This window comes from Leptolyngbya sp. AN10 (assembly GCF_050565645.1).
Lineage (GTDB): Bacteria > Cyanobacteriota > Cyanobacteriia > Leptolyngbyales > Leptolyngbyaceae > Leptolyngbya.
The window spans coordinates 1-99,183 of record NZ_JBNXVP010000027.1; the positions used below are offsets into that span (position 1 = coordinate 1).

Here is a 99,183-nt window from a genome sequence, read left to right on the forward strand (position 1 = left end):
AGTTGCATAGGATTGCTTTTTGTGTGGAAACTTGAGCATCTCACAATTTGCCCCGCTCAAGTTCCCTTCTGTCTCATTGAGACTGCCGCTGTATCAACCTTTTCAAGACTTTTCTACATCACTAAGGGGCGTGAACTTAACTTTTGCTGCTCGAAGCTTCTCCCGGATTGTCTCTTGTCCCGGTTTCGGAGGTTGAGCAGCGATTCGGGCAATGAGATCGCGATTTTTCTCTTCGTAATACTGACGAAGCTCTTCAGCATCTTTGAGAACTTGCTGATACTCTGCTTCGACTTCTGCACGATGAGCCTCAATGTAAGCGATCGCAGCATTGATTTGATCATCTGTTAGCTCAAACCAGCCCTGAATGAACTTGGGCGGGTAGTGAGCCGTTAGATAGTCCATCACATCGTAGAGCGTGATGCGGGTTCCAGCGATCGATAATCCCCGCTCTGTACGAACGATCGCGCCTTTTTTATGAGATGACGAAATCATATTGGTGTCTTTCAACGTAGAGGCTAGGAGTTTGATATCTGTATCGTAGCGGTGAATACTTGGAATTGAAAGAATTCTGCGATCGCGCCTTTGAACTCTCATGCTGAATGTCAACCCTGCAATTAGAACTCTTGTACTTGGAATTTTACTGCAACTCTTTTCGGGCTGTGTGACCTCTGTTCAGTCATCAAACTTTCCGCCTCAGACAAAATCTAGTCCCTCCAATATGAATCAGAAAACACCTCTGATAGAAATTGCTCAAAACCTTCAACGCTATGAGATTCTCACAGAGCAAGACTATCAAGCTGTCACTGATCAAATCAATCAGGGCAAAGTGACTGATCGTGCAGGCTTGCTAGAGCTTATCAGGCAGCAGATCGATCGACGTGAAAGCCCTAATCCGGATCAACGACGCATCACTGATTATGTCTTAGTCGGTAAGCCAAGTGATTGGGAATCTTATTTTCAGAAATTGAGATTGATAGCAGAACAACTCAAGCAATCAGGTGCAATTAGCGATCGAGTCTATCGAAAACTTCAACGCAGAATTGGGGAAGACATTCAACTCGATCTACAACTCTTTGACAATGCAGCTAGGCTTATGAGAGGTGATGAGAAGCTAGAACTGCCGCAAATTCAGCCTTTTTTGGATGACTTGCAACGTTTGGAATTAATTACTAGCAGCAATCTCACAAAACTGCGACGAGATCTGGAAACAGGAGTAATAGAAGACAAAGAGGATGTCTATCGCTATCTAGAAAACATAAAAATCTTTAATTTGCAGGACTACTCGCGTGATCCAAATGTCTATTTTCCGCAGATTCACCGCGAAGTTGCTCAACTTCTCACAAAAGCCGGTGCAGCGAAGTTAGATACAGCGACTTTTCAGCTTAAATTCATTGACGATGACGAAAACAATACGCTGATATCTACCAGAGTGAATGGCAGAAACTATGAATTCGCCAGCTATTCTTCTCAAGGTGATTTCTCTGGAATGATTGATAACGAGGAATTCGTTTGGCTATTTAACAAAATTCTTCGAGATCAAGGATCTTCGTATCGCGTGTATACTTTGGGATTCTTTGGAAACGTTGGTCCTGATTATTCGCGATTTGCTGTTCTGATTCTGACTGAGAAGCAAGCAAAACAACTACAGCGCTGGGTTTATTCGTATTTATCGATCGGGCTTGAGGATCACAGTTCAGCATTTAACAGCGATCGTATTGAATCGATTCTCAGCTTGATGGAAGAAATTGGTTTACTTTCACATCTCACTCCACAGCAGAAAGCAGCAGGAAGACAAAAGATTTCACGTCAATATATCAATTCATCCTATGAAGTGTTTGCAGCTTTCGATGATCTCCTGATTTCGTTTGATTGGGAAACTGGAAACTTAGAAAATCCTTATCAAGCTTTGACTCGGAGATTTGCAGCCGCTTCTCGTGGTGCATTCCAACCGATGCAAATTTCTGATGAGTTTGACTATGACAAGCAAATTGCAGGACAGTCTTTTGTCCTGAGAGGCGTTCGATATAGTATCAAGCTCAAATTTGATGGCGACTGGCTTGATCCGAAGTTCATTAATTTTCTCGATCGAGCCATCACTCAAACAGTCTCCGACGGGAAATTCTATCCAATTTACGCTGAATCAAGCGAAGTAGGCTACCTGTTTCTCAGCGATCGACAGCGACAGATTTTGGAATCAGAAAAGTTAATCAAGCTCAAACCAGACCGATAAGTTGCACTAATTTTCACATTTTAGAAAGAATTGAATCGCAGAATTTCGTTTATAGTATTGTTTGAGTTCAAATTATCACTGTAGCGACATTATGACAAAGGTATCGATCGTCTATTTTTCCGGCACAGGTCACACACACTTGATGGCAGAGGCAATTGCCGCAGGAGTTCAGCGAGTCGAAGGAGCTACCGCAGAATTAATCCGAATTGTCGGTAGCGACATTGTGGAAGGGCGATATCAGAATCAGGAAGTTTTGGACAAATTGAGCGCGTCAGATGCGATCGTCTTTGGATCTCCGACTTATATGGGTGGGATCGCGGCTCAGTTCAAAGCGTTCATTGATGCAGCGAGTTCGGTTTGGTTTGTGCAAGGGTGGAAAGATAAGATCGCAGGCGGATTTACTCATTCTGGAAGTCCGAGCGGTGATAAGCAGGGGACACTCCTGTATCTCGCGATCAATGCTTCTCAGCACAGCATGATTTGGGTTGGAAATTCAGAGGCGAATAATGGAACGGTGAATCGTTTGGGGGCTTATATGGGCGTGATGGGACAATCCACTCCTGATATGAGTGGCGCACCTGCTGAGAACGATCCCAGCGATCAAAAGACTTCGGAACTGTATGGAGAGCGAATTGCGATCGCGGCTCAACGCTGGAAAAAAGCGTAATATCAGTTAGATCAAATAATAATATAGCAATCCTAAATCAGTCGTGAAATCAAGATTGATCGTGCCCCCTAGCCCCCAAGTTTGGGGGAACCGGAGTCTTAGCCCCCAGAATTGGGGGTTTGGGGGCGTTCCCGAATCTTACAACTCAAAACGGATTGCTATAGAACTTCGCTCTTTGAATTCTGATCGTTCAAAGAGCGATCGTGCTTTTAAGTCTAATGATCATGAAACTTCAGTTGTAGAAATCTAACTTCAGTATGAGGCGCAACTTTATAGATTCGGTTTTGTATATCTGAAGTTGAGCAGGAAATACAATGCCAAAGCAGAAAAATATCTACCTTGCTGCGCTGATTTTGTCGATCGTGCTGGCAACGCAACTGACGCTCACCCAACTGCATGTTCGTGGAATTCTATCGGTTGAAAGTTTGTTGCCGCTCATTCGTAGACGTTTCATCACGTTAGAGTTTATCGCCCTCTGTGGCTTGTATTTGTTTTGGCTAATTCGATACCGTCCTGATAAGAGCGCATCTCGCTATCTCGAACTGTTGAAGCCCGCGAGTTTGTTTTTGATACCCGCTTGGATTGCTCATCCGCTGACGAGTGATATTCACTTGTATTTTCAGTACGGCTTGATGAGCTTGTACCGCGTCAATCCCTACCTTACGAATGCGGTCGATTTTGAGTCCGTGATGAGTACGTTTTTAGATTGGACTCAAACTTCGACTTATGGAGTGGTTTCACTGTTCATTTTCGCCATTCCTGCGAAGTTCGTTGAGACGAATGTTTATCTCGGTGTTTATATTTTCAAACTCATCTGTGTCTTTTTTCATATTCTGAATGGCTATCTGATTTGGAGAGCACTAAAAGCAACGAGTTATCGACACAAGGTAACATTGGCATATTTACTAAGTCCTATTGTTCTCTTCGAGCATGTGATCGAAGCGCACCTTGATGTGATTTTGTGTACGGTCTTAATCGCGATCGACCAACTTTTCAAAACTCGGCGCTATCTTCTCGGTCTGATCGCCGCTGGAGTTGGATTTCTGACCAAAACATTGCCAATTATTTGGATTCCACTGCTTGGAGTGTTTCTGATCCGCGAAAGACGCTGGAAAACGATCGTTAAATTCACTCTCATTTGTGCGATCGCAGTTTTAGTTCTGTCTCTCACGGTGTTTCCTACGATCGCAACTTGGATAAGTGTATTCAATCCAGGAGTCGATGGACTGACTGCTGGATCATGGCACGCATTGGTTAGAGGCATTTTGGTACGGACTCAAGGAACCTTACACAGTGCCAAACAATGGATTGTACCCGGTTCGACTCAAGCCTTGATTTGGACTTTATTTAATCGGTTTACTTTGCTGTTATTTGCTGCGTTCTATGGCTTGACACTGTACCGAATCTACCGAAATCGCGGCATCTTAGAAAGTCAATTGATGGTGAAAATCGGCTGGGTTACATTCGTGTTATTTGCGTTTGCGACCGCATGGTATCAACCGTGGTATGCAACGATTCTTTTACCGATCGCAGCATTGAACTTACAACAAGCTCCGTTTTTTGCAATCCTTAGCTTTGTCTTTGCAATGGTTAGCTCGATCACGAATCTTGCGCTTGGATATGGAACAAACTTAGCTGGACTTTTAGCGGCAGTTTTAACGATGGGATCAGCGATCGTGATGTTGCTCATGCGATCGAGAATCATGGCATGGATTGAGTCAGAATCTCCGCGTGAAACTGGACGTGTTCTTCAAGAAATGAAGCAATGAAATAATAGCTATGATCGTAGCCTTCTTGAAATCTTAGGGTTAAAGGTTGTCCAACCGATTCACAGGCTTTTTGGAACACTTCGGGCAAGAGTTGATCGGCTAGAAACTTATCACTTGTTCCTTGATCAATGAGAATCGATCGAGGAAATTGACTCATCTGAACTAGCTCAGTTGCATCATACGATCGCCAAACTGATCGATCTTGTCCTAGATAGTTCGAGAACGCTTTCTCTCCCCAAGCACATTGCATCGGGGCACAAATTGGAGCAAACGCAGATACGGATTGATATCGATCGGGATTCTTCAAAGCACAAATTAATGCACCATGTCCGCCCATCGAATGTCCAAAGATGCCTTGTCGATCGTTTACCGGAAAGTTTTCTGCAATCAAACTAGGTAGCTCATCGACAATATAGCTATACATTCGATAGTGTTTGCTCCAAGGATCTTGGGTTGCATCCACATAGAATCCTGCACCTGTTCCAAAGTCCCAATCCTCGTCCTCGCCTGGAATTCCAGTGTTTCTTGGACTGGTATCGGGAGCAACTAGAATCAATCCATGTTTTGCTGCGAACTGTTGCGCTCCAGCTTTCACCATGAAATTCTCTTCGGTGCAAGTTAGACCCGCGAGAAAGTACAACACAGGTAGAGAGCGATCGCTGGCTTGCGGTGGTAGATAAATCGAGAACTTCATCAGAGCATTGCACGAGGTGGATTGATGGGAATAAACCTCGATCGAGCCTCCGAAACATTTGGTTTTACTGATTAATTCCATTAGAACGTCACCACCGATCGAATGACTTCACCTCGGTGCATTAGATCGAATGCTTCGTTGATTTCGTCGATCGGTAAAATTCTAGACACCAGATCATCGATGTTGATCTTGCCGTTCATATACCAATCCACAATCTTCGGCACATCGGTTCTTCCCTTTGCCCCTCCGAATGCGCTTCCTCTCCAAACTCGTCCAGTGACAAGCTGAAAGGGTCTAGTACTAATTTCTTGCCCTGCACCTGCGACCCCGATCACAATGCTTTCACCCCAACCTTTATGGCAACATTCCAAGGCTTGTCGCATTACTTTCACATTGCCAATACACTCAAAGCTGTAATCGGCTCCCCCTTTAGTCAAATCCACAAGATACGGCACTAAATCGCCTTCCACTTCACTCGGATTCACAAAGTGCGTCATTCCCAATTTTTCAGCTAGTTCGCGCTTACTCGGATTGAGATCAACCCCAACGATCATATTGGCTCCGACCATTCGAGCGGCTTGAATCACGTTTAAGCCAATTCCACCTAATCCAAAGACAACCACATTCGCACCGGGTTCAACTTTGGCAGTATTGATCACGGCTCCGATTCCAGTTGTAACACCGCATCCAATCAGGCAAACTTTCTCAAAAGGTGCATCTTCGCGAATTTTAGCGACAGCAATTTCGGGCAGCACTGTGTAATTAGAAAACGTCGAAGTTCCCATGTAGTGCAAAATTGGTTCGCCAGAGATCGAAAACCGACTCGTTCCATCGGGCATCACGCCTTTTCCTTGTGTCGATCGAATTGCCTGACAGAGATTCGTTTTGCCGCTGAGACAATATTCACAGTTGCGACACTCTGGAGTGTAGAGCGGAATCACATGATCCCCAGGTTTTACGCTTTTAACTCCTTCGCCCACTTCCACGACAATTCCTGCTCCTTCATGACCGAGAATTGCTGGAAATAAGCCTTCTGGATCTGCACCTGAGAGCGTGTACGCATCGGTATGGCAAACTCCGGTCGCTTTGATTTCGACTAAGACTTCTCCCGCTTTAGGGGGTTCGAGTTGAACCGTTTCGATTCTTAAAGGTTCTCCAGCTTTAAATGCAACAGCCGCTTTGGTATCCATATCGCTCAATCTGGTCGGACTTCCTGAAAGTGTAACGTCGATCGATTTCACTCTGTGACGTAAGCAAAAAATTGACATAATAGAGTCTGCCTTTCTTATGATCAATCTCATGCAGACTAGCGATCGACCTCAAATTTCCCCGGTGTTTTCGGTGGCTCGAATTGCCTCGGTTTCACGCAAAACAGGTGAAACAGATGTGCAAGTGACTGTGAATCTTGATGGAACTGGACAATGCAATGCCAAAACCGGAATTCCATTTCTCGATCACATGCTGCATCAGATTTCATCACATGGCTTGATTGATCTCGATGTGCAAGCGACGGGCGATTTAGAGATCGATGACCATCACACGAATGAAGATGTTGGAATCACGCTCGGAATGGCGATCGCGAAAGCATTAGGCGATCGTAAAGGGATTGTTCGCTTCGGTCACTTTGTTGCGCCGTTAGATGAAGCACTGATTCAAGTGGCACTCGATTTTTCTGGTCGTCCGCATCTCAGCTACGGCTTAGAGATTCCAACTCAGCGTGTGGGAACGTATGATACGCAACTGGTTCGCGAATTTTTTGTTGCAATCATCAATCATGCTCAGATGACGCTGCACATTCGCCAGTTAGACGGAATCAATTCGCATCACATTATTGAAGCGACGTTTAAGGCATTTGCTCGATCGATGCGGATGGCAGTCGAAATTGATCCGCGTCGGGCACATGAAATTCCAAGCTCAAAGGGTGTGTTGTAAATGCGCGGTTGGCAAGTGGTGTTAGGATTGGCGATTTTGCTTGGATCGCCTGTGGTGCAATTAAACAGCGTTACGGCTCAAGAAAGTCTCTGGAAGCGATTTACCTCGCAGCGGGGTCGATTCTCGATCGTCATGCCCGGAACTCCAAAAGAGCGCAAAGAGGGAAACTTAACGCTGTTTGAACTGATTCGAGATGACGAACGAGTGCGCTATTCGGTGAGTTATCTTGATTTGCCTGTCGCTCCAGGAAACGATAAGAGACTCCAGAATGAGGTCTATGACGGGGTGCGTCGAGGAGCCGCGAAGGATAAAGCGGAATTAATCTCTTTTCGCACGATTCAACTGGGAAGCTTTCCGGGTCGGGAAATGAACTTTAAGTTGCCCGATGAGATGGTGGCGCGATGGCGCGTTTACTTAGTGAATCGGCGGGCTTATTTTGTCAGTGTGACGACTACAAAAGACAATCAGGAGCGTGGACTATCGACCAGCCTTAATGTATTTCTCAATTCGTTTCGCCTAGTGGGGAAACCATAACTTTACTATCTGAAAAAGGAAGCTCGATCGTGCCTTAGATCATCATGGAACGATCGAGCCTCTGAACAATCGAACCTAGATCAATTTGATGGCGCGGAACGTAAAGAACAAGGCATACGCAAACGCGATCGCGCCACCCATGATCAAGAAATAAGCTACAACTGAGGACATAAATTTTGTCTCCTAACTTCCTAACAAAACTATACAGAAAAATGGAGGTCGGTTGATAGAATCAACTTCTACGCCGTTTTTGAGACCCATTCATGCCGTCTGTTATTCCCGTTTCGCTGCCGCAGAATTCGTATGAGATTGTGATTTCGTCGATCGCTGAAATTGGAGATCGAATGCAAGCGCTTCCTAAATTGGGCAAAAAAGCGATCGTGGTCTCCAATCCCGCAATTTTTAAGCACTATGGACAGACGGTAATCGATTCTCTAACGCAAGCTGGATTTACCGTGAGTTCGTGCATTTTGCCTGCGGGTGAACGATACAAAACGCCTGCAACCCTGCAAAAAATCTATGATGCAGCATTGGAGAATCGGTTAGAACGATCGTCGGTCATGGTCGCTCTGGGTGGTGGCGTGATCGGAGATATGACTGGATTTGCAGCGGCAACTTGGCTCAGAGGAATTTCTGTGGTTCAAATTCCAACGACGTTACTTTCGATGGTAGATGCAGCGATCGGTGGAAAAACCGGAGTCAATCATCCAAATGGGAAAAATCTCATTGGTGCATTTCATCAGCCACGACTAGTTTTAATTGATCCGCAAGTTCTGAAAACATTGCCTTCAAGGGAATTTCGAGCCGCGATCGCAGAAGTGATCAAGTACGGAATTATCTGGGATGCAGAATTATTTGAAAAGCTCGAACAAGCGAAACGACTCGATCAAATTCGAGCAGTAGGCGATCAATTGGTGAATGAGATGTTAGTGCGATCGGCACAAGCGAAAGCCCATGTCGTGAGCAAAGACGAGAAAGAATCAGGCTTACGAGAAATTCTGAACTATGGACATACGATCGGACATGCGATCGAGAGTCTGACAAATTATCGAGTCGTGAATCACGGAGAAGGAGTCGCGATCGGAATGATGGCAGCGGGACTGATTGCTGTAGAAATGGGGCTTTGGGATCAAGGAGAATGCGATCGACAAAAAGAATTGATCGAAAAAGCAGGCTTACCGACTCAGATTCCGACCGAATGCGATCGTGCTCAAATTCTTCCAGCCTTGCAAGCGGATAAAAAAGTCAAAGACGGAAAAGTTCGATTCGTTCTGCCACGTCAGATTGGAACGGCGATTGTAACGGATCAAGTTGAGCCAACCACTATCCAAACGGTAATAGAACGAATGTAGCGTTTTAGAATTTGATCAAGATCATTAAGAAGTCGTTATGAACTTCACGGAAAATATCATTAAATTCCTCCTACAGTCGGTAGGTAAATCAGGGAGAAAGGTTTAGAATTCAGGGAATAACCGCTACTCCCCAAATTAATCCAGTGTCAGTTACACGGTTCCTTCGCAAAAATGGCTTGATGCGTCGTCAATCTTTTCTTGCCGTCATGGTCTTCCCTGACGAAGCCTCTGTGTTTCAAGCTTATCGTCTGCTCCACTATCACGGCATTTCCCCTGAACATCTCGCGATCGTCGGGACTGGTTACAGTCATCCCGAAAGTGTCGGTCTCATGAAACCGATGCAGCTTGCTGTCCGAAAAGCTCGATTCCTCTGTCTCACGCTTGGAACATTAGGCGCGATCGCAGGTGCGATTCTGCTGGTTGCGGGTCATGCAGGTTGGCTGACCCTCGCAGAATTCCGAAATCCGCTGTTAATTCCTGCTTTATCGATTATGGGCGGTTTCTTAGGAGCGGTACTGGGAGCATTATTTGGCTTATTTGGGGAAGGAACGACTGCCAGTATTTATCGGCATCATCTCGATCGCGGTCAGTATCTCTTGATGATCGAAGGATCAGAACGGCTCGTGCGCTGGGGGCAAGAGATTTTGAGCCATTATTCGACTTCGAGCAGCTTGTATTAGATGACGACCGAGTTCGATCGAGCGATGATGCAGCGCTGTCTGGAGTTGGCAAAATCCGCGATCGGGCGGACGGCTCCTAATCCAATGGTTGGCTGCGTGATTGTGTCAGAAGGCGACATTATCGGGGAAGGGTTTCATCCGAAAGCGGGAGAACCTCATGCGGAAGTGTTTGCGCTAAGACAAGCGGGAACGCGATCTCACGGTGCAACTTTATATGTAAATTTAGAGCCTTGTAATCATTACGGTCGAACGCCGCCTTGCTCGAAAGCGATCGTTGAATCGGGATTAAGCCGCGTTGTGGTGGGAATGGTTGACCCAAATCCAAAGGTTGCAGGAGGCGGGGTCGCAACGCTCAGAAATGCGGGAATCGAAGTTACCGTTGGCGTTGAGGAGACAGATTGCCAAATTCTGAATGAAGCCTTTGTACATCGAATTTTACACCGTCGCCCATTTGGAATTCTGAAATACGCGATGACGATCGATGGCAAGATCGCAACAACGACTGGACATAGTAGCTGGATCACTGGAGAAGCTTCTCGACACCAAGTGCATCAACTCAGAACCGCGTGTGATGCGATCGTGATTGGGGGCAATACGGTTCGACAAGATAATCCGCATTTAACCACACACGGACTTTCTAAGCACCAACCGCTGCGGGTGATTATGAGTCGATCGCTTGATTTGCCCTTGAATGCAAATCTTTGGAATACCGAGATCGCTCCGACGATCGTGTTTACTGGCATGAATTCAGATGAACCAATGCAAAATCATCTCACTCAGCAGGGCGTGGAAGTGGTGAATTTAGAAGCGTTAACGCCTGCTAGAGTCATGTCAGTTTTGTACGATCGCGGATTGAATACGGTGCTGTGGGAGTGTGGCGGAACATTAGCAGCACAAGCGATCGCGGATGATTGTATTCAAAAAGTTTGGGCGTTTGTGGCTCCGAAGATTATTGGCGGGATTTCGGCTCCAACCTCGATCGGGGATTTAGGATTTGAGAAAATGACCGATGCGATCGAGTTAACGCGAGTGACTTGGAGAGCGATCGACTCGGATTTATTGATCGAGGGATATTTAGACCGGAACGGCTAGGCGATCGGATGCCAAATCCCGAATCAGCGTTAGTCTGGAATAGAGATAGCTTGCGATTTGTGTGGTTTCTTCCGAGTTGAGTGGCGGAGAGGGGTGAAACTGCCCCAGAAGAGCCTGAACGAGATGAGTGTCATCGAGATTCAGTAACGAAGCGGCTTGAGTCGCTTCCACGACTGCCCAGACTTGACGAAGAAGACTTGGATTCATAAGTGCAATTGGTGAGTTAGGTTCTCTTACCATACTGAATTCGACTCGGTATGCACTTTTATCTTACAACCCGAAACAACAGTTATTAAAAGATCATTAAGAAATCACGTTCTTTTATTTCTTTAGGCAGATCTAAGTTTTCCATGACACAACCCCTCACTCCGACAACTCCCGAAGACGCAATTTCGCTTCAGCAAGAATTACGCAAGCTCGTGATTCAAACGGATGATTTTGGCGCAGTGCAGACGGTTGCAGGGGTCGATGTGGGATTTGAAGAGGACGATCGAATCGCTTGTGCTGCGATCGCGGTTCTCCGATTCCCAGATCTAACCGTTGAAGAATCCGTGATTGTTCGTCGTCCAATCCCGTTTCCTTATATTCCAGGCTTACTCGGATTTCGAGAAGTGCCGATCGTCATGGAAGCCCTGGCAACATTGAAAACGCAGCCAGATTTACTGATTTGTGATGGCAATGGATACATTCATCCTCGTCGCTGTGGGTTTGCTTGCCATCTGGGAGTCGTCAGCGGTCTACCTGCGATCGGAGTCGCGAAAACGCCGTATCTAGGAACTCATGCGCCTGTAGGAGACGATCGAGGAGCTTGGGAACCGATTTACGATGCGGGTGAAATCCTTGGCGCAGCGGTTCGGACTCAAGCGAATGTTAAACCTGTGTATGTCTCGATCGGGCATCGGATTTGTTTGAAAAGTGCGATCGACCTCGTTTTGCAATGTTCACCAAACTACCGTCTGCCCGAAACAACTCGTCAAGCGGATCAACTTTCTAAAGGAAATGCACAACCGATTGGACATTAGAATCAGGATGTAGCACGATGTATTACAAAATTTCCGCGTACCCTAACGATTCAGAGCCTACATCCCAGCACGAATAGTAACCTTGTGAGCTTCGATCTGTGTTGGAACTTCTAAGCGATCAAACAGTTGATCGATCACAACCTCTGGCACTGGCTTCAATCGTTGAGCGTTTTGCTGAAGGATCGTTTGCCAAGGGGCTTCAAGATAAACGATCCGAGTCCGAGCACGATACGATGCAAAGAGATCAATCAATCCAGAGCGCAACTGCTGAGAAATGTTTGTTGCATTCCAAACGAAAGAAGTCTGCGATCGCAGTTTCTCTTTTGCTGCTTGTCTCGCGGCTTGAATGACGACGCTCTGCTCCCCTTCAGGAGAAACATTCAGTTCCTCTCTTAGTCGATCGAGCGAAATCACTTCATAGTCTTTTGCATGATGCTCGATCCAGTGATCTTTCCCAACCCCTGGTAAGCCCGACATTAGAATCACTTCGCAGCAAGTATCATCAAATGCAGCATAGCTCGGATCACGGTCTTCCTTGCGGAAATACAAGAATCGACTGTGATCCGAAGCAAACGATCGAGGAACTTGCCAGCATTCATTTTCTTGGCAGAACTCGCGAAAGAATGCGATCGCATCAAACAATCGATTCTGATCCGCGCAAATTCGCCCCCGCACGTCCGCTTCTGCCATCAATGCCAACCAATCACATCGGCTGATATAACTAGCAGCAATTACGGCACGTTGTGGATTCGGTTTATCCCAAAACCAGAGCGGTAAGCTACCGAGTTGTACGATCGAGACAATCGATTCTCGAATTGCAAATGGAGCTTCGAGATCTCGTAGAATCCGCCGAGCAAGTTTCACTCCTTGTCGCACATGACCTTTACTGGTCAATTGACCGTCAATAATCTGTGTTGCTTGCGGTTTTGCCACATCATGTAACAATGCTGCTGCAAATAAAATCGATTGTTCAACGCGAGAAAGTTGCTGCCATCCAGAAAGAGAAATCAAAGCTTCACACACGAGTTTTGTATGAGTTAGAACATCTCCCTCTGCATGATAGAGCGGATTTTGACTGCAATTCGCCAGCAATCGCAGCCAATCAAATCGATCGAGTAAAGTCGTCCAATCGATCAATTGATTCACCTCTGGACAGCCTGGAAAAATCCAATTTGTGTTCATAGCGCAAACAGATCAACATCTGCCCGTAATTGATTCGGAACAATCGGACGACTCAGCCAATGGCTTTCCGATTGCAAAATAGTCGTCAGAAAGTCCGCTCGCACATACTTATATCGTTCGATCGTCCAATCAAGCGATTCAACTTTAATGTACAAGCCTTCCATCAATGCACTCTGATTGGTTTGCTGAAGAGTGAGATCCACGGATAGTTCTTGTTGCTCACACACTTGTTGTAAGCGATCGAGATGTCCAGTTCGGATAAAGTGCGATTGTTCAAGCAATCCGACCAGTTGTTTATACGATCGTAGTTCTCCCGCAAATAGAATCGGCACAGAAACCAGCGGCAATCCGGTCAACAAGTGTTGGCGTTGAACTGTACTAAGGAACTGTTCCTGAGCTAAATCGAGGACATCATATTCTAGGAAATAATGAGGCAAAGCATCGTAAAAAACGGTATGTTTTGCGTACATCCATTCGCCATAGAGAATATATCGATCGCTCAATACATGCCAAAAAGCATCCGCATGAACGGCAGCCCATTGTTTGAACAAATTAAAGTGCCGTTCACGTGCGCCTCCAGTCAGGTAATGTCCCCGACTTTGTAAGCGCAATTGTCCATCTGCGGTAAAACTAATTGCTGCATTCGCTCCATCGACTTTCTCTTCAACAATGACAAAACGATTTGCAATCTGCGTAAACGGAATGCTATTTAAATCTTCGTCTCCCGGTTGCACTCTCGAACCTTGAATGTGCAGCGTTCGGGGATACTTATAGATCGTTTCCATTGCGACTCTCCCAATTTTCAAAAACAGTCCGTGATATCAAATCTTTTGCTTGATATCGGAGCAATTAGAACTAAGGGAAAGTGAATGAGAAGGCGACCTCCAGGGTTTAAGTGTTGCTGTAATACAGCGTACTACAGATATCATTTGAGCGTCAAGCTGGATGATTCAATCTCAGACGAATTAGAAGATCATTCAATACGGCTAATGACCTGAGTTCTAATAGGCAAAATTAGGTTAACTTAAATCTTGCACCAACCTCAGCAAGGAGTGGGCGTTTCGTCCTCTGTGCTATCTCGCCCCAAATCCATTCCGGGGCGGGCGAATGCGATGAGCGAGAGCCTTGAAAATGGCTTATTGAGACTGATGCAAGATTTAAGTTAAGCGTCGAAAGAGAATCCAACATCGTGATTACTTGTAGTATCACCTCTTTCTAAATGAACGCAAATAGGGAATATAATTCGAGAAAGTTTATTGATTCTTTCAAGCTCATGAGTCGATTCTCACTGCTTTCTCTTCGTTCTGCGTTGGGTCTCTGTAGCTTGATTGCGATCGTCGGATTCAATCCACACACTTTCGCCACTGAATCTTCACCAACACAGCGCTCAGAACCGACTCAGCAAAATGTTGATGCAACTTCACCTGCTGCTGCATGCTGGAGATTAACCTACACGCTGAACAATGTGGGGCATCAGAGTCAACTCAATCTCAATCGCGATCGCGGAACGCTTTCAACCACGCTCACTCCTTCAACCGGGCAACCTGACCTGAGACAACAAACCATCAGAATCAGCGATGTCGATACCGATGGCTGGATTCGACGACAACTCTTTTTCTGGCTAAATCGACTGCAACAGCGACAAGCAACCGAACAGGAACTCGCACAACTAAACCAGCAAATCGATCGCGGAAATTTGACCGGAACATCATTAGAAACTGCAAAACAACGAGCGCGATCGCTTCAAGCACTGCTCACCAGTTCCGACCCGCAAACGGTTGTATTATCTCAGATGAAAACGGAAGCCGTACAGCGATTTAAGCAGAGCCAGCAACAAATTGAAGCCCAAACAAAGCAGGCAGAGCAAACGCTTGCACGAGAAATTGAGCAGCGTCAACAGCAAATCATGACCATGCTGCAAGATCCAAAACAGCGAAAACAATTGGACGACCAGCTTCAGCAGATCAATGCTGCCATTCGATCGGGGCAGTTACGCGGAGAGCAGTTGCAACAGGCACAACGAGCACAGCGAGAGCTACAACAGATTCGCAACAATCCGAATAGCATTCGCCAACGCGCTCAGGAATTTCGAGTACAGCAGCTAGAGAGCATTCGCAGCAGTCGGCAAAGCGCGTTAGAACAAGCCCAAGGCGAATTGAGCAAACAGATGCTCATGATCGAGAATGGAGATAATGTTTTAGTGGTTGTAACCGATAGCAATTCGTCCAGTAATCCGGTTCAGCCACAAGCATTTTCTTTGCAGCTTCGGAACAATCAGTACATCGCGCAAACCTGCGATGCAAAAGGTAAATGTGCCCCGATCGCAGTTACCCCTTGCTCTTAAAATTGTACTCGGCGGGCATCTTGTCTACAAATCGCCTGGAAGCTCGATCGATGAAATCGGATAGCGTCCATGTGGCAGATCGAAAGAAGTCGATCGCCAAATTGAAGGAATCCGAACCGGGATACGCCGCCGATGTCGATGCTGCTCAAGCAATTCTTCATACAGTGCTTCCACCTGTGAGATGTTGTTGCTCAAGGTATAACGCTCCTCGACTCGCTGTTTCGCTTTCTGTCCGAGCATTCTCGTCCAACCCGCATGATCTCTAAGCTGCGGCAACAAGGCTCTAAGCTGCGAAGTCACTCGCTGAGTTTCGAGAACAATTCCTGCCTCATCTTCCAGCACTTCACCATCTGCCCCCGCATCGGTCGCAACACAAGCAACACCACACGCCATTGCTTCAAGTAACGAAAGGGACAATCCTTCGACTAAAGATGGCAGGATGAAAACATCAGTGCTGCGGAGAATGTTGACCCGATCGCGCTCATCCGCCAAAAATCCGAGCCATTTGATTCCATGCTCTTCTCCATAAAACGGAATCAACGAAGCTGCTAAGGTGCCATGATTTCCGACGATTACGAGCTTGCAATCATCGCCCATATTTGCCTGTTTCCAAGCCTTGAGCAGCGATTCAACGTTCTTTTCAGGAGCGATTCGACCTTGATAGAGAAAGAGTCGTTTTGCGCCTAATTGAGCTTTGAAAGAAGAAGCTCCGGGCGAGTATTTTTGATTATCAACTCCGTTTGGAATCACCGCGATTTTTTCGGCTGGAACCCCTAATTTAATTAATAAATCGCGTTGAATTCTGGAGAAAATGATTACTCGATCGTACTTCGCCAAGGAGGGTGCATACAGTTGATACATCAGGTGTTGAGTGCCTGACGTGATGTTGCGAAGTTTACGATCGAAAGCGGGGTGAAAGGTCGCAACCAACGGTAAATTCAACGCCTGACAGATTTCCGGCAACATGAAATCGAGCGGCGATAGAGTTAGCGAGGCATGAACAATATCAGGTTTTGGAGTGAGATTTTTAAGAGCTTGCTCTAGAACTTTGGCAGATTTTAAGGTCGGAATTGTATAGATCTGCGATTTATATAAGAACGGAATTTGGATTTCTCTGAGATCAGGAAAATTATCGGGAATTGCTTCTTCCTGGGCAAAGTGGAAGAAGCTGACTTGATGATCACGATCTAGCAGAGCGTTCGTAACTTCTCGACTGTAGGTAACGTTGCCGCAGAACGGCGTTTTTTTGCCAAGCCAAGCGATGTGCATTTCGGTTTAGTAATAGTGACGAGGGGTGCAGGGAAGCTCAAGACCTGAGAAGCGACAGATTTTCAGCGCTTAAGCGTTCTCTTCCTGGTTGTCATCTTGGGTATGAGCAATATACCAGGTTAATGATCCCCCTGCGATCGTCATGGCGGCAAGTGCCAAAAAGACGATTCTCAACCCAAATAGCGTCTCAGAAACTCCTGCTAACACTAACGGCAAGGATAATGCAATGTTCACCGCATTATTTTGCAGTCCGAACACTTTCCCCCGCATATCTTCTGGAGTTTCTTGCTGGATTGTGGTCTGCATCGGAATGCCAATCAATGCCGCAAACGCCCCCAAAGATGCGAGTAATCCTAACGTAATCCAGAGATGCGAATAGAAAAATCCGATTCCGACTAAACACGCTGACATTCCTACAGAGCCGATCGTGCCTAATCGTGCATGAGCAAATCGCTGTCCGAATGTTCCAAGGAGTGTCGCGCCTGCTGCCATGCCAACGCCGCCCGCTGCCAAAAGGAATCCAAACTGCGAGGATTTGATCTGAGGCATGACTTCCGCGAGTCGTACCGCCAAAACTGCCAGTGCCGCGAAAATCGAGAACAAAATCACCAGTTGAATCAGTGCGCCTCTAACGTGAGCGTGTTTTTTAAGAAAGCGCAATCCGTCTTTAATATCTTCCCAAACGTGCGGTTGGTCTTCAGGTGCGATGTCCTGAGTCTTTTCGCCTGTCTTCATCAAGAGCAGAAGAATTCCAGCAATCACATATCCGCCACCGACCAGTAATTCTTTGCCAAAATCGGTTCCGCCCCCAAACCAACCCGCGATCGTATCCGCCAATGCTAATAAAGGTTCACCCACCGCAAATCCAATGATCACCGATGCCATTGCAGTCGTCGTGTACAGGGAATTCGCGGGAAGAAGATGCCGTTTTTCAACGACGAGCGGCATGATCGATTGTTCTGCGGGTGCAAAGAATTGCGTCAAAGTCGAAACAAGGAAAGTTACCACCAAAAGCAGACAAAATCCTACAGGCAAGCCGCCAAAAGTTGTCCATCCTTTTGTCAGCCAAAGCAGAATTGGCAGAATGAAAACGAGCGCTCCTCGGAGTAGATTCGTCGAGACGAGAACGCCTTTTTTCGACCATCGATCGACATACACTCCTGCGATCGATCCAAACAAAATTGCTGGAATCGTAAACGCGATCATGATCGAAGAAACCCAACCGCTGATCGTCTGTCCTTCCGACTGAAATCGACTTGCAATCAGCGCAATCATCAACACCAGATAAACCTTATCCGAGAGTTGGGAAAAAACTTGACCTGACCAGAGCGTGAGAAAGTTCCGATTTTTCAAAACCGGAATAAATCCTTCTGGCTCTTCAGGAGGGGGAGGTGCGACGGGCTTATCCTCTGACACAAATTTTCCTGAACCATTTTCGGGCACATCGCTCCCATTCGATTCGGGGAATAAATTTTCTTTCAGCATGGGAGACGGTGACGGAATCGAGCGACTGGGTGGCTGAGACCGAAATGGCTCAGTGCGTGACGTGAAATCGTGGTCGATCGGGGTGGACATCAGGACGTAATCGGCAGGGGAAGGTCGCATCATGGTTTACAGCATCGAATCGGGTGCAAAACAGCTTTCAATCAGCGCAGCAGATCGGATCGAGTGATCGAAGTGATACTGCGCGTACTGACGAAGCAACTTTTCGAGGGTGAGCCAGACCGAGATCGGGTGCTGGTCAGGCGTAGGGGGTTCAGCTTGGGGGAGATGCTGAAGGGCTGCCAGTTCGGGGGCGTGAAGTGGCACGTTTAAAGCAGGGCGAGATTTGCGGACAGTACGAACATCCGCTACTCGATATTCTCCCACAGGTGACTGGACTCGGTAAGCAGGAGCTTGTTCTTCTAGTAGTCGATCGAGTTCTTCAAGTTTAATCACTCCCCCGATCGCACTACTAAATCCTGCTTGCACATCTGGGTTATCAAAATCCGGCTCAATCACTGATCCAGTGACACTACATTGATGCACTTGAGGCGCAATTCCAGCAACGACCAAAAGTTGATAGATGGCGTGAATCAATCGAGGCAGCACTTCGGCATCCTCACACTGCTCGATTCGCGCCAAATGCTCATTTAATAGATAGAACAGTTCTTCTTGGGGCTGTTCGCTAAGAGCCTGCTGAAGAGCAAGTTCGGCTAAATACTGCCCGGCGGTTAATTTCTTCAAATTTCGCGCCAGACCCGGATAAGATTCGAGCGTTTCGGCTTGTGTGATTTTGTCGAGCGATCGACCTTTTGCCATGAGTAATTCGTTCACGACAAACAGACCGCTCCGCCCACCGAGTTTAGAATTTTGTTTTCTCGCCCCCATTGCCACAGCTCTCAGCAATCCAAATTCTTTCGTCAAAATGGTGACGATTCGATCTGCCTCTCCCAGTGGCATCGCTTTGAGATTAATCCCGATCGCTTTATAAGTCCGGCTCATGAAGATTCGTTGGAGGGGGTCTTTTCCAGGGTATCGCGCTGACGCAGTAACTCGACACCTCTAGAGGTTCCAAGTCGGGTCGCTCCTGCCACGATTAAATCTAGGGCTTGTTCAGCGGTACGGATTCCCCCAGAAGCCTTAATTCCGACTCGATCGCGTGAAATCTCTTTCAAAAGACGGACATCTGCCACGGTTGCGCCCCCATTCCAGCCTGTACTGGTTTTGAGGAAAGCCGCACCCGCATCCATACAGACTTGGGCGGCAATCCGCTTTTCTTCTTCGGTCAGCAACGCCATTTCTAAAATCGCTTTGATGGGGCATCCAGTTGATTCGCGAATTTCTGCAATTTCGCGGTGTAGCGCGTCTAGATTACCGGATTTAGCCCAACCCAAGTTAATCACAATATCAAGTTCGACTGCGCCATTTTCGACCGCTTCTTCAGCTTCGTACCGTTTGACGATCGACGTATTCGCTCCCAACGGAAATCCAATCACCGTCGTGACTTTCGGCTGTTTGTTGTGGAGTAAACTCACTGCTTGTTTGACGTGAACGGGGAGAACGCAAACTGAGGCGAATCGATATCGATCGGCTTCGTCGCACCATTGTTCGACTTGAATGGGAGTCGCGATCGGGGCTAGTAAAGAGTGATCGATAAACGCTGCAATATCAATATCTGAATACGGCTGACTCATAGGTTTTAGCAAACTGCCTCTACTCTCAGAATCGCATAAAAGAATCCGTAGCCCAGCTTTTCTGAACTACGGATACTTACAAAGCTTGAAAACTTGAAACTAACGGGTTCCGGAACCTCCGGTGCGTCTGGGCGGATCATTGGGTTCGGGGTCAAACGTGCTAGAGCGCTGTTCAACCGTGGATTCATCACGAAAAGCGAGAACTTGCGGGTCTTTGACTTGCGGAGCGATGAGCGCATCAGCCAATTGGCGGACTTCTGCCCGAACACTCTCTGATCCGACCAACGAGAATGACGCACTTAAAGCCAGAGTTGCCGTCAGTGCCATCCGAAAGAACGTACTCATATTCAGCAACCTATGAAGATAAAGCATCGAACGGTTGACCTCCTTCACAACATCTTAATTGATTTGGCGGAACAACTCCAGTGTTTATACGGTGGTTTCACCGCAACTTCATAGGCAGGCAAATTCGATTCTGTAATTGTACGTAAGCGAGATGGCGGATTCTTTTGATTTTGGACATGGTGACAAGTCAATCCTTCAACTAATGAGAAACTGTCTGTGCAAATCTGAGTGGAGAAGAGATTCCCTGGAATAAACAATTCCCTTAAGAATCTGCTCATGTATCACCTTACTGGTTAATTTTCGTTGTGTTCTCCGAAAATTCTCTAAAAACTAATAATATTTTCACGATTTGTTCACAATTTCAGACAGTCCGTCGCAAACTATGACAAAAAGCAACCGCAGAAGTACGAAGTTTAAGCAGAACTAGGAAGATCTTTCATGGAATTTGTGAAGAAAGTTAAAGCTGCTCGAAATCGTACTTTGGAATTGACGGAACTCGATCGACAACGCTTGAAACCGAAGTTAATTTCTATAAACGAAGTCATTCCGCATTCGCCAGTCGGAACCATTCAAGCCGATAGTTTATCGATCGCTACTCTGCTTCCCGATAGATTTGTCGATTTGCTGATTCTCGATCCGCCGTACAACTTATCGAAGAATTTCAATGGTCTGAAGTTTGAACGCCGCTCGGTTGAGGCATATTCGGCTTGGTTAGAAAGTGCGATCGCAACTCTTAAGCCCCTTCTCAAGCCCACTGCCTCTATCTATATCTGCGGTGATTGGCTCTCTTCTGCTTCGATTTTCTCAGTCGCGTCCAATCATTTCACTGTTCGCAATCGCATCACCTGGGAGCGCGAGAAAGGACGAGGAGCCAAAGCCAACTGGAAAAACTCCAGCGAGGACATTTGGTTTTGCAGCGTTTCTAATGAGTACACGTTTAATTTGGATGCGGTGAAATTGCGCCGACGAGTGCTGGCTCCGTATCGCACGATCGACAAATCTCCGAAAGATTGGGAAGCGACCGATCAAGGCAATTTCCGCGATACGCATCCGTCAAATTTTTGGACGGATATCACGATTCCGTTCTGGTCGATGCCCGAAAATACCGAGCATCCGACTCAAAAGAGCGAGAAACTGATCGCAAAACTGATTTTGGCAAGCTCGAATCCGGGTGATTTTGTTCTCGATCCCTTTGTCGGGAGTGGAACGACTTCAGTTGTGGCGAAAAAGCTCGATCGACGTTATTTAGGAATCGATCTGAATGAAGAGTATTGCTTATTAACTGAGCGACGATTGGAATTGGCGGAAAGCGATCGACGAATCCAAGGCTGGTCGAAGGGCGTTTTTTGGGAGCGGAATACGTTAGCAACACAGCAGAAATTTCAATAGCCTTTCGGGGATTGGAATGCGCCAACAACAGAATCGAGTTCTTGAGCGATCGCAATTAATTCCATTTCCTGCCAACGCTTGCCCACGATTTGTAAGCCAATGGGTAAACCGTTCTGAGTTTGTCCGATGAGAATGACGATCGCAGGATGACCACTCAAATTAAACGGAATCGTATAAGCTCCATTTGCAATACTGTGAGGATAAGATTTTCCATTGACCTCGATCTCGCTCCAAGCTGGACGATGCGTAAATGCGGGAGTTGCTGCAACAGGCATGATCCACGCATCCCAAGGTTCTAGAGCTTGATCTAATTCGGCAGTAAAGCGATCGCGCTCTGTCAATGTCGCGAAATATCCTTTCAAGCTGGGTTTTAACAGTTCGGGCAAAAACCGCGCAAAGTTTCCAATGTCTCGCAGTTCTTTATCTCCTTGAGTTGCAGTCCGAAACAGTAAAGTTAAGCTGCGACGAATGTTGTAACGATCTTTTGGTTGAGCATAGTTATTGACGTAAGCTGCCATTCGTCCGTAAAGCGTCCAGATCGTTCCAAGATCGAAACAGTCAGGAATCCATCGATCGAGCCTCATTCCCGTTTCAGATAATCTTTGAGCAACTGTGTGCATTGCCGCTTGAATTTCAGAATCAACCGGAACCTCTTGCAATTCATCGAGCCAAGCAATCTTGAGATCTCTTAAAGCTTTACCAGAAGGCGCATCTAGCGGAACAGGGGGCACATCAGGGCGATCTGAATCGGCTCCAGCAATCAGTGAGAAACAGAGGCGAATATCTTCAAGCGATCGAGCAAAACAACCCACGGTCATCATTTGCCGCAAACAGTAAGGCATACCCGGAACTTCAGGAATCATACCTCTGGTCGAAATTCGTCGATCGGTCGCCTTCAATCCATACACGCCGCAAAAATGGGACGGTTGCCGGACAGATCCCCCGAAATCATTGCCAATCTCTAAGGGTGATAAACCTGCTGCGATCGCTGCTACACTTCCGCCCGAACTTCCACCCGCCGTATACTCCACATTCCAAGGATTATTCACACGCGGAAAGATCGAATTTGTACTCTGAAAGTCGCCTGCCAGTTCCGCCATATTCGTTTTTCCAAGGATGACTGCTCCAGCATCACGCAATCGTTTCACTGCCGTTGCATCTTGTTGAGGTACGTAATCTTTCAGCGGAATATAGCCAGCCGTTGTGCGAAGTCCAGCCGTTTCAAAAATGTCCTTAATCGTAACAGGAACACCATGTAAAGCTCCCCAGTTTTCGCCACGAAAGAGCGCTTCATCGGCTTGTTTGGCTCGAATTCGAGCGCTTTCCTCATCTAATGTACAAATCGCGTTCAGTTTGGAATTGTGCTTCTCGATTTGAGCGAGATGAGCATCGAGGAGTTCGATCGCGCTAATTTGACGATCGCGAATCATTTGAGCCAATCGATGAGCAGGCTGAAAAACTAGGTCGTTCATAGGGCGACTCCGACACAGGATTAAGGAGATTTCTACGAAAGAGCTTACCGCTTGAAAGACTGCCCTTCGGCTTCGCTCAGGGCGCGATCTCTAGCTGACTGAGCGAAGCCGAAGACAGCGGGTAATTTGTTTTCGATAAATCTCCTAAGTCCGCTGCTTCTTGCGATCGCATTTAGGCTCACTCTTGAAATAGCCATAGAATTAAGGATAGTCATTTTCCAAAAGTCATGTTGTCGCAAGAATTAAAAGAGCAAATTTTTAAGCTTCCTCCGCAGGATCGACTTGCATTAGCCAGCGCAATTATTGAACCTCTACGAACTTCGCCTGTGTCTAACTCAGAACGTGCGGCAGCGATTCAAAGAATGGAAGGATTATTAGCGACAGATCAACCCGCTCCGACCGACGAAGAAGTAGAGGCGATGTTAGAAGAGCGGCGGCTAGAGAAATATTCTTAGCTAGTTCGGCGGGAATCCCCACACCATACTCTTAGTTGGTGTGGGATGAAAGCCAGGGCGTTGATGAACTGTTCCCTTCTTACTCAGTTGCCTACAGAGGGAAACCCTCCTCCAGCACTGAGCGCTTAACCGATGTGAAGCGTAGCTTCATTAGGGCTTGGGGACGGTGAAGAAACGCCACTCTCTGACAAACGAAGCGAACACAGGTACTTAAACTGTGTTAGAGTGCTTACCAGTTCACTCTAATATCTATGCTGAAGGCGGTCAAAGTCCGAATTTATCCCACTGATGCCCAGCAAGTTCATCTTGCTCAGGCGTTCGGTTGTTGCAGATGGGTTTGGAATCAGTCGCTTGCCATCCTGTCTCAAACATATAAAGAGACAGGACGTGGCGTTTCAGCAATGGAGATGAAGAAGCTGCTTCCCGTTTGGAAGAAAGAGTATGAGTGGCTTTCTGAATGCTATTCCCAATGCTTACAGCAATCTGTCTTGAATTTGGGTGCAGCGTTTGGCAACTTCTTTGATGGTCGGACAGGCTATCCCTCGTTCAAAAATCGGCAGGGTAGACAATCAATTCAGTATCCAGCAAGCGTCAAGATTCTGAGTGATATCGCGATCAAATTCCCCGGTAAGCTGGGGACTGTGAAGGCGAAAATCCATCGGGACTGTGTTGGGAAACTAAAAACTGTCACCGTATCGAGAATGTCGGATGGTCGGTACTTTGCCTCATTGCTGCTCGATGATGGCGTTGAAAAGCCTGAGTCAATCAGTCAGGGCAAAGCGGTCGGGATTGATTTGGGATTGATTGATTTTGCGGTCACGTCTGACGGCTCCAAATTCAACAACCCGAAACATCTTAAGAAGCACGAACGCAACTTGAAACGCAAGCAAAGAAAGCTTTCTCGCAAGAAGGACAAAACGACCCACAAGCGGCGTAAAGCCAAGCTTGCACTGGCAAGAGTACATAGCAAGATTTCCAGAGTAAGAGAAGATTTTCTACACAAGCTATCCCGCAAGATAGTGAACGAGAACCAAGTGATTGTCGTAGAAGATCTAGCAGTCAAAAACATGGTGAAGAATCACAACCTAGCTAAGTCAATCTCTGACGCAGGTTGGGGAATGTTTCAAACCCTGCTGAAGTACAAAGCAGAGCAGGAAGGAAAGATCTACCTTGAAATCGGTCGGTTCTTCCCATCGTCGCATCTGTGCAATACAACACTGCTACCGATGCCAAAGATGGATCTCTCCGTCCGTTCTTTTCTCTGCCCTCACTGCCAGAAGCATCACGATAGAGATGTGAATGCGGCATTGAACATCCGAGATGAAGGCTTGCGGATTTTGGCGTTGGGAACCAGCGCTACTGCCCTTGGAGGCAATGTAAGACCAAAGCGGTATGGGCGCAAGTCCACGACCGCAGAGGCAATTGCTGATGAATTGGGAAGCCTACACCATACTGCGTAGCGGTTGGTGTAGGTAGTTCACTGAGAATCTTGATTGATACGAATATTGTTTTAGATTTCCTACTAAGAGGGTGTTTGAAAAGTATAAAAAGCGGCTTTGCTGCGTTGCCAGTCCGCCCGGAAATGAATCTCCGGGCTAATGGAAGAAACCCCGCTGAAGCGGACTGGGAGAATCATTCGGAGTTCTTAGCCCAGTTTAGTGGGCTTCCCTGATTAGCCCGGAGATTCATTTCCGGGCGGGTGAATGCGATGAACGATTACTTTTCAAACACCCTCTAAGGCGGGAGCCATTTTTGCAAGATGCAAGACGCTTGTTTCCAACGATCTCCACTGGACAGATTATGGGGTATGTCACAGCAACAACGTTAACGAATATCTTCTATATCTCCAAGCGACAAACCCGGAGCGTTGCACAAGCACGACAAGCCGTTTCAGAAACGTTAATCGTAATGGAAATCTGTCTTGTCGATCGAGCCACTTTAGAGCAAGCGTTTGGGTTAACAAACGTGAGCGATTTTGAGGACGCAGTGCAAATCGCTTGTGCGATCAATCAAGGGCTAGACGCGATCGTGATTCGTGATCAACGAGATTTTCTTAATTCTCCTATACCAGTAACGTCGATCGCTGATTTATTTCCACAATAGAGACTAAATTGTTAAGCTCTGTTTCAAGTTGCCGTAGTCTGTAACAAAAGGGCAAAAGACGCATGATACGATGACTTTCGTAGCTTTTAAGAAATTGGGAGAAAACCTTTGACACTCCGGGTTGCAGTTGTAGGTGGCGGTCCTGCTGGTTCATCCGCAGCAGAGACATTAGCAAAAGCGGGTATTGAAACCTATCTTATTGAACGCAAGTTAGACAACGTGAAACCCTGTGGCGGGGCGATTCCCCTCTGTATGGTGGCTGAATTTGACTTGCCCGAAAACATCATCGATCGCAAAGTGCGAAAGATGAAAATGATTTCCCCCTCGAATGTCGAAGTGAGCATCGGCAGCACCTTAAAAGATGACGAATATATCGGAATGTGTCGCCGCGAAGTCTTAGACGGCTTCCTGCGCGATCGTGCGGTTGCTCTCGGTGCAAAGCTGATTAACGGCACGATGCACAAGCTCGAATTACCGACCAGCGAGAAAGGCTCATACACCCTGCACTATGCGGATCACTCCGACGGTAGTGTAGAGGGCAAAGCTGCAACGCTCGAAGTTGATTTGGTTGTCGGCGCAGATGGAGCAAACTCGCGGGTTGCAAAAGCGATCGATGCGGGGGACTATAATTATGCGATCGCGTTCCAAGAGCGGATCATGCTGCCGGATGACAAAATGGCGTACTACGAAGATCTCGCTGAGATGTACGTAGGCGATGATGTCTCAACCGACTTCTACGCTTGGGTGTTCCCGAAATACAACCACGTTGCGGTTGGAACCGGAACAATGTCTCCGAACAAAGCGGACATCAAAAAGCTACAGGCGGGCATTCGTGCCAGAGCCGCGAAGAAGCTCAGAGGCGGTAAGATCATCCGCGTTGAAGCGCATCCGATTCCTGAGCATCCCAGACCTCGCCGCGTGGTAGGACGAGTTGCCCTCGTTGGTGATGCTGCGGGAACCGTGACAAAATCTTCCGGTGAAGGAATCTACTTTGCAGCGAAATCGGCTCGGATGTGTGCAGAAACGATCGTGGAATTTTCCGAAAACGGTCGCCGCATTCCGACTGAAGCAGATTTAAAAGTCTATCTCAAGCGTTGGGATAGAAAGTATGGTCTAACCTACAAAGTGCTGGACATTCTGCAAACCGTGTTTTACCGCACAGATGCAACTCGCGAAGCCTTTGTCGAGATGTGTTCTGATATCGATGTGCAAAAGCTCACGTTCGATAGCTATCTCTACAAGACCGTTGTGCCTGCAAATCCGCTGGTGCAATTGAAGATTACGGCTAAGACCCTTGGTAGCTTGATTCGTGGAAACGCTCTGGCTCCCTAAGTTGAATTGCCTCTAATGCAAAGCGATCGTGCAGTGATGTACGATCGCTTTTTATTGCATTCAAGTTCACACTTTAAAAATCCCTAACATGATCACGCAACCCCCCAGAATTAAGCTCGTAACCATGTTCCAACTCGGTCTTTATCAGATGGGGTTAGGCATGATGTCGGTATTAACGCTTGGTGTCTTAAACCGAGTGATGATCAAAGAATTAGCAATTCCAGCAACGATCGCAGCAGGAGCGATCGCGGTTCATCAATTCATGGCTCCTGCACGATTGTGGTTTGGGCAAATGTCGGATGCGAAACCGATCATCGGCTATCACCGAACCAGCTATGTTTGGATCGCGTCGGTCTTGTTCTCGCTGACAGCATTTCTCGCAGTTCAAGTGATGTGGCAAGTTGGAGCGAGTTTGCAGGCGGTCGGATGGGGAACTCCAACGCAAATTTGGATTGGAATTCTGGGCTTGGTGTTTGCGCTGTATGGATTGACGCTGAGTGCTGGATCGACTCCGTTTGCAGCGTTGTTGGTTGATGTATCGGAAGAAGAAGAGCGATCGAAGCTCGTGGGAATTGTCTGGTCGATGCTGATGGTGGGAATTGTGATTGGTGCGATTCTTACCTCGCGATTGTTGCCAGCAGAAGGAGCCGCGAATTTAGAAGCGTTGCGTCCGGCAGTCGATCGAGTATTTATTATTATTCCGAGTATTGTTTGTGGATTGGCAATCTTGGCAACGTTTGGGATTGAGAAGAAATATTCGCGGTTTAGTGCGAGAACGACAGTTAGCGATCGAGAAGATCAAATCACGTTAAGCCGCGCCGTTCGAGTCTTGACCGCTTCACCGCAAACCGGATTATTTTTCACCTTTTTGCTGTTCATGACGATTAGTTTATTTATGCAAGATGCGGTGATGGAATCTTATGGTGGTCAAGTGTTCCAAATGTCGGTTTCAGAAACCACTCGATTGAATGCGTTTTGGGGCATGGGAACGCTGATCGGAATTAGTAGTGCAGGATTCGCGATCGTGCCTCGTCTTGGTAAAACGAGAACTGCGAAACTCGGTTGCGTTCTCGTTTCTGTTTGTATGATCTTGATCATTCTCACAGGTTTTACCGCGAATCCCAAACTTCTACAAAGTGGACTGTTTCTATTCGGATTAGCTTCTGGGATCACGACGACAGGCGCAATTAGTTTAATGCTCGATCTGACTGCTGTTGAAACGGCTGGAACCTTTATCGGTGCATGGGGATTAGCGCAAGCATTGGCGAGAGCGTTGGCAACGATTTTCGGAGGTGGTGCTTTAGATGTCGGCAAAAGTATTTTCTCGAATTTGACGTTAGCGTATTCGGTTGTATTTGGACTGCAAGCGATCGGAATGTTGATTGCAGTTGGATTGCTCAGTCGCGTCGATGTCAAAGCCTTTCGGAAAAATACAAAAGCAGCGATTTCAACTATTTTGCAGGGTGAATTAGATTGATGGATTTTCTGGAAATCAAAGCCTTTTCCGAACGGATTACGCATGAAGTTGGGACACAACTGCTGAAAGATTTTGGACAGGTGCAAGCGGCGGAAAAAGCGGATGGAAGCTTGGTTACACAATCCGATCGATGGGCGGATGAACAGATTCGGAACGCGATCGCCAAAACTTTCCCCGATCATGGTGTTTTGAGTGAAGAAGTTGAGCACGTGTTTCCCGATCGTGATTGGTGCTGGATTATTGATCCGCTCGATGGTACGACGAATTTTGCTCGTGGATTGCCGCTGTGGGGCATTTCGATCGCGCTTCTCTATCAAGGCACTCCGGTGTTTGGCTATGTGCATCTTCCACCCTTGAATCAATCGTTTCACGGATTTTGGCAGGGTAAATCAGGGCTAGATTTGCCGACTGGAGCTTTTCTAAACGATAAACCGATTCATTCGAGTCAAGAAGCACTAACGCGCAATCACTTTTTCAATCTCTGTGCCCGGAGTACTTCGGTGTTGAAAAATCCTTTTCCAGCAAAGATTCGGATGTTAGGAGTCGCAACTTATAACTTATTGACGGTTGCAGCCGGATCAACAATGGGCGGCGTTGAAGCGACTCCGAAGATTTGGGATATTGCGGCAGTTTGGGCGATCGGACAAGCTGCGGGAGCCGTTTGGTATCCGTTGCAATCTGAGCCGATTTTTCCGCTAGAAGTTGGAAAAGATTACAGTACTCGATCGTTTCCTACTTTGGTCGTGAGCCGTGAGGAGTTGATTGCTGTGTTTGAACCTTTGGTTAGGTCGATCGGAACTAAGGAGATTTCTACGAAAGAGCTTACCGCTTGAAAGACTGCCCTTCGGCTTCGCTCAGGGCGCGATCTCTAGCTGACTGAGCGAAGCCGAAGACAGCGGGTAATTTGTTTTCGATAAATCTCCTAAATAACGACGATCGCATCTCCAACTTTCAATTTTAGAAAACTTTGGGCGTTACCACGATTCATTGCGAGTTCGATCCAACCGTGACTCCCGACTAATCCAACGATTTCACCGATTCGAGCATCTGCATAAGTTTTCTTACCCAAATAAAGAGTTTGATTGATGCGAATGCTCCAAGCTCGATCGCGAACTTCTTCTCCTGAAATATTTGTGATTAAATTGCCGAAATGGTCGATCGCTTGAATCACGCCGCGCAATTCTGTTGCTGTTTCAATCACATCAGGAATCGGCAAGCGCACGATCGAGCTTAAATCAATCTCAGTCCCCAATTCTTGTAATGGAACGCCACTGGCAAGATGCGCTCCAACAGGCGCAAAAATATCACGTCCGTGGAAAGTGACACTCGGAGTTTGACATCGCCAATAGTTCGGATTGTTTAATTCCACAGCCGCGATCGCATCTTTCAATGTACCGCTGATTAAACCGTTATCCGGCGCAACGACATACCCTGATTTGAGTTGAACAGCAATCGATCGACGTTCACTTCCGACCCCTGGATCAACCACCGCAATATGAACGGTTCCGTCTGGAAAATAAGGGTAAGCATTCATCAAATGGAACCGAGCAGCAGCAATATCTTGGGGTAGGATCTCGTGCGTTAAATCGATCGTTTGAATTTGGGGATTGATTTGAGCGATCGCGCCCTTCATCACACCGACATAGACATCGCTCAATCCGAAATCAGTTAACAGGGTAACAATCATCGATCTAGAGAAACCTCAGAGGGTGTTTGAGAAGTAATCGTTGATCGCATTCACCCGCCCGGAAATAAATCTCCGGGCTAATCGTGGGAAGCCCACTAAACTGGGCTAAGAACTCCGAATTACGCTCCCAGCCCGCTTCAGCGGGGTTTCCTCCATTAGCCCGGAGATTTATTTCCGGGCGAACTCGCGACGAAGCAAAGCCGCTTTTTATACTTTTCAAACACCCTCTCAGTTTGGGATAAAGATTGAGGCAAGAAAGGGGCAAACCCGATAGGCTGAAAATACGAATGCTGGAGAAAGAGCCATTTTTAAACTGCCTTCAATCTATCTATTGTAGATACTGCATACTAAAAGGATAACAGTAAGACTGTCCCCGACTCGCTTTCACGGTCGCAAAAATTATCACTACAATCATAAACACAGCAAATAACACGATCGCAGCAGCACCAAGATAAAACAACCACTCAAACACTGTGCCAAATAAATTCGGATTAGTATTTGCACCCGCAAATCCCACCATACACGTTGTAAACGCTAGAAATATCCAGAAGATTACACCCGCTAATAGATAAGCCGACATTGACATCTGAAAGTTAAATGCCGATCGACCTGCAAGATCGATAAAGGGATGTCGATCGCGTCCCATGCGCCAAACAATATAAGGAAACAATGCTCCCAAAAATGGAATGGGTGCAACTGAACAGACCACGATCGACATCAGTCCTGCCAAGTGACAACTCATTGCCCATCTGCGAGTTGATCGATCTAAAAGCTCATTCATCGTCTTATCCAACTATTGGTAGATTAAGTGTTCATGCAACACCTCATGAACTGTACCCTGAGAATGATTGATTTATCTTCTCAGAGCATTTGAAAATACAGTCGATCGTATTTTGATATCCAGACTGTGAGCATATTAATTCGATTAATTTTAGGATTGTTCTTTGTCATTGGTGGACTGTTTAGCTATTACGGCAACACCAGCGTGAATCCGGTTACTGGAGAAAGCCAGCGAGTCCAACTGACTCCGCGACAAGAGATTGTCCTGGGATTGCAAAGTCGTCAGCAAATGGCAGCCCGACATGGTGGACTCTATCCAGATGAAGCCCTGCAAGCTTACGTGAATCAAGTGGGACAGCGGATCGTTCAGCGATCAGAAGCCTCAAAATCTCCGTATACCTATGAGTTTCACTTGTTGCGTGATGCTCAAACGGTGAACGCATTTGCACTTCCAGGGGGTCAAATCTTTATTACGGCTGCACTCCTTGGACAAATGAACTCTGAAGCTCAATTGGCAGGAGTGTTTGGTCACGAAGTCGGACACGTCGTAGGACGGCACGGAGCCGAACACTTAGCCAAACAACAATTGGGAGCTTCTTTGGTCAATGCCATAGGCGTGGCAGCGAGTGGCGGACAAGATGGCGGACAGGGAGCGGCTGCGATCGCGCAAGCGGTGAATCAAATGGTCGATTTGCGATACGGTCGAGAGGATGAGTCGGAAAGCGATCGCTTTGGACTAAGATTCATGACTGAAGCGGGATACAACCCACGCGGAATTTTGGAAGTGATGCAAATTCTGTCAAAAGCAAGCGGCGGTCGAAAACCCGAATTTCTTAGCTCTCATCCTGATCCGGGGAATCGATTACAAGCTTTGAAAGCTGGAATTCAAAAGATCTATCCGCAAGGTATTCCAGCCGATTTAGAAGATGGACGCGATCGATTCACTCAAGCCGTTTTGCGGAGATAAACGATGAATTTGATGATTTTATATTGGATTTTAATTGCAGTCATGCTGGTTGGAGTCGCTGGAGCAGTTTTACCGGGAGTTCCAGGACCGAGTTTGATTTTGGCAGCAATCCTAGTTTGGTGTGTTGTGACGAAGTTCGCAATTCCGATCGTGCCGTTGGGCTTGATCTTTGTGGCGTTGATCCTCAGTGCCGTGGTGGAATGGTTGGGATCATACTGGGGCGCGAAACAAGTCGGAGCCAGCAAATGGGCGCAGTATGGAATGTTTAAGGGCATGGCAGTGGGATTTTTTGGATTGTTGCCTGCTTTACCGATCGGAGGACCGATCGCTGGAATTCTCTTAGGCGGATTGCTCGGCGGCTTTGTGGGAGAGTATCTGTATCAGCGCACTCTCCCCACTTCTGAACGTTTAAAGACGGCTGGAAAAGTTAGCTTGGGAATCGGATTTGGTGCATTGATCGGCAACTTGATCGAAGTGGTTTTAGCGATCGTTGCGGTCGGAGTTTTCGTTTGGGCAACCTGGGGTTCAGTGATGTGGACTTAGAATCACCCAACCCCTTGGGCTATCTCACCCGACCCCGGAATCGCACAAAGCCATAGGAATTAGCTGGGATTCCAGGTGCAGTCGTATGAGAAAGGTTGCCTAAATTCACAACAATTGCTCCGTTGGTGTTTGTGCCCCCACAGTTCACACTGGGAAATGGACTTATTGGGTTGTTTCCTGCTGGAAAGTATTGTGCAACATCGCCATCTCCAACATTAGTTAAGGACTCAGTTTGACCGTTGTACAGCCATTGCATTCCCCGGTCGCCGCTTGGCAATCCACCCGCTGCTTGAGTGGGAAATCCATTGAATGCTGTAGAACTAAACGTAGTGTTATCGGGAACACGATCGCACAACCATACATTATTTGCGGTGGTGTCACCCGCGGATAGATAATAGATTGTGTACTCTAATTCGTCTCCGGGCTTAATTGTTCCGCCATCGATCGCGCCTCGAAGAAATGTACTATTGACCCAATTTGGATCATTGTCATCAGTTGTATTTGGATCATCTACAACCGTCGTGATATCAGTCGAATTAATGCGAGTAATCCGCTTAACTAGCAAAAGCTTCGGACTACCGATCGTGATCATCACATCTTCATCCGGTCTGTTGATATCGTAAGTTGCAGTTGTTGTGCCATTTGTCGTGGTGCGAACTGGATCGAGGTACTGCGCAATCGCCGGGTTTTGATAGGTTCCGGCTGTGACCGTAGTTGCGATCGCAGTGATAAAGGTAATCTGCACTTGACCACCACCCGGAATCGTAAAGACTCCCCAACTCGGTGAAGTACTGCCGACAGTTGGATTACTAACCGAGGTTTGAACGGCTCCACCCGTAAGCGCGATCGAGCTGGTTGAAGCATAAGTAAATCCTGACGGAAGACCCGGATCGCTAACGGTCACTTGTGTCGCTGCCGCTCGATTTGCAGCATTTGAAACCGTAATGGTATAGGTTGCCGTTTTGCCGCCAGTTGATGGAGAAACGATTGTCCTTGTGCTGGTACTTTTCTCAACAATTAAATCTGCCGTACATTCTGCACCCGACTTAATCCCTGGAACAATACCTGCGGTTAGTGGCTGGACTAATCCTGTTCCTGCTGCCGCATCAAAATTTCCCAAATTTCCAGTTGCGCCAGTGCGTCCACCCACACCACCAGCTAAACTGCCAATGCTCACCCCTGGTAATGAATTGATGACGACACCGCCGCCACCGCCGCCACCAGGTCCATGCGCTGAGCTAAACCTCGCCCAACCGCCATTGCCTCCTTGAACATTAACGGTTAATCCTGCAAGACTATTCCCTGAACTGGGTCGCGTAGACACAAAGACAGTTCCGCCAGCCCCGCCACCGCCGCCGCCGTCTTGCCCAACATCGCGGGGTGTCGATCCTTGAGCTAAGATTGTGCCTGTTCCGCTAACCGTATTCGTACGAACCATTACCATTCCGCCACCAGGTGCACCACTGCTATAGGAACCATTTCCACCGATTTGCGCTGTTCCAGTGTAGAAAGAACCATCATTCGTGGTTCCAGCCCCACCGCCACCGCCTAAAACTAATCGATCGGTCGCTGCTGAAAATGCTTTGCCGCCGAATCCACCAGAGGGCACTTGTGAACTCCATGCCCGTCCTCCAATACCTCCATTTCCACCGTTAGCCCCGCCACCGCCACCGGAGTTTTGGTCGTTGCTGCCAGGATTCCCGTCGGTACTGCCGCCACCCGCTGTACCGGGTGCACCGCGTCCATAACTGCCATTGGGGTAGCCTTCTGCGCCTGTATCCAATATGGTGGGAGCGCCTGTGCCTGTGAATTGAGCAATATACCGGGGAGTTCCAGCAATTCCTTCACCTTTTGAACCATTAGCAGTCGCAGTCGCGGGAGTACGGTAGTCAGTATTGGAATAGCCTGACGCGCCACCAAGTCTTCGAGCACCGCCGCCGCGAAATCCTTGACCGCTGACATCCACTGTTCCAGCGAGATTAAGATTGCCCGCGACATCATAAGCAAGAATTCCACCGACTGAACCATTCCATGCGAGCGCGGTCGCATTTCCCAAGGTCGCACTGGAGTATTGCGGAACACGCACAATTTGGTAAGTGCTTTGTCCCTTTGTGCTAGTAGCAGCTGAGTTGATATAGCTATTGAGCAATCCGCCTCCTGTACCAGTTCCTGCAATCCCGATCGTGCTTCCACTCACGCTCGTAACCGTAACATATTCATACTGTCCAGCAGTTGTAGAGACGACCCCACTTGCTGCTGTGCTGGACGGAACCGTGGGATAAGCTAATACATCTCCTCCAACTCCATCTCCATATGCAGCGGTATTCGTAGAATTGATCGCCGCGTCTTGCATCTGAATAATCAGCAATAGATCGCCTACACTAATTGGGGTTGATGCTCCAGAGGGAGAACCGACTTGTAAAGAAGTTGCACCACTGCTAACTGAAGCAGTTGCAGAAGGCGGCGGGTAATAGGTATTGACAATGCCAGCCATTGCGCCGCCAGGACCGTCTTTACCGGGAGTGGCACAAGGCGCGGTTGGAGCCGCAAGCACCTGAGAGGCGTGTTTGTCGAACGGTAAAAGCAGGGTGTAGATTGGAAAAAGACAGACCAACCCGATTAGTAAAACGCGTTTCAGAATGCGCTGCCAGATGTGGTCAATCAAGCGAGATTTGGATTGGCGGTGTGCGACTCTAGGCATTGTTAGATAAGGGAAGATCAACGACTGAAAATAAGATGCGAAAAAACGATTCAGATGGGGTTATGGAGTCGATGGCGGCTTCGATCTCACCTTTTGCAATCCGAAGCCGTTGAAGAGTTCATTGACTTTCACGGTTACGCCAAAATACAGTCCTCCGGTCGATCGCGAACCCGTAAAATCTCGATCGTTTGCTCGTCCGAAGCTATAACCCGCTGAAAGTCGAAGATTCGGTGTGAGATAGTATCCTGCTTCTAGTGCCCAACCAAGTTCATTAAAGTTCGTAGATTGTCCGATCCAGCGTCCTTCAGCAGCGAGATCCCAGCGGTATCCTACTCGATAAACTGCACGTCCTTGAGCGAGTAGAACAGTACTGCTTCCTGCTAAGTCACTCGCAAGATAAGAGGTGCTATCTCTCAGGGCAAATTTCCCGTAAAATTCCCAGCGCCAGTTTGGAGCATAGATAGCTTCGAGTGCAAAAAGATGCTCGTTTGTGCCTGTTCCACTGCCGAAAAGAATGGTATCGGGGATGAGAGCGGGATTTTTGCGATATTCGTAGCGAAGGAGAGCATTAAAGCGATCGTCATTTGGATCACGATAGACAAGTCCGATTCTCAGGGTTTTTGTATCGTCTAAGCCTTCAAGAGTTTGATTTGCTGCGTTTGCTTGTTGGTATTGAGCCAATGCGGTGAGTGCAGGACTAATTTTGCCAGCAGCACCCGCAGAGATGACCGTATTTGCACCCGCAGAAGAGGTTCGATGTTCATATCGGGCACTCGCTTGGAAGCTCGATTCATCCGAGTATTCGAGTCCGATGCTATAGTTATCTCCACTATCTAAGCCCAAACTTGCAGCACTTTGTCCGACTGCAAAGGGTTGAGCAAAGATTGTTCCGGTCGCGCTGCGGCTAGAGATTGTACTAAACACACGTTCGTAAGCAAGATTTACGCGCAGTCCTGGAGAGAGCGTCAGGATTTGATTAAGTCCGATCGCGGCTTGAAGATTCGTCCCATTCGCGCCGCCTAATAGCGTGTATCGTCCAGTTAAAGTCGTGTCACGGAATAGTTTGTATTCGCTGACTACGCTTAGATTTGTGAGCGATTCACCCGCGAATTGTCCTCGATGGTAGAACTGCTGTGAGAGTTGAACATTGACACCGGGCATTGCTCTCCAGTTCAAGCCGAGTAAAGTTCGATCGTTATAAACTTCATCGACTTCAGAAGAGAGCGTCGTTTCGTTCTGAGCTAGGAAAGTTAGGGTTTGCGTGAGTGGGAATGTGAGGCGCGATCGCAGTTGATCCGAGGTGGTATCGAACACTGAAGGAGTTAGCCGATCTTCACGAGTGCGATGTAGCCAATCTAAGCTCAGATTCGTTGTTCCGATTCGTTGTTCAACGCCTGCTGTAATTGTGGTGAGAGAGTTATCTACACGCGATCCAGGAATCGGAGCAGTACGAGGTGTGAGCAGTTCATCAATTAGAGTGAGCGGTCGAGGTGCAACCCCATTGTTGTCTTCTCGATCGTATTGCACTCGAACGTTGGTTGTGGGGAACACCGCAGCGCTAATTTGTGCCCCATAGCGCGTTTGTCCAGGTGTAAAACTGGTGGTGGCATTGTTGTTGAAGCCTGCATCAGTTTTTCGATAGTAAAGTCGTCCCAAAATTCCTTGAGCAATTTGACTATCCAGTTCGACGCGATAAGCTGAACCGCTAACTCTGTTACCAAAATCTAATGAGCTTTCAGCATTTGCGTATTCTGCAATCAATCGAGTTGATCCAAAAGTTAAAAGTGCATCGGCTCCAAATAGCTCAAAATCGCGTACTCCCTGGTTTTCTCTGAAATAAGTTAAACCGATCCAACTTTCTCGATCGAGTCCTCGCGCCAGATTGTACTGAAGCCGTCCTGCATAGAGATTATTGTTCGATCCGGGTTGCTCATATTGGTACGTGACCACAATTCGACGCACTAGGGTTTCACCAGTTTGACCGACATCAGTTCTTAGAATCGGTTGACGGAACAAGAGTGAACCTCGATCGTAGTCAATTTCATAGTCTGCACCCCGATTTAACTGTTGTCGATCGATCACAGTTCCCGGTCGATTCAATTCCTCAGTTTCGAGAAAAACATTCTCACTGCCCTCAAGCAACAATCGCCGCGAGACAAAATAGAAGCCGCTTGTACCATCGGGTGCGATCGTATCGCGTTGAAATCCTTCTAAGTTATCGGCAAAGATGCCCGTGACTTGAAGATTTCCGATGTTATAGTTCGCTTTGAAGCCGTGGAGTTGGCGAGTAGTTGCTGTAAATTGCTGCGATCGACGAGCAAATTCATCGGTGCTATAGTCTCCCCACATTGCATAATCAACGCCTGCACCCGGAACCGGAGAAGTCCGCTCGAATCGCAAGTACAAACTATCGCGTGAAGGGGTTACTGCGGTGGTTGAAGAGTTATCGCCATAAATCGGATAGTTCTGATCACAGGGCTGAACATCTCTGTACAGTCTTGCAGTGGAATCACAAGTCTCATTCAACGTTCTGCTATTGTTAAATGCACCTGTAAACAACCAAGTTCCAATTCGACCTGTTGCAAATACGGCAGCTTTGGCATCTAAGCGATAAGGATTGTCTCGATCGACTGGATTAAAGTTTCTTAGTCGATCGAAGTAATCCGTCCCCCGTTTACCCAAACGAAAATCAATCACACCTGTCGCGATCGGAGGTCTGAGATCAGTTTCAAAGTTCAGTTGCGAAAAGGCTTCTAAGTTACTGGTTCGCGCTTGAATGGTGACGGTTCTTGGATCAAGTCCCGATCGCAGTGTTGCAGTAAATCGTCCTTGTTGTGCTTTGACCTGAAATCCGGGCTGATCTCGATCGACATCTGTACCTGTAAATTCGCCTGCGGTCGTGGATAAAGTAACCGTTGTTTCTCGATTCGACAGATTGCCCTGAGCATCGAACAATTGACCCTCGATCGTAGCTATCGATCGACCATCTGCTGGAATACGCGACTCAACCGAGCGAACAGTTAACTTTGTGGCTTCTCCGCGAACTTGCACCGTGATCGAAGTACTTTCAGCCTTTACACCGTTTACAGTAGTTTGAGCCGTTAAAGTGTTTTGACCTTCTTTCAGCGAGACACCGTACCAAGTTTGGGTAATCGTTGTGCTGCTGGTTTCGGTGCGACCAATTAAGCGATCGCTGACTTTTTCCCCATTCGCAAATAGTTCTACTTTTGCATCTTTGGGATAGCTTAATACGATTGTTGCAGACGACAGATCGAGAACGCTGTTAACGGTTGGAGAAACGAATCTGAGCGTCGTTTGGGATTGGACTGGAACTGGATTCGCACTCGATCGGGGAGTTTGGAATGCGAACAGCGAAATAAAGCAAAAAGCGTAGATAGAACATTGATTTAATTTCATTTGCCTGCCTCCCGTAGCGCTGGAGTAACTGCAAAGTTCATCCGCACTAAACCACCGGGCGCAAGACGAACTAAGCGAGATTGACTATTGCGTTCATGAAACTTCTGATTGGGGGCAAGCGTATATCCTGGAATGCTGCTCAAATCCAACACTCCAGTGCGATATCCTGCTAACACATTCGCAACCGAGAACAATCCATTTTGATCGGTTGTAATCCGATTCCCGTCATCTAGAAACACAACTGCATTCGGAATTCCTGGCTCTCCAGGTTGTTGTTCACCATCAAAGTTTTTATCTTCAAAAATGCGACCAATAATCGTTCCACAGTCGGTTAATAAACCATTGCGAACTCGGAGACGATGAAGCGCAGGACCATCTCGAACAATGTCTTGATTATCCGATCGCGTTCCTTGGACTAAAGCGCGATTCTGTCCAGTGCCACGAATTGCATCGGGTGTTAATGTTGCTGCATAAGCAATGTTGAGAACAGGAGTTTGCGATCCAGTGTTTGCAGGCAGTGTAATGTTCGGCAGTGTAAAAGTAATGGTTGAACTATTCGCACTCGTCGTCACTGGTACTGGAGTGTTTTGGAACTCTGCTTTAGTACTGTTTTCTCGAAATCGGAAACCCAGTGGTAATAAATCTGTGATGGTTAAATTGCTAACAGGAGCGCTGGCTAAATTGCGAATTGATAATCGATAGAGGACTGTATCTCCGGGTGCTGCATTGGCGCGATCGCCTGTTTTGATAATCTGAATCGCTTGAGTTTGACAAATACTGGCATCAACATCGATCGCAGCTAAAGACAGTCCCACTTGTTCTGCATCTTGGATCGTTAGCTGTCCATCGATCGAGCTAACACCCGTGGTTGTATTCAATGCTTTTCCATCGAGCGAAGTTGCATTGTAAGAAACTTGCCGACCCGATCGCGCAGTAATTGTTAATCGGACTCGACGCTGACTGTAGATCGAGCCTTGGGGCGGATTGATCACTAGAATGTAGCGTTTCCCGATCGCTAATTGTCCTCGTGCATCATCAAGCAAGAAGTTGTACCGCCCATCGCTATTCGCAGTGAGGAAGAACGGATTGCTATTCTGACGATTCGGATCAAGTCCAGCCGCAATCCCATTGTTCGGAACATCGGGAAGCTCAGTTCGCGTTAAGGGAACAAGCGCACCCAATTCAACTCCAGAAGCATCTGCTTCATACACACTCACACTAAAGCCTGAGTAGCTAGAGAGCACTTCACCAGCACAGCCTGTAATGCGCCCCAAAGGATCAATCAGACCTTGCTGGAGTTGATTCGTAGAACTCCGAAATGTTTGACCAGATGGATCAGTGTAAGTATACTTTGCGCGATTTGTAATGGATGCGGTCTTTGTTTGTGCCTGTGCAGGTGAAATTGATGCAGACAAAGCACTAATCAGCAATGCAGCAGTGCAAGTTTTGAATCTCGAATAGAGTGGATGCACTTGGTTTGAAGTCAATCTGTTCACGATCTTGAAAGCCTAAGATTTTCAGGAAGAAGAACTCCAACCCTTTAGAAAAGATTGGAGTTCTAGATAGCTATCGAACGCTCACGTCGTAAGTGACTTCCAATGTATTTTTGGGCGCGATCGCTTTATCAAATGTCCACCGCACATGGCTATATGCCTCAATGGGAGCAGGCTTCATCTCGATTCTGCCATCTGGCAACGTGACCTGAGCCATCGGATTCGCTGTAAAAGTCTTACCGCCATCAATGCTGTAAGCCAGTTCAGCCCCGTTCTGAGTCGCTGAATTTGCCGCATAGATAGTTCCTTTCGGAATCGGTTGCGTGACGACTAACTTTTGAGCCGGACGATCGCCTGCATTTTTCGCGACCACCTGAAACCGTAAAACTGTTCCCTTCTGCACCATCGTGTCTTTGGTTAGAACATTCCAAGACACTTGCTCTTTTCCTTGAGTATCCTTTTGAATCACTTTCTGCTTTGCGATCAATTGCAGTTCAACTTTTGGTTGATTCAGAGCTTGAGCGATTGACAAACTACGATCGAACAACCGAGCAGCAGCGGGAGTTCCATCGATCGGAAACATCGCGATCGTAGCTGCAATTCCTAATCCAACCCAGACAAAATTCCGTTTCATTGTTTTCTCCTTGCTAACTATCTGATTTGGCGACGGAAAGTGAATGTTCCCGATGTTTGAGGTGGAAGCGTCGTCAGTGTGTTGATATAGATTTGAATGTCTCCACTGTTAGAAGTGCCGCTGATTGTTCCGCCGTTGGTATCTGTTGCAGAACCTGGAATCGTTCCACTCACTGGATCTCTGGTGGTTGTGAACCAATTGTTTGGAGCATCTAAACCATCTTCAGTGATTGCTAGATTGTTAGCAGGAAGATCAACACTGCCAGAATTCGCAGGAGCAGCCGTTGAAATGTTCCGATAACGGATTCGGTATTCGATCGTGCGTCCAGGTCTTGCAGCCCCGCTCAACGTTGTCTGATCCGTGGTAAATCCAATGACCTCAGTTGCACCATCCAGAATTCGCGCATCTTTTTCTAGAACAACGTATCCGGTATAGAGTCGATTGATCGTGATGTTGCCTGGATCGTTCGCTGGATCGCCAAGCGTACCTTGATCTACAAATGCCACAATTGACACTGGGAAATCATCATTCTGAGCAACACCATCAGGAAGATCGATCGTGACCGTGTAGTTCACTTGATCAGTTCCACCCGGAGCATTGTCGTTTGCTGGAACATTCACCAGTTGCACCGGATCGCTCTCGCTCGTATTGGTGCTACCTGTCGGAACAAAGTCAAATATAGTTCCGTTGTAGCGGTAGACTGCGACATCTCCTCCAGCGGCGATCGTGACTGTCGTTCCGGTTGGCAAATCTGCGGTATTGGTTGGCGGAACTGGCAGCAACGAAATCGTTTGTGGGCTACTACTGGTGTTTTGAACCGTGTTTGTAAAAGTGGTTGCTGGCGTTTGAGCATCCGTTAATGGAGTAGCAGGATTGAGATCTGCGGGCAACTGAATCGATCGATTTGTAAAATCATCATTGTTCGTCGTATTGACCGCATCCGGGCGACCATTTGGACCATTCAGCGGCGTAGTTGCGATCGTATAATTCGTAGTCTCACCACCATCCGTATCTGTGGTACTACCTTGGTTCGTGGTGCTATCTGTGGGATTTGTTCCTGTTCCTGGATCAATTCCGTCTGTCGTCGGATCTGCAATCCCATCATCGATTCCAAGCCCGGTATCGGGTGCGCCTCCGGTCGCTGGATCAGGATTGTTCGCATTCAATTGGTTGTTCGGAGATTGATCTCCAGATTCGTCGTACACCAATTGCGTTGAAGTTCCAGGAACAGAGGTTCCAGGTTGGGATTGACCAAACACTTGAGCAATGTTCGCAATCCGTCCTCCAGTAAAGCTAGAGGTGGGATTAACTGAGAATGAGAAGTTGTCGATCGTCGTTCCGTTTGGAATAGAAGTCGATCGAACAAAACCAACCCGCGTAATTGTTCCAGAAGTCGGACGAGTTATGACCCACGCGGCTTGATGAGCAGGAACCGCAGTAGGACTGGTGGTGTAAACGACTTGCCAGCTTGAATCAGGTGCAGTTGGTGTCGTTGAGCTTAGAGCCGTGTTGGTAGGAATAGCATCCGAGACAAGGATTCGATTTTGAGTGCTGCCATTCAAATTCAATGCAGTGGGGTGCAGATCTGAAGGAACAACTCCAGCGACGGGTACATCAGGATTTTCGACCGTAAGAGCTAATGAGTAGGTTAGCTCGTCATCGGTTAAGACCGCAGTTGTATTGTTGTTGCTGTAGGCTGAAACCGCCTTCAAAATCGTGGCAAAGGCTTGCAAACGAGCATTCACAGTAATCGCTGTGCTCGTTGCCATTGCTTCATTTTCTTGTGTCAGAACACCTGGAGTTTCATTGGTAGCTCCGTCCGGGTTATCAACGGTTCGGACATCATTCGCATCGATGTCAGTAGCTCGATCGACGTTTTGAGCATTCGGAGTCGCTGTATTTCCAAGGGCAACTGTTGTTGTAGCGCCAGAAGACGCAGAGCCACTAACCCGAATCCGAACACGAACTCGGACTGTTCCATTTGTGCCTGTTCCAGGATTCGGAGGAATGGAACCATTTGCACCGAGCAAAGTACCCGTTTCACCACCTATGCTTGGAACATTCACCGCAGGTACAGTAGTTCCATTCACCTCAATGATCTGCAATGGACCATCTACTGAGAAATTGGTAGTATCCGACAGGGTAACGGTTCCTGGAATAAAGAACTGAGTCGGATCGTTTCCAATGTTAGTGATGATAAAGTCAACCTCCAACGTGCCATTCGCATCCGGAGTCGCATTGCTCGGAGGTTGTGCTGTGACCTGAATCCCTGGCACTTCTGCAACTTGAACGGTAACAGTATTAGAGGTTGAGTTGTAAGTGTTAGTTCCATCAGAGTAGGTTGCGGTTGCAGTGTTACTGATGGTGGTTCCCGCAGCAGTTTGAGCAAGAACAGTTCGGACACCTGAGAGACTGCTTCCAATCAAGAGCGTTGCAGCTAGAAGCTTATATTTATTGACTTTCATATCGATCGACAAAAGTTGGGCGGAAATGACGACGCGCAAAATAGCCCCCAAATGGGGGTAAAAAGCGCGATCGGGTTAAGGAAAAATTTGGAAACTCGCGATTCGCAAAAACTGGAGTGCGATCGACTTACAAAAGACTCAAACGGGAAACGTCTTGAGAGGGTTACGAAATCGCTTTTTCATCAATCACAGGGAAGAACTTGTACGAGTAGAACGTGCCCAAAGTTCTTGCATTCTTTATCAAGAGTTCATAAAATTCCGCTGAACTACTGAGGAGTTGTGGAGGTGGCTTAAGCTAATCAGCGGAGATGTGGGATAGCGTTGAATTGTGAGTCTAAAATTCTGTGTTGATGAAGGTCTGTCACTGCGATTAAGTCCGCCCGGCGCTAAACCGACCGGGCTAATGGAAGAAAGGATGCTGAACCACCCTCAGACAGCGGTTTCAGTCCCCTTCAGGGGAGTTTCCTCAGTTAGCCCGGTCGGTTTAGCGCCGGGCGGTTTAGCGATTGAACGAATACGCCAAAACTCACAACCTCATGAATAATGCACCAGCAATAAGAAATTACTTCATTCGTTTTTCAGCGGAAACTTTCATCATCTCAGCTTTGCCGTAAACAGTCGTATTCGGTTTCACCTTATCAAGTTGAGCGATAATTCTCCGAAGCTCTCCCAGAACATAAGTTCGATCGACGTTTTTCGGATCAGCCCTTTCAATCAAATTCGCGGTCATTCGCTCCGCAGTCTCATAAGCTTGAATCGAGTCTTTCTCATACTGAATTCGTTCTTTGATCGCATTCAAACTCTGCTCATACTCAACAATTCGATTCTGAGATTGCACATAGTCTGGATCATTGAGTTGGATTTGCTTTAATTTCGCGATCGCATTTTTCCAACTGTCTTGAACTTGCTCCAATTGAATCAGCGACATTGGCGCTTTTTTCGTGTTCTGTTTCGCTGCATTGGCAATAATTTCTGCAACTTCAATCAATCGACTATTCCGATCGCTATCTGCCTGAAATCCAACAATTTCTCGAAAGTCGCGTTCGGTTGCTGATAGTTTATTTTGGGCAAGCCGTCCCGCGAGTGTAGAAGAGGGAAGTTGATTAAGGGAATCAATTGCTGAACGCCAATCTGCGATCGCACTTGTTCGAGTTTGTCCGGTTGCACCATCTCGAATTACACGAATGGCTTCTCCTAATGCTTGCTCAGTTTGCTCGAAGCGGGTTTGAGCGTTTTTCTCTTGAAATAGTTTCGCTTCCATTCGGGCAACATCTTCACGAGCGGATTTAAATTCGTCGATCGTGAATCGCCAGCTACATCTTGCCCATTCACAATACTCACCGGGATAATGTCCCAAAAACCAAGCAGGCAATTGATCTAAATGCTTCTGAGCCGCTTTAACTTTCTGCGTTCCTAAATTGAGATCTTCAAAAGCGGTCGCATTGTTTACTAATTGATCTGATTGTTCAACGAGCGCGATCGCTTGTCGGTAATTGTGATCCATTGCCATGTAACTCGGAGTTAGCAGAAAAGGCGCGACTTCCATAACCGAATAGCGAATCCAGGGAATTGGACGATTTACAAGCCAAATTCCACCTGTAGAGAGCGCGATCGCTATTGTTCCTAATTTCAGTCCGAACCAAAAGAAAGATGGAGGACGATTCGCTTTTGCAGCCTGGTGAAAAACTTTGGGATTGAAGTTCGGTAGCAGATCAAAGATAGCTTCTTTTAATTCTGCTTCAGTAGCGGGTGTTCCTGACTGCGATAGCAATCTTTCCAAACGACGAAGGGCAAGCTCGATTTGAACTTGCCCTACTGCATCGGAATCAAGACATCGCCGAACCTCAGTCTGGAGGATGTGAAATGCTCGATCGTTCAAACGCTTCATCGACACGAAACCCTATAACAACACGATGTTTCTAGGGTTCCCGTGATCAAACGACAGACGGCAAACCTAAGAATTGGTTGTTTGGGTTGCCAACATTTGCTTGAGTCTTTCCAGGTCTTGCGCCCAGCGCGGATCAGGTTGAACCGAATCCGGATCTGAGGAAGAAGTGGACGTTTTGCGCGACTTATTATTGTTGCCGCCACCGCCGCCTTTATTGCGCTTCCCGCCAGACGATGCACCGCCAGCAGGAGCCGGAGAAGCTGTTTCGTCTTTACCATCCTTTGATCGGGGCAGTGCCTTTTCGATCTTGATCGGGTTGTCTTTGATGCTGACACCGTTATATTTCTCGATGAACTGATCCGCCAATTCATCAGACTTCACGGTGACAAAGCCAAACCCGCGACACTTTCCAGTTTTACGATCGGTAATCAATTTTGCAGAGACTCCTTCGCCTGCATCCGCAAATGCCGCTTCGAGGTCTTGCCGACTTAAATCTTCGGGCAAGTTGCCCACATACAAACGAATTGACATATCGAGACACCTCCAGACTTTGATCCTAATACATGATTTCGACGCTTACCATACGTCTCTTCAGTGACACTCTGTTTTCGTTGGCTCAGGATGGTCTTTTACAGACATTCCCGTTCCCTCGCTCGCCAACCTTACACGGGTTTGCGATCGGTTTGCTCATCTTCCAAAGTTCTTCAGCAGAACCCGGAAGTTTTGCGCGTCCGATCATTGCCCTCAGTGTTTGGAAATGACTGGAGGATTGAGGTTAAGCAGCTTGGTGGCTGTGTCCTCAGGATATGCGCCACTCTTAAAGGTATCATGCTCGTCTATCAGATTCGAGCGAAGTGCGTAATTTCCCCCTTGAGTGCTATTTCGATCGTTAGATCGGTGGAGATTAAGACGATATAAAAACCAGCCGATTCGATGGATCGACTGGTTCAGCTTGCTGTGTTGGGAGGAGAAAAACCTGAAGCTGAGAGTTCTTAAAGCCGATTCGATGGATCGACTGAGCCACCTTCAGAATGTGTTGGACTCCTTGTGAAGAAATGTAACACTATGGCTACGAAAAATGCAACTATTCTTTACAGGATTTGAGCGATACCAAGCAGAATGGCAGCGATCGCAATGGTAAGCGACCAGTTTGGCAGTCCTGCTCGAATCAACGATCTCGTTCTAATCGTGTCGATGTCAATGTAAGGAGTGGCAGTACGGCGAAACCATCCGGTTACGATCGCGGTTTGTCCAATCGGAAGCGGGCGTAGAAGATTACCGATCGCACCTAATTGGGAGCAGTAATTGAGCTTGATTAATCCGGTTTCAGTTTGAAGGAATAGATCTTGTGCGAGTTGGTTCGCGGCTCCCGATCGACCAATTAATGTTCCTTCTAATCGGACGACTGGGCTATTCATTAAAGTCAAATCGGAGCGAGTAAAAAGGTGAATTAAATCAGTTTCAGGATTGCGCGATTCTGGAAAAAAGTGATTGAAACGAATGATTGAACCGATTCCAAATCCGATTAAGGCAAAGCTTGGAAATAGGCTGTAATCGCTTGCTATCCAATTGAATCTGAAGTTTCCAGTTGCAAATAACGCTTGAGCAATCAGCCAGAGAATGAATGCGATCGACAATCCGATCAAACTCCCAACGATCGGCGCAAATTGAAGGAGTTGTTTCTTCCGTTTAGCTGGAACAGAATTGATTTCTAACTCAGGTTCAAGATGCCATAGTTCGCAATAATTCATGAGTTTTTCGAGTCGAGTTCCTAGTGAGAAACTTTTATTGGCAAAATCCCACTGAAATAGATTCGATAAAGAAACTCGATCGAATAATCCTTCAATTAGAATCGCGTTCCGATATCCAACAGGATTCAGAAGTTCAAAACTTTCTAGTAAAGGATGTGTCTGTTTTTCATGCTTAATAATTTGAGCCGTTGCGATCGTTGTTTTAATTAAAGCGCGTGTGAGTCCGTTCGGATTTCCAGTGAGATTGCAAGCAGTACGATCGCTATATTCCATTCGCTGATTTGAAAGCCATGATCCTGACCAGCGGAATATCCAGAAAAAGCTGTATGCGATCGCAGAAAAAATCATGCAAATATCCGCACCCATTTGAACGAGTTTAGATAAGAGCGCTTGATTTAGCTTAATTTTTCGGAGTCGATCACTAGCGATCGACAGTAAATGATAAATCGAGTAGGGAATTTGTAAAACAACACTAATCAGCGACAAAATAGCAAAGTTCCAGTGAGCAATATGACCGCATTCGCCCGCGTAAATTGCTGCAATTTCTTCCTCGTTCAAACTATCTAAAAATCCCTGACTTACGACGATTCGAGCAAATTTTGGTAAGCAACCATAAGTTATCGCGATCGGGGCTGAAGTTGGCAGAATTCCAAGTTTCGGAATGGGAATTTTTTGCTGTTGGGCAAATCTTTGGATTAAGCGATGTGTTTCGGGACTGTGACGAGCGATCGCGCCAGTCGAAAGCGGTTTTAATCCATATAACCCAGTCAAGATTACATCCAAAATCCACGGAGACGCGACAAACAGAATAAGCAGACCAAGCCCAAATTGCAGCACTGGAATCGATTGATCAGGTAGTTCAGTCGTCTGACGGAATAGCCGCGTCATTATCGCGTATTGCGCCCACGAGATTGAGCTTGCGACCCAGTGAATTAGACAAAGCGTGGCAAAGAGCGCGATCGTACTTCCAAGGGCTGCCCACTGTAATCGAGATGGATTTAGGTGGGGGGGCGGGTTCCAACGTTGAGCGCGTCCAGCATTTTTCCAAACGTGCGGTGATTCGGGTGAGATAGATTGCTCGATCGATTCTGGTTCTGAAACGTTTGGGGCTTGAATCTCTGAGGTTTGTGGAACTCTTTTACGTCGAATGGATTGAGTCGTGGGATCGAGGGGAACAAATCCAGAATCGACCGGAGTGAGCTTTGCCATCATTTGGGTTGCCCACGATCGTACTTTTTCGTGCTGGCTCTGTTGCAGGTCTTGACAGAGCGCGATCGCTGCATCAAGGTTTTTATTTTTAATATGAGCCTGTACCAATCCCATCTTGGCTTTGAGCGCATCAGGATGATCTGCGGGTAGAGCACTGAGGAAGTTGGTGAAATGTGCGATCGCGTTCTCTGTTTGCCCTTTCTGAAGCGCGGTTAGTCCTGCTTCGAGTGCAGTCAGATCAGAAGCGGACTCCGAAAAAGACGACATAGGGTTCCCTGAATGACAGCGATTCTAGAGTACCCATTCAAAAATTTAAAAAACCTGGCATGAAAAAACCCGCAGATTGGACTTCCACGGGTTTTCAATTCAATTGTCCTGGCGAATTCTATTCGGTGAGAGTGATGCAAGAGGTCTAAGGAGATTTCTACGAAAGAGCTTACCGCTTGAAAGACTGCCCTTCGGCTTCGCTCAGGACGCGATCTCTAGCTGACTGAGCGAAGCCGAAGACAGCGGGTAATTTGTTTTCGATAAATCTCCTAAATGCCCCGCTTTAGATCGAAACCGGAGCAGTTTTCTCCTGATACAGCGTCACAATCACATTCAGCACGTCATCCACATTGAGATTGTCCGATTGAATTTCGATCGCATCCGCTGCCTTCCGTAACGGTGAAATTGCACGAGTACTATCTTTACGATCGCGCTCGAAAATCGCTTGCTCTAATTCCGCCAAGTTCACATCCGGCTGTCCCAAATTCTTCAGATCAAGCTGTCTCCGACGTGCTCGTTCTTGAATCGAAGCGGTCAAATAGATCTTCACTTCCGCATTTGGAAACACATGAGTGCCAATATCGCGACCATCCACGACAATTCCACCGCGCCGACCATAATTTTGCTGCTGCTTCACTAATGCTTCTCGCACTGCTGCCTGAGCCGCGATCGTTGAAACATGAGCCGTTACTTCCGGAGTGCGAATCGTTTGAGTCACATCTTGACCGTTCACATAGACGATCGGGGTTGCCGTATCGGTTTGGAAATCGATCTCACACTGATGCGCCAATTCTGTAACGGTCGGTTCATCGTTTAGATCCGCACCCGATTGCAGCACAAACCAGGTGAGCGCTCGATACATCGCTCCTGTGTCGAGATAAAACAAACCTAATTTTGCAGCGACCGCTTTTGCAACCGTGGATTTTCCCGCACCCGCAGGACCATCGATCGCAATCATCGGACGACGATCGCGCAGTGTACAGTTATCAATCAGACGGGTCGAACCTAGCCGCGCAGCCAGCGTTAACAACCCTTCATCGGTCACAGTTTCTAATGATTTCAGCGTCATCGGATCAACAAGTTCGATATACTCCGGTCGCAGGTCAGGCACTTTTTCGAGTTCCTGTTTCACTGCCTGAACTAAGGTAGCACTTACACGCTCTCCAGATCGAAACAGTTTTTCAGCTTGTGACAATCCTCGATAAAGCGCAGTTGCCTTTAATCTTTCTTCATCGGAGAGATACTGATTCCGGGAACTTAGGGCTAAACCGCTCTCTTCGCGCACGATCGCACAAGGCACGATCGTCATCGGCAAATTTAAGTCCTTTACAAATTGCTGAATCATTGCCAATTGTTGAGCATCTTTTTGCCCGAAATAAGCGCGATCGGGCTGCACAATGTTGAAAAGTTTCGTCACGATCGTGGCAACGCCTTCAAAATGCCCTGGACGAAATGCGCCACAGAGTCCAGAGGTCAATTCTTCTGGCGGTTGAACTCGTGTCGGAGTCGGTGGATCAACTCCTATTTCTTTTGAGTTGGGAGCAAAAATAACATCGACTCCAGCCTGTTCACAAAGACTGCGATCGCGCTCCAAAGTCCGAGGGTATCGGCTCAGATCTTCATTCGGTCCAAACTGTAGAGGATTGACGAAAATGCTGACGACCACGATCGTATTTTCTTGCCGTGCTCGTTCAATTAAACTGAGGTGTCCTTGGTGCAATGCGCCCATTGTGGGGACGAAACCGATCGACGATTCCACCGTATCCGCCGCGATCGAGTGTTGTCGCTGTAACTTTAAGTAGCACCGCAATCCCGCAACGGTCGTAAACAGGCGCACAATCTTCCATCCCTATTTGTACAAATCTATCTAAGTTTAGTGAATCCTTAGACATTTGTTTGCAGTCGGAAGCGATGGATTTTAAATTTCGATTTGCAATCTACTGAATGGACATTTGCCAGAACTGAAAGAGTTGATTGCCAACTGACTCTGGGTGGAAAAAGTGAAAGAAATGTTTGCCACTTGGACAGCGCCACAGTCGATCGCCTAACTTTAACATTCGGCTCCATTGAGCATGAGCGTGTCTGTCAATCACTGAATCATCTCTTGCAGCACCTACAAACAGCGGAACATCTACACCCCCTTTCGGTAGCTGAACTAATTCATAGAGTGAGTGTAAGTTTGGGGAAGTATCTAAATCCCGATCGAGCAATGCAACAAAGGCTTGAGGATGAAAGGGTAAATCTTTGCCAAAGAGCGATCGTACAGATTGTGCTAGAACTTGCTGACGGCTACAAGGGAGTAATTTCCGTTGTACATAGTAATGAGCGTGCCAGGTAATGGCGGGTTGTGCAGCAACACTAAGCAAAGATAGAGACTTCACTCGCTCAGGAAAGCAACGAGCATAAAGTAGTCCAACTACGCCACTCATGCCATGACCTACAATATGAACGGGTTCTGGTTGAGTGTCTAAATACTGATGAAACAGTTCTACAGCCGTAGAGAGTGAACTGGGTTCATCGGGGGATTGCTCGTATTGCCATTGTGCGATCGTCGTTTGTTTAGAAAGATAGCGAATTAAAGGTCGATCGAACGCTTGGACTCCAGCACTTGCACTGATCCAAACGACATCCGGGACAGCATTCATGGTGCGCTCCTAAACACTGATTTGCATTGAAGATAACAAGTAGAAGCCCAATTTTCATCAGGCTTCCGGATAGATTGAGATCGAATCACACAAATACTCTTTTCAATTGATTCACCCAGGCAGTAATGCGATCGTCAGTCAGATCAGATTGATTGTCTTCATCAATCGCTAATCCACAAAATTGATCCCCTCGAACGGCTCTAGATTCGCTGTGTTCGTAGCCTGCAATCGGGGTGTAGCCAACGGTTTTACCACCAAGCTCAGAAATCTTTTCCTCTAAAATCCCCATTGCATCTTGGAAATTATCTGCATAGCCAATTTGATCTCCGCAGCCGAAGTAAGCAACGGTTTTGCCGTTGAAGTCGATCGCGTCAAGCTCATCGTAAAAGCCTTCCCAATCAGCTTGTAGTTCACCAATGTTCCAAGTTGGACAGCCAACAATGATGTATCCATACGGCTCAAAATCTTCAGGGCTTGCATCACAGATATCGTGCAAGTTGACAACGGTTGAACCTCCGAAGGCTTGCTGAATTGCTTCTGCGATCGTTTGTGTGTTTCCGGTCTGTGTTCCGTAGAACAATCCAATTTTTGCCATTCTACTCTCTAAATTGACAACTACTCTCAATAAGCTCAACACAGAGTGTATCACCATTAATGCGATTTATTCCCATTTACTTAGGATCAAATTCTGTAAAATCGGGAATTGAGACAGAAAAAAGCTCCAGTTCTGGGACAATAAGGAGGAATTGCACCAAAGCTGAAGCTGTCTGAACCTTTATCTGAAGCCGTTCACTTTATAGATACGATACCAGGTTATTGAGAATAAGTATCAGATCAAATTAAGAGAGTTAAAAGCTTAAAAAGCTGTGGCGCTAGTTCAAGTAGAACATCCTACTTTTGCAGCACCACAGCTTTTCAATTCATTGGTAATTTAACCGATCGTTATTTCAACGATCCCAACTGCTGACGAATCTCACGCGGTAAAAGAATTCGATCGATCGCATGAATGACTCCATTAGAAGCCAAAAGATCCGCTTGCACCACACGAGCATCATTCACAATCACGCGCCCTGGAGTGACATCGACTGAAACACCACCGCCCAAGGTCTTAAGATTCCCGTTGCGGAGCTGTTTCGAGGTCACTTCGCCCGGTACAACGTGATATGCCAGAATTCGTGCCAGCAATGCCCGATTTCGAGGGGCGACCAGTTTTTCTACAGTTCCCGGAGGAAGCGTCGCAAATGCCGCATCCGTTGGCGCAAAAATTGTGACTCGTTGACCAGGTTGAATCGCTCTTCCGACTCCCGCTGCTTGAATCGCTGCTGCCAAAGTCGTGAATTGACCTGCACGAGAGGCTTCCTGCAAAAGTTGGGTAACGGTTAGATTGCGAGTATTGACCGGGGCGGGTCTCGTTGTGGGTGTAGGGCTAGGTGTTGGTGTGGGAGCCTGAGCGATCGCGCTTTGCGAAACAATAGTCAGTGAGGTTGCGATCGCCATCAATGAAACGAAGAGACGAAATCGAGCAAACATTGAAACCCTGTCCTTTTAGTAAAAGCCATCGATACGCTAATACGACCGCAAAATAACCTCAACAGTCTCTCGGTAGATAAAATAGTCTCGACAAATATGTTAAAACTTACGATTGCCGCTGAGCCGAGCCTATCGCATTCGGATCACTCCAAATCCGAATTCCGTCCGTTCCTGCTGCCACGATCGCTTGTCCTCCCAGCGCAAACCGCACAAATAAACTACTAAAGGGCGAGGCAAGCATTGATCCGAGCGATCGCTCTCCCAACAAGTGCCACAGATGAACCGCTCCCCCCGCCGCTGTGGCTAACGTCTGCCCATCTGGACTCAGTGCTAAATCCGAAGCACCCGCATCAAACGTTCTCAGTAACTCACCATTTCTCAAGTCCCACAGTTTGAGCCGACTACTCCCCGTAATCAAGGTCTGCCCATCCTGACAAAAGACCAATCCTGTCACTTCGCCCGAATCGAGCACTTTTAAGCGATCGCCGTCTTGAATCTGCCAAACTTCTGTTTTCGTGCCGTCTCCAGTTGCCAATAATTGCCCATCTGCGCTAAATTGCATCGCTCGAATTGGCTCATCCCCGATCGTATAAATTCGCTGACGACTGGCAATATCCCAAACCTGTACTCCCACCGGACTAAATGCGCCATCTGCCCAACGTCTAACCGCGCTCGAACTTGCCAAACTTCGACCATCAGGACTGAACATCAATTCAGAAGCTCTGCCCGCATTCAAAGTCGAATACAATCGGCGATTCGGCAAATCCCACAGCTTAATCGTTCCGTCTAAACTGCTGCTTGCTAAAATCTTTTCGTCGGGACTAATCGCGATCGCGCTAATCAGATCCGTATGATCGATCAAGCTCGGTAATTTGCGTCGCGTTTTCAAATCCCAAAGCTCGATCGCTTGCTCGTGTCCGACTGCCAAAATCGCTCCACTCGGACTCACTTCAATTTCCGTAGGTTTTTCTTCGGTTAACAGTTCCGGTTTGCCAAAACACACCATATCCGCTGCGTAGATCGGAATACAAACCTTGCGTCCCAAGCGTGACGAGGTGGCAGGTTGCAGAAGAAAAAACATCACCGTCAAAAGTGCGACGAGTGCGACGCTGGCAATCCCCAATTTTTGAACGAAGCGATTTTGCAACACGTTTACTCTCGACTTGGTGATTCTGTCCAAGGCGCGATCGCACCCTAAAAGGTCAGTGCTATATTGGTGAGAATTTAACCAATTCTAAAGATTAAGTGAACAAAAATCGGGCACTGACCACGATCGCCCTCATGCTAACAACCTTTCTCAGCGTTGTTTTGCTGTATTTAGGGGTGGATAAATTCTATTACGTTTTAGCAGGTGGACGAAAGTTTGCGACTTTTCCTGATCTAAGAACGCAATTGGCAGTCGGGGGAAGTTACCTGCTTTTATCGATCGTCTATCTGATTTGGTTAGCCAATCTCTTCAGTTCGTCGTGGCTACATTCGACCTGGAGTTTCCGCACAATTCTTCTGAAAACTTCGTTTTTCTGGATTGCTGCTTTTGTTGCTTATCCGCTGGGCAATGACACTTATCTTTATCTCCATGCCGGATTGATGAATCTGAGTGGAGCTAATCCTTATTTAATTCGTGCAGCTTCTTATGTAACAGAGCTATCACCGTATGTAGATTGGGGGCAGACTTCTACCTATGGTCTTGTCTCCCAAGCGTTATTTACATTCTCTGCTCTATTTGTTCCAATTCACCCAATCGTTGCGCTTCACGTTTTTAAGCTAGTCTGTTTAGCATTACATCTATTTAATGGCTATGTCATTTGGCGTTGGCTTCCGATTCCGGAGCGTGGCAGAATCACGATCGCTTATCTATTACATCCTCTATTACTGATGGAGCAGGTTAGTTCTGCCCATGTTGATATTTTAGTATCAACCAGTCTAGTTCTATTCGCAATCTCTTTTACAAAACAACGATTTTGGCTGGCATTTGTTGCTCTATGGGGCGGTGTTCTCAGCAAAACTCTCCCGATTATCTGGGCACCTTGGGTCGCAGTGACATTACTGCGTCAAGGTCATTGGCGTTGGTTACTGGCAATGATCGCAGCATCAGGCGCGATCGTCACTGGACTCTGGTTTACCGTCATGCCCGATCTTGCCGCTTGGCAAAGTATTCTCAATCCAGGAGTTGCAGGTCAGTACCAATCTTCACTGATGTCGATCGCGAAGTTCGTTCTCGATCTCGTCAGAATCTTCACCCCAGAAAATCTTGCCCTTGCCGACCAGCGCGTTATTCTGAACACCCTTTCAAGTCTTACACTCGTCGGATTTCTCCTCTTTTACAGTTGGCAACTCTGGCGCAGCGACAAGCGTTGGAACAATACGCCTCAAATGCTGATTGAAGAGATGGGCTGGACAACATTGTTTCTCTTCCTCTTTGCAACCTCTTGGTTGATGCCGTGGTACTGTTCGATTCTGATTACCTTTGCTGCCCTAGTTCCACAATCCCGTATCTTTGGCTTAACGACGCTTGCTTTTGGTCTATCCAGCAGCGCTCAATATCTTCTAGGAATGAACGCCAGCTTAAAGAGTGTAGTCTCGATCGGTCTTCCGGTTCTCACGCTAATCATTAGCGCGATCGTCTTACGATCTCAGCCCGTTCCGCCGTCAGAACCCCCTCTGATTCCTTTACCAGAGCCAGATCCGACGGCAGAACTGAATTGAACTACTTCCGACGAACTGCGATCGTGTAAGAAGGACGCTGTTTCGCTTCTCGCTGTGTTTTCACAATCCGCAGATTTTCATCCACATACACATGCTCAAACTTCGGAGTTGCGTGATAGGTCTTCTCTAGCTTTTTCAACGTTGTCTTATCGACATTGGCAAGCTTTAGTTCTTGAGGCAGTGCTGTCTTCTGAGTGAATTCATTCCAGCGTGACTCCAGAACTTTATGGAACCAAGCTTCAGCCCGCTCGATCGTCAACGGAATCGCTCTCCATCGCAAAGTTTGTTCGATCGCCACGTTCTGAATAAACCACTCTCCATCCCGAATCTCAAACTTCTGCATCACCATAAAATCATAAGCAGCCAAAATTGAAGAGAACTTTTCAAGCAGCTTAGACTTCGATCCTGGTGCGTACCGCGCAATATTCGCGTAGTAGCCATTCTCCAAGAAAATCTGATAGGAACAATCGTGCAAACGACCGGGCAACACATCATGGAACGGAATCGTAGACCAAACCGGAGTCCACACCCCCAGCACGATCGGAACCTGAGACTCAACCGCTGGATAGGGATTCCGCTGCTGCAATTCTTCAAAATAAGGAGCCAGTTCATTCTTCGCGTAGGCAACCTTTTGATTCAGCGGATCAGAATCTCGATCGTGAACCAGCGACAAGAGTTCGGCTTTCAATTCCTCGGTGGTAAGTTGGCTGAGGCGATTAACCTGAATGTTGGCGACCATAATATTGTTCTCACCCATAAAACTGCTGCGATTTATCCAAAATTTTAGAAAATGTAACAATAAATCCGCTCTATCATCTGGCGGGGATTTCGCTCTACTCATAGAGAGGTTTCCATTCGATTTGATGAAAAGTAGTACGATTCTGAAATCTTCTGATACAATGTTTCATGCCAACGCTGGTGTAGCTCAGTTGGTAGAGCAGCTGATTTGTAATCAGCCGGTCGCAAGTTCGAGTCTTGTCACCAGCTTTCAATAAAATCAAGCATTTCACGCTCCCGGTAAGGCTTCTAGCCCTTGCCGGGAGCAGCTTTTTGGAAACCCCTCAAAAACACGATGGTTATTTTTGGGTGAGTTTAGGTGAGATTGTGACGCGGATTGTGATCCAGATTGTGATCCGGGTTGAGATCAGAAAAGTCATAAAAATTCAGTACTAGTGTCTTAACTGCCCCCTATGATTCTGAACGTCAACGCACTTCAGCAATTCGGAGGTCGTTCATGTACGCCAAAAATTCTCGACGAAAGGCAAAAGCGGGGTCAGTTCAAGTGAGCGATCGCCGTGGTTATCTGCGAATCATTTTTACGCATGGCGGGAAACGCCATTTCATGGCGACAGGCTTGCCGAATACCCCACTCAATCGCAAACTAGCCCAAGAGACAGCGTTTCAAATTCAGCGCGATATCGAGTACGGCGAGTTTGACCCCACTTATCAGAAGTACAAACCGCAGTCAGCGCTCACAACGGTTGAAGATGCTACGCCTTTACCCACGGCAATGCCAGCATTACCCGATCTCTGGTCACAGTATGTTGAGGTCAGAAAACCGGGTAAATCCCCCTCGACCGTCAGAATGTATGGTTGGGTTGCCAATCATTTAGAACGGTGTCCTCATAAATCGCCCAATGATGCCCAAGCGGTGTTTGATTGGTTATCGGGTCATGTCCCGGCTGAATCGACCCAACGTGTTCTTACTCAACTTTCGGCTTGCTGCAAGTGGGCGAGAAAATCAGGGTTGCTGGACTCGAATCCCTTTGATGGCATGGCAGCAGAAATCATCGTCAAAAAGACGGGCACAGAAGAGGAGGAAATCAATCCATTCACGAAAGAGGAGCGCGATCGCATCATTGCTGCCTTCAAAGAGAATCGCTACTACAAATACTATGCTCCACTGGTCGAGTTTCTGTTTTACACAGGCTGTAGACCTTCCGAAGCTGTCGCCTTGCAATGGAAGCATATTGGAACTGCCAACGTGACCTTTGAGCGAGCCTTAGTTTATGGCGGTCGGGCTGGGCTAGTGCTGAAAAAAGGACTGAAAACGCAGGAGCGCCGCAAGTTCCCAGTCAATGCTCAGCTTGCAGCAATTCTAAAGGCGATTCGACCATTCAAATGTGATCCAGAGGCTTTGGTCTTTCCGAGCCGACAAGGGAAGTTGATTGATTGGCACAACTTTACTAATCGAGCTTGGATGACTGTACTAAAGTCATTACCGGATATCGAATACCGCAATCCCTATCAAACCAAGCACACCTTTTGTAGTCTCTGTCGTGCAGCAGACATTCCCAGTATCCAGATTGCTAAATGGGTGGGAACTTCACCAGAAATGATCGATCGCGTTTACGCCAAACCGACCGATCACATTCAAGTACCTGAGCTTTAACGGATCAGTTAGGTTTGATAGGGTGCATCTGCCTATTCCTCAACTCCTTGCCAATTCGCAATTGCCATTTTGAAGAATTTAGGTGTCTGAGATCCTGATTTTCTCGTTAGGACTTAGGCTTGAAAGCTCAGTTTTTAGTACAAAAGCTTCAGAATAAAAACTGCCGCTATTTAGTACAGTAAAAACATAGCTAGAGAATTCATCGAATTTGCACGTACATATGACTAAGTTTCTTGAATTGATTCAAAGCTTTTTGATGCAATATTGATTCTTAAACTCGTTACAAGGCTAGGTATTCTTCAATAATTTCTACAATCATTGAAAATACTTCTTCTCGCTCATGGTAACTCATTGATGTTAGAGCTTTTGACGGAGAATTAGCAGCTTGAATCTCTGAAATATTTTTTGGCAATCTACAGGGACTAAGGATAATGGGGATTATGATTGTGCCCTTATCTTTAGCGGCGGCTAGTAATTGAGGTAACTCATTTTTAGCAATGAAATCTGACGCAAGAAAGTCTGCGCTGACAAGAAGCAAGGCAATCTTAGCAGAATCTAAAGCTTTCTCTATCTCATGCTTCCAATATGAACCAACTTTAATCTTCTTGTCGCTCCATAGATCAATGGCTCCATCTCTATCCAGAGGTCTCAGATGAGTGAGAATACGATCAAAAAAGTCTAATTTAGCTTCATCAGCGTGGCTGTAGCTTACAAAGACTTTATTACGAACTTCAGAACTAGCTTTATTAGCCATTTGTTGTAAGAATCCACTTTCAGAAAGTTGACGAAGATAGAAAGTTAGTTGAGGATCATCGATGATGAGCTTTGAGGGTTCTGGATGAAAACATATAAATCTGCTGATTTCAGGTGAGTCTCTATATAAATTGGGTAAATAATTAGACGCTATGAAATTATCGATTGCTTTTTCTAAACCAGAACTAGAATCCCTCAAACGCTGAAGTTCTAGAACACCATTATTACTAGTTGCTAATGCTTCTAAGATTGTCACAGAGGTAGAGTCAGTGCGTCCTCCTAGTAACAGGAATTTGCGAACTGATTCTTCAAATTTATCTGCCAGGTTTTCCATGATAGAGGAGATAACTTCATCCAAATCAGAGCTTATACTTCGGGGAACTGTTTGAGTCTGTTCAATTCCTGCTGACAAAGCAATCTCCTGACAGAGTAATTGAGCTAAATTTAGACTGCCATTAGCCTTAGCAATGATCTCTAATTTTTGAGAGAACACAATATTCAGGGCATCTTCACCCTTCTTAATCATGCTTTCAATTGTTTTGTCTTTCACCCTTCCTAGTTTGAATGGTTCAATTCTCATAGTGAGATCAAATCTAAGTTTAATCAGTCGATTTGCTGTTTCAGGAATTCCTAAAATTACTAAAGTCCTATTAGCAAGTTCATCATTGGGATCGCCCTTAGCATCAGCTAAGCGCTTAAGATAATCTGCTATCAAGAAGAGATCATTTGCTTTGAGATCATGTGAATCATCAATTACAGCAAGTCCTCGGTGCCATGTTTCTACAGTTCGGATTTTTTCAATGTGTTTTCGGGCACGCAGGTACTCAGGTTGTAGTGGAGAACTGATTTGCTCAAGAGCTTTTTGTAAAGCAGTTGTTTTTCCTATACCTGATGGACCTTCAAGAACAATTCCACCACCAGATTGTAGAGCGAGTTTAATCTTAGCAAAACGTTCAGGCTCAACAAATGTAATGGTTGGAATGCCCGAAGATATGAAAACTTGACTTAATTGATACACAGTAGAAACTGGAGAAATAATTGGTGAAACTTCAGGTTCTAGAAGTTTTTCTTCTTCAATCTTCTGCTGAAGAGATCGCTTTTCTCGTTGCAGAAATTCAGTTTGATTCTCTACTACATGGGACTTCGCCTCACTAGTTAACGAGTTTTGCTCCATTTTGGCTAGATTATTTTCTAAGTGTAATAGCGCTTCTTCTTCCATCTGAATCTGTCTTTTTAATTGAAACTCTATGGCGACACTTGTTTCGATAGCTAGAGCCTGACGCAGAGCCGCTAACTTTTCGACTCTCAAATTCCATTCAGCTTGTAGCCCCCCTCGTGAAGCCTCTAGCCGTTCTTTTCTAGGATCTTTTAGTCCTCTTCGGGGATTTCTTACTTGCAGGAGTGTCTCAATTGCTATCTGAATTCCACGCACCACATCAAAGAACGCTTCATCCTGATCTTTCCACTTTGTAATCGGTTTTGCATTCTTAGGCAGTGCCTGAAGTTTTGCAAACGGTGCATCTTGCCAAACTACAGGACGCAATATCACAGGGATCACATACGCCTCTCCTGATTCATGCCGCTGTAAAGCTTTCTCTATCTCAACACCCCAACAATAATCAGATGCTAAGAAATCCGAACTCACCATTAGGAGAATAATGTCCGCCGAATTTAATGAAGCATCAATCTCACGACTCCACTCACTTCCCGGCATAATCATGCGATCGTGCCACTCCGTAATTACACCTTGACGCCGCAAAATGCTCAGGTGCTTCACCAACTCATCTTTCAACTCCTCATCTCGATGCGAGTAAGAGAAGAAAACCTTAATCGGTTCCTCAGTCATAATTGATGCGTAAATTGTTCTACGTCAGTTTAGCGAAGAAAAAAGCGATGCAGGCAATCGTTTAAGTTAAATTAATGACTTTCAGTTGTTCAGAAGATAAAAGATGCTGCGATCACATGTCCTGATCCCCTCGACAGCCAGTAATTCTCATATAGATTTGCCATTTTTGAAGAACTAAGTGTCTAAAACCCTGATTTTCTCGTTAGCGACTTAGAATTGAAGCTCAGTTTTTAGTACAAAAGCTTTTAAGGTGAGGATTGCTGCTTAATTTCGGTCAGGGCATCGGAAACTTGTTCAGCATTAACAGGTGGAAGATGCAGTGTGAAGTATTCCTCTAAGCCCAACGAAGCATCAAGGTCATCGGGTGATTCCAGCATCACTTTAATTTGCCAGTCTCGATCCCAAAAGATGCGATCGGCAAGCTCATCAATCACAATGCGCCAGAGGTCGAGGTTGTCAGAGCGATCGTCAAAATTATCTAGCTCCTCGTTCGGTCCAAATTCCTCACTGCCTGCTTGCCATGCTGGAAGAAGATATTCCTCGAATGCTTTCCAAATTAAGCGACGATAGTAATATTTGATTTCTTCATCTTCCTGATCAGACCACACTTCCTGACTCATCATGATTTCGTCTCCAACCCGCAGCTTTAGGAAAGCAAATGGGTAATAAGCAGCAGCCTCGGTAACATTTGTGAGTGGTGGAGCTTCAATCTCTGGATTAAGCAAGGCTGTCAGACAGGTATGAAGTAAAACAATTTTCTGAGTAGTACGAGCGGTGTCAAAGATGCGATCGCCCGTTTTAACTTCTACCTCATCGAAGTCCAGGCTTTCTTGAAGGTATTCAACTGAATGCTGTACCGCAGTTAAATAAATTTCTGCTTCGATGCCTTGCAGGACACGCTCTCCCAAGTTGGTACGCCACACCATAAAACCCAGTGCCTCAGTCTTTTGTTCCAAGATCTTCACGCATAAAGGTATTGCACCCTGAATGAATTCAGATTTTTTTAGGTTGAAAGCTAATGAACTTGGATCACAGAACAAGGCTCTCAGCATTACTGAGGGTAGGATTGGAGCGCTGCTTCAAGTTGCTTGATTCCTTGTTGTCGTTTCCGCTTCCCTGCTGGTGTCGAATCCAACGCACTGGTCTGAGTTTGAAAATCAGGCGAAACCGCTTGATGAAACGGCACTGACAAATAAGCTAGCCCAGAGGGAATTGCTGACCACTCCATTTCCCCATCTTCTGTCAACCTGCCAATCTCGTACTGAGAAACCAATAAGTTGTGATCTTCAAGATGGGTTAATCGAGCCAATGCTGCACTGTGATCCAGGTCTAGATAAGCTGCAATGCTCTCAAACGGAATTGCGATTACATCTTCATCAATTTCCTCTCCACAGTCGATGTATCGCAACACGTCCAATTCTTGGGATTGGATAAACCGCAACACGATCTGGGTTGTCACGTCTGATTGAACTTCCCGTTGAATACGACTTCCAGTGCGATATCTAGGTGGCGGGACAAGATTTGCCGCTTCCAATCGGCTCAACCACGGCTCTGGAATTGGCAGTCCTTCATCCACCCAGCGCAGCGTTGTCTCTGGCATATCCAAGCGCACAATTCCTACTCGTGGGCGATCGCTCAGGTTATCCTGCTCACGACAGAGCACCAATGCATGGGTTTCGTCGCGGATCAAAATTTCTGCTGCGATCGTCACCCAAGGTTCCGTCGCGACCTCATCAGAAGGCTCAGGGTTTCCAGCGGCAAATAGGAAAGACTGCACCGATTCAGGGTGCATCAAACAATCCATCACGGAAGGATAGTTGCCATCGCAAGCCAGTGCCCAGTAATTTGAGGGACACGGGAAAATCAGGGGTGAGTTTGAGTCATTTGGCATAGTTTGACGATTGTGAATCTGCAATCACACCTCCATAATATTGCCTTTAGTTTGACCTTGTAGCGACTTGGTTGGTCAGGAACTGCAATCCATAGACCATCAGTTTTGCCACACGATAGCTCGGTTGCGATCGCGTGAGTTGTGCAGATTTGAGGAGAAGACATTGCTCAAACCACTTGCTCTCAGTAATATAGGTATCAAATTTTATATTTTTGATCTTGGCAACCTGAAATTAGAACGGTTAGTCTAGGGGCGTTTGTTTCGAGGCTGCCCCGTGATCCCGATCGATTTCACCGTGCTGATTCAAGCCATTACTGGTATCGTCAATCCTACTACGATGCTGCGGAACAAATTAGAGCGAAACGAAACCGTGATTCGGCTGCTGAAGCAGTTCAATCTCAGTCCGGATAGCCCTCCTGCGGATTTCAGTGGGGTCTATGCCTACACGCTGATTGAGTATGGGGTTGGGAAACCCAAAGCCGTATTGGAACTGTTTCGTCAGCCCGAAATTCGTCAAGCTTTGCAAGCTGCTTGGGGACAAGATAATTTCTCAATTCTGCTGCAAGTAGGAGAGGGTTTCCTCGAAGGGGCTGCATTGGGTCATGAACTACGGGCATTAGGGATTGATGCACGGCAGGAGTTCTATCAGTTTGCGACGGTGTTTATTGCGATCGCGAAACGCACCCGCACTCCAGCAGATATTCTGACAACACAACAACTCAACTCACTTCATCGTCAGATTGCCCAAGTGCAGGATCGCTTAGAACGATTGCCGACGATCGAAGGTATCCGCACCGAAATGGCAAGGCTCACAGCACAACCCTCTCTTGCCCTTCCTGGAGGGATGGTATCTGAGCAATGTCGTGCGTTCGCTCTGGCTCAACAGATGCGTGGCTGGTTTGAAACGTTGGACTACCGCTTCGAGCCATATGAGCAGTGGCAAGCGGACAGCTTCGAGTGGATTATCAATATTCCAGTCAGACGAGGGAGGTACGATCGCATTCTCGTTCAAGGCATCGAAGGCGAAGCAGAATTACGCGATTTGCTGTTTTAAGTCTTAAAAGAGACAGGATACAACGTCTAAAACTCGGTGTGAATTGTCGAACGTGACTGATTTAACCTGATGTTCTGCGTAACAGGGGACAGATTGGGCTTTTGATTAGCGTGAAGCTCAATTTTGATTCTTTGCGCTATGTCAAAAGCTCATCAGGAATATTTGCATTTGCTAGAAAGCATTCGCTGGAACGGAAAGCCTCAATGTCCGTATTGTGGTTCAACCAATGCAGCAGCTTTTAAGTCAGAACAAAGGTATCACTGTAACGATTGTTTTACATCGTATAGCGTTACAGTGGGCACTCTGTTTCATCAGACCCATGTAGATTTACAGAAATGGTTTCATGCCCTTAAATTAGTGATGAACTCATCTAGAGTAATTAGTGTTCGCCGACTTGCTCAAGAAATTGGAGTGAGTAAAAATACGGCTTCTTCTATGATTGCTCGGATTCGTAAAGCTATGAAGGAGGAGTCAGAACTACTGCAAGAATTGGTGCGATCTCTAGATTGATTTGATCTACTTTTCTAAAGTTTTTCTCTTCCTACCGAATTGAAGACGGAAGTTAAATTATGGCTTTTTCAAGGGTGCGGTTTCGTCGTTTCTTCTGCATAAATGAAGACCAAGCAGTTTGGATTGTATTGATTCTTATTTGGGGATCTGCTACTGGAACACTACTACTATCTAAAGCTTTTCCCGATTCTAGCTTTACGGCTACAGCAATAATCTTTGCACTTTTTGGCGCGCCTCTGTCTTTTGACATGGTGAATGCTCTAGTTAAAGGTGCAATAGAACGAGCAAAAGACGAAGGCATTCAGAAGTATAAAACTACTCAAACTTCAGAGGGCATTCTTGAACAGCAAGACACAGAGTACTATGCAGTAATTCTGCCTGCTCATCGGAACTATAGTTCTGCTCGCCTATCAATCCGAGATGAATCACTGCTTGAACAAATCAAGAATGAGGCTCTTGCAAGTGATGAAGTTGTACGAAGGTTGGGTGACGAAGACGAACTTTTAGTAGGTCTTGCTAATTGGGCTTGTCGCAAAGAACTAGGCATGGACACAGCTTCGAGGGAAGAAATTCGAGCCAACCAAGATCTAGAAAGATTTCGGAAAGACGTATTTATGTACCTCAAGGCGTGGTTGATGCTGAGTATAAAGTATCGTCGAGAGATGCGAGTGGAGGACATCAAACAGCGATATCCTAATGAAGCTGAACCGAATAAGTATGCTTACCTCAGAGTGCTTCGTTACATTCGGGATTATCTAATCGATCATTCAGAAATTTCTGGGCGCTTGGAAGAAAAGCATCGCGAAAGAGGTAAGCAACTTCTCAAAGACTATTTGACCAAGTTAATACAAAGGTTAGAAAAGCTTGCCTAATAGAGCTATTACGCATCTCGCTAATAGTGTGACAGATCAGATTGGTTGGAGTTAGTACGAATTACGGAATCTTTCAGAGATGTCGATTTCTTCATCTGTGATTGGCATCTCTAAAGCTTCCAGCTTCTGGAGGAGGGTTTCATATTCAATCAGTTGGGCAGCTTCTTCCACTTCAGGATCTTGCAATGCTTCAGCAATCCTATTCTTTGCTTCCTCCACATTTTCTTGAGTTGTTGAATCAGCATTGTTCCAGGCTAAGGGTGACATAAGTTCCTCCAGAACGATATAAGCCTGCACCAAAATGCGTTTGATTTCTGACCATTCTGATTCGTTCATCGATCGCTCCTCGTATAACAACAATGCGCGATCGAATTCTACGTATCTAATTGGGAACAATCTATACCGCAATCTGGGACAAATTCAGTATACTTGCTCTATCGTATATATGTACTATAAAGCTTGTCAAGTAAGTTTTGGAGCAGATTTTTTGGGGACAATTGGCAGTCTTGTACTGCATCTATAGTTTTGACAAAAGTAAAGATGCACTTTTCCGATGCTGTCTGCTCGAATGATGAGCGAGATCGACAATCAACCCTAACTTACAGCATCTGCAAAGGCTGCGATCGCACAGGCGGCAGAAACACTTGATCCAACCCATCCAAATCATCCTGACTCAGAGCAATATCCGACGCTGCATAGTTTTCTTGAATACGATCGAACCGACTCAATTTCGGAGTCACAACCACGTTTTCTTGATGTAGAAGCTATGCGATCGCAAAGTAAGCAGTTATCCGATTGCGTCATACTGCGATCGCGCTTCATTCAGGTCGAACAATACACTCTTCCCCCAAATATGCTGTAGACAAATCAATTGCCCAATCATACTGACGGTGATAATTCCAAACAATGACAGACGGATGAATATTTTCAGAGATTTGCTGCCCTAGATGGAAGCCCAAAGAAACGGGTCCTGCATAGAAAAGATGAATTCGTTGTCCAGGCGGAAGCTTCTGAGCAATCAAATCAAGTGTTCGTCGGAAAATTTGTCCATATTCTCTCACCTGAGCTTCACTTCGGACAATACTGCGTTCTGGATTAGATAACGTTAGATCGATTTCAATTGCTCCTTCTGGGGCAACGATGGCTGCTTGTGAGGCGGAGATAGAATAACTGACAGATACACGCAAAATAACATCCTTTGCCTGCCAGACCTGTTGATTAGGTATGCCATAGCTCTCTAATCGAGGAAAGGGCTGAGTAGGATCACCCCATGCCCAAGATGAGGAATCCGTATTGGGAAGGAATTCAAATAAGCGTACAGAGATACGATCGCTGACTAAGTGCCCCATTAAAATCAGCAACGGAATGTGTACCAGTCCGTGAAATACTAATTCTGCTTCGTTTGACCGAGCGATCGCGCCTAATAATACTCCCGCCGGATTAATCAACTGTTGAACCGCTTGTTCTGGATTTGTGAATACTCCTCCCTGGACAAAGCGGGTGAAGTCAAGGGAGATAAACTGGCGCTCCCTTTGTTGAAGTGATTCATCAAACCCAGTTAAAATTTCGTCCGGCGCGATCGCGCGCAAAGATTGGGCGCACAATATTAGCAGAGGCTTGGAGACTTGACGTTGCAGCGAGGAAATTTGAGTGGAAGAGACAGTACTAATCAAAATTTGCTCAATCTTAAGCAACTCACTCTCTAAGTGTTCTATGCCTTCCTCTTCCTTCTGAATCTGTTTCTCTAACTGAAACTGCCTATCGGCACTGGTTTCAAGAATAAGGGCTTGGCGCAATTTCGCTAACTTTTCGTTTCTTGTTTCCCATTCTGAGTGCAGATGGGCATGTTTTGTCTCTAAGCGTTGTCTCTTAACACCTTGTAACTCATCAGCAATATGTTGGTTTGCTGAGGTAGCCCTGTTAGAGATTTTTTCATTAAGCACTTGATTAGAGTGAACATTTTCTAAAGGTGGGACAGGGCAGCTACGCAACCATCCAACCGTAAATGATGCCGCAGCATTTGCTGCGTATTCATGCCAATTATCATTCTTCTGAGGATCAGCAAAATCGCAGATGCCACGAATTTCTAGATACCCAGGAGATTTAGGGTATGTCCTAGCGGCTCGTGCTACCCCTGCCCCTTCCATCGCAACCGCAGCTAACTTAGGACAGGCTCTTACTAGCTTTGAAATCGTTTCTTCATCGGCAATGACTTTTTCACCACTGGCGATCGGAGCAAAATGTACTGAAGGAATTTGCTGTTCGCCTGATTCACCAGGACGGATTGCATCAATCAATCTATGCCATTCGGAAATTTCATAGGTATAGGTGCGACCATACAACAATCGATCACTTGGAAATTGTTCCGACCGTAACTGCTCACCTTCAGGCGTTAATTTAGCTTGCTCATAATAAAAAGCATACTTGGCTACGACAACATCTCCTAGTTCGACTTGACCTCGCACACCTCCAGCGATGCCGACCATTAGGACATAATTCGGATGCCAACGATTGAGCAACTGCATTGTGGCACTAGCAGCTTCATCGTTGCCCATATCCAGCAGAAGTAGAACTACGATCGTATATCTCTGGCTTGAGCCTGGGATATCGAGGTGTCCCAAGTAATAGGAAAGCGGATCATAGTCATCTTGAACCAGTTGAGAACTGTCAAGCCGTTTCAAAACTGCATCTCTTTCTACTTTGAGTGCTGTGACGATTGCAAAGTCAACATTTTGCATAGCGATTCGATCTTAGAGGTTTTGCTGTACGATTGCCGATGGCATTCCCATGTTTGGAGCGATTCTATCCCTACAATGATAAAAAATAGTGTACTGCCACTGAAAATATCTGAACAGAGATGCTTTTGCCAGTCTGCAAGATCAGCTGGCGAGGGTGTCGGAACTGCTTCTGGGTGAGTATGCCATTCGCCCAAGTAATGAGTCGTTCCAAGGGACGCTTGCCATACGTTATCCAGGATCTGTTGATGTTGCTCCTGATTTCGGAAGAAACTGAATCTTGTTCTACGATCCTTTGACATTGGGGTTGTGACATCATCGATAACCACATCTAAGCAATCGCGAATATATCGCCCCATTAAAACGCCACCCGCTTCTTTCCTCGACTCGCTTTTCTGACGATACCGCAGCATTTTGGTTAATGCCTTGAGACCAATCTCTAGCTTGCCGCCATCGGTTTTCTGGAAAATGAGGGGTTCCATGCTTGGTTTGCCCTGCACACTGGGCAATCATCGTTGACATAACTATACCGATTCTCATGCAACTGCTCCGTCGTTTGTTGGTAACGAGGTGAAAATTTGAAGCCAGCTTGAATGAAAGCATGAGAATCTCCTTTCCAAGAAGATAATGAATTTCCTGGCTCCTGGTTTAGCAGTCCAGAGATCGACAGCCGTACTGCGGTTGCTGCGGTTGTTTGAGCGTCCATTGCGCTAAATGGCATATAAGATCGCCCACACCCTAAGTCGTCCTTATCGAAGGACTGCCCATGTGCCGCGAAAGCAGAACGGTTATGTAGAGGATAATCTGGATCAGAGGCATCATTAAATAAACACTTTAGGCAGCCTGCTTGCCCGGTTTGAGTTAGCAATGCGTGTCCACCGATGCCATAGGGTTCTAGCCACGTAAAGGTAGCTAGTAAGGTCTTTTTCTGCTGATGGAAGTGCTGATTCAAATACAATTCAACGGTTGGATTGCCAATCGCAACCACTACCAGATCAAAATTGCACCAATCAACTAAGTTCTGTTGGATTGCCTCTTCGATCGACGATTGAATCGCGGAGATTGTTAGATATGGAATTTTTCGCTCTAAATCATACTTGATGGCGGTAACTTTGGGCTGCTCCAAGGCACTTCCGCCAAGGTAATGCCGATAAATATTCTCCCGGCTGAAAACTTCAGGATCAAGTAGAGTGAGATGTCGAATTCCTGCCTGAACTAGATTCTGAGCTACATAGCCACCCACTGCTCCACATCCAATCAGAAGAACGCGAAATGCTGTGAGATCAGGTTGTCCACCTCCGCGTGGGAGCAGATAATCTGAGTCATAACGTTCTATGGTGATCGGTTTGGGTAGGGACATTACGCCTGCCTGGATGCGACTTTGTTTCTGAAGAGTTGCAAAGTCGATCCCGATTAGCGTTCTGCCTCCACTTGGACGAGGCACACCCAAAATGATAAAGTCCTGAGATTTGCGCCTAAGTCGAGCAAAGATTTTTCGATTTTTCTGAGACAGATTGCTCGAAATAAATCGATTGATATCTTTTGGCTGCCACAGCGCTTTAGAACGAGGCGGAATCATAAAACTGCCTTGCTTCAAGGGAACGTACAGCGCAGAACGCCGACTCATCCAGCGCAAAGCTCTTTCTTTTCGATTGAAGAAAGCCTCTACAGCCTCTATGGAATCTGCGATGAGTTGGTCGCTTCCTTTGTTGCTGTAAATGTAAACTCGGCGGGGTTTGTCATTTGGGGTTAGAAATCCTGGGAGCGTCTGCTGTGCAATCTTTTCCCAGTACACAGGCAATTCATCCATGAAATCCAGATGATTCTCGCCACTAATGCCAGCTTCAAGAACCGCGATCGCTTTCTCGACAGCATCGACTAAAATCCCTACGGGATCGGCAGCATTTAGGAGCAAACCTTCAGGTTGGATGTAGCATATATACCCATCCTCCTCCAAGTGGGGAATCATTCCAAATGCATCTGGCGGCATTAGGTAGATGATGGGGAGCGATCGCGGAAACGAAGCTTGAATCCCGACGCATAGCTCGACAGTTTTACCAGCAAGATCGATCTTGCCAGCGATTGCGGCAATCACGTCACGCTTTTCAAGAAACGGATGCTCTTGAGGAAAAAGCTGGCGAGGGTTTTGCAAACCATTATTGTGCGCGAGACTCGCCAGCGTGAAATTAAGAGAAGAGAGTGAGGACATTTAGGCAGAAGAACCTGAAGAAACAATTGCAGGAGAACGTTGTTGACCTGTTGAAGAGCGGCTGGGGACTGGAAAATCTTCACCGAATTGACCTTGCATTACCTTGCAAGCCTCCACCGGATCAGCTTTCTCCTGAGCCTGCTGAAGAGTTGCTAATAGGACAACCAGTTTTTCCCGAAATTTAGTCATCTGATCATCCGTCATTTTCTCGAAGAGATCGCAGAATGGCGCGATCGGAAGTTTAACCTCCAAACGGTAGAACTGCTTTCCGTCAACGTACTTCAGATAAAAATGATTGATCATCGCTTGGACAAAGCACCGCAGCGATTCGAGATCGTTATACTTTTTCTGATTGCTGAAGCTGTCCAGTCTCCACTTGGGCACAAACCAGTAGTAGGCAGCGATCGTGATTCCAATTCCGATCGGTGCTGCGTTACCGTCAGCACTAAATTTCAAGTCTCTCCACCGCTTGAGATAGCGGATATTACAACGAAATTGGAGATCCTCCTCGCTGTCTGAGAATCGCCCCTTGATTAGCTGCATTAAGCCTTGGGGATCTGACTCCTCCCAGTAGCGATACTCTGTTGAGGAATTCTGCTTGCCCTTTGCCAAATAGTGCTTGCCATCAGGGTTACACTCTTTGTCTGAGTAGATGGCGAGATCGACATGGTAGATCGACTCCCCTTCTCTTTGGTAAAAGACGGTGACACACGATCTGCGAATCTCAACACGCGAGGTCAGGTTTTGCAGAGCCTGATAAATCCATCCTTTGACCTTTACGGGATCAGGATAATCATCCTTAGTGATTTTGAAGTAGATACCAACATCAATGTCGTAATCGCTATTAGTAGGCTTTACACCTGTACCCATTGCATAGCTCCCCTGATCAAACCAACTATATTGAGGAGGCTTCAGATTTTGTGCAGCAAAAATCTTCTTTAGTTCTGAATCGAGCCGATCCAGAATAATTTGGCGCTTTTCCCGGAGCGTTTCGTTCTCCTCAAAGCGCTTCAGTTTGATCGCATCATGAAATTGCCGCATTTGCGGTTGAATGTTCGCCATAATTTTGTAGAGACTGAGTAGCTTTACTTATTTTGCAGAGGTTGTAGCGTATCAAATTTCACGTTCCGTGAAACTTAAAGACATAATACACGCGATCAGAGAATGTGTGAAAAATTTTCTTTGATTTCACAATTTGTGAAATCAGGCTGTAAAAAAGCAAAGTTTTCCATTCTAACGAAAGAAGTTTTGCTTAGGTTTCAGGCTGTATTGCCAAGCTGCCAACAGCCTTCCCAAAAAACTACAGGCGCAACCGCTCCATTACAGGGTAAACTCTTGGGGTACGCACTGCGTTGGAGTGATGACGAGCGATCTATATCAGGCTATTGGAGAGCGAATTCGGCGAGCGAGAGAGAGTGTAGGAGTCTCTCAACTAGACTTGGCGAGGAAGATTGGATATTCTTCGTCTGCCACAATCTCACATTTTGAGTCTGGTGAGCGAAAAATCAGTATTGTAGATTTGCAGCAGATTGCCCAGATATTAGGATTGCCAACTGACTACTTCTTTCAGAATGAGTCGCAATTTCAAGAGTTAGGTGGTATACATTTACGTGCCCTTGCCGTCCGTCCTACTGCTAGGGAACCAGTTCTTGCCTTTTTAGTATTTGCTCAGAAGCACAGTCGGAAACTGGAGCAAATACCCCAAGGAATTGAAAAATTACGACCTAGCAGAGCCGCTGAAAGTATTTTGTCTTGTTTAAAGATTGAAGAACCTCCAGTTTCCCCACGGGATGTTGCGATAAAGCTAGGAGTTCCAGTTTTTGAGTGGGAGTTCCCGGATGAGATTTCTGGAATATTTGTCAGTTCTCAAGATCAGTTCTGTATTGGGGTCAATGAGGCGCATCCACGAGTGAGACAGCGATTTAGTACGGCTCATGAAATTGGTCATTTAGTCTTCGATCGCGCTCGTAATGTCTGTGTTGATTTTACACAACCATCAGCTACGGCAGATCTTGAAAAGCTGCAAGACGCGAAAGCAGAGGCAAGGGCAAACCAATTTGCAGCAGATCTTCTGATGCCTGCATCGTGGCTGAGACAGGATGCCAAAAAATATGGAACTGGCGATCTTGCCTTTCTTGCCAAACGATATGAGGTCAGTCAGCAAGCGCTTTGGTTTCGTCTACTGACTCTTAAATTAGTGACAGAGGTAGATCAATTAGAGTTGTTCTAAAACATTGCTCTATTGGGTTTTGGCTAAATTAGCATAGACCAGAATTTCAATTCCCAGAACAATCAGGAGAAGCAGTTCTACCAAACTGAGAATTCGTACAGCTAATCCAGGTTGAGGAACAAGTACCCAGAAGGTTCCTACTGCAACTATTCCAGAAACCACAAATGCAATTTCATCGATAACGAGTTGTTCAATTTTCCGGCGTTTGCGTTGCTCGTCAATTCTATGGACGATTTCCCATCCAAACAGTGACTCCGAATCAGGATAACCTGTCTTTTCTTTTACTTTCTCAGCTAACGTCACACGAATGTAGCGCCCAATAGCAGTGATTTTCTCATCGTTGACCACATAAGTCCAACCGAGAATGACACAGACCCAGGGGATGATCAGCAAGGCAGCAAAGTTCGATGGATTACTAAGTGCGAATGATACAACAGCGACGAATACGCCTAATGTGACATAAAGCAAATTGTCGCGAAAGCCAATGCGCTGCGCCTGCTCAGTTTTGAGTTTGTCGTATTCCTTGAGAAAAACTTCCAAAATTGGGTCTTTATCGCTCATAAGCTGTCAAATTAATGGATAGGGACTCTCGATTCTGTCTTGTCTTAAGGATAGGAAAGTAAGTTGAGTTCTTGAATGAAACGAAAATCGCGCTGGTTTTTGCTGAGTAGAGGAATCTGGTTCTCGATCGCGGTTGCAGCGATGAGAGCATCAGATATCAGTAAGCCGTGGCTGAGGTAGTAATTTTGAAGTAGCTCGGTTGCGCGATCGCTAATTGTACTGGTGATTGTAAGAGTCTGAAACTGGGCGAGGAAGCGGTTCAATGTGTTTAGTTCAGCTTTATTGCGACAGCCAATGATTAGTTCCATGACGGTGACAGTAGAAACTGCTAGAACTGCATTCTGGCTTTCTGCGGTCAGTCTTGCTTTCGCGATCGCATCATTGTTGGCAACATCGATCAGAATGTCAGTATCAATCAAGATTTGGGTCATCTTAGCTACGCCACTGTTGTTGTCGAACTTGTCTGACCCACGCGGTGCTGTCTTGCATCTCAGGTCGATCGCTCCACATGCCAACAAAGGATTCGTTGTCTAAGTTCAGAGGTTGAGGATGTGTGGTGGAAGAGGCTTGGTAACGGTGTTTGAGGAAGGATACGAAATCGATCACAAGTTGTTGAGCATCTTCCGGCAAGGTGGCAATGTCTTCTCTCAGTTGTTCAAATTCAGGCATTGAATTGTCCTCCAAGTAACGCTTTTGACTGCTCAAGTGATTCGCTAATCAACGATTTGTAGTTTGTAGAAAGGTCGGGGTCTGCATCAATACATCCAACCAGCCCAAGGTCTTGAAAGATGTCCAAGGCTGTCTTTTGTGGAGGCTGAAGTTGTTGATAATACTGCTCGATCGCGGTTTTGAGGACAGTTTCTGTGTCTTGTCCTGTCTGTTGCTGAATGTAAGTTAGTTTGTTTGCAGCATCGTCGTCGAGTTGGGTGATAATTTGCATGGTTTTGTCCTCTGTGTGTTGAAATAGCTTGAACCTAGCGTGGGGGATGGGCAACTCGTGGATCGGCAGGAGGCGAATCGAGCAGGGTTTGTTTCTCGATTTCTCAGGAAGGTAAAATTGTAAAACTTTGGCAGTGCTTTGGTCTAAAAAGCCTGAAGTCCCGTTGATCGATCGTGAGAATCGTTTTGATATTTAATCGTTCTGCGATCGCCATGACACTGGCATCAACAAAATCGACTTTGCTATCTGCATACTGAGTTAGGATTTCACCAATTCTGGAAATGTCTTCTGAAATCAGTTCTGTCAAGATAAAACGACTTGCAGGTAATCCTTGTAGAAAGGCTACGACGACCTGAATTCCTGCATCTCGTCCCAGTAAATAAGCGATTTCTACCAGAGCGGTTTGAGGAAGCAGAATTTGGGTGTACCGAGTATAGACTGCTCTAACTTCGGTGTGTCTTGTATCTGCCAGATTGGTGAGGGCAACCACAAATCCGGTATCCGCTATGACTGTTTCCATGTCCATCCACTAGGCTGATCGATTTCTTCTTGAAGGATTTCTTCTGAACGGGTGGCAAGATCAGAAGAGCCTGAGAATAGCCCAATTAGGGGGTCTTCTGCGATCGTAGGAGGCTGCTGTTCAGCCGAGTCAACGGATTGATAAACGAGGACAATATCGATTTCTTGATTGGCAAGCTGTTCGGGAAGTTGGAGTTGAAGGTTGCCGTCGGCTCCGACTCGCGATCGCACTCGAATGGTTTGCATGAGAGTTCTCCTTTTTCTTGAATTTTACGATCGCTCGCCTGGATGCGCCGCGCTGGGATGAGCAGGAGGCGGATCGAGCAGGGTTTGGTACGATCGCTGTTCTTTCATTGCCTCAGCCATTGCATCGTAGATTTCGAGGATTTGATCTTTGGTACGGTAGTGACCGTAAGCTTTTTCGTCTTTGCGTTTGACGATCGGGAAGGTTTCCATGATGTAATCTACGTCGTCGCGCTGGATGCCGTAGAGGTGGAAGTAGGCGGCATCAAGTTCGCAGCGGAGGAGGAAGCGGCGGTTTTCGTCCCAACGGAAGGGCGCACCGTCGTAGCCGCAGTCTTGGGCGAAGGGTTGGAGATCCCAGGCGGTGTAAGTGAGTTCGAGAACGCGAGGTAGGAGCCAGTTTTGTAAGGCTATATTGCTAAACCAGACGCACTGTTGGTTGTAAGTGGCTGGTGCAATTACAGGTAGTTGCTTAAAAGTGAAAGGGGTAAAGCTGACTCCACCAAGTTTTTGACGCGCCACAAAATCACATATAAAACTTGCTAGACACGAAACCAGTAGGGGAGCGAAAAGCTCATACTGTCTACCTACAATAATTGTTGGTATTTTATGCCCCAGTCCTACTCGTGGAAATATACCAGGAATTAAAGTTCGCTCATCAGTACTCCTTGCTACTTCTCTCCATCCAATTAACCATTTACGAGTCCATTGATTTCTTAGCTGTTTCTCAATTTCTAAATCAGGAATCCAATACCTCGGATAAGGTAATGTCCAAGGTGACATATGCTCTTCTGAACTTAAATCTTTTGCTTGTCCTTGCTGAAATTTTGCATCGCTATTTATAACTACTCCAGCCGCCCGATGATCATAGAAGTGAAACATTTTACCTTCATAAAGCGGTAAGTACTTTTGGTCTTCCAAAGTAAATACATTGTTTTCTAGTTGCCAGCCTTCTTTTTCTAAAATTTCCTTTGTTCTAAAAAGATTAGAATCACCTGTCATATTGAAAAGCCCAGGCTTAGTCAGAATTTCCCATCTATTTCCATCAGAAATATCATCACGAATTAAAACGGGAATACGACGATATATTGCTTTAGTTATCTCGGCATCTCTTGTAGAGCGGAAAATGGGACAAGTGAAAGTATTTGGATTAAGTAAAGCGATGTCATCAGGACTGAGAGTAAAACTCCTTTCCTTATCATTTATGTTTTCTATCTGATAAGCAAAAAAGATGAATTTTGAATCAGCTTGTATTCGACAATTAGAAAAAGTCAAAAGGCAAAACTTGTAGCTACGATGAACTCCAAGAAAGATTTCATCACGGTTCTCAAAATCATAGAGGCTGGCTAGACTTTGAGACTGAGTTAGAGCTTGAAAGAAATATTTTGTACTATCATCCGTAGCAATTCCAGAGGGAACGATACAACCAACTCTTCCAAGCCGATTAAGAACTAACCGCATTGTCTCGGCAAAAAGAGCATAGTCATTAATTCTTCCTCTTCCTGTCAAAATGAATCGCCTGGACTGTTGCACGAAATATCTAGTTCCATCTACTTTTCGACGTGCGACAGTGAAAGCCTTGTAGAGAGATGGATCTTCTTGCTCTAACTTCTGAATCATTCGCTTTCTGGTGTTGCCTGTAGCTGCATGAGCTATATCCGAACGAGATGTCGAGAAAAACTCCTGTTCTCGAAATTGCATCTGATCCCAAGGTGGATTTCCCAAAACTATATCAAACCCACCATTCCATCCGGTTTGCTCATTCTCTGGCTCTCCATTCTGATCAACCCGAAACACATCAGGAAACACTAAATGCCAGTGAAAAAACTCGTACTGTTCCGTCAACCGCATTACTTCATCACGCATCCACTTCTCAACACTGTGCGGATTGCGCTCAATTCTGCGAAATACCTCATCGGTGATCGGATAGGGAAACTCCTGCGTCTTCTTCCACACAAACGCCGCACACCAAGCATCCGCCCAAAAACGACTAAACAAATATGGCGTAGACTTCACCAGCGACTCATACTGCTCCTGCTTGCGCTGAATTCCCTCGATCGAATCATCCGCAATCTGATCCAAACTCACCAAACTCGTCGCTAAATCGCCCAGCCGCTGCCACGGTTCAAAGTTTGCATCGAATAGCTTTAACTGCCCCGATCGCTCTTCCTTATTCAGCTTCTTGTACTTACTGCAATACGCTTTGTCATCACCCTCGATCGCAGTAAACGCCTCATCCGGAATCCCTTTCCGCAACAGCGCAGGCGTAGCCCCTAACAGACTATTTCCACACTGAATATGATGCTCCAAAAACGAGAGCGGTTTGCCCGGTTCCAACGACTCCATCCACAGCGCCACCTTACACAACTCCACCGCCATCGGATTCACATCCACGCCATAAATACAGCGCCCAATCACATCCCGCAAAGCCTTCTGAGTTGCTTCCGGTGACGGCTCCTCTTCTCCCGTGCGAATCCCAGCTAACCGCTTCGCCATGCGATGCGCTGCTGCAATCAAAAAATGTCCACTACCACACGCCGGATCGCAAACCTTCAAATTTAGAATGGCTGCCTCTGGATCTGCCTGCTGCACTGCCTCATCTACCACTGGATCTAACGCCGAATCCAGCAAACATTGAACTAAACTTTCTGGCGTGTAATAGCTACCCGTTGTCTTCCGCTCATTGCCCGCCGCCGTCGTTAGCCCAAACGTTCCCGCACTCACATTCAGTTCCGGATGCAACTCCAGCAACGCCTCATAAACACTGCCCAACTCCTCCGATCGTAGATTCTTGTAATCCACCGGACGACGACCATGCTTATCCGTAATAAACGCCAATGCCCGAATCGCCGCCAGCAAATCCGTATTCGCAAGCTGACAAGACACCACATCCGCCACAAACGCCTCTGACCACAATAGACTCCCCAACGCAGGCAGCCCCAACTCCCGACAGCCCTCACTGCTTCCCAACTTCTCCATCACCAGCCGCAACCCAAAGAAGAGATCCGCATGGCGCGTTCCCCGCCGCTTTTCTGCCAGCGATCGCAGTCGAACCGTCGAATAATAGAGCGTATAACGTTCCCGCGCTGCCAAATCCGCCTTCGGATCAAGCAAAAATCCCCGATCTTCCGCCACAAACAGAAACAGCAACCGATAAACCAATCGCAACAGTTGCCGATAGTAGTCCTGGGTCGAGAGCGCTCCCGACTGAAGCTGCTGCCGCAATTCCCGGTTTGCAACATGAGACAGAAACCCCTGACCCAAAGCTGCGATCGCAACTTCCACCCCACGCCGCAACTGATCCAGCGCACGAGTTCCCTGCTCCTGTGCCGTTTTCGACCATTTTTCCAGCCAACACTGCTCCGGCTTCTCCGCTTCCACCCTCGACTGGTGACACAACAGCCACAGCAACACGAAGTCCGAATAGACTTCGCCCAGCATCATCGCTTCCAGGTCAAACTCCACATAAGCCTGCCGCGTCAAGCTGACGTTATCCCGCAAAATTCGCAACTGCCGCCCATTCGAGAGCAACGCCCACAAATGCCCCTGCGATCGATTGAGCAATTCCTGCACGAGACTATGAGGACTACTCCGCGCTGCCCCTGCGACCCCTGCCGTCCGTCGATCCAAATCCACCCGCCACCCCACCAAATGGATCGGCGTATGCAGCCAACCATGAGAAATCGGATATCCTCGGCTCTCAACCTCAAGCGCTTTAGCCGCCGTTAGCCGACCATATCCCAGTTCCTGAAATAAAGGGAGTAAGAAGCGATCGCGGGTCACACTCGTCCCTGGATCATTTGGCGGCAATTTCTCCAACGCCATCTTGAAGCTAGCCCATGCCCCTCGCAACCGAGTCCACGATCGATTGATCGCCTCATTCAGTTTTTCGCCTTCCAACAAATGGTAAGACGTGGGTGAGAGTCCCTCCAGATCCTTACTGCCCTCTACAATTCGCTGCAACAAATCTGCCGGAAGAATCGCTCCTTCAGTCCGAACCGTGGTGAAAACATTTTTGCTGCGAATCGTCATACTAATGAACCAGGGGGCAGTGGGCAGGAAGTCTAGTAATTTAAGTTACCAGTGGATGAGCCAAACGGACATCAGCGGGAACTGGATCAAGCACCGTTTGGTAAGGCTGACCCGTTCGGATGGCTGCCGCGATCGCATCATAGACGCTAAGAATCGTGTCTTGGGTTCGGTAGCGGCTGTATTTTTGTTCATCCTTGCGCTTGATGATAGCAAACGTATCCATGACAAACGCTACATCATCTCGCTGAAGCTGATAGAGATGAAAATAAGCTGCGTCCAACTCACATCGCAGCAAAAACCGCCGCTCTTCATCCCATTGGAACGGCGCACCCTCATAACCACAATCTTTGGCAAACGCCTGCAAATCCCATGCAGTGTAGGTTAATTCCAGCACACGAGCAAGAATCCAATCCCTGAGAATCATCGTCCTATCCCACTCACATTTTTGCTGATAGGTAGAAGGAACTAGCATCGGTAACTGGCGCAAAATGTAGTCCGATAAATGATTGCCAGGAGTTCCCTGACGGCAAATGAAGTCAAAGCAAAAACTGTTCCAATTTGCCAGCAAGCAAAATAGGCTAGATGGCGGATGCTCTGAGAAGAGAACCGTTCGGATGCTGGCTAAAACCGCCGATTTTGGAATAACGCAGGCGATCATGGTGCGAGAATTCGTCGCGCTGGTGACATCCTTGTATCCTAGAAACCACTGGTAAGGGTAATTCGCTGGAATGCGGCGCTCGGTTTCCGCCTGAGATGCCCAGTAACGCGACTTTCCTAAAAATTCAGGGTTCTGACGTTCTGCGTCCGTAATCTCAATGCTCACTCCTGTCCGAAAGGTATTTTTATCGGTCGTAGCGGCAGAACATTCTCGGTGATTGAATAACCCAATCATTCTGGCTTCATAAGCCCTCAGCAGTTGAGTTTCACCAACCATCTCCGATTGATGTAAGCAGTCTCCATCCAGAGTTTGGTCAAATAGCCCCTGCACAACTTTGATGTTCCACGAGTCATCACCAGAAACGTTGGAGTGCCCTAAAACAGGAACTTGAGTGTAGATTTGTTTCGCGATCGCAAATTCCTGTCGTGTTCTAAAGATCGGGCAAGTCTTGGTGTGGGGATTGAGGAGAGCAATATCTGCGATCGTCAGATTAATATGACGCTCTTCTAAATCCAAATCCTCAATCCGATGAGCAAAGAAGACGAAATCTCCTTTGCTGGTCGGGCGATCGCTGCCGGATAAAGTCACTAAAGCGAACCGCATCCGAGAATCGATATCTGGAAATAGCGTCCGTTCTCGATTCTCAAAATCGTAGAAGCTGACCAACGACCCTAAGTTCATTAAGTCCTGAAAGAAAAACTTAGTTGTGTCAGTTGTCGCAAGTGCAGAAGGAACAATACAGCCCATCAGACCCTTTGAACTAAGTAAAAGCCGATTCGTTTCAGCAAAGACTGCATAGGTATTGATGTCGCCTTTTCCGCAAAGTGGAAATCGCCCAGACTGATGCAGAAAATGACTCTCGCCCTCAGCCTGTCGGCAACTCTCCATAAACTGAGCATACAGATAAGGGTCTTCAGCCTGAAGCGCCTGGATTTTGCGCTTTCGTTCACTTGCGGTTACAGCGTTAGAAATATCAGGACGATAGGCAGAAAACCATGCCCGCTCTTGGAGTGTAATGCGTTCCCAAGGAGTATTACCCAGTTCTACATCAAAGCCACCGACCCAGCCCATTTGATTGTTTTCAACTTCCTCCTCATGCTTCGGCACTTGAAATATATGGGCAAAAGCGACATGCCAATGAAAGAACTGATATTGCTCCCGCAAACGCTCCACTTCCTGCCCCATCCACTCTGGCGCATTGTAGGGATTCTGCTTAATTTTCTGAAAGATTTCGTCGGTAATTGCATAGTCAAATTCTTCGGTCTTCTTCCAGACGAACGCTGCACACCAAGCATCTGATCGAAAACGGCTAAAACGGTATTCCGATGACTCCAGAAGCGTTTGATATCTCTGCTGTTTGAGGCGAACTTGTGCGATCGAGTCATCTGGAATCTGATCCAACTCCTTCATCGCTGCCGCAATATCCTCCAACTGCTGCCAGGGATGCTGCTCTGGCGCGTAAACACGAATGTCTTCTAACCAACCCCAAGGCTTAGACGATGGATCAACCAAGGTCAACTGACCCTGCGATCGCTCCTTTTTGTTCTGCTTCTTGTACTTGGAGCAGATTGCCTTGTCGTCTCCTTTGATAGGATTGAATGCCACGTCCGGAATGGGTTGTGCCATCAAAGCGGGTGTCGCTCCGATCAACGAATTGCCCCACTGGATATGATGCTCTAGGAAAGGCAACGGTTTTCCCGGCTCCATCGCCTCCATCCACAACGCCACCTTACACAACTCCACCGCCATCCGATTCACATCTACCCCGTAGATGCAGCGCCCAATCACCTGTCGTAAAGCAGTCCGAATTGCTTCCGGTGCAGGCTCTTCCTCACCTGTCCGAATCGCAGCTAATCGTTTTGCCATTCGATGAGCCGCAGCAGTCAGAAAATGTCCACTTCCGCAGGCAGTATCACAAACTTTGAGGTTCAAGATAGCCGCTTCTGGATTGCTTTGGCGGCAGGCTTCCTCTAGCACTGGATTGAGAGCAGAATCGAGTAAACACTGAACTAAATTTTCTGGGGTGTAGTAGCAGCCTGTTGTCTTGCGGTGATTTCCTGCAACGGCTTTCAGTGCAAAGGTTCCAGAATTAGAGTTGATCTCTGGATGTAATTCCAGCAGCGATTCGTAAATACTGCCCAACTCTCGTGATCGCAGGTTCTTGTAATCCACAGGTCGTCGCCCGTGCTGATCCGTGATGAAGGCAAGCGATCGCACGGCATCTAACAAGGCAGAATTCGCGATCTGGCATGACTCAAGCGCCGCGATTGCTTCCTCCGACCACAGAAAGCTTCCCAAAGCAGGAAGTCCCAACTCAGGACATCCCTGTCCACCTAAACTTTTCACGACCACCCGCAAACTATGAAAGAGGTCGCTGTGACGTGTTCCACGCATTCGATCTGCCAGCGATCGCAGCCTCGTGGTGGAGTAATACTTGATATATCGCTCTTTCGTAGCTAGAGAAGCAGTCGGATCAAGAAGGGCATCTCTATCCTCTACAACAAACAGAAATAGTAGCCGATAGACCAACCGCCGCAGTTGATGGTAATAGTTTTGGACAGTTAACTCACCTGTCTGCAACAATTGCCTCAACTCTCGGTTGTAAGGATGAGATAGAAACCCTTGACCCAATGCAGTAATTGCAGCTTCTACCCCGTCCCGAAGCTGTTCTAATGCGCGAGTTCCCTGCTCTTGGGCTGTTTGCGACCACCGCTCCAGCCAGCATTGCTTGGGCACTTCAGACTCAACCCTTGATTGGTGGCAGAGCAGCCATAGCACCACAAAATCGGCATACACTTCCCCTGACATCATTGCTTCTAGATCAAACTCTACAAACGATTGACGGGTCAGGCTGATGTTGTCTCGAAGAGTTCGCAGCTTACGACCATTGCAGACAAACGCCCACAAATAAGCATCGGATCGATTCAGAAATTCCTGTACTAAACTATGAGGGCTACTTCGTGCCGCCCCCATTGCTCCCGCAGTCCGTTTGTCCAGATTCACACCCCATCCCACCAGATGAATAGGTGTATGTTGATAGCGATGAGAAATTGGATAGTTCTTCCCTTCGATTTCAACTGCCCTCGTCACCGCAAGCCGCCCATATCCAAGTTCTTGAAACAGTGGAAGTAGAAAGCGATCGCGGGTAACACTGGTTCCCAAATCATGCTCAGGCAATTTCTTTAATGCAGCCTGAAAACTCACCCATGCTCCCCGTAGGCGATTCCAGGAGCGATTGATCGCTTCATTGAGTTTCTCTCCTTCCAACAAGTGGTAAGAGGTAGGGCTGAGTCCATCTAAATTTTTATCTCCAATCACAATTCGCTGAAGCAAATCCCCCGGAAGCATTGCTCCTTCCGTGCGGACTGTGGTAAAAATGCTAGCGCCCCGTAGTTTCATCTGTTTACAGCAGTGAGTCTATTGTGAACTGGGTAGATAAATAAAAATGCCCAAAATGTCGGGTGGAAGTTGAGGTTCTACTCGATAACTGACTCCTTTCATTCGATTCGCTTTTCTAACTCGACGATGGGCTTCTAGCAAATCTTGCCCTCTTTCATCTGCGACTGTTTCCAGATGAAGACGAATATGCTCGAAGCTATCAAGCACTTTTTGTAAAAAATCTCTAGCTTGATCAGCACCAATATTGGCATCCGATCGCGCTTGGAGTAGTCCTTCAGCGCTTTCAATATCAAGCCACTCCGCATTTTGAGGAGAGCCAGCAAACGCAAGCAGTTGGCAGTCTTCAGCGAGTAAGGGATATTCAGTTTCTCCCCGCTTCGTCAGAATGTGGTAGCGAAACCGAGTGAGCAGAAGTGTCGTGCGTCTCTCTACTTGGCGAGTCCGAATCACACCACAGCGTTTAGCCATCCCCTCTCCAAGCTGATCCAGAGCAGTATCCATCACATAAGTTGCTAACCCTTCTACAACTGGGTGTGTTCGGTTGAGATACAGTTGATCATCTTGAATAGGCAGTTCAAATCGGGCTTGAAACTGCTCATAGCCCCCGATCGCTTCTTGCAACGCCTTGGGAATCTCTTTGAGAGCAAAAGTAGCACCCTTATGGCTATCTTGGATTGTCCCTCCGTAAACTGTTAGTGCCTCTCTTGTAAAAGCTTCAACGTCTACGCCTGAGCCGATTGCTGAACGAACCGCTCGAAGCTCCTGAGCCACTTCTTCGACTTTAATCGTCTCTTGAGCAAACATGGTGCGCGATCGCTTCTCTCGATCTTGTGCAGCTTCCCACTGTTTGAAAAGTTGATCTTTCTGAGGTTTGTAGAAACTATCATCGAATAACGATAACTGCTCAGAGCCATTGTGCGACTGCTCCCGTAACAATAGCCCTTCAAAAATCGCTTCTACAACCTGATCAGTATCGATTGGAACCGGGACAGAAATACCCAGAGAACTCCGAATTGTTCGATGTTTCCGAATCAGGACATCAAGTACAATTCCGTCAATTTGGTTGTCAGTCCCGTAGTAAGTCAGAACCCGAACTTTGTCGTTAATCTGCCCATAGCGATCAACTCGTCCTTCGCGCTGCTCATGGCGAGTCGGATTCCAGGACAAATCATAGTGCAGAATGGCGCTGAAGCTTTCCTGAAGGTTAATTCCCTCACTCAGACAATCTGTGCAGACCAGTACTCGTTTTGCAGCAGTTGCCAGTTGCAAAACTCTTGCTTCTCGTTCTTTAGGAGGCAAACTACCTGTGACTGCTGCAACCTCCACACCTTTGAGCGCGGTTCTTAAATGGTCAGCAACATACTCTGCTGTTTGGATAAACCGACAGAAAACAATGGGCTGAAAGCCATCCTGGAGGAAAGATTTAACCAAACTAATGGTCTTCTGAAGTTTTGCATCTTTCTTGCCTTTGAGTGCTTCAGCTTCCCGTGCCATTCGGAGTAAGCGATCGCGATTCTTCTGCTCATCGGTTGCCACTTCAGCAATGTCGCTCCCTGGCAGTACATCTACCCCTTCGGTTGCTTCATCATCCATTAAGTCCAGCACGGTACGACGACCAACCTCATCGGCGGCTTCCGGTGTTTCCGCATCTACAGTATCGGCTCGATTTCTCAACGTTGCGACGGCTGCTGCTGGACTTGAGGCTAGAGAACGCAGCAATGCTAGAGCCGACCACCATCGCACTCGCTGACGATAACGATTACCTTCTGCGGGGTCTTGTACAGTTTCGCGGGCGTATCTCAAAACCTTATCAAACAATTTCTTGTAATCTGATGAAAGTGTGTACGTTTCCTCCTTGTCTTCGCGACTAGGAAAGGGTGTATCAGCATCCAAGTAATGCTGAATGTCCCCTCGTCGTCGTTGAACAAGATGGGCTGCAATCTGACGGCGATACTGCTCGTTTTCCTTGCCAGTCAAGTCTTCAGGCAGACGGACAAAATCTGGATTCAGAAGTTGCAGAAGCGATCGAAATGCTTCTTCTTTACCACTGTGAGGCGTAGCAGTCACCAGAAGTAGATGGCGATCGAGGTTAGCAGCAAGACCCGCAATTAATTGATGTCGCTGATGTCTCCCGCTTCGTCCTTCTCCAATAGAGGCACAAGTATGCGCTTCATCCACAATCACAAGTTCTGGACAGGTTCGCAAAAACTCTTCTCGTCGATGCTCTGATTTGATAAAGTCGGTCGAGACAATCACATAAGGGTAAAGGTCAAACAGAGATTGTCCCAGACGACAATTTCGTTCTAAGCGGGTTGCTGTACTAGAAAGAACTAATTCTGCTTCAATGTGAAATTTCTCTAGTAATTCGCGTTGCCATTGTTCTGCTAGATGAGGTGGGCAAAGGATTGCTAATCGTTCTATCTCTCCTCGGTCTAACAGTTCTCTTGCTATCAGACAAGCTTCAACCGTTTTTCCAATTCCGACATCATCAGCAATCAGAATTCTAACTGGGTCTAGCTTCAGTGCCATGAGTAAGGGCACAAGTTGGTAGGGACGGGGTTCGACCGCAATTTTGGCGAACGATCGGAATGGTCCTGCACTAGAACGGAATCCCAATCGCACCGCATCCCTCAACAATCGACAGGATCGATGATCTCCAGGTTGGGAAGGATTCGGTAAATCAAACTGAGCAGGCTCAACAGGCTCTAATGGAACATAAATTCCTGTAACCTCATCCTCAGTGCCGCCTAGCGGACGCAGAATGAGCATTTCATCGGTGGATTCGGGTAGAACCACCCACTCGCGATCGCGTGCTTTAACCAGTGAACCAACAGCAAAACTCATCACCTTTCCTCCCCATTTCACCCTTTGATTTGCGTAGGAACCGTAAGCAATTGTTCCAGGAAACGACTCGGTTGCCCTACCCAAGTTGCAAACACTTCATCTCTTGCCCGTGTTGCGCTGACATAGAGCAATTGTCGCTCTCGCTCTAAGGCTGCCTCTCGCGAGGGCTGATCTGGCATTTGGTTAACCAGGTAGGTGAATGGCATCTGATCGTCTGATAAGTTGGCGATAAACACGACTTTGAACTCTAAGCCTTTTGCTCGGTGCATCGTACCTAGATTAAGCGCGTTTGGTTGTGGCTCTCTATCATGACTTAATCTTTGAGAGGCAAGCTTTGTCTTCTCCAAGCAGGACTCAATAGGATTGAGCGCATCATTCGTTCGAGCAAAGATAGCAATTTCATCCAACGCCACTCCCTGCTTGAGAAGTTGTTTAATCTGATTCGTGATGAACTGGAGTTGCTGAGGCTGAGTTTTGAAGCCTTGAATCGTTGGTTCAGGTCCTTGCAAGAGGCTAATTGTTTCCTTACGCTCCTCTTCCTCGCCATCTAGATCATCTCGACGATCGCTTACTACTTGATCAGCAAAGCTACGAATTTGCTCAGTTGTCCGATAGTTGATGCGAAGAATATGAGATCGTCCCCTTACATCAATTCCCAAACGCTTCAAGCTTGTCCGCCCTGCATAGATGCGTTGTCCTGCATCACCTAATAGCATCAATCGATTCGCTCCTTCGCCTGCGAGGGCTGCCAGAAGCTTAATTTCTTGGGAGCCTAAGTCTTGTAGCTCATCCACGATTACAGCATCGAAAGGACTTTCAACTTTACCTGTGTTGAGAAGCTCGATCGCACGATGACAAATTCCAGACCAGTCGCTTGCCTTCTGTGCCTGAAGCGTTTTGAGAACTTGCTCAAAGACTGTCCACACTTGCTTACGCTCCTTTACTGTTAGAGGCTGTCCTCTACCCGCACGATTTGCAGTGCGATACCCATCCCAACTCGAAATGCCTTGCGCCTGGACAATGCTTTCCCACTCCAAATACAAAGATGTACAACTTAATGGACAAGCTGAGTGATAAAACCGTTCAATTAACTTCTTAATTGCATCGTCGTCCACAACATCTAAAATTTCTCCAGCTTGAATAAGCAGTTCTTTCGCCTGTCGATGCACTGTCGTCACAGTAATATAAGCTAGCTCTTCTGGAGTGCAAAGCAAGCGTAAATTACGTTCCAAATTCTGGCATAGGGTGGTAACAAAGCTAGTAATGAGTACTCGTTTTCCCTGTCTAGCCAGGAATCTCGCTCGATGTAGACCTACGACTGTTTTTCCCGTTCCTGCTGCCCCAGTGACCTTGACCGGACCTTTGAATGTTCCGGTTGCTAATTGTTGCTGAGACGGATGCAGGAATGCAATCCAGGTTGCCAGAGGCGCATTCAGTAGCTTCAACAGATCTTGATTACTATCGAGAACAGTGAAGCGACGTTTCGTGTCAGGACTCGCGATCGCAGGCTGATCCTCAGCCAAGGGAGTTGGAGGCGTAACAAATTCTCCCTCTGACAAATCCAATAATCGCTCTGCGACTTCTTCTGGAAGTTCCAGAATTGCATTTAGCAAAATATCTTTTGAACGAATTTGCCTGATTGTGGGCAACCAAATGGGCGGTACTCCCAGACTAAGAAGATAATCGTCTGGATATTGGGCAAATAACGAGGGTCTATTTGAGGGAGCCGAATCAGCTTCCACAAGAGGAGCCACTACCTCTGGTGCAACTACAATTTGCAAAGCTCCCGTTCTAATGTGTCGCTCGATCGTTCGGGTCTTTGCCCAGTTATAGGCTTCATCATGATGATCAACGTGCAAGACAGTCCACAAATCCCCTTCCTTGTGGATAATCGCCCGCAGGTCATCGCTGATTCTGCCTGACCATAAGCTGTCATTTTTAGTCTTTGTCACCCGTTCTAGACTAAGGCTGGGCTGGGCTGGATTTTCCCAGAACTTTTCGAGGAACGCCCAAACTCGTCGTGCTTCATTCGCATTCAGTTTACGGGCAGCGCTGGCGAGAGAATTACTAATTGCAACTGGCATCAGCAAACCTCCCCTAGAGCTTGCAGAACATCGCTTGGATTTGCCGTATCACACTCCATAAGCAGCACTTTGTAGCCCTGGGCTTGGAGAGCCTGTTGAACCACAGCGCTCTCTGGGCTGCTTGCATCGACTAATCGCACAACTGCCCCATTCTTAGAAGCTTCCGCAAGGAAATTACCAACGACTTGCCCGGTCTGCATGACATCTCCACCTGCCTCGATCTCAATTCCATCAACTTTAGCAAGCGCTTGGATGAAATTACGCCATGCAGGGTCAAAGAGTTCTAAATCGAGCGGCTCAGTGGAAGTAACCTGGCTCATGATGGCGGTCGCTGAGGTAGACTGAGCAACGCCAAAAACATAAGGATACTGCTGCAAAATTGCTTCCCAATCAGACTGCAAGCCAAACCGAATGACTGAGTACCCCAAATCCTCTAAGCATTCAGTTTGACTCAAATCACGTTGAGCGCGATCGGCGAAAAGATGATGCGGACCATCCACATAAATCGTTGTCATCTCATCTTCGTACAGAAAATCGGGACGGGTGCTGCACGCTGCGATCGAGGCTTGCGCTTTTGATGGCAAACGATATCCCCTTGATTCGAGGTAGTCTAACCAGTCCCGCTCTAATGTTGATTCTGTCTGCTGGATTAATTGCTCTAGATGCTCGGAACGGAGCTTTGCAGTAGGCGCAGCAATCACTTGAGTTTGAGAGAGCTTCAGCAATATATCTCGGATTGCTTGACGATCGAGTACTCCATGATCTCTTTGATTACTGTAGTTCATTAAACAGTCGTAGCAGGCTGCCTCGCAGTCCTCTTGGGCTTGCAGGGCGCGATGGCGGTCTTCGCCCGTTTGAGAATCAAAGTGGCAGATTTCTAGGGCAGTTTTGGCAACTTCAGCAAGTCCTTGTGGATCGTCTAAAAGCCGATTCAGCACCCCTGCACCTCCTTCTGCCGATTCATACAACAGAATTAAGCGACGCTGATCACGCGAAGGAAGCGGTTCAGCCGCAAGCTCATTATCCTCAAGTTGATACTGCACTTGAATCGCTTGCTTCAGTGCAGCCTGTAAGGAAGCCATCACTTCCATAGGAAAACGAGATGCTGGTTCTAAGAGCAAACAATTTCGACGATCTTTAACGAATGGAATCACTCGTGCAGTACGAGAGGACATTGAATCAGAGTCAGAATCTTCTACGGCTTGTTCGTTCTTTGCCCAATAGCCTCGCTCAGTATCCAAAACAAAGCCATGCTCATTCTTATTCTTTCGCCTTGCCCAACCTAAGTTAATTCTCCAAAGATCCGCACCTTGGGAATAAGTCAGCTTTGCTATCGTTGTTCCAGATTGCTCGACGGTCGCAACTCGGTAAGAGGGCTGACCTCCACGTTCTGGGAACCGAACGCCTGTCCGAATCTCATACCCAAGTCGAACTCGCTCCTCCTCATCGCTATTAATCTTGTCGCGGCGCTTTGTGGTGACATTCTGAAGTTGAAGCAGCGGTCGCAAAGACCTATTAAGTTCAGTATTACATCGCTGACAATTGTTCAGGGTATCTGGCTCTCCGACCGGATGAAGATAACCGCAGTTCGGGCACTGTTTTGCTTGTACAGTTGTTAGCGGTTCATCGGTGTCAGAAATTGGCAGAATGACGCGATTGATGAGATATTTGGAGCCTTCGTGATAGACGATCGCACGCGGTCCAAACTCCGAAATTGCCAAAAATCGAGGGCGGGACAAGTACTCTTCCTGTCCTCTACGTCCTCGACGGGCTGGAATGAAAGCAGACAGAGGAAGGCGCGGGAAGTTATAACCAGGAAGAAACCCCTCACTCGCAAAGTAGCGGTAGCTGTAGAAGTCTGATTGCGAGAAATTATCTGTTTCAGTTAATAGCTGCAATTGAGCCTCTGCATCCCGTCGGAGCCGTTTTGCTTGATCTTTATCACTCGGACTACGAGAAGCGTCTTGAATGATTTGGTTCTGGAGTTGAAACTGGGCACGAGCAGCTTTGTACAAGTCACGCCAGCGTTCACATGCCTGATCAAATTCCTGTGGAACATGAATTAGCACATCATCTAACCAGCGATCGCTATACCAATCGGTTGCTTGTAATTCTGCTTGAAGAGTTGCCAGAATTCTGTTCGCTCTTGCTCTTGTTCGCTGACGTGGATGAGTGTCCTGAAGATGTGCCTGGACTGACTCAACTAGCGTCAAACTTGGATTCTCACCTGCAACATCCAACAATTCTTTTAGCGTTGTTCCTAAACTCAACCTTGCTTCTGCTAGCCAAATTGCCTGAACATGAGTTCGGATCAGATCTTCATTGCCTAAATCCAATCGAGGGGGAGTAACTGCGCCTGTCACCATTTTCTCAGGACGCTTAAAGAAGTACTGATCGTGAGAACTTCCTGTAGAACAATAAGAAAAGACAAGAGCAGGTTGCCCTCCTCGTCCAGCACGACCACTGCGTTGAGCGTAATTTGCTGGGGTTGGTGGAATATTGCGAAGGCTGACAATGTTGAGGTCGGAGATATCAACTCCTAGCTCCATTGTAGGTGAGCAGTAAAGTAAGGGCAAAACTCCCTTGCGGAAGTCTTCCTCTCGCCGTTCGCGCTCGTCGGCAGGTACTTGAGCAGTATGTTCCCGTGCTTCTAGTCCTTGAGCCGTAGCTGCGATCGTGCGGTAAAAGTCCAGGAAAAATTCATTGGGTTTGCCACCTGTCTCAGGTTGCTGAGGAACGCGAATTGGATCATGGAAAACTTTAGACCCGTCTCCCGCAACCCAAAGCAATGCTGAGGCTGGAAGCTGGTAGCCCGGAACCTCATTTTGATTCGATGGTTCAAGTACAACCTCAACAAGCCCTGCCTCCTTTAAGCCTTCTAGCAGGTTCTCAATGATAACTTCTGTATCTGTTAGCTTAAGGCGTTCTTGAAATTCTTCAAACGTGCCTCGTCGTCTAAGATACTGACCAAAACCACCTCTAGCAGAGAGATAAACGTATCCACGATAGTCATCTTTGCCCCTTGCTCTAGGAAGTAAAATCGCAGCGTGTTCCATTCGTTCATTTTCGTCGATCGCCCAGGGGGAAATCAGTTTTTGAGAGCTTTGTTGCCGAATCTGATCTTGGTAAAGGTCGTTCAGGTAGTCCACCTTGATTGCGAGTTCACGTCGCATATAGTCAAGTAAAACTTTTGCAACTTTTGCTCGTGTATTAGGTTGAGCCATTGCTAAAGCAGGATGGCAATTTTGCCATATATCTTCTGCCTCGCAGACTTCCTGCAAAGACAAATATTTGATTTCTAGCAAACCACACTGTTCCAAGTTTGGAGAGGTAATCCGCCATCCTCGCTTCAAGTCCAAATAGAGGCGATAGCCCAAGACGTTCCTTAATGCTCGTTGTGTATCTGCTAGTGCCTGAAATCGCACAGACTGATCACTGGCATATAGAGGCAGTGGCAGATTTAGAGCATCAAACACTCTCTGGGCGATTTCTTCATGACGCAATCCATTTGCTCCTGCCAACTCAACTGCCCTATAGAGAGCAGCTCGTAGCAGTCCAACTTCTATAAAATCGTTGAAATGACCTGCTTGAAGGGAAGCATCTTGCCGATTGTCTGTAAAACTAAGCAGTTTTTTGGCAGTGTCTTCGAGATTCGTTTGTTTTAGACTCAAAATTGTAGACAGACTAAGAATTGTTGTTGCCGTGCTACGTCCCTCAGAACCTAATGAGGTTAATTTTCCAAAGTCCGATTCCTGCCTAGCACCATACGATACTCCACAATTCAAGCAGAATTTGAAGGGTGCTTTCAGGTAATGGCTCTTCAGACCTTCTTTGCCAATAAAGCCATCTTTCTTGAGATGTAGTGGTTGAGGCAAATCCGCCAAGCGATTCTTCCGAATCTGAGTTCCCTTCTTTGGATGCTCCTCCAGCCAATCATCAGGTAATTTATCGATCAATGTCTCAAAATCATCAGACCATGTGTTTGCTGTATTGATGTACAGAAAGCCTGCCTCGCTAGTAACTTCATTAGAAGCATCAGTTAAATTGCGCGGCTCTAGCCTCCATTGATCAGAGTCAGAATCGTATGTTCTTCGGGTGCAGTAGTACTCTTGCCCGCACTCTCGGCAAAAGACAAGAGGTAAGAGGATGCGATCGCGATCTCCAGGAACATACTGCTGGGCTTGCAAGGTAATATGTCGCTCAACTTCAGGCTCTAGAGAACTATAAACCGTATCTCCTCGGCTAATGAACTGGTGTAAGCGGAAGGCAAAAGGAGCATAACCTGTCTCAGGATTGGGATCGCATTGATACCCTCCTAACAAACCAGCCTGAAGTGCCTTCACGCATTGCTCAAGGGAAAGCCCTGTGACCTGTCTTAGATCAGACGCTGCCCCTCCTTTGCCCTCCAAACTACGGGGCTGAGCGCGAACTAATCGTGAACTGTTAACTTCGGTTCTAATCCCAAAAGTACTTTCAATCCAAGCTGAAAGGGGATCAGCAGTAAACTCAAAGTAATCTTGGGGAGGCTGTCGATTTGGATCAGCAATTCGCTCTATCAATTGCTGAGTAAATTGATCGTCTTGTAGGTCATGCTCTGGAGTGATTCTTTTAAGAGTTTCACCGATAACATGCTCTGGCTGCACTTTCGCTCCAAAAAGCTGTGAAGCAATGTCTGCTACTGCTGCTTGGCGCTCCTCATAAGTTCCTGCGCTAGACATTGTTGCAGAGGTTCCTACACACTGCATTTGTTCACTGGCTAAACGATCCCGAACTCGTCGAACTAAGAGAGCGACATCAGCCCCCTGCCGACCTCGATAAGTATGCAGTTCGTCCAGAACTAAGAAACGCAGTCCCTGTGCAGCATTAATCAAATCCTGCTCTCTGGGTCGAGTCAAAATTAGCTCCAGCATGACGTAATTTGTGAGCAGGATATCAGGCGGATTTGCCAAAATTCTTCGTCGAGTTTCCTCTGACTCCTGCCCAGTGTAGCGCTCAAAAGTTAGAGGCTCTTTCCCCTGTTCATACCCCTGACACAGAAATTTCTCTAGTTCCTTCGCTTGACTGTTAGCCAAAGCATTCATCGGGTAAACCACGATCGCCTGAATTCCCTGCCCTCTTCCTTGTTGAAGGATGTGATTCACAATCGGAATGATGTACGACAGACTTTTACCTGAACCTGTCCCCGTCGTCAGAACATAGTTGTGTCCACCTTTAGCCGTTCGGATGGCATCTGCCTGGTGTTTGTGTAGTCGCAGGGATTTACCCTCATGAGGGGGTTCATCTTTTTTGACTCGAAAGATACGCGAACATTCAGAATGAAGCGTCCCTTCCGCTACAAGGTCATCTACCCATCCACCCGACTCAAAGGAAGGATTGAGTTGAATTAAAGGATCGGGCCATAAGATGCCAGCATCAAAGCTGTCTTCAACTCTCTGCCGAATACGGTCGTCCTGGATTTGAATGAAACTGGTAACATACTCAGAGTAATTGTGGACGAGGCGATCTCGGAAATCGAAGATATTCATACTTTGAACTGCTGGGGGTGGAACTGTTCAACCAAAGATACTTGGTGGTAGGCTACCTAAATCTTGAAAGCGTTTTATTCTTCGTCAAAATTTATGCAGCAATGATGGTTATGAGAAAAGTGCAGTAGACCTGCAAATAGTTCTTAAGAACTACTCAATTAACGTGAGTATTGATACATATTCCATTAAGAAACTCCGAATAATCACTGTTTCTTTTCTAACATCTCTAACTGGAAAGGGTTCTACAAATATTATAATTTATAAGAAGAATTCTCTAGGATCGCCAAATTATATCTGATTGTTCTTAAACAAACGTGGGCAGGACAAGATATAGGAGTACAGAGTTTCTGTTGTTTGGCTTGCTGTCTGGGTCACTCCTGGTGCTTGGAATAAGCCAACTGGAGCAGTTCTTCAACGCTCCAGCGCTGGTTTGAATACTTCTGTAAATAGGGTTGCAGCTTTGTTAAATCCACATTCTCTGTTTTTTCTCCTTGGATAAGTTGAACTAAGCGATCACTCGGCTGAATCTCAACTTCTTCAGCGAACTGCGCGATCGTTCTCGAATTCACACTGCCATATCGCGCTTCAATCTCATCCACGATCGCATCTTGAATCGTGCGCGGCAAAAATCGTTCCGCCGCAGATTTTGATGCTTTAGTGGCAGGCGAGCGGTTTGACGATCGCGGAACTCCCAGCAGATTAATTGCAGCTTGTAGAATCTGGGTCACTTCCGGTCGAACATTCGGTAGCCGTTTGAGGAGTTGAGCGATCACTGCCTCCAAAACCGTCAGCAATTCCTGTACCGTCAGCATCGGTAGCTGCTCGAACACGGTTTGCGCTTCAGATTGAGTTGCCTCCTCAAGCCCTAGACAAACTCTAAGACTGAGATTGCCTCTGAGGTAAGCCCGAATCGTATCAGGAGGAATGCCCGTGCCATCGCTCAATTTCTCGATCGCTTCTTCATTAATTCCACCTTGCCCACTCTCCCAACGGCGAATCGTACTGTGCGTCACACCAAGTTGAGCGCCAAAAACATACGTGCTGGCATCTCCACGTAAACGTTTGACTAACCGCGCCAACCGCCCAGAGCGATCGTTCTCCTGTAACACCCGACTTTAATCACTGTTATTGGACAATTCAACCCTAGCATCGAACCAGGGCGATCGCACTTTCAGGAGTTAAAACTCACAAATTCTAAAAATTAAAACTATTAGATCTTAGATATGATACGCTTGTTCTAAAGCAATTCTTCGTTTGGAGACGACTGGAGATTTTTCTCATGCCTCATCCAAAACGGCAACCTCAAACCAATCGGAAACGATCGACAGAGCGGCAGTTTGTTCTTTCCCGTCGCAGTCGATCCATCAAGGCATCCCTGTTAAAAGTGCTATCGCTCGATCTCGTCACGCTTTACCAAGCCGATCAAGCGCAAGATGTAGACAAGATCATGTCACGAAGTTCGCCCCAGCCAATTCCGCGTTCCCCTTTAGACCTTCAAGATCGCCGCATTCCTTCTGACTTTTCAACTTCGGCTCATCCAATTGAGTCAACACAGCAACAAGACTCTCATGCTGACGTGGCAAATTCTAGACAGAGCAGCAACACAAGCGACTCGATCGATCAATCTTCCTAAGAGCGAAAGTTGAATGTTGTTTCCCGCAGTGCGGAGCAGGACTTGCTCAATCCAGTACTCATCCGATGCTTTGCTTTTTTGCTGGGTGGTCTAATTCGCTATGCCTTGAATGTCTACCTTCAGCCATGTGCCATTCTGCTTTCTGGAATTGCGAACCCTTCGGGAAGCGAAGCTACCGCAGTTAGCGGCATCAGCGTTTTGATGGTTGTCGTCTTCGCTCCTTGGAAGAAGAAACCGCTCTGGAACTTGGGTTGTCTCTTCGGAGGACTGCTCGTCGCAGTGTTGGCACTATGACCCAGAAACACAGACAGAACTATCTGAGAGTTCCGACCGTACTGCTGGTATTCAGCGCGATTGCGACTGCATCAATCAAACTCTTGTGGCAATTCAACCCTAATTTGCTACCAATCGCAGCGTTCACTTCTACTGATGAACTTCAGTGTTCAGAAATCGTTACGCCTGATGCTTTGTTGAGTCGAGAGCGGATTCTGAAGCTGATGACGATCGCAGAAGGAGCTAACAAAGCAAGAGTACGAGGCATTCTGAAAGCACCCTATTGCAAGTTAAAGCCGATGACCGTTCGTGCTGGTGCTGCCGCAGAACGGGAAGTCTATCCCTTGGAATTTGACCCGAAGATTTGGGCAATCATCCTCTATGAAGACGATAACTATGTCGGCGTTCGACTGGTTCCGAAGACTCAACAGTGTCCCAGTTCTGTTTTTTAGCAAGCAAAGATCATGAGTATGATTCAAACCTATTGGCTGACAGGATTAATGATTGGTAGCCTTACCGCTTGCCAGATTGTAAAACCCCAGACCTCACCATCTGCCAAGCCAATGAGCATTCAGATTTATCAGAAGTGGGAACTTCAACGGGGCGATCGCATTAACAATCAAACGGTTGTAAGTGCTTTGGGGGACTTAGCGATCGACCTGGCAGGAAAAGCCGTTTATGCTCCAATGAGTGGAGAAGCCAAGCTCGATCGAACGGGATGTGTGCTGTTTTCCGGAACAGAGCTTCCTGCCTACCTGTTTCGATTCTGCGGAATTAACACTCCGAAGCTTGGTGTGCTGCGGAAAGGACAGACAATTGGAACCGCAAATCTCTTAGTATTTGCAACTTTTCAGAAGCAGCAGAACGGCACTTGGGCATTTGTTGAACCGAGTAAAGCAATGGTTGAGCAAACCTTGAAACGCAGTTAAACAAGAGGTTGCGATGGAAGAAGGCTTTTTCATCCAAGTGATTGAGGGGCAGAACTCGCCGTTTGAGTCGATGCTGGAGCGATTTCCACATGGATTTCCAGCATTGATGTTGCCAGATCAGGTCACAGGCAGAGTGTATCCCGCCCGATTTAAACGAGATAAGAGTGGGGATATTTTCTGGTTGGTCGATCGTACTCAACTACGCCTCGATCAATGGATGATGCTAGATGCGCTGCATGGGCAATCTATCGAATGTGTGTGGGTGAATTGGGAACTGTATGCGGAATTAACTGGAGAACTCTCAGAGGACGATCGTTCTGGCGACGAAGAGATGGTTTATCCGTTGCTAGTTGAGGCTGCAAACATTCCGATCGTGATGTTTGGCAGCTACTTCGGTATTGCTGAGCGATGGGTCGAGAAAAGCGATCCCCGAATTCAGCGCATTATTGAAGCACAAACCGTCTTGAGATTTAGTGCCAGCAAAAAGTAGAAACAGCCGATCGTGAGTTCATATCAGCATAGCTATTTACTCAGAAATCTTTAAGACTCCTCTGCCAATCCGTTCCACAAATTCGGACGCTGAACAGCCTGCCGCTTGAGCCGCTTGCTTAAATCCTTCCCAACCTGCTTCCGTCACCAGTACTTCTCGCCGTTTCTTGCGCTCTTCATATACAGTCGGTCGCCCCTCGTGATAGGTCAAATTCTCACGAGAGTTCGGATGTTCACCGGGTTTGTACTGGCTTTTCTTAGGCACGGTTGCAACTAGGCATAGAACAACTGGTCATCACTGAATCCTGCGATCGCAAGACGTGACTGGGCTGATCATAGCACTTCAAAAATATTCGGGATATAGTTGACTTCTATATTAGCCGGGATATAATAAAGAGAAGAAGAAACAACTTCAGTCTTTCTTCTCCAAATGTAAAAGCGGGAGAGCGCCCACAGTTTCTGAGGCTCAGGCGCTCTCCCAACTCACTCCCTAAAAATAGGAGTCTTCTAATCATGTCATTTATTGCTGATTCTGTTCGATCCGAATTGGACACTCAAGCTGCGATCGCAGCCGAGCGCGTCGAGGTTGACTATCACGAAGGCGTAGCCGATTTTGCCTTTGGTAAAATGCCTCGCTACCCGAAAGATCCCAATTATCTGAAAGGTTGGCTCGATGAACTTCAGAAGCGAGTTCATTTTGAAGGTGATCAAGCGGTCTATCCTGAAGCCACGTATTCTTCACCGTGTACTAGCGATCGCAATGCCATCTTTACGAACGTGCCGATCGCTGACTCTGCTTGGGACGGCTGGAAGGACGATTTCTAACGAGTGAACGTCTGGGGGCTGAAAAGTCTCAGCCCTCACCCTAGCCCCAAACAGTAGGAGAATCTGACATGGCGAAAGTTGTTCAAGCGATCATCGCAAAAGTTGAAGCGATCGGCAAACTCAAAACGGGTAATTACGGGAAGTACCGTTCTGTGCTGTTTCTGGATCAAGCCCAACCGCAAGGCAGTGAAGCTGCAAAGATCTGGAAAGCGCTTTCTGAGGAAGAAGCAAAGGATTTGACTCAGGGCGCGATCGTTCAACTCGTGCCCGCAGGCAAGGATCGAAACGGCAAGGACAAGCACAACATTTTGCGAATCGATGCAAACCCTTCTCATGCGGCTCAACGATCAATCCATCGTCCAGATCACGTTCCGGCAACTTGGAGCGATGAGCAGAAGTTAGCCTTATCCGCGCAAATCTGTGATCATGCCGACCTGCTGAGATTCTGCTTAGAAGTCGCTCACGAGAAGTTTGCAGGTCTGGCAGATCAACGAGATTTTCGAGCGTTAGCGACAACGTTGTACCTACAAATCCTACGACAGCAAACTAGCAGTGAATTGAATCCTTGAATTCACATTCCACAAGACTACCGGACTAAACCCAATCAGGAGAACGAAGATGACACAGCAATCACATATCTATAAGTCTGCCTGTCCTGTGATCGAGATTAATCGACTGTTGACCTATATTGGACAGAATACGGCTGATTCAGAGCAATCTCTAATTCAACCCGATGAAGTTCCAGCCGTTGTCAATTGCCTAATTCAACGCCTGGTCTGGCAGCATCCGCATTTGGATCAAGTGCTGCAAGAAATATTGGATGACCTTCGATATGGCGTGTGAGCGATCGTGGCAGTAAAAGGAAATCAGAAATTCTTCTCTCCAACCAGCGCACCACCTGATATGACTTGAATCTGAAATCTGAGCAATAATGAGGCATCGGGTTTGGAACTGCCCATGTCTCATGACCAGATCAACGGCGAAGCCATTGTGACTGACTTGGATATCAGCCATCTGGTCACTGAGGACGAGACTCCTGTGGACAATTTTCAATCGGAGAAACAGCAACGGCTTCTCGTTGAACCGCTTTATAGTTCTTGGTCGCCTGGACTGCCCTTTATCGCTGCCGCCAACGTGGGCTTATTCTATGCGCTCAAGCAAGAACCGATCGTGCCCGACGTAATGCTGAGTTTAGGGCTGGAAATGCCGACGGACTGGAGCCAGAAGCAGAATCGGTCGTACTTCGTCTGGGAATTTGGCAAAGTGCCGGAAGTGTGCATCGAAATTGTCTCGAATCGAGAAGGGGATGAGTTGACCCTGAGCCGTAAATCCCAGCAGAAGGGCAAAACCGCAACAAAGAAGGAAATTTACGCTCAGATTCATGTGCCCTATTACGCCGTGTTTGATCCCTTACAGCAGCTTCAGAAGCCAGAAGAAATGAATGGATCATTGCTGCGAGTTTGGGCATTGGTCGAGGGGCAGTATGAAGAGTTGCCGTCACCCGATTGGTTGAGGACGGTTGGGTTGGGGCTGACGCTGTGGGAAGGAGCGTTTGAAGGCGTGACGGGAACCTGGTTGCGCTGGTGCGATCGCACCAGGCAAATTATTCCGACCGGGGCAGAGGGTAGAGAATTAGAACGGCAACGGGCAGAGGCAGAACGGCAACGGGCGGATCGACTTGCCGAGCAACTTCGAGCAATGGGCATCAATCCAGACGAACTTTAAGCTGTTCTCTCCAAATAGTGCCGTTATGCCAATGAGCAAATTCTACGAGACGCTGAAAAGTTAGATGATAATGAGAAATAGCGTTTAGTCACCTCTGAGATTTCAGCATGTTGGAATGGTTGGCAGCAACGGCAAGCGTGGAGTTGGGCAAATTAGTGCTGGATCAAGTGCTGAATCTAGGCAAGGCGGCACTTGAAGACTATGTGAAAGATTTCTTCAAAGATTGCATTAAGAGTGGGGTCTCACGGGCAAACGCAGACACATTGAAGAAGCCAATGGCAGAGGCGATCGGTTGCTTTATCAAGCGATTCGTCAAGGAACTTCAGATCAATGATGTGCCTGAAACCAGCATTGAACATCACTACAAGGCAGCTATCAAGCGATTCGTGCAGGATAAATCTGTTCGCCCAATTCTCGGCAAAGCGTTTGAAACTCATTGTAAGCAGATTGATTACGCGCAATTGCAGCAGATTTGGACACAGCACTATCAGGAATCCGGGTGGCAATTTCCAGCAGAGGAATTCGATTGGCGCGGCGCAGCGAAGGAATATGCGTTTGAGGTGAAGGGCATCATCAAAGCGAATGCCGAACTACGATCGCTACTCGAAGCCGAATTGCTGGAGACGATCGCCCAAAACACCGCCAACTTGAATACGCAAATTTCACCAGGGTTCGACGTTGCTAAATAGGGCTTGCTGAGGAAGTCTAAGAAGCTTTCTAGGACTGAATTTCAGCGGGATAAATTGCTGATAAAATGCAAGATAAAGCACTATAAACCGTGCAAAAACCTTGCATCTGATTTTACTATGTACC

The 99,183-nt window shown here is 46.9% G+C and carries 87 protein-coding genes and 1 tRNA gene; 36 read left to right on the forward strand and 52 right to left on the reverse strand.

Annotated features, from left to right (window positions below; genetic code table 11):
- Positions 1-102: 102 nt before the first annotated feature.
- Positions 103-594, reverse strand: coding sequence for a DUF433 domain-containing protein (locus tag ACQ4M5_RS28800; protein ID WP_430679215.1), 492 nt, complete (start codon positions 592-594; stop codon positions 103-105).
- On the opposite strand from ACQ4M5_RS28800, the gene ACQ4M5_RS28805 reads away from it, so the two are divergent.
- From ACQ4M5_RS28805 to ACQ4M5_RS28815, 3 genes are all read left to right on the forward strand, one after another.
- The gene (locus ACQ4M5_RS28805; RefSeq protein ID WP_430679217.1) at positions 593-2,230 is read left to right on the forward strand and encodes a hypothetical protein; all 1,638 of its coding nucleotides are present in this window, start codon (positions 593-595) and stop codon (positions 2,228-2,230) included. The two genes, ACQ4M5_RS28800 and ACQ4M5_RS28805, sit on opposite strands and share 2 nt — an antisense overlap.
- A gap of 91 nt (positions 2,231-2,321) precedes the next feature.
- On the forward strand, positions 2,322-2,897 hold the full coding sequence (locus ACQ4M5_RS28810) for a flavodoxin family protein (protein ID WP_430679218.1): 576 nt from the start codon (positions 2,322-2,324) through the stop codon (positions 2,895-2,897).
- Positions 2,898-3,211: 314 nt separating this feature from the next.
- Positions 3,212-4,666: a hypothetical protein gene (locus tag ACQ4M5_RS28815; protein WP_430679219.1), complete on the forward strand. Its 1,455-nt coding sequence runs from the start codon at positions 3,212-3,214 to the stop codon at positions 4,664-4,666.
- Here the strand turns inward: ACQ4M5_RS28815 and fghA are convergent.
- Together fghA and ACQ4M5_RS28825 are read right to left on the reverse strand one after the other, a co-directional pair.
- A complete protein-coding gene (fghA, locus tag ACQ4M5_RS28820) occupies positions 4,599-5,441 on the reverse strand; it encodes an S-formylglutathione hydrolase (protein WP_430679220.1) in 843 nt (280 codons plus the stop codon). The two genes, ACQ4M5_RS28815 and fghA, sit on opposite strands and share 68 nt — an antisense overlap.
- Positions 5,441-6,550, reverse strand: a complete 1,110-nt coding sequence (locus tag ACQ4M5_RS28825) for an S-(hydroxymethyl)glutathione dehydrogenase/class III alcohol dehydrogenase (protein WP_430679305.1) — start codon at positions 6,548-6,550, stop codon at positions 5,441-5,443. Before ACQ4M5_RS28825 ends, fghA begins: the two co-directional genes overlap by 1 nt.
- A gap of 97 nt (positions 6,551-6,647) precedes the next feature.
- Here ACQ4M5_RS28825 and hisB point away from each other — a divergent pair, with 97 nt between their 5' ends.
- Positions 6,648-7,292: an imidazoleglycerol-phosphate dehydratase HisB gene (gene hisB / locus ACQ4M5_RS28830; RefSeq protein ID WP_430679221.1), complete on the forward strand. Its 645-nt coding sequence runs from the start codon at positions 6,648-6,650 to the stop codon at positions 7,290-7,292.
- A complete protein-coding gene (locus tag ACQ4M5_RS28835) occupies positions 7,293-7,826 on the forward strand; it encodes a hypothetical protein (RefSeq protein ID WP_430679222.1) in 534 nt (177 codons plus the stop codon).
- Positions 7,827-7,901: 75 nt separating this feature from the next.
- Here the strand turns inward: ACQ4M5_RS28835 and petL are convergent, their stop codons facing one another.
- Entirely contained in the window at positions 7,902-7,997 is a 96-nt protein-coding gene (petL, locus tag ACQ4M5_RS28840) for a cytochrome b6-f complex subunit PetL (protein ID WP_430679223.1), read from the reverse strand.
- A 92-nt stretch (positions 7,998-8,089) separates the two neighbouring features.
- Here petL and aroB point away from each other — a divergent pair, with 92 nt between their 5' ends.
- From aroB to ribD, 3 genes are all read left to right on the forward strand, one after another.
- Entirely contained in the window at positions 8,090-9,178 is a 1,089-nt protein-coding gene (aroB, locus tag ACQ4M5_RS28845) for a 3-dehydroquinate synthase (RefSeq protein ID WP_430679224.1), read from the forward strand.
- A gap of 143 nt (positions 9,179-9,321) precedes the next feature.
- The gene (locus tag ACQ4M5_RS28850; RefSeq protein WP_430679225.1) at positions 9,322-9,858 is read left to right on the forward strand and encodes a hypothetical protein; all 537 of its coding nucleotides are present in this window, start codon (positions 9,322-9,324) and stop codon (positions 9,856-9,858) included.
- Positions 9,859-10,950, forward strand: a complete 1,092-nt coding sequence (gene ribD, locus ACQ4M5_RS28855; RefSeq protein ID WP_430679226.1) for a bifunctional diaminohydroxyphosphoribosylaminopyrimidine deaminase/5-amino-6-(5-phosphoribosylamino)uracil reductase RibD — start codon at positions 9,859-9,861, stop codon at positions 10,948-10,950.
- Here the strand turns inward: ribD and ACQ4M5_RS28860 are convergent.
- Positions 10,933-11,157 carry a hypothetical protein gene (locus tag ACQ4M5_RS28860; protein ID WP_430679227.1) on the reverse strand — a complete coding sequence of 75 codons (225 nt, stop codon included), beginning with the start codon at positions 11,155-11,157 and terminating at the stop codon, positions 10,933-10,935. The two genes, ribD and ACQ4M5_RS28860, sit on opposite strands and share 18 nt — an antisense overlap.
- Positions 11,158-11,300: 143 nt before the next feature.
- Here ACQ4M5_RS28860 and nfi point away from each other — a divergent pair, with 143 nt between their 5' ends.
- Positions 11,301-11,972, forward strand: coding sequence for a deoxyribonuclease V (gene nfi, locus ACQ4M5_RS28865; RefSeq protein WP_430679228.1), 672 nt, complete (start codon positions 11,301-11,303; stop codon positions 11,970-11,972).
- A 57-nt stretch (positions 11,973-12,029) separates the two neighbouring features.
- Here the strand turns inward: nfi and ACQ4M5_RS28870 are convergent, their stop codons facing one another.
- Together ACQ4M5_RS28870 and ACQ4M5_RS28875 are read right to left on the reverse strand one after the other, a co-directional pair.
- A complete protein-coding gene (locus ACQ4M5_RS28870; RefSeq protein ID WP_430679229.1) occupies positions 12,030-13,154 on the reverse strand; it encodes an AAA family ATPase in 1,125 nt (374 codons plus the stop codon).
- Positions 13,151-13,939, reverse strand: coding sequence for an RNA ligase family protein (locus ACQ4M5_RS28875; protein ID WP_430679230.1), 789 nt, complete (start codon positions 13,937-13,939; stop codon positions 13,151-13,153). The genes ACQ4M5_RS28870 and ACQ4M5_RS28875 overlap by 4 nt, the downstream gene beginning before the upstream one ends.
- Before the next feature lie 488 nt (positions 13,940-14,427).
- Here ACQ4M5_RS28875 and ACQ4M5_RS28880 point away from each other — a divergent pair, with 488 nt between their 5' ends.
- Complete coding sequence (locus ACQ4M5_RS28880; RefSeq protein WP_430679231.1) at positions 14,428-15,498, forward strand: hypothetical protein; 1,071 nt, start codon at positions 14,428-14,430, stop codon at positions 15,496-15,498.
- A 24-nt stretch (positions 15,499-15,522) separates the two neighbouring features.
- On the opposite strand, the gene ACQ4M5_RS28885 is transcribed toward ACQ4M5_RS28880, so the two are convergent.
- The 5 genes from ACQ4M5_RS28885 to ACQ4M5_RS28905 form a co-directional block, all read right to left on the reverse strand.
- A complete protein-coding gene (locus ACQ4M5_RS28885) occupies positions 15,523-16,767 on the reverse strand; it encodes a glycosyltransferase family 4 protein (protein WP_430679232.1) in 1,245 nt (414 codons plus the stop codon).
- Between the two features lie 69 nt (positions 16,768-16,836).
- Positions 16,837-18,375 carry an MFS transporter gene (locus ACQ4M5_RS28890; RefSeq protein ID WP_430679233.1) on the reverse strand — a complete coding sequence of 513 codons (1,539 nt, stop codon included), beginning with the start codon at positions 18,373-18,375 and terminating at the stop codon, positions 16,837-16,839.
- A gap of 3 nt (positions 18,376-18,378) precedes the next feature.
- Positions 18,379-19,251: a DNA repair protein RecO gene (recO, locus tag ACQ4M5_RS28895; RefSeq protein WP_430679235.1), complete on the reverse strand. Its 873-nt coding sequence runs from the start codon at positions 19,249-19,251 to the stop codon at positions 18,379-18,381.
- On the reverse strand, positions 19,248-19,943 hold the full coding sequence (gene deoC, locus ACQ4M5_RS28900) for a deoxyribose-phosphate aldolase (RefSeq protein ID WP_430679236.1): 696 nt from the start codon (positions 19,941-19,943) through the stop codon (positions 19,248-19,250). The genes recO and deoC overlap by 4 nt, the downstream gene beginning before the upstream one ends.
- Before the next feature lie 99 nt (positions 19,944-20,042).
- The gene (locus tag ACQ4M5_RS28905) at positions 20,043-20,288 is read right to left on the reverse strand and encodes a hypothetical protein (RefSeq protein WP_430679237.1); all 246 of its coding nucleotides are present in this window, start codon (positions 20,286-20,288) and stop codon (positions 20,043-20,045) included.
- A 438-nt stretch (positions 20,289-20,726) separates the two neighbouring features.
- Between ACQ4M5_RS28905 and ACQ4M5_RS28910 the strand changes: the two genes are divergently transcribed.
- Positions 20,727-21,677, forward strand: coding sequence for a DNA-methyltransferase (locus ACQ4M5_RS28910; protein WP_430679238.1), 951 nt, complete (start codon positions 20,727-20,729; stop codon positions 21,675-21,677).
- On the opposite strand, the gene ACQ4M5_RS28915 is transcribed toward ACQ4M5_RS28910, so the two are convergent.
- On the reverse strand, positions 21,671-23,149 hold the full coding sequence (locus ACQ4M5_RS28915) for an amidase (protein WP_430679239.1): 1,479 nt from the start codon (positions 23,147-23,149) through the stop codon (positions 21,671-21,673). The two genes, ACQ4M5_RS28910 and ACQ4M5_RS28915, sit on opposite strands and share 7 nt — an antisense overlap.
- A gap of 227 nt (positions 23,150-23,376) precedes the next feature.
- On the opposite strand from ACQ4M5_RS28915, the gene ACQ4M5_RS28920 reads away from it, so the two are divergent.
- From ACQ4M5_RS28920 to ACQ4M5_RS28945, 6 genes are all read left to right on the forward strand, one after another.
- Positions 23,377-23,604, forward strand: a complete 228-nt coding sequence (locus tag ACQ4M5_RS28920) for a hypothetical protein (protein ID WP_430679240.1) — start codon at positions 23,377-23,379, stop codon at positions 23,602-23,604.
- A gap of 251 nt (positions 23,605-23,855) precedes the next feature.
- Positions 23,856-25,064, forward strand: coding sequence for an RNA-guided endonuclease InsQ/TnpB family protein (locus ACQ4M5_RS28925; RefSeq protein ID WP_430679241.1), 1,209 nt, complete (start codon positions 23,856-23,858; stop codon positions 25,062-25,064).
- Between the two features lie 223 nt (positions 25,065-25,287).
- Complete coding sequence (locus ACQ4M5_RS28930) at positions 25,288-25,707, forward strand: type II toxin-antitoxin system VapC family toxin (protein ID WP_430679306.1); 420 nt, start codon at positions 25,288-25,290, stop codon at positions 25,705-25,707.
- A 108-nt stretch (positions 25,708-25,815) separates the two neighbouring features.
- Positions 25,816-27,039, forward strand: a complete 1,224-nt coding sequence (chlP, locus tag ACQ4M5_RS28935; protein WP_430679242.1) for a geranylgeranyl reductase — start codon at positions 25,816-25,818, stop codon at positions 27,037-27,039.
- 88 nt (positions 27,040-27,127) lie between these two features.
- Complete coding sequence (locus tag ACQ4M5_RS28940) at positions 27,128-28,516, forward strand: BCD family MFS transporter (RefSeq protein WP_430679243.1); 1,389 nt, start codon at positions 27,128-27,130, stop codon at positions 28,514-28,516.
- The gene (locus ACQ4M5_RS28945; protein ID WP_430679244.1) at positions 28,516-29,349 is read left to right on the forward strand and encodes an inositol monophosphatase family protein; all 834 of its coding nucleotides are present in this window, start codon (positions 28,516-28,518) and stop codon (positions 29,347-29,349) included. Before ACQ4M5_RS28940 ends, ACQ4M5_RS28945 begins: the two co-directional genes overlap by 1 nt.
- A gap of 89 nt (positions 29,350-29,438) precedes the next feature.
- Here the strand turns inward: ACQ4M5_RS28945 and ACQ4M5_RS28950 are convergent, their stop codons facing one another.
- Both ACQ4M5_RS28950 and ACQ4M5_RS28955 read right to left on the reverse strand, forming a co-directional pair.
- Positions 29,439-30,203 carry an SAM hydrolase/SAM-dependent halogenase family protein gene (locus ACQ4M5_RS28950; protein WP_430679245.1) on the reverse strand — a complete coding sequence of 255 codons (765 nt, stop codon included), beginning with the start codon at positions 30,201-30,203 and terminating at the stop codon, positions 29,439-29,441.
- A gap of 328 nt (positions 30,204-30,531) precedes the next feature.
- The gene (locus tag ACQ4M5_RS28955) at positions 30,532-30,984 is read right to left on the reverse strand and encodes a DUF4870 domain-containing protein (RefSeq protein WP_430679246.1); all 453 of its coding nucleotides are present in this window, start codon (positions 30,982-30,984) and stop codon (positions 30,532-30,534) included.
- 126 nt (positions 30,985-31,110) lie between these two features.
- On the opposite strand from ACQ4M5_RS28955, the gene ACQ4M5_RS28960 reads away from it, so the two are divergent.
- The gene (locus ACQ4M5_RS28960; RefSeq protein ID WP_430679247.1) at positions 31,111-31,950 is read left to right on the forward strand and encodes a M48 family metalloprotease; all 840 of its coding nucleotides are present in this window, start codon (positions 31,111-31,113) and stop codon (positions 31,948-31,950) included.
- Between the two features lie 3 nt (positions 31,951-31,953).
- Positions 31,954-32,493: a DUF456 domain-containing protein gene (locus ACQ4M5_RS28965; protein ID WP_430679248.1), complete on the forward strand. Its 540-nt coding sequence runs from the start codon at positions 31,954-31,956 to the stop codon at positions 32,491-32,493.
- Between the two features lie 19 nt (positions 32,494-32,512).
- On the opposite strand, the gene ACQ4M5_RS28970 is transcribed toward ACQ4M5_RS28965, so the two are convergent.
- The 13 genes from ACQ4M5_RS28970 to ACQ4M5_RS29030 form a co-directional block, all read right to left on the reverse strand.
- Entirely contained in the window at positions 32,513-35,194 is a 2,682-nt protein-coding gene (locus tag ACQ4M5_RS28970) for a beta strand repeat-containing protein (protein WP_430679249.1), read from the reverse strand.
- 60 nt (positions 35,195-35,254) lie between these two features.
- The gene (locus ACQ4M5_RS28975) at positions 35,255-38,611 is read right to left on the reverse strand and encodes a TonB-dependent receptor (RefSeq protein WP_430679250.1); all 3,357 of its coding nucleotides are present in this window, start codon (positions 38,609-38,611) and stop codon (positions 35,255-35,257) included.
- On the reverse strand, positions 38,608-40,107 hold the full coding sequence (locus ACQ4M5_RS28980) for a hypothetical protein (RefSeq protein WP_430679251.1): 1,500 nt from the start codon (positions 40,105-40,107) through the stop codon (positions 38,608-38,610). The genes ACQ4M5_RS28975 and ACQ4M5_RS28980 overlap by 4 nt, the downstream gene beginning before the upstream one ends.
- Positions 40,108-40,177: 70 nt before the next feature.
- Positions 40,178-40,738, reverse strand: a complete 561-nt coding sequence (locus ACQ4M5_RS28985; protein WP_430679252.1) for a hypothetical protein — start codon at positions 40,736-40,738, stop codon at positions 40,178-40,180.
- A 17-nt stretch (positions 40,739-40,755) separates the two neighbouring features.
- Positions 40,756-43,203, reverse strand: coding sequence for a beta strand repeat-containing protein (locus tag ACQ4M5_RS28990; RefSeq protein ID WP_430679253.1), 2,448 nt, complete (start codon positions 43,201-43,203; stop codon positions 40,756-40,758).
- Positions 43,204-43,765: 562 nt separating this feature from the next.
- Positions 43,766-45,091 (reverse strand): hypothetical protein, encoded by a 1,326-nt coding sequence (locus ACQ4M5_RS28995; protein ID WP_430679254.1) that lies wholly within the window; start codon positions 45,089-45,091, stop codon positions 43,766-43,768.
- Positions 45,092-45,157: 66 nt separating this feature from the next.
- Positions 45,158-45,622: an RNA recognition motif domain-containing protein gene (locus tag ACQ4M5_RS29000; protein ID WP_430679255.1), complete on the reverse strand. Its 465-nt coding sequence runs from the start codon at positions 45,620-45,622 to the stop codon at positions 45,158-45,160.
- 560 nt (positions 45,623-46,182) lie between these two features.
- Positions 46,183-48,318: a zinc metalloprotease HtpX gene (locus ACQ4M5_RS29005; protein ID WP_430679256.1), complete on the reverse strand. Its 2,136-nt coding sequence runs from the start codon at positions 48,316-48,318 to the stop codon at positions 46,183-46,185.
- A gap of 283 nt (positions 48,319-48,601) precedes the next feature.
- Positions 48,602-50,155 (reverse strand): bifunctional pantoate--beta-alanine ligase/(d)CMP kinase, encoded by a 1,554-nt coding sequence (locus tag ACQ4M5_RS29010; protein WP_430679257.1) that lies wholly within the window; start codon positions 50,153-50,155, stop codon positions 48,602-48,604.
- 100 nt (positions 50,156-50,255) lie between these two features.
- Positions 50,256-50,963 (reverse strand): alpha/beta fold hydrolase, encoded by a 708-nt coding sequence (locus ACQ4M5_RS29015; RefSeq protein ID WP_430679258.1) that lies wholly within the window; start codon positions 50,961-50,963, stop codon positions 50,256-50,258.
- Between the two features lie 85 nt (positions 50,964-51,048).
- Positions 51,049-51,558, reverse strand: coding sequence for a flavodoxin FldA (gene fldA / locus ACQ4M5_RS29020; RefSeq protein WP_430679259.1), 510 nt, complete (start codon positions 51,556-51,558; stop codon positions 51,049-51,051).
- Positions 51,559-51,905: 347 nt separating this feature from the next.
- The gene (locus ACQ4M5_RS29025) at positions 51,906-52,493 is read right to left on the reverse strand and encodes a fasciclin domain-containing protein (RefSeq protein ID WP_430679260.1); all 588 of its coding nucleotides are present in this window, start codon (positions 52,491-52,493) and stop codon (positions 51,906-51,908) included.
- 106 nt (positions 52,494-52,599) lie between these two features.
- The gene (locus tag ACQ4M5_RS29030; RefSeq protein ID WP_430679261.1) at positions 52,600-53,640 is read right to left on the reverse strand and encodes a WD40 repeat domain-containing protein; all 1,041 of its coding nucleotides are present in this window, start codon (positions 53,638-53,640) and stop codon (positions 52,600-52,602) included.
- Between the two features lie 98 nt (positions 53,641-53,738).
- On the opposite strand from ACQ4M5_RS29030, the gene ACQ4M5_RS29035 reads away from it, so the two are divergent.
- Positions 53,739-55,199 carry a hypothetical protein gene (locus ACQ4M5_RS29035; RefSeq protein WP_430679263.1) on the forward strand — a complete coding sequence of 487 codons (1,461 nt, stop codon included), beginning with the start codon at positions 53,739-53,741 and terminating at the stop codon, positions 55,197-55,199.
- 1 nt (position 55,200) lies between these two features.
- Here the strand turns inward: ACQ4M5_RS29035 and ACQ4M5_RS29040 are convergent, their stop codons facing one another.
- Positions 55,201-55,956 (reverse strand): hypothetical protein, encoded by a 756-nt coding sequence (locus ACQ4M5_RS29040; protein ID WP_430679264.1) that lies wholly within the window; start codon positions 55,954-55,956, stop codon positions 55,201-55,203.
- Between the two features lie 157 nt (positions 55,957-56,113).
- On the opposite strand from ACQ4M5_RS29040, the gene ACQ4M5_RS29045 reads away from it, so the two are divergent.
- A tRNA-Thr gene (locus ACQ4M5_RS29045) sits at positions 56,114-56,186 on the forward strand.
- Positions 56,187-56,433: 247 nt separating this feature from the next.
- Positions 56,434-57,591, forward strand: coding sequence for an Arm DNA-binding domain-containing protein (locus ACQ4M5_RS29050; protein WP_430679265.1), 1,158 nt, complete (start codon positions 56,434-56,436; stop codon positions 57,589-57,591).
- A gap of 280 nt (positions 57,592-57,871) precedes the next feature.
- Here the strand turns inward: ACQ4M5_RS29050 and ACQ4M5_RS29055 are convergent, their stop codons facing one another.
- From ACQ4M5_RS29055 to ACQ4M5_RS29065, 3 genes are all read right to left on the reverse strand, one after another.
- Positions 57,872-60,190 (reverse strand): TIR domain-containing protein, encoded by a 2,319-nt coding sequence (locus ACQ4M5_RS29055; protein WP_430679266.1) that lies wholly within the window; start codon positions 60,188-60,190, stop codon positions 57,872-57,874.
- 245 nt (positions 60,191-60,435) lie between these two features.
- Entirely contained in the window at positions 60,436-61,116 is a 681-nt protein-coding gene (locus tag ACQ4M5_RS29060) for a hypothetical protein (RefSeq protein WP_430679268.1), read from the reverse strand.
- Positions 61,117-61,241: 125 nt separating this feature from the next.
- Complete coding sequence (locus ACQ4M5_RS29065; protein ID WP_430679269.1) at positions 61,242-62,081, reverse strand: hypothetical protein; 840 nt, start codon at positions 62,079-62,081, stop codon at positions 61,242-61,244.
- 274 nt (positions 62,082-62,355) lie between these two features.
- Here ACQ4M5_RS29065 and ACQ4M5_RS29070 point away from each other — a divergent pair, with 274 nt between their 5' ends.
- Both ACQ4M5_RS29070 and ACQ4M5_RS29075 read left to right on the forward strand, forming a co-directional pair.
- Complete coding sequence (locus ACQ4M5_RS29070) at positions 62,356-63,135, forward strand: hypothetical protein (RefSeq protein WP_430679270.1); 780 nt, start codon at positions 62,356-62,358, stop codon at positions 63,133-63,135.
- A gap of 138 nt (positions 63,136-63,273) precedes the next feature.
- A complete protein-coding gene (locus ACQ4M5_RS29075) occupies positions 63,274-63,645 on the forward strand; it encodes a transposase (RefSeq protein WP_430679271.1) in 372 nt (123 codons plus the stop codon).
- Between the two features lie 52 nt (positions 63,646-63,697).
- On the opposite strand, the gene ACQ4M5_RS29080 is transcribed toward ACQ4M5_RS29075, so the two are convergent.
- A complete protein-coding gene (locus ACQ4M5_RS29080) occupies positions 63,698-63,895 on the reverse strand; it encodes a hypothetical protein (RefSeq protein ID WP_430679272.1) in 198 nt (65 codons plus the stop codon).
- Here ACQ4M5_RS29080 and ACQ4M5_RS29085 point away from each other — a divergent pair.
- Positions 63,894-64,517 (forward strand): hypothetical protein, encoded by a 624-nt coding sequence (locus tag ACQ4M5_RS29085; protein ID WP_430679273.1) that lies wholly within the window; start codon positions 63,894-63,896, stop codon positions 64,515-64,517. The genes ACQ4M5_RS29080 and ACQ4M5_RS29085 overlap by 2 nt on opposite strands.
- Before the next feature lie 51 nt (positions 64,518-64,568).
- Here ACQ4M5_RS29085 and ACQ4M5_RS29090 read toward each other — a convergent pair whose 3' ends face one another.
- From ACQ4M5_RS29090 to ACQ4M5_RS29115, 6 genes are all read right to left on the reverse strand, one after another.
- A complete protein-coding gene (locus tag ACQ4M5_RS29090; protein ID WP_430679274.1) occupies positions 64,569-64,853 on the reverse strand; it encodes a hypothetical protein in 285 nt (94 codons plus the stop codon).
- Between the two features lie 263 nt (positions 64,854-65,116).
- Positions 65,117-65,257 (reverse strand): hypothetical protein, encoded by a 141-nt coding sequence (locus ACQ4M5_RS29095; protein ID WP_430679275.1) that lies wholly within the window; start codon positions 65,255-65,257, stop codon positions 65,117-65,119.
- A gap of 78 nt (positions 65,258-65,335) precedes the next feature.
- On the reverse strand, positions 65,336-67,255 hold the full coding sequence (locus ACQ4M5_RS29100) for an SAVED domain-containing protein (RefSeq protein WP_430679276.1): 1,920 nt from the start codon (positions 67,253-67,255) through the stop codon (positions 65,336-65,338).
- Positions 67,213-67,734, reverse strand: coding sequence for a Mov34/MPN/PAD-1 family protein (locus ACQ4M5_RS29105; protein ID WP_430679277.1), 522 nt, complete (start codon positions 67,732-67,734; stop codon positions 67,213-67,215). The genes ACQ4M5_RS29100 and ACQ4M5_RS29105 overlap by 43 nt, the downstream gene beginning before the upstream one ends.
- Entirely contained in the window at positions 67,692-69,461 is a 1,770-nt protein-coding gene (locus ACQ4M5_RS29110; protein ID WP_430679278.1) for a ThiF family adenylyltransferase, read from the reverse strand. Before ACQ4M5_RS29110 ends, ACQ4M5_RS29105 begins: the two co-directional genes overlap by 43 nt.
- A complete protein-coding gene (locus tag ACQ4M5_RS29115; protein WP_430679279.1) occupies positions 69,462-70,523 on the reverse strand; it encodes a cyclic GMP-AMP synthase DncV-like nucleotidyltransferase in 1,062 nt (353 codons plus the stop codon).
- Positions 70,524-70,821: 298 nt separating this feature from the next.
- On the opposite strand from ACQ4M5_RS29115, the gene ACQ4M5_RS29120 reads away from it, so the two are divergent.
- On the forward strand, positions 70,822-71,691 hold the full coding sequence (locus ACQ4M5_RS29120; protein WP_430679280.1) for a helix-turn-helix domain-containing protein: 870 nt from the start codon (positions 70,822-70,824) through the stop codon (positions 71,689-71,691).
- 9 nt (positions 71,692-71,700) lie between these two features.
- On the opposite strand, the gene ACQ4M5_RS29125 is transcribed toward ACQ4M5_RS29120, so the two are convergent.
- The 12 genes from ACQ4M5_RS29125 to ACQ4M5_RS29180 all read right to left on the reverse strand — a co-directional run bounded on the left by ACQ4M5_RS29125 (position 71,701) and on the right by ACQ4M5_RS29180 (position 93,605).
- A complete protein-coding gene (locus tag ACQ4M5_RS29125) occupies positions 71,701-72,252 on the reverse strand; it encodes a hypothetical protein (protein ID WP_430679281.1) in 552 nt (183 codons plus the stop codon).
- 44 nt (positions 72,253-72,296) lie between these two features.
- Positions 72,297-72,683: a type II toxin-antitoxin system VapC family toxin gene (locus ACQ4M5_RS29130; protein WP_430679282.1), complete on the reverse strand. Its 387-nt coding sequence runs from the start codon at positions 72,681-72,683 to the stop codon at positions 72,297-72,299.
- Between the two features lies 1 nt (position 72,684).
- Positions 72,685-72,921 carry a DUF2281 domain-containing protein gene (locus ACQ4M5_RS29135; RefSeq protein WP_430679283.1) on the reverse strand — a complete coding sequence of 79 codons (237 nt, stop codon included), beginning with the start codon at positions 72,919-72,921 and terminating at the stop codon, positions 72,685-72,687.
- Positions 72,914-73,192, reverse strand: coding sequence for a hypothetical protein (locus ACQ4M5_RS29140; protein WP_430679284.1), 279 nt, complete (start codon positions 73,190-73,192; stop codon positions 72,914-72,916). The genes ACQ4M5_RS29135 and ACQ4M5_RS29140 overlap by 8 nt, the downstream gene beginning before the upstream one ends.
- A 103-nt stretch (positions 73,193-73,295) precedes the next feature.
- Positions 73,296-73,712: a type II toxin-antitoxin system VapC family toxin gene (locus ACQ4M5_RS29145; protein ID WP_430679285.1), complete on the reverse strand. Its 417-nt coding sequence runs from the start codon at positions 73,710-73,712 to the stop codon at positions 73,296-73,298.
- Positions 73,697-73,957 (reverse strand): hypothetical protein, encoded by a 261-nt coding sequence (locus tag ACQ4M5_RS29150; protein ID WP_430679286.1) that lies wholly within the window; start codon positions 73,955-73,957, stop codon positions 73,697-73,699. Before ACQ4M5_RS29150 ends, ACQ4M5_RS29145 begins: the two co-directional genes overlap by 16 nt.
- A 24-nt stretch (positions 73,958-73,981) precedes the next feature.
- Positions 73,982-77,986 (reverse strand): Eco57I restriction-modification methylase domain-containing protein, encoded by a 4,005-nt coding sequence (locus tag ACQ4M5_RS29155; protein ID WP_430679287.1) that lies wholly within the window; start codon positions 77,984-77,986, stop codon positions 73,982-73,984.
- Positions 77,987-78,026: 40 nt separating this feature from the next.
- Positions 78,027-82,043, reverse strand: a complete 4,017-nt coding sequence (locus ACQ4M5_RS29160) for an Eco57I restriction-modification methylase domain-containing protein (RefSeq protein WP_430679288.1) — start codon at positions 82,041-82,043, stop codon at positions 78,027-78,029.
- An 18-nt stretch (positions 82,044-82,061) separates the two neighbouring features.
- Positions 82,062-84,887 (reverse strand): helicase-related protein, encoded by a 2,826-nt coding sequence (locus tag ACQ4M5_RS29165; RefSeq protein WP_430679289.1) that lies wholly within the window; start codon positions 84,885-84,887, stop codon positions 82,062-82,064.
- A 17-nt stretch (positions 84,888-84,904) separates the two neighbouring features.
- Positions 84,905-86,971, reverse strand: a complete 2,067-nt coding sequence (locus tag ACQ4M5_RS29170) for a 3'-5' exonuclease (protein WP_430679290.1) — start codon at positions 86,969-86,971, stop codon at positions 84,905-84,907.
- The gene (locus ACQ4M5_RS29175; protein ID WP_430679291.1) at positions 86,971-92,496 is read right to left on the reverse strand and encodes a DEAD/DEAH box helicase; all 5,526 of its coding nucleotides are present in this window, start codon (positions 92,494-92,496) and stop codon (positions 86,971-86,973) included. Before ACQ4M5_RS29175 ends, ACQ4M5_RS29170 begins: the two co-directional genes overlap by 1 nt.
- A gap of 371 nt (positions 92,497-92,867) precedes the next feature.
- Positions 92,868-93,605, reverse strand: a complete 738-nt coding sequence (locus ACQ4M5_RS29180) for a helix-turn-helix domain-containing protein (protein WP_430679292.1) — start codon at positions 93,603-93,605, stop codon at positions 92,868-92,870.
- Between the two features lie 170 nt (positions 93,606-93,775).
- Between ACQ4M5_RS29180 and ACQ4M5_RS29185 the strand changes: the two genes are divergently transcribed.
- Genes ACQ4M5_RS29185 through ACQ4M5_RS29205 form a run of 5 tightly spaced genes read left to right on the forward strand, consistent with a single transcriptional unit; the run spans position 93,776 to position 95,821 of the window.
- Positions 93,776-94,129, forward strand: coding sequence for a hypothetical protein (locus tag ACQ4M5_RS29185; RefSeq protein WP_430679293.1), 354 nt, complete (start codon positions 93,776-93,778; stop codon positions 94,127-94,129).
- A 9-nt stretch (positions 94,130-94,138) separates the two neighbouring features.
- Positions 94,139-94,423, forward strand: coding sequence for a hypothetical protein (locus tag ACQ4M5_RS29190; protein ID WP_430679294.1), 285 nt, complete (start codon positions 94,139-94,141; stop codon positions 94,421-94,423).
- Positions 94,420-94,854, forward strand: coding sequence for a hypothetical protein (locus ACQ4M5_RS29195; RefSeq protein WP_430679295.1), 435 nt, complete (start codon positions 94,420-94,422; stop codon positions 94,852-94,854). The genes ACQ4M5_RS29190 and ACQ4M5_RS29195 overlap by 4 nt, the downstream gene beginning before the upstream one ends.
- Before the next feature lie 12 nt (positions 94,855-94,866).
- The gene (locus tag ACQ4M5_RS29200) at positions 94,867-95,331 is read left to right on the forward strand and encodes a hypothetical protein (protein WP_430679296.1); all 465 of its coding nucleotides are present in this window, start codon (positions 94,867-94,869) and stop codon (positions 95,329-95,331) included.
- 13 nt (positions 95,332-95,344) lie between these two features.
- Entirely contained in the window at positions 95,345-95,821 is a 477-nt protein-coding gene (locus ACQ4M5_RS29205; RefSeq protein ID WP_430679297.1) for a hypothetical protein, read from the forward strand.
- A 36-nt stretch (positions 95,822-95,857) separates the two neighbouring features.
- On the opposite strand, the gene ACQ4M5_RS29210 is transcribed toward ACQ4M5_RS29205, so the two are convergent.
- Complete coding sequence (locus ACQ4M5_RS29210) at positions 95,858-96,085, reverse strand: hypothetical protein (protein WP_430679299.1); 228 nt, start codon at positions 96,083-96,085, stop codon at positions 95,858-95,860.
- Positions 96,086-96,333: 248 nt separating this feature from the next.
- Between ACQ4M5_RS29210 and ACQ4M5_RS29215 the strand changes: the two genes are divergently transcribed.
- The 5 genes from ACQ4M5_RS29215 (at position 96,334) to ACQ4M5_RS29235 (ending at position 99,059) form a co-directional block, all read left to right on the forward strand.
- A complete protein-coding gene (locus ACQ4M5_RS29215; RefSeq protein ID WP_430679300.1) occupies positions 96,334-96,645 on the forward strand; it encodes a hypothetical protein in 312 nt (103 codons plus the stop codon).
- Positions 96,646-96,713: 68 nt separating this feature from the next.
- Positions 96,714-97,214: a hypothetical protein gene (locus ACQ4M5_RS29220; RefSeq protein ID WP_430679301.1), complete on the forward strand. Its 501-nt coding sequence runs from the start codon at positions 96,714-96,716 to the stop codon at positions 97,212-97,214.
- A 49-nt stretch (positions 97,215-97,263) separates the two neighbouring features.
- Positions 97,264-97,488, forward strand: coding sequence for a hypothetical protein (locus tag ACQ4M5_RS29225; RefSeq protein WP_430679302.1), 225 nt, complete (start codon positions 97,264-97,266; stop codon positions 97,486-97,488).
- Positions 97,489-97,602: 114 nt separating this feature from the next.
- A complete protein-coding gene (locus tag ACQ4M5_RS29230) occupies positions 97,603-98,370 on the forward strand; it encodes a Uma2 family endonuclease (protein WP_430679303.1) in 768 nt (255 codons plus the stop codon).
- Positions 98,371-98,477: 107 nt separating this feature from the next.
- A complete protein-coding gene (locus ACQ4M5_RS29235) occupies positions 98,478-99,059 on the forward strand; it encodes a hypothetical protein (RefSeq protein WP_430679304.1) in 582 nt (193 codons plus the stop codon).
- Positions 99,060-99,183 lie beyond the last annotated feature (124 nt).

Coding starts and splice junctions, on each gene's coding strand:
- ACQ4M5_RS29160 (WP_430679288.1), bottom strand. CDS start 82,043: ATGAAACTACGGGGCGCTAGCATTTTTACCACAGTCCGCACGGAAGGA.
- ACQ4M5_RS28990 (WP_430679253.1), bottom strand. CDS start 43,203: ATGAAAGTCAATAAATATAAGCTTCTAGCTGCAACGCTCTTGATTGGA.
- fldA (WP_430679259.1), bottom strand. CDS start 51,558: ATGGCAAAAATTGGATTGTTCTACGGAACACAGACCGGAAACACACAA.
- ACQ4M5_RS28905 (WP_430679237.1), bottom strand. CDS start 20,288: ATGAGTACGTTCTTTCGGATGGCACTGACGGCAACTCTGGCTTTAAGT.
- ACQ4M5_RS28800 (WP_430679215.1), bottom strand. CDS start 594: ATGAGAGTTCAAAGGCGCGATCGCAGAATTCTTTCAATTCCAAGTATT.
- aroB (WP_430679224.1), top strand. CDS start 8,090: ATGCCGTCTGTTATTCCCGTTTCGCTGCCGCAGAATTCGTATGAGATT.
- ACQ4M5_RS29110 (WP_430679278.1), bottom strand. CDS start 69,461: ATGTCCTCACTCTCTTCTCTTAATTTCACGCTGGCGAGTCTCGCGCAC.
- ACQ4M5_RS28975 (WP_430679250.1), bottom strand. CDS start 38,611: ATGAAATTAAATCAATGTTCTATCTACGCTTTTTGCTTTATTTCGCTG.
- ACQ4M5_RS29015 (WP_430679258.1), bottom strand. CDS start 50,963: ATGAATGCTGTCCCGGATGTCGTTTGGATCAGTGCAAGTGCTGGAGTC.
- ACQ4M5_RS29000 (WP_430679255.1), bottom strand. CDS start 45,622: ATGTCAATTCGTTTGTATGTGGGCAACTTGCCCGAAGATTTAAGTCGG.
- ACQ4M5_RS29150 (WP_430679286.1), bottom strand. CDS start 73,957: ATGCAAACCATTCGAGTGCGATCGCGAGTCGGAGCCGACGGCAACCTT.
- ACQ4M5_RS29080 (WP_430679272.1), bottom strand. CDS start 63,895: ATGTCAAAAGACAGAGGCGCGCCAAAAAGTGCAAAGATTATTGCTGTA.
- ACQ4M5_RS29050 (WP_430679265.1), top strand. CDS start 56,434: ATGTACGCCAAAAATTCTCGACGAAAGGCAAAAGCGGGGTCAGTTCAA.
- ACQ4M5_RS29145 (WP_430679285.1), bottom strand. CDS start 73,712: ATGGAAACAGTCATAGCGGATACCGGATTTGTGGTTGCCCTCACCAAT.
- ACQ4M5_RS28955 (WP_430679246.1), bottom strand. CDS start 30,984: ATGAATGAGCTTTTAGATCGATCAACTCGCAGATGGGCAATGAGTTGT.
- ACQ4M5_RS29175 (WP_430679291.1), bottom strand. CDS start 92,496: ATGAATATCTTCGATTTCCGAGATCGCCTCGTCCACAATTACTCTGAG.
- deoC (WP_430679236.1), bottom strand. CDS start 19,943: ATGAGTCAGCCGTATTCAGATATTGATATTGCAGCGTTTATCGATCAC.
- ACQ4M5_RS28925 (WP_430679241.1), top strand. CDS start 23,856: ATGCTGAAGGCGGTCAAAGTCCGAATTTATCCCACTGATGCCCAGCAA.
- petL (WP_430679223.1), bottom strand. CDS start 7,997: ATGTCCTCAGTTGTAGCTTATTTCTTGATCATGGGTGGCGCGATCGCG.
- ACQ4M5_RS28860 (WP_430679227.1), bottom strand. CDS start 11,157: ATGAATCCAAGTCTTCTTCGTCAAGTCTGGGCAGTCGTGGAAGCGACT.
- ACQ4M5_RS29135 (WP_430679283.1), bottom strand. CDS start 72,921: ATGCCTGAATTTGAACAACTGAGAGAAGACATTGCCACCTTGCCGGAA.
- ACQ4M5_RS28805 (WP_430679217.1), top strand. CDS start 593: ATGCTGAATGTCAACCCTGCAATTAGAACTCTTGTACTTGGAATTTTA.
- ACQ4M5_RS29120 (WP_430679280.1), top strand. CDS start 70,822: ATGACGAGCGATCTATATCAGGCTATTGGAGAGCGAATTCGGCGAGCG.
- ACQ4M5_RS28915 (WP_430679239.1), bottom strand. CDS start 23,149: ATGAACGACCTAGTTTTTCAGCCTGCTCATCGATTGGCTCAAATGATT.
- ACQ4M5_RS28950 (WP_430679245.1), bottom strand. CDS start 30,203: ATGATTGTTACCCTGTTAACTGATTTCGGATTGAGCGATGTCTATGTC.
- ACQ4M5_RS29105 (WP_430679277.1), bottom strand. CDS start 67,734: ATGGAACCCCTCATTTTCCAGAAAACCGATGGCGGCAAGCTAGAGATT.
- ACQ4M5_RS29125 (WP_430679281.1), bottom strand. CDS start 72,252: ATGAGCGATAAAGACCCAATTTTGGAAGTTTTTCTCAAGGAATACGAC.
- ACQ4M5_RS29040 (WP_430679264.1), bottom strand. CDS start 55,956: ATGGGTGAGAACAATATTATGGTCGCCAACATTCAGGTTAATCGCCTC.
- ACQ4M5_RS29235 (WP_430679304.1), top strand. CDS start 98,478: ATGTTGGAATGGTTGGCAGCAACGGCAAGCGTGGAGTTGGGCAAATTA.
- ACQ4M5_RS29185 (WP_430679293.1), top strand. CDS start 93,776: ATGCCTCATCCAAAACGGCAACCTCAAACCAATCGGAAACGATCGACA.
- ACQ4M5_RS28875 (WP_430679230.1), bottom strand. CDS start 13,939: ATGGAAACGATCTATAAGTATCCCCGAACGCTGCACATTCAAGGTTCG.
- ACQ4M5_RS28910 (WP_430679238.1), top strand. CDS start 20,727: ATGGAATTTGTGAAGAAAGTTAAAGCTGCTCGAAATCGTACTTTGGAA.
- ACQ4M5_RS29090 (WP_430679274.1), bottom strand. CDS start 64,853: ATGAACGAATCAGAATGGTCAGAAATCAAACGCATTTTGGTGCAGGCT.
- ACQ4M5_RS29230 (WP_430679303.1), top strand. CDS start 97,603: ATGTCTCATGACCAGATCAACGGCGAAGCCATTGTGACTGACTTGGAT.
- ACQ4M5_RS29100 (WP_430679276.1), bottom strand. CDS start 67,255: ATGCAAAATGTTGACTTTGCAATCGTCACAGCACTCAAAGTAGAAAGA.
- ACQ4M5_RS28945 (WP_430679244.1), top strand. CDS start 28,516: ATGGATTTTCTGGAAATCAAAGCCTTTTCCGAACGGATTACGCATGAA.
- ACQ4M5_RS29170 (WP_430679290.1), bottom strand. CDS start 86,971: ATGCCAGTTGCAATTAGTAATTCTCTCGCCAGCGCTGCCCGTAAACTG.
- ACQ4M5_RS29130 (WP_430679282.1), bottom strand. CDS start 72,683: ATGACCCAAATCTTGATTGATACTGACATTCTGATCGATGTTGCCAAC.
- ACQ4M5_RS29075 (WP_430679271.1), top strand. CDS start 63,274: ATGTCAAAAGCTCATCAGGAATATTTGCATTTGCTAGAAAGCATTCGC.
- ACQ4M5_RS28920 (WP_430679240.1), top strand. CDS start 23,377: ATGTTGTCGCAAGAATTAAAAGAGCAAATTTTTAAGCTTCCTCCGCAG.
- ACQ4M5_RS29005 (WP_430679256.1), bottom strand. CDS start 48,318: ATGTCGTCTTTTTCGGAGTCCGCTTCTGATCTGACTGCACTCGAAGCA.
- ACQ4M5_RS29165 (WP_430679289.1), bottom strand. CDS start 84,887: ATGAGTTTTGCTGTTGGTTCACTGGTTAAAGCACGCGATCGCGAGTGG.
- ACQ4M5_RS28995 (WP_430679254.1), bottom strand. CDS start 45,091: ATGAAGCGTTTGAACGATCGAGCATTTCACATCCTCCAGACTGAGGTT.
- nfi (WP_430679228.1), top strand. CDS start 11,301: ATGACACAACCCCTCACTCCGACAACTCCCGAAGACGCAATTTCGCTT.
- ACQ4M5_RS29200 (WP_430679296.1), top strand. CDS start 94,867: ATGAGTATGATTCAAACCTATTGGCTGACAGGATTAATGATTGGTAGC.
- ACQ4M5_RS29115 (WP_430679279.1), bottom strand. CDS start 70,523: ATGGCGAACATTCAACCGCAAATGCGGCAATTTCATGATGCGATCAAA.
- ACQ4M5_RS29140 (WP_430679284.1), bottom strand. CDS start 73,192: ATGCAAATTATCACCCAACTCGACGACGATGCTGCAAACAAACTAACT.
- ACQ4M5_RS29085 (WP_430679273.1), top strand. CDS start 63,894: ATGGTGAATGCTCTAGTTAAAGGTGCAATAGAACGAGCAAAAGACGAA.
- hisB (WP_430679221.1), top strand. CDS start 6,648: ATGATCAATCTCATGCAGACTAGCGATCGACCTCAAATTTCCCCGGTG.
- ACQ4M5_RS29225 (WP_430679302.1), top strand. CDS start 97,264: ATGACACAGCAATCACATATCTATAAGTCTGCCTGTCCTGTGATCGAG.
- ACQ4M5_RS29215 (WP_430679300.1), top strand. CDS start 96,334: ATGTCATTTATTGCTGATTCTGTTCGATCCGAATTGGACACTCAAGCT.
- ACQ4M5_RS28810 (WP_430679218.1), top strand. CDS start 2,322: ATGACAAAGGTATCGATCGTCTATTTTTCCGGCACAGGTCACACACAC.
- ACQ4M5_RS29155 (WP_430679287.1), bottom strand. CDS start 77,986: ATGACGATTCGCAGCAAAAATGTTTTCACCACGGTTCGGACTGAAGGA.
- ACQ4M5_RS28965 (WP_430679248.1), top strand. CDS start 31,954: ATGAATTTGATGATTTTATATTGGATTTTAATTGCAGTCATGCTGGTT.
- ACQ4M5_RS28825 (WP_430679305.1), bottom strand. CDS start 6,550: ATGGATACCAAAGCGGCTGTTGCATTTAAAGCTGGAGAACCTTTAAGA.
- ribD (WP_430679226.1), top strand. CDS start 9,859: ATGACGACCGAGTTCGATCGAGCGATGATGCAGCGCTGTCTGGAGTTG.
- ACQ4M5_RS29220 (WP_430679301.1), top strand. CDS start 96,714: ATGGCGAAAGTTGTTCAAGCGATCATCGCAAAAGTTGAAGCGATCGGC.
- ACQ4M5_RS29060 (WP_430679268.1), bottom strand. CDS start 61,116: ATGGTGTGGCGTACCAACTTGGGAGAGCGTGTCCTGCAAGGCATCGAA.
- ACQ4M5_RS29195 (WP_430679295.1), top strand. CDS start 94,420: ATGACCCAGAAACACAGACAGAACTATCTGAGAGTTCCGACCGTACTG.
- ACQ4M5_RS29055 (WP_430679266.1), bottom strand. CDS start 60,190: ATGACTGAGGAACCGATTAAGGTTTTCTTCTCTTACTCGCATCGAGAT.
- ACQ4M5_RS29065 (WP_430679269.1), bottom strand. CDS start 62,081: ATGCCAAATGACTCAAACTCACCCCTGATTTTCCCGTGTCCCTCAAAT.
- ACQ4M5_RS28885 (WP_430679232.1), bottom strand. CDS start 16,767: ATGCACATCGCTTGGCTTGGCAAAAAAACGCCGTTCTGCGGCAACGTT.
- ACQ4M5_RS28940 (WP_430679243.1), top strand. CDS start 27,128: ATGATCACGCAACCCCCCAGAATTAAGCTCGTAACCATGTTCCAACTC.
- ACQ4M5_RS28815 (WP_430679219.1), top strand. CDS start 3,212: ATGCCAAAGCAGAAAAATATCTACCTTGCTGCGCTGATTTTGTCGATC.
- fghA (WP_430679220.1), bottom strand. CDS start 5,441: ATGGAATTAATCAGTAAAACCAAATGTTTCGGAGGCTCGATCGAGGTT.
- ACQ4M5_RS28985 (WP_430679252.1), bottom strand. CDS start 40,738: ATGAAACGGAATTTTGTCTGGGTTGGATTAGGAATTGCAGCTACGATC.
- ACQ4M5_RS29025 (WP_430679260.1), bottom strand. CDS start 52,493: ATGTTTGCTCGATTTCGTCTCTTCGTTTCATTGATGGCGATCGCAACC.
- ACQ4M5_RS28970 (WP_430679249.1), bottom strand. CDS start 35,194: ATGCCTAGAGTCGCACACCGCCAATCCAAATCTCGCTTGATTGACCAC.
- ACQ4M5_RS28835 (WP_430679222.1), top strand. CDS start 7,293: ATGCGCGGTTGGCAAGTGGTGTTAGGATTGGCGATTTTGCTTGGATCG.
- ACQ4M5_RS28890 (WP_430679233.1), bottom strand. CDS start 18,375: ATGATGCGACCTTCCCCTGCCGATTACGTCCTGATGTCCACCCCGATC.
- recO (WP_430679235.1), bottom strand. CDS start 19,251: ATGAGCCGGACTTATAAAGCGATCGGGATTAATCTCAAAGCGATGCCA.
- ACQ4M5_RS28880 (WP_430679231.1), top strand. CDS start 14,428: ATGAGTCGATTCTCACTGCTTTCTCTTCGTTCTGCGTTGGGTCTCTGT.
- ACQ4M5_RS29205 (WP_430679297.1), top strand. CDS start 95,345: ATGGAAGAAGGCTTTTTCATCCAAGTGATTGAGGGGCAGAACTCGCCG.
- ACQ4M5_RS28870 (WP_430679229.1), bottom strand. CDS start 13,154: ATGAACACAAATTGGATTTTTCCAGGCTGTCCAGAGGTGAATCAATTG.